Raw genomic sequence first — 115,343 nt, forward strand, 5'->3', positions numbered from 1 at the left:
TTTGTGGGCTATTCGGGAACGGATCCTGACCCTCGAACCGAGCCTCAAACACCGTATCAGCGCGCTGCGGCGCCGGGTGTTGTTCCATGCGCTGGAGGAGGCCGGATACGACCACGGCGAGGCGTCGGACCTGGCCGACAAGAGTTTTGAAGTGTTCCTGCATGCCCGGCACCAGATCGAAGTGTTTCCCGAAGTCGAGCCGACGCTGGAAACCCTGGCCAAGCATTACGCCCTGGGTGTGGTCACCAATGGCAACGCCGATGTGCGCCGGCTGGGACTGGCCGATTACTTCAAGTTTGCGTTGTGCGCCGAAGACATCGGCATCGCCAAGCCCGATGCGCGCCTGTTTCATGAGGCATTGCAACGGGGTGGTGCGACGGCGGAGACGGCGGTGCATATCGGCGATCATCCGGGGGATGACATTGCCGGAGCGCAGCAGGCGGGGTTGCGGGCGATCTGGTTTAACCCGGCGCGCAAGGACTGGGAAGCCGAGAAGGCACCGGATGCCGAGATTCGCAGTTTGACCGAATTACCGGCGTTGCTGGCCCTGTGGAATTCCCAGCACCAATCCTGAGATCACCGATATTCCCTTGTAGGAGTGAGCCTGCTCGCGATTGCGGTGTGACATTCAGCATTTATGTTGCCTGACACACCGCAATCGCGAGCAGGCTCACTCCTACAGGGGATCGCCGCAGGCCCAGAGCTTTTTACCGCCCATGAAAAAGCCCGCAGCGACGGCGGGCCTTTTCAGCAAGCCAATAGCAGACGCTTAGATAGGCCGGCTGCCGTACTTGTTGTCAGGCTTCTTGGGCGGATCGGCGACCACATTGGCCTCCACTTCCTGCACCTTGCCGCCCCGTGCCAGAAACTCTTCCATGGCCTTGGCCAGGGCGTCGCGTTCCTTGTTCTTGGCTTCGACGCTCGGCAGCTCGTCAACCGACACCGCAGCCTTGGCTTTGCCTTTGGCGGTCGGAACGGGCGTTTCACCGCCGTCGTCTTCAGCGACGTCTTCGGCCGCTGCTTCCAGACCTTCTTCGGTTTCGTCGTCGTCGCCTACTTCGAGGTCGTCGTTTTCCAGATCATCATCGCTCATGTTCTACCTCATGACTTGCGAAAAGCAGATTAGTTATAGCCCAGCTTCACCGTCTGTCGACAGCCGCCGGAAAAATTCAATAACCGCTGGTCACCAGCGGTTCATGCCTCTTCACCGTGCACGGTGGCGAGGACTTTACGGGCACCGCCAAAATCACGGTGCTCGCCCAGATAAACACCTTGCCAGGTCCCCAGCGCCAGTCGGCCTGCCGAAATCGGCAAACTGAGCTGACAGCCAAGCACGCTGGCCTTGAAGTGCGCCGGGAGGTCGTCCAGGCCTTCGTCGTTATGCTCATAGCCGTCTGTTCCTTGTGGGATCAGACGATTGAAAAATCGTTCGAAGTCGCGACGTACCGCCGGATCGGCGTTCTCGTTGATGGTCAACGACGCCGAGGTATGCTGCAGCCACAAATGCAACAGACCGACCCGGCACGCCTTGAGTTCAGGCAGGCCGGCGAGTAACTCGTCCGTTACCAGATGAAAGCCCCGGGGCCGTGCCCGCAGGGTAATCAGAGTCTGTTGCCACATACAGTTCTCCGCACGTTCGGGGCGCATTCTAGCGCGCTCTGGGAAAAAACAAAGGCCCTAATATTCCTTCAATCATGTAAGCCATTGGCCGCAGAAAAACGCCCGTCGTAAACGCCACCAAACGTGTACGAAAAAACCTTTCAGCAGTCTCTTCACTGACAAACGCCAGACAAAAAAATGCCCGGCAAGCCGGGCAAGTTTTTTATGCGCGTGCTTACAAGTTGTAGCCGCGTTCGTTGTGGAGTGCCAGGTCGATGCCGACGGCCTCTTCTTCTTCCGTGATACGCAGACCCATGACAGCGTCCAGTACCTTGAGAATGATGTAGGTGACGATCGCGGTGTAGATCACCGTGAAGCCCACGCCTTTGCACTGAATCCAGACTTGAGCGGCGATGTCGGTGACGGTGCCGAAGCCACCCAGGGACGGTGCGGCGAACACACCGGTCAGGATCGCGCCGAGGATACCGCCGATGCCGTGCACACCGAAGGCGTCCAGGGAATCGTCATAACCGAGTTTGCGTTTCAGGGTGGTGGCGCAGAAGAAGCACACCACGCCCGCTGCCAGGCCGATGACCAGTGCGCCCATCGGGCCCACGGTGCCAGCGGCCGGGGTGATGGCGACCAGACCGGCCACAACACCCGAAGCGATACCCAGTGCACTTGGTTTGCCGTGAGTGATCCACTCGGCGAACATCCAGCCCAGTGCAGCGGCGGCGGTTGCGATCTGGGTCACCAGCATTGCCATACCGGCCGTGCCGTTGGCCGCAGCGGCGGAACCGGCGTTGAAACCGAACCAGCCGACCCACAGCATCGCGGCGCCCATCAGGGTGTAACCGAGGTTGTGCGGTGCCATCGGGGTGGTCGGGAAGCCTTTGCGCTTGCCGAGCACGATGCACGCAACCAGACCGGCCACACCGGCGTTGATGTGCACCACGGTGCCGCCCGCGAAGTCGAGCACACCCCAGTCCCACATCAGGCCACCGTTGCCGGACCAGACCATGTGCGCAATCGGTGCATAAACCAGGGTGAACCACACGCCCATGAAGATCAGCATGGCGGAGAACTTCATCCGCTCGGCGAAGGCACCGACGATCAGCGCAGGGGTGATGATGGCGAAGGTCATCTGGAAGGTGATGAACACCGCCTCAGGGAACAGCGCCGCAGGACCGGTCAGGCTCGACGGCGTGACACCGGCGAGGAATGCCTTGCCCATGCCACCGAAGAACGAGTTGAAGTTGACGACGCCCTGCTCCATGCCGGTGGTGTCGAACGCGATGCTGTAACCATAAATGACCCACAGAATGCTGATCAGACCGGTAATGGCGAAGCACTGCATCATCACGGAAAGAATGTTTTTGGAGCGAACCATGCCGCCGTAGAACAGGGCGAGGCCGGGAATGGTCATGAACAGCACGAGGGCTGTCGAGGTCATCATCCAGGCGGTATCGCCGGAGTTGAGGACTGGGGCCGCCACTTCGTCTGCCGCCATAGCCAGGCTGGGCATTACGAGGGACAACAGGGCTCCTAGCCCTGCGAATTTACGCAGAGTCATATTGTTTTCTCCTGGGGCGTTGGGTGTGTGGCGGCGTTTAAATCGCGTCGGTATCGGTTTCGCCGGTACGGATGCGAATCGCCTGTTCCAGATTGACCACGAAGATCTTGCCGTCACCGATCTTGCCGGTGTTGGCGGCCTTGGTTATCGCCTCGATAACCCGGTCCAGATCCTTGTCGTCAATGGCGACATCGATCTTTACCTTAGGCAGGAAATCGACCACGTATTCCGCGCCGCGATACAGCTCGGTGTGACCCTTCTGCCGACCGAAGCCTTTGACTTCAGTAACGGTAATGCCCTGCACGCCGATCTCGGACAGCGACTCGCGCACGTCGTCCAGTTTGAACGGCTTGATGATGGCAGTGACTAGCTTCATGAAAACTCTCTCCCGAATTGGTGGACTTGCCCCAGGAAAACAAACCCGACTCAAGTCTAAGCGCAGTGCCTGGCTTTGTAACGCATCGTCGACCTTACCTGCCCGTCCGACGCCAGCTAACCGCTCCTCACGAAACAACTCCCCGTTTCGCTTGGCGCACTGCATTCGTCACAGCGACTGCATCAGTGCATGGGTTACGACTGACTAAGCAGAAAGCTTGCCATCTCGCCAAAACCCACTGAATTCAACCCCTTGACCGCCGCCAACAGCCCCTTTCCTCAATCGGCCCCACGGATACGCACAACAACAGTGCGCAGCCGTCTGTCCACATGCGCGAAAAGCGTGCATCCCTGCTGACGGAATTGACTATAGACACTGCGTGATACACTGCCCGCCATTGTTGACAGGACATTTCCCATGCTCGCACCCAAAGATTTCCTCGACGCCCTGAGCGGCACCGCCTCCCGCCTCTTCAGCGGCGAAACCCCATTGCCGAAAAGCGAAATCGAAAGCCAGTTCAAGGCGTTGTTGCAGAGCGGCTTCAGCAAGCTGGACCTGGTGAGCCGGGAAGAGTTTGATAGCCAGATGGTTGTGCTGGCACGGACCCGGGCACGGCTGGAAAGCCTCGAAGCGAAGGTTGCGGAGCTGGAAGCGAAGCTGAATCCGCCTGCCGAGTAACCCTGCTGACAACGCAACCCCCTGTGGGAGCGAGCCTGCTCGCGAATAGAGTCACCTCGGTCTACCAGCCTTCCCACACTGGCCAGACCAACCCTGTAGGACCTGCCAAAGGCTGCAATCTTCTGATCTGCCGCCCCGCCACCATCTCGGCAACGTCCTACAAAGATCACCACCGCCGTCCGATAGCGCCGTGAAGCCCAGGCTCCTAAGCTCATTCTCAGCTGAATATTCAGCACTGGGTTTGGCGACCTGGAAGCTTAAGGCGTACGACGACCATCTCTCGAGTCATGGCGGCTGTGCGTGGGAGACCTTCGGGTCTGCCGGGTTCCTTTTGCTCCGGTTCGCCAACCCGCGTACAGCTGCCACCCAATTGTTTGGCGACGATTGACGGCAGCCTCTTTAGCAAAAGGAGCTGTATTAATGAGTTGCGATAACGCTTATCTAGTCCCTCACGTCTTCACCCGCCACAAACTCCACCTCCACGCGCTTTTGATCGAAAACCAGCCTTGGTTCAGCGCCCGAGACCTGGGCCGTCTGCTTCGCCTTTTCCTCGACGAACGCGCCGTCCGAAAACTCGATCCCGATCAACATCAATCCGCGCGAGTCGTCATTCACGGCATCCTCGAAAACACCCTGCTGATCAGCGAATCCGGCGTCTACGCCCTGCTCGTCTACCACTACTGCCCCGAATACCGAGGCCTGCGTGAATGGCTGACCCACGACGTAGTGCCAGCCCTCAGAGACGCCCAACATCCGGCAACAAGCGAACGCCCGATTCTGAGTCTGTTGAACTGGCCGGAGATGTCGCTGAGTTTGCTGCACTGGAATAACCAGCCGTGGATTCGGTTGCAGGATGTTCCGCACATGCTTGCGGAGGGTGAACGGGCGCAACGGACGGTCAATGCGCCTTGGTGGAAGCGTGCTTCGCGGATCTTGCAATCGCTTTAAGTATTTAAAGCCCTACCACGTTCGATTCCAGCTTCCCGCAAATCGTAAGTCGCTTGCAGGTTCAGCCAGAACTCGGGCGTGGTGTTCAGGTGGTCAGATAGCTTCCCCGCTAGATCAGCACTGACACAACGCTGTTGCATCACGATGTCGTTGACCACATTTAACGGTTCGTTCAACGAATGGGCGAAAGCTGACTCTGAAATGCCCAACGGTTCAAGAAACTCCTCCTGAAGAATTTCGCCAGGATGAACGGGCCGCATTCCATTACGGTTCATTATCCTCTCCGAAGTCAGCGATCAATTAATGATCATAAGCAGCCCTGCCAGACAGACAAGAGCGCTCACCCACTTTCACCGGCGTCCGTCATTGTTCTAGGCAAGGTCCTACAAAAACATCATCCCGAGACCCATTACGTCGGCACCCCACGCTCGCTTACGCTTCATCACCAGAAAGACACTCGCAACATCCAGTGAAAGTTTGTCGCCTCATTCGTAACGCCGAAGAACAACACCCCGACTACCCTTCAAAAAACCGCAGGAAGCGGTTCCCGTAAAGCTCAAGGAACGACCATGTCCCTCTCCATCGTCCACAGCCGCGCCCAGATTGGCGTGGATGCGCCCGCCGTTACCGTAGAAGTCCACTTGGCCAACGGTTTGCCGTCCCTGACGATGGTCGGATTGCCCGAAGCGGCAGTGAAGGAAAGCAAGGACCGGGTACGCAGTGCGATTATCAATTCAGGGCTGCAATTCCCGGCACGGCGTATCACGTTGAATCTCGCTCCCGCTGACCTACCGAAGGACGGTGGACGATTTGATCTGGCCATTGCGCTGGGGATTCTGTCAGCCAGCGTGCAGGTGCCGACGTTGACGCTGGATGACATTGAGTGTCTGGGAGAGTTGGCACTATCGGGCGCGGTGAGGGCAGTTCGCGGTGTGCTGCCGGCAGCATTAGCAGCACGCAAGGCCGGGCGGACGCTGGTAGTGCCGCGGGCAAATGCAGAAGAGGCGTGTCTGGCGTCGGGGTTGAAGGTGATCGCGGTGGATCATTTGCTTCAGGCGGTGGCGCACCTTAATGGACACACTCCAATCGAGCCCTTCGTATCCGATGGCTTGCTGTACGCCAGCATGCCGTACCCCGATTTGAATGAGGTGCAAGGTCAAATGTCAGCCAAGCGCGCGCTGCTGATAGCGGCGGCAGGTGCGCATAACTTGTTGTTCAGCGGTCCGCCGGGAACAGGGAAAACCCTGCTGGCCAGTCGTTTACCGGGGCTGCTACCGCCATTGGCTGAGAATGAAGCGCTTGAGGTCGCAGCAATTCAATCGGTTTCCAGTTGCGTGCCGCTGAGCCATTGGCCGCAACGACCGTTTCGCCAACCTCACCATTCCGCATCAGGCCCGGCACTGGTCGGCGGCGGCTCACGACCACAACCCGGCGAAATTACCCTCGCCCATCATGGCGTGCTGTTCCTGGACGAACTTCCTGAATTTGATCGTAAGGTATTGGAGGTTCTGAGAGAGCCTCTGGAATCCGGCCACATCGTGATATCCCGCGCCAAGGACCGCGTGCGCTTCCCGGCGCGATTCCAATTGGTGGCAGCAATGAATCCATGTCCCTGTGGATATCTTGGTGAACCGAGTGGTCGCTGCTCCTGTACGCCGGACATGGTCCAGCGCTACCGAAACAAACTGTCGGGGCCGCTGCTGGATCGCATTGACCTGCACCTGACCGTCGCCCGAGAAGCCACCGCATTAAACCCATCACAGAAACCCGGTGACGATACAGCCACCGCTGCGGCACTGGTCGCCGACGCAAGAGAGCGTCAAAACAAGCGCCAAGGCTGCGCCAATGCATTCCTCGATCTGCCTGGCCTGCGCAAACACTGCAAGTTATCCACAGCCGATGAAAACTGGCTGGAATCCGCGTGTGAACGACTGACCTTGTCGCTCAGAGCTGCTCACCGATTGCTCAAGGTCGCCCGCACCTTAGCGGATCTTGAGCAGGTCGATGGGATCACCCGCGAGCATTTGGCGGAAGCGCTGCAATACCGACCGGCCTCAGCGTAATCGATGACTATCACAGCAAATCATTCAGATAATATTCAGAGAGAGCGTCAGTAATACATGAAGTTACTAAGAAGTCATTGGATCAGATTCGTCTATTGCCTGATAAGCATTGCTATCGTATGGGCGGCGCTATTGCAGCAGGAAATTGTTGTTGGCTCTCCGACAACCCTGAACAACTTTTCCTACATTGGCACAGTCATTACGATCGTCGCGCTAATCATTTCAATATCCGAAGTTCTGCACAGTGTTCGTTACTCACGCAGCATCAGTGCAGAAGCCAACAGAATACTCAAGGACGCAAAAGCTGTAGAGGGCGCCTCGGCCGTCAGTGAATGCATTGCGACGCTCAATGAAGCAGCAGGTTATGTGGACACCGAAAACTATCCATTGGCGCTGAAGTGCTATCAGCATTTCAGGATTCTGTTTGCCAAAATACCCGGTACAGGTCAGGAGTTCGAAAGGATTGACAATATCCTTGGAGAAACTGAAATCACCATCAGAAAAAGGGTTTTCGCGACGGCAAACGCTCCGCTCGAAAAGCCGATCAGAATCCTTCTTCACCACAATTTTGAAAACATCAAAGAAAACCTCGAAAAGGTTAACCCGGCCAGAGGGCGTCAATATGCTACCGCCTAGATTTCTCGATTTCATCAAAGCACTCACCGCGAGAACGGAGAGAGGCGAATTCTCCTGGAGTTATGACGACAACAACTCGTTTGTGAAACTCAAGGAAAATGACTTTTCTCTTTCATTGCGTTACAGCTTCAACGCCGACGAGAAATATGCGGAGTACGTTATCTATTACATCGATGAGATCGGAAATAAGGAGCATCGGTTTTATACCAACCAAACCTGGAACGACTTCGATTTCATCCGGCGTCTGTTTGATGCGGCACAAGCGTCAGAAATGAGACTTCCTTTTTAGCCTTTTGATGAGCGGTGAACACAGACTTCCACTGCTCATCTCGAAAGGCCGCTTACTCTTTGGTCAAATCCACCAGCGGCGTCTGCCTTACCTCAGTCTCCCGACCACCTTGAATCTCACTCACACGCTTCAGCGCCTTATCCACAGCCCCCTTATCCGCTAACAAGCTGTAATGGATTTGAAACTGCCTCTGCTCTTTAACCCCAATCATCGGCACCAAACCAATCGGCCGCTGATACCGACGGTTGTAAGAAAAACTCGTCCCCGGTTCCAACCCGGTCACATACCCCTGCCCTTGCGTATCCGTGTTCTTCCACAACGAAAACACCGGCAACTGCTGCGTATTGAACCCCACCGACACCCCAAGGCTCCCGGCTTTGTTATGCAACACGGTCAGCGTGTCACCCTTGGCATCGCCATAAGGCACGACGTTGTAAACCGTCTCGTCGTAGTCCTTGGTCGGTGCACGGTAAGTCTGCCAATCCGGTAAATCCCCTTTGGCCTTGTCGTTGAACGGCGACACCTGTTTAACCGGCGCAGCAAAACGCGCGCCCTGCTCCAGGAATGGCGTGCTGAAGTTGCTGTGGTACAGCGCCTGGTATTCCTTCGGGTAGTCGCCGTTGTTGGTCAACGTGTCGTTCAGGGCGAACGCTACGCTGCCGGGTTCAGTGACCAACTCAGTTACCACCGAGAAATCGACTTTTTTGAACGCCTGCTCTTTCAGCTCGCCGCGCAGGCTGATGGCATAAGGCGGTTTTTCGTCGATGTGCAGGGTGACTTTGCTGGCCGGGATGTTGGCGGCGCGGCCATGCAGGGTCAGCAGTTCGCCGTTGTCGATGCCGGGATGGCCGACCCATTCGTAGCCGCAGCGAGCCACCAGTTCGTTGAAGCCTTCGAGCCAGCCCAGTCCGCCGCGGCCGTTGAGTTCGATGAAGGACGGATTGACCACGTCCTTGACCGGAGAGTCCCAGCCCATGCGCACATCGCCGACCGATGCTTGCAACACGTTCATGCCGCGAGTGGGCACCACCGAGAGTTTCATTGTGCCGTTATCGACGTCGACGATGCTGACGCCCTCTTGCCGGCCGCCGTGCAAGGTGCGCAGGGTCACGGAGAAGGGTTTGTCGGTTTTGACACCGAGTTGCTGGCTGGTGATCTGCCAGTTCTGGGCAGCCTTGTCACTGTCGAGCAGGACGTAGTCCCAAGCCATGGCGTGGGAGGCGGACAGCGCGCCAAGGGCAACGACTAATTTGAGCGGGGTCATGGGGAAGCCTTTCTTGGAGTTGTGCATTTTTTATAGCGCTGATGAAACGATTCAGCAAGCTTAAAAAAGCGGACGTCCGAGTCTTCCCAAATCAATTCACATTGCCCCCATGCAACCTCCGCACGCTTACGCTAGTCTCATACGGTTTTGGACCTCTGCTGATTGACGGCGACATCATTATGACATTAAGGTCGCCAGCTAAATGCAGGAGCAGGAACAGACACCTTTGTCTGTCATTTTTGCGCAACGGAACATATGGAGTTTGAATGCGCGGGGCATTATTACGCAGCGGTAAGAGCGGGTCATTCACAGCCCTGGGCGAAACAGGTCAACCGGTCTATCGGGCTGCCCTGCAATTGCGCGAAGCCATTCGCCGCAAGAACCCCGACATGGTCGACCACCTGGCCATTCCTCAAAGCGATGAACTCGGCAACCAGATCGATTGGTACAGCGGTATCGAAGGCGATGTGATCCCGTGGAGCAGTGCGACCGAAGAAGAACGCGCTCCGGCCCGTCGCCAACTTGAAGCCCTGAAGGCTGCGCTTGATGAGTTGAGCCAGCGTTTCCTGGGCACGGACCCGGCCGAACAGCAGCAAGGCGACAAAGCCGTGTTCGGCAAGCTGCTCAAGCGCGTCATTCATTTCCCTGACGAAAATTTCGTCTACCTGGTGCAAGGCAAGCCGGTGCTGACCTTCTGGGGTTTCGAGCACGCCGGTACCGGTAATCGCGATCCCCTGCACTGCCTTTATCAGGTTCCGCCCGTCTTCACGCTGCCACCCGTGGTTGAAGAACCGGTGGTGGCGCCCGTCGTGCCCGTGGTAGCTCGTCCGTGGTGGCGTCGCTGGTGGTGGCTGTTGCTGCTGCCGCTCCTGTTGCTGCTGTTGTGGCTGTTGCTCGGCCTGCGCGGTTGCGTACCGATTCCGTTGGTGGCGGTGGACTTGCTGCCCGAGGGCATCGTGCCGGTGGAAAATCAGCTGGAAGAGCCACAACTGACCGGCAATGTCACAACGCTGAATGGCGTTCCCGTGACCGGCACGGTCGCTGGTTCCACCACAGGCACCGCCGTGACCGGCACCCAAGGCGCGGAAGCCCCGGCGCTCGCTGGCAACGAAGCTGACGCCGCGACTGCCGGCATCACGCAAGACCCGGCCGCCGAATCCCCAACCGCGCCACCCGCGCCACCGGAAGCCGAAGCCAAAACCGAGGCACCTGTCACCACACCGCCCGACGCACAAAAATCCGCCGCCGCAGCCGCAACCACAAAACCGGGCCCGGCCTTGAGCATTCCGCCTGACGCAGCCGACGGTGCCGCCAAGTTCCTCGACGGTCAGTACCGCGCCGGTGCCGGCATTCAGGATCGCCGGACCGGCAAGCCGCTGCGCCTGGAATACCAGCTCAAGGACGGTAAGGGCGAAGTCACCGTACACCAGGCCGACGGCACGAAATGCAGCGGGCCGGTGAGCGCTACCATGAAAGGCGGCAGCCTCGCCATCGACAGCCAGGGCCAGGCCGTGTGCGGCGATGGCAGCACTTACGACATGCCCAAGGTCAACTGCCGCAAAGGGGCGACCACGGTCGCGGACTGCACCGGCGGTTACGGAAAAGATCAATTCCCCATGTCCATGCGGCAAATGGGCGAATAAGACTGGAATAACCCGACATGTTGCCTGAAGTCACCCAATTCGAAGACACCGTCACGCTCGTCAGTGACACCGGTATCCAGTTCATGGATTTCGCCCTGCGCCTGGATCCTCGCAAGGAACCGGCGGGCGAGTTCGCGCCGATGATCAGCGGGCTGATCTGCCGGCTGATGTACAACGAAGAGAAAGACTTCTACTTCTACGAGCCCGAACCGGAAAAGGTCGAGAAGGCCAAGCCGGCGTTCAGCGTCGACATGAAAAGCAGCCTCGAGCTGCTGGACGGTGTCTGGCTGCCGACGCCGTTTTTCCGTTTCATGCCGCCGCACCGCTTCGACGAAGGCCCGACCAACTGGTCGCGGATGCGCCTGGTGAAACTGGCCACGCCAGACATCGACGGCAACACCCATCGCCTGACGATGGCGTTCGACAGCCGCGTCATGCCCAAGCGTGACGGCACCGCCTACCTGGCGCCGAACGAAGAAGACATCAGCTCCGGCGTGTCCTTCAAACTGGCGACCAAGGCCAGCGAAACCCGTTGGTTCCTGGCCCAGCCATGGGTCAACGAATGGCTGCTCGAAGTGTTCAACGAAGGCAATGCCCATCGTTCCCGCGAAGAGCTGGACATCGACATCCGCGCCAACCATCACCTGGCGCACTACCTCAACCTGCTGAGCCTGTTGAGCACGCCGTCTGCGGCAGCGCAGTCGACCGCCAGGCCGAAGGTGGAAATCCCTGAGCTGAAAGTGGTGGCCAACGACAGCAATGGCCTGGTCAAACCGATTCCGGTGGACCTGGTGCTGGACGTCGGCAACTCACGCACCTGCGGCATCCTGATCGAGAACCACGGTCAGGCCGGCTCCGGGCTGAAGCAGAATTACGTGCTGGAACTGCGCGACCTGATCACCCCCGAACACACCTACAACCTGCCGTTTGAAAGCCGTGTGGAGTTTGCCCAGGCGTATTTCGGCAAGGACCACTGCTCGGTCAAGAGCGGCCGTCACGATGCGTTCCAGTGGGCGACGATCGCCCGGGTCGGCAACGAGGCCAGCCGTCTGGCCAGCCGCCGTCGCGGCACCGAAGGCTCGACGGGCCTGTCCAGCCCTAAACGTTACCTGTGGGATGAAAACGCCTACGGCCACGGCTGGCGTTTCAACTGCTCGTACATCAAGACCGACAACGAGCCCTACGCCACCGCCGCGCCGTTCTCGCACCTGATCAACGAAACCGGCGAGGCGCTTTACAGCCTCGAAGAAGACGATCGTCTGCCGGTGTTCATGCCGCGTTACTCGCGCAGCTCGCTGATGACCTTCATGCTCGCCGAGGTGCTGGCCCAGGCGCTGTCGCAAATCAACAGCCCGGCCCAGCGCTCGCGCCAGGGTCACACCCGCGTACCGCGCCAGCTCAACAGCATCACCCTGACCGTGCCGCCGGGCATGCCCCAGGCCGAGCGCAGCATTCTCAACGAACGCATGCAGCAGGCCATCGGCCTGGTGTGGAAAAGCCTCGGCTGGCACGCCGGCGAGGAAGATCCGCATCAGGATCAGGCCGTCAGCCCGCGCACGCCGATCCCGAGCATCCGCGTGGAATGGGACGAAGCCTCCTGCGGCCAGTTGGTGTACCTGTACACCGAGGTCAACGAGAACTTCGCCGGTCACCCGGAAGAGTTTTTCGACACCATCGCCCGGCCAGACAAGACCGACCGCGAACGCATCACCCTGGCGACCATCGACATCGGCGGTGGCACCACCGACCTGGTCATCACCGACTATCGCCTCGACCGCGCCGGCAACACCGGCAGCGGCAGCAACGTGCACATCGTGCCCGAGCAGCGTTTCCGCGATGGCTTCAAAGTGGCCGGCGACGACATCCTGCTGGACGTGATTCAGGACTTCATCCTGCCGAGCTTCGAGAAAGCCTTGCAGAACGCCGGTGTAAAAGCCCCGGATTCGCTGATGTCGCGGCTGTGCGGCGACGAATCGGTCAGCGCCCAGGACATGATTCTGCGCCAGCAACTGAACCTGCAGGTGTTCGCACCGCTGGGCCTTGCGTTACTTAAGGCCTACGAGCATTACGACCCGCAAGTCCCGCAGGAAGTCAGCCCGCAAAGCTACCGCCAGTTGCTGGGCGACAACGCGATCAGCCAGACCGTCCTTGACTACGTCAACGCCGCCGTGCGCCGCGATGTCGGGGGCCAGAGCGGTTTCGACCTGTACGAATCGCTGATCGGCTTCGACCTGCAAAAGCTTCACGCCGCGTTTCTCAACGATCAGATCAACATCACCAAGATCCTCGGCGCACTCTGTGAAGTGGTCGCGCACTATCCGTGCGATGTTCTGCTGCTGACTGGCCGCCCTTCGCGTCTGCCGGGCATCCAGGCGTTCATTCGCAAGGTTCTGCCGCTGCCACCGGGGCGCATTCTGGCGCTGCAAAACTATCGCACCGGCGGCTGGTACCCGTTCCACAAGAACGGCCGCATTGACGACCCGAAAAGCACCGCTTCGGTGGGCGCGATGTTGTGCCTGTTGTGCGCCAACCACAGCGTGCCGAACTTCTACTTCCGCTCTTCGGCGCTCAAACCGTATTCGACGGTCAAGCACATCGGCGTCATCGACCTGAACAACGTGATCAAGGATGCCGACGTGCTGTACCGCGACATCCAGTCCGAAGACTACAAAATCAAGTTGCCGGAAATCGGCACGGGCGATGACGCCGACACGCCGCAGCTGGAAATGCGCGGCGACCTGCGTCTCGGTTTCCGCCAGTTGGCCGCTGATCGCTGGGCGGCTTCGCCGCTGTACATCCTGCGGTTCACCAAGGCCGGCCGGGAAAAGTTCTCCCGGGCGATTGGAGAAAACGGCAGCGCGCCGCTGCTCAAGGTACGCTTCGAGGTCAAGGCGGCCGACAAGTACACGCGCAAGCAGGATCTGGTCAGCGACCGCCTTTCGGTTCGCGACATCGAATCCAACAGTAACAACGTCAACTTCAACCCGCGCAGCGACCTCGAGCTGGAACTCAACACCATGCTCGACGCCGGCCTGCGCGAGACCAAGTACTGGCTCGACAGTGGAAGTGTGAAACGCAAATGAATGACCTGACCCCCGATCAAACTCAGCTCTCTGCCAGTTGGGCCGCTGTTTATGAAGGTGCCGGTCAGGCGCTGGACTGGATTGCCCAGACGCGCGGCAACGCGCCGCGCCTGGACAGCGAAGCCGATAACCTGAACATCCGCCTGCACCGTGCCCGCAACCTGGCTCACAGCCTCGGCCGCGTGGCCTGCACGCCGATGACCATTGGCTTTTTCGGCTTGTCCCAGGCCGGCAAGTCCTACCTGATTTCGGCCCTCGCGGCAGGTCAGAATGGCAAACTGGAAACCGATTTCGGTGGCCAGCGCCTGGACTTCATCAAGCACATCAACCCGGTGGGTGGCGGCAAGGAAGCCACCGGCCTGGTGACGCGCTTCAGCCGCCGCGCCACGCCGAGCCAGGATCCGCAGTTCCCGGTCGAACTGACGCTGTTCAAGGAAATCGAGCTGGCGAAGATTCTCGCCAACTCGTGGTTCAAGGACTTCGACCTTGAGCGGATCTCCTACGAGATCGACGAAGCGCGCATCCAGCGCGTGTTGAAACCATTCGAAGGGCGCGAGACCGGGCCGCTGCAACCGGGCGTCAGCGCTGACGATCTGGTGTCGCTGTGGGATTACCTGCGCGATAACTTCCGCAACTCGGTGAAGAAGCTTGAGCACCTGTATTGGCCCACGGCGTTGCAACTGGCGCCACGCCTGAATTTCCAGGAGCGTGCCGAGCTGTTTTCCATCCTTTGGGGTGAGCAAAGCGAGCTGACGCGCGTTTACCAGCAATTGGCCGGCGCGCTGCACAAGCTGGGCCTGCCCGAGACCGTCTTCGCGCCATTGAAGGCTTTGGTAAGTTTCGAAAACGACACCTACAGCCAGCGCGACAGCATCATGAACGTCGACATCCTCGAGCGCTTCGGCAGCCCGCGGGACTTGCCGATCGACGTGCGGCCCCGGGTCGACGGACGCCTGCAAAACAGCCAGGGCATCCCGGTCGCGCAACTGGCGGCACTGACCGCCGAGATGACTTTCGGGTTGATCGAAGCCCCGGCGGACGACATCGTCAACCAGGTCGACTTGCTGGATTTCCCCGGTTATCGCGGGCGCAAGAAGCTGCACGAGATCGCCAACTCCAACGACCCGGAATCCGCCACCAAGGACAACTCCGTCTCGCAGCTGATTCTGCGCGGCAAGGTCGCTTACCTGTTCGAACGCTACACCGACAACCAGGAAATGAACGCGCTGGTGGTCTGCACCGGCTCGACCAAACAGAGCGACGTCAACGACGTCGGCCCGGTGCTGACGCGCTGGATCGAAAAGACTCAAGGCGCCGACGCGGCCGCCCGCAGTAAACGCGACACCGGTCTGATCTGGGCGCTGACCATGCTCGACCTGCGCATCACCAACTCCCTGAGCCTGACGCCTGATCAGTACGACGAGAGTTGGAACGGCATGGTCAAGCTGACCATGCTCGAACGCTTCGGCAGCCTAAGCTGGATGAACGACTGGGCCGGCACGCCTTTCCAGAACACCTTCCTGGTGCGTAAACCGCGCATGGATGCCGCATTCATCGTGCAAGACGCCAGCGGCGCCGAAACCGGCCTCAACCCCAGCTACCTGGAGCGCGTCGACGCCCTGGGCACAAGCTTTGCCGGCAACGAACTGGTGTGCAAACACATCAACAATCCCGCCAACGCCTGGAAAGAAATGCTGCGCAACGATGACGGTGGCATCAGCCATTTCAGCGGCAGTTTCAAGGGCGTGGCCAACATTGAATTCAAACTGCAGCGCATCCGCGAGCAGCTCAGCGAATGCCTCGAAGGCCTGACCACTCACGGCCTGAGCACCTGGTATCACGCCGACGGTGACGGCGCCGCAGCCGCCAAAAAAGCCCAGGCGCAGATGATACTGACGGGCCTGGGCCGTCGTCCGGCCGTGCTCGGCGAGTTCATCGATGAACTCGACATGCCCAGCGAGTCGGTGCGCGACCTGTACCTCAGCGGTGTGTACGAAACCGATGACGCGCCCGCCGCCAGCGATGAGCCGGCCACGCCGACACCGAGCCAGAGCCTGTACGGCAACGACGCCGGGTTCGATTTTGATTTCGGCGACGACCTGAGTCACGACACACCGGCCGCCAGTAAATCCAACACCCCGACGCCGGAACTGCAAAGCAACGAACACCGCTTCGCCAAAGCCGCGTTCAAGGCCTGGATTGCACACCTGCGCGAACTGACCACCCGGCAAAGCCTGCTCACCCTGCTAGGACTGGAAAAGGCGTTGATCGAAGCGGTGGTCGACGAATTGATCACGGCCGGTTACCGCCAGGACTTGCCCGGCCAACTGAGCCGTGCGGTGCTCAAGCGTGCACAAAGCGGCGCACGGCGCGATCAACTGGTCGAACGCCAGGTGCTGGAAGTGCAACGCGTGCTGCGCGACTTCGTGTCCTGGTTCGGCTACCTGCAAAAACCGGTCAACGAGCGCCCGAACAGCCGTGCCGGTGCCAAGGCGCCCTTGTTCTCGTTCTATACCGACATCGGTCCGGGACAAGTGCCGGTGTTGCCGCCGCAACCGGCGAACCAGGCGCAGCGGTATCTGGGCGACTGGCTCTCGGGCCTGGCCTACATCACGCAGGACAACGCCGGCCATGGTGCCGGTCGCGAAATCACCCCTGAACAGAATGAACGGCTGGGCCAAGTGCTCACAGCCTTCACAGCGAGATAAGCAATGCCAATTCGTGTCGACCTGCTCGCCTTAGAACCCAACGTGCCTGGCCAGGCGTGCCTCACTGTGAAGAAATGGCAGGGTGGCGAAGAACAGCTGGAGTTCTCCATTCAGCGTAACCAGGACGGGTTCTACCTCCAGGATCAGAAAGCCTGGAGCAGCAATCCGTTCTGGTTCAAGGTCTCGCGCTTCAGCGTTGCAGCCAGTGGTGAAGCCCTTGAAGCCCAGGTCGGCCCGGAAGTGGTCGATCCGTTGCTCGAAGGCGGCGCCAATTCGCAATTCATGATCGAGCTACGCGAACAGAGCCAAGGGCACACCGACAAAGGCGTGGTCCGGCCAGGCGTCGGGTTGCTGCCGTCCACGGCCGGTGGCCAGACGCGTTCGACTTACGGTGGTGCAGACTTGAGCGCACCTGCTGCACCGGAACCCGAAATTCCAGAGCTGCCGGAATTGGTCCTGAACACCGCCGAGCCAGAAATCGAACTGGAATCGGTGCCAAACGAACCTGCTTACACACCGCCTCCACCCCCGGTAAAGAAAAGCAAAAAAGGCCTCATCGGCCTCGCGCTCATCGTGCTGTTGCTGGTGGCCGCAGCGGCCGGGTTCTGGTTCTACAAACGTACTCCGGTCCCCGCCCCGGCCATCGCTGCCGCCGTACCGGCCGGTGCCGATGCGCAAGCCTGCACCCTCGACAGCATGAACAGCCTGCCCGAGCTGACCTTCGTCCAGACCTGCATCAAGGCCGCGCCCGACAGTGCCAAGTTGCTGGAGATCATCAACGAAGCCAAGGCCGGCAAACATTGCGGTGTTGCCCAGCGTCTGTACGCCAACCGTGCCCAGGCCGGTGACGCGCTGATCGCAAATGCCTATGCCCGCGAGTACGACCCTAAATACCTGAAAGCCAGCGAGTGTTTCCCGGCCGCGGACAACGCCACCGCCGCCTACTGGTATGAAACGATCCTGACCCAGGACCCGAACAACGCCGAAGCCAAGCAGCGTTTCGAGGAGTTGCAGAAGTGATGCGTTCTCCCCTGAGTCGTTTCCTGCTGAGCGGCGCCGCGCTGTTGGCACTGTGCATCAGCCCGTTGTCCCAGGCCGAAGACAAACCGCTGATCCAGGCCGGTAAAAAGACCTTGTTCCAGCGCGTACTGACCACCCCGGGCTGCAAACTCAGCCCGACGGCAGGCGGCGCGGCAGGCGATGCGCAACCAGTCTTCAGCCGCTTCTACGTTTATGAGCGTGCTCAAGCGGCCAACGCCGAGTGGCTCAAAGTCGGCCCCGACAGTTACGGCAAAACCATTGGCTGGTTGCCCGCCAGCTGCACCACCGACTGGAAAATGCAGCTGACACTGGCGTTCACCAACCCGGCCAACCGCGACCGGCTGCTGTTCTTCAAGGATCGCGCCACTGTCGAGGGCATCCTTGATGCACCGGACCCGGTGAGCAAAGTCGCCCCGCTGCGGGCCACGCTGAAAAAGGGCAAGCAAGCACCGGGCGTGCTCGCCGAAGAACCTGAATACTTCGTCGATCTGCAAAAGCAGTTCTACCTGCTACCGGTCCTCAGCGGCGAAGAAGTGATGACCGAAGGCGGTTTCCGCACGCGGCTGCTGAACGTCGCATCGGTCAGCAAGCCCGATGACCAGAACGCCAAGGGTGGTGCGGCCAACAGCGCGGCCGGTGGCAAGGAAGCCGAGGACAAGGCGGCCAACCAACTGAAGGAATTCACTGCAGCGGTGGTGTTTGTCATCGACTCGACGATCTCGATGGACCCGTACATCGACCGCACCCGCGAGGCGATCCGCAAGGTCTATCAGCAGATCGAATCGCAGAACCTCGGCAAGCAGGTCAAGTTCGGCCTGGTGGCGTTCCGCTCCAACACCCAGGCGGTGCCAGGCCTGGAATACACCACCAAAATGTATGCCGACCCGACTCAAGTGAAGGACAGTTCCGACTTCCTCGCCAAGGTCGCCGACCTCAAACAAGCCAAAGTATCGAGCAGCAGTTTCGACGAAGACGCCTTTGCCGGTGTCATGGAGAGCATCGACAAGGTCGACTGGAGCCAGTTCGGTGCGCGCTACGTGGTGTTGATCACCGACGCGGGCGCCATCGAAGGCGACGACAAACTGTCGAAAACCGGTTTGAGCGCCTCGCAGGTTCGCCTCGAAGCTGCCAACCCGGGCGTGGCGATTTATACCCTGCACCTGAAAACCCCGGCCGGAATCAAGGACCACGCCAAGGCCGAGGCGCAGTATCAGAATCTGTCGACCTACCCGGGCACCAACACCTCGCTGTATTACCCGGTGAACGCGGGCGACATTCAGGAGTTCGGGCGCAAGGTGGATTCGCTGGCCACCGCGATCACCTCGCAAGTGAAAGCCGCCTACATGGGCGAAGACGCCATCGGCAGCGCGGTGAACGCCAAGCAGGACCCGGCCGAGAAGAAAATGCTCGAAGACGCGGCGCTGATCGGCCACGCCATGCAACTTGCCTATCTGGGCGAGAAGACCAACAGCAAGGCACCGCCAGTGTTCAAGGCGTGGATCACTGACCGTGACCTGATCAAGCAGAACGTCCCGACCACCGACGTGCGGGTGCTGCTGACCAAATCCCAGCTCAGCGACTTGAGCGACGTGATGAAGCAGATCCTCGATGCGGCCAACGAAGGCCTGATCTCGCCGACGGACATGTTCGAGCGCCTGCGCTCGGTGGCCGCCACCATGGGCGCCGATCCCAATCAGCTCAAGCAGAACGGCAACACCAAACTGGCGGACATGGGCGTGCTCGGCGAGTACCTCGAAGACCTGCCGTATCAGAGCGAAGTGCTGAACCTGGACGAAGAAACCTGGAAGAGCTGGGATGGCCTGGCGCAGGAGAAATTCATCCGCACGCTCAATACCAAACTGCGGCACTACCAGCGTTACAACGCTGACGTCGACCGTTGGGTGGCTTTAGCCAAGGACAGCGATGCACGGGACAACGTGTACCCCGTGCCACTGGAAATGATGCCTTAACGAGACGCCGATGCTCGATATCAAGAACCTGCTGGTGCGCCGAGGAGAAGGTGCGCTGGCTCATCATGTGCGCCTGCCGCACCTGCACGTCGGTGCCGGGGAAATACTCGCCATCACCGGCGAGAGCGGCAGCGGCAAAAGCACGTTGCTCGAAGCCATCGGCCTGTTGCTGGCGCCGATAGAGCTCGAGCGTTTTCGGCTGGGCGCAACGCAGGATCAAGACATCGCACAATTGCTGGCCAGCGATGACCAGCCGGCCCTGGCGGCGGTGCGTTCGCGGCACTTGGGATTCATTTTGCAGAGCGGCGGTTTGCTGCCGTTTTTGAGCGTGCGCGACAACATCAGCCTGCCCCGTCGTTTGCTCGGCATGCCGGTCAAGAGCGCGCACATCGATCACGCGGTTGAGGTGCTGCGCCTGCAAGGCTTGCTGGATAAACACCCTCAAGCGTTGTCGATCGGTGAACGCCAACGCGTGGCCTGCGTGCGGGCGATTGCGCATGAGCCGCTGCTGCTGTTGGCCGACGAGCCGACAGCGGCACTCGACCCGCACAGCGCCCGGCGCTTGTTCGAATTGTTGATGAGCCTGGTGTCGAGCATGGGCCTGAGTGCGCTCGTTGTGTCCCATGACTGGGCCTTGCTGAAGGATTTCGGCTTGCCGCGACTCGGCGCTATCAGCCATCAGGGAGAGACTCTGTTTGAACCGATGGACTGACCGCTTGCGCCTGCTCGCAACGCTGGCCCTGCAAGACCTCTGGCACGACCGCAAGGTGTCGTTGTGCATCGCCGCCTCGCTGGTGGCGGTGATCGCGCCGCTGTTGCTGCTGTTCGGCCTCAAGCACGGCGTGGTCAGCCAGTTGCAGGACGAACTGCTGCGCGACCCGCGCAACCTTGAAGTAAAGATGCTCAGCAACGGCAACTACGACAGCGCCTGGATCGAACGGGTGCGCCAGCGTCCCGAGACCGGATTTGCCCTCGGCCAGACCCGCTCGCTCAACACCCAGGCAGACTTGCTGATGGGCATGCAACGGTTTGTCGAAGGCGCGGAAATCATCGCCACCGAACCCGGCGACCCGCAGTTGAACCTGCCACAACTCAACCCGACCGGCGACCAAGTGATCCTCAGCGCCCGCGCCGCGCAACGCTTGCAGGCCAAGGTCGGCGACCGCGTGCAACTGCGCGTGTTGCGCCGACTGGAAGGCATCAACGAGCGCGGCGAGATGACGCTGACTGTGCTGGCAGTGCTCGACGGCGCTCGTTTCGGCCGCGCAGCCGGGTTTGTTGCCCCTCCGTTGTTGCTGGACCTGGAGCGCTTTCGCGACGGTTATCAGGTCAGCGCATTCGGCATCGAAACCGGCAAGCCGTTGGGCGATCTGCAACCGCTGTATGCCCGCGCCCGCCTTTATGCCCGCGACATCGATCAAGTGGCGCCGCTGGAACGCTGGCTCAACGAACAACACATCGAAACTTCAAGCCGACTGGCCGACATCGACAACGTCAAAGCCATCAACCATGTGCTGGGGCTGATCTTCGGGGTTATCGCCCTCGCCGCGCTGATCGGCTGTGTGGCGTCGATGGTCGGGGCGTTCCTGGCCAACATCGACCGCAAGCGCAAAAGCCTCGCGGTGCTGCGCCTGCTGGGTTTCAAACGCACGGCGGTCGCCGGTTTCGTGGTCTTGCAAGCGCTGGTGCTGAGCCTGGCCGGCTACCTCGGTGGATTGGGCTTTTACGCTGTCGGCAGCCATTTGTTCGACTACCTGCTCGGCAGCAGCCAGGCCACCGGCACTTTTGTTTGCCACATCACACTCTGGCACGGCCTCGCCGCCCTGCTCCTGACCTTTCTGGTCGCTGCACTGGTGGCCGTGATCGGCGCCGTGCGAGCGATCAACATCCAACCTGCGGAGAGTCTGCGTGAGCTATAAACGTTTTGGCTTGCTGTTGCCCCTGAGCCTCGGCTACTTGCTCGACGCTTCGGCGGCGGGCTGGGAAGAGAAGTATTACAACCCGATGCCCGAGGCCAGCGACGTCGTGCTGCCGATGCCGTGCGAAGGCTCGATGGTGTTTCGCAAGGTGTTCATTCCGGTCGCCGGACCGCTTGACGACTACCCGATCAACATCGGCCAGGACGGCGCGGAATACGGCTACGTCGAACAAACCCGGCCGACCTTCATCGCCGGCAGTTTCACCGGCGCCAAGAATGACAAATCCCGCTACTACCTGATGGCCAAGTACGAGATGAGTCAGCTCCAATACGCCGCGCTGACCGAAGAAACCTGCCCCACCGCCGCCACCAAAATGCGCCTGCCGCAAGTGTCCGTGAGCTGGGTGCAGGCGGTCGAAGCGGCCGACAAATACAACCTGTGGCTGCGCAAAAACGCGGCCGGCAAATTGCCGAAAGAAGACGGCGCACTGGGCTTCCTGCGCCTGCCGACGGAAGTCGAGTGGGAGTTCGCGGCGCGCGGTGGCCTGGAAGTCGGCGCAGCGGAATTTCGCGATACGCGCTACCCGATGCCCGACGGTATCAACGCCTACGAGTGGTTCGCGGGGGCGCAATCGTCCAACGGCAAACTGCAATTGTCCGGCCTGCAAAAGCCTAATCCATTGGGCTTGCACGACATGCTCGGCAACGTCGACGAGATGATGTTCGAGCCGTTCCGCCTGAACAAACTCGACCGCCAGCACGGCCAGGCCGGTGGCTATGTGGTCCGTGGCGGCAACTACCTGACCGCCCAGGCCGACCTGCGCACCGGCTTGCGCAAGGAAGAGCCGTACTACAACGCCGAAGGCCAGGTGAAAAACAAAACCACCGGTATGCGACTGGTGCTGGTCTCGCCGACCCTGACGTCCCGCGAGCGTGTCGCCAGCATTGAAAGCAGCTGGAAGAAACTCGGCACCGGCAGCAAGGAAACCGAGTCGGCTGATAAAGGCACCGTTCAGTCACTGAACACCCTGGCCTCGGGCATCGAAGACAAGGCGCTCAAGGAAAAGCTTCAGGCGCTGGAAAACCAATTGCGCGCCAGCAACCAGCAGCAGGAAGAAACCCGCGACCAGGCGATCCGCGCCAGCCTCAACCTCGGTGCGTTCCTGTGCACCAAAATGCTCGACGACGGCCAGTACGTGGACTTCTTGCAGAAGAACTACAAGCTGAACTGCGAATCCGCCGATAAAGACGCCAGTTGCGACATGCGCAAAGGCAAGCTCGACGAGCAGAAGGATCGCCTGCACAAACTCAGCCGTTACTACGCCAGCAGCCTGGTGGAATCGGCAACCTTGTATGGCCAGCCGCTGCTGGAAGCGCAGGTGCCGGTGATGGAAGAAATCATCACCCGCAACAAGCAGCTGCAAGAACTCAAACCCTATTTGCGCACCCACTGGGCCAATCAGAAGACCTTCCTGCAAAAGCAGAAGATCGACACCGATGCCTGGCTGACCAGTTGCAAAACCGTCACTCAATAACTTACTCAACAACAACAGCCAACACCGTCACCAAGGAGTTTCACCATGTCGCGCAGCCTCTGGACTCGCTTCAAGCTACAGATCGCTTTTGTCATCACTGGCAGCCTGTTGCTGACAGGTTGTGCCAACACCGGCAGCTCGATGCTCGGTGGCAGCGAGGGGGCCGACCCGCGTCTGACCCAAGGCAATGACGCAGAGTTTTTCAGCAAATCCGGTTACCAGGCCTGTGCGGTCGGCGCCGGTGTCGGCATCCTCGGTTGCGCACTGTCCAATAGCAGCAACAAGGCGGTCTGCGCCATCGCCGCCGGTATTACCGCGTGTGGCGTGGCCATGGGCGCGAACTATTACCTGGATCAACGTCGCAGCGAATACTCCGACACCACCACCCGCCTGGCGAAGATGAACAGCGACGTCGAGCAAGACACCCAGAACGTGATCGCCCGTACCGCGACCGCTCAGCAAGTCATCAATGATGACCAGGCGCAAATCGCCCAGATCAAAAAAGACATCGCCAACAAGAAAGTCGACAAGGCCAAGGCCCAAGTGCAAATCGCCGAGATCGATTCGAACATCGCGCGCCTGCGTAAAGACCTCGGCAACATGCGCACCAAGGTCACCGAGTACACCAAAGTGGCGGATGCCGAGCGTGCACAAGGCGCCGGTGCCGAGATCAAGCAGGTGGACATGAACATTTTGAAAATGAACCAGAAAGTCGCCGCCCTGCAAAAGGAAGTCGACGGTCTGTACAACCAGCGTTCCGCGATCACCCTGGGCTAAGCACATGACTCTACGACAGCTGGCGGTCCTCACCGCCGTCCTGGCCCTGAGCGGTTGCGCGACGAAGCCGGGCGAATGCGATGCGACCAATCGCGACAGCAGCATGCTGACCAAGATGAACTGCGACTACTCTGGTGGTTATAGCGACCAGGTCAAACAGAAGGAACTGGCCCTGACCGCGTCCCGCCAGGAAAACGCGATGTTCCGCCAGGTGTACGAGAACATTCAGGCCCAGCAGCTCAGCACCAAGACCGATCTGGCCAGCCAGCAGAAGTCCCAGGCGGCGCTGAACCAGTCGCTGGGCCAGTTGCTGACCTCGCTCAAGGCCCGGCATGGCAACCAAAGCCAGGTGCAGAAGCAGATTGCCGGGCTCGAGCAGCAGCTCAAGGCCTCCCAGGCAGCGCCCGTGACCAAGACCTCACCCGCGACGCTGGCTGCCAAGCAGGAACAACTGAAGGCCTTGCAGAAGAAAGTGAATCAGCTGCAATTCAGCCTCGGTTACGAAGAGTAACTTTTCACCCCGCAGGCCTGCCGATGGCGGCCTGCACCCTTTTCAGGAATCGTCGTCATGCAGCGGGTCATCAGGGATGCGCAAGCCACACCAGAGGGGATGAGTGCGCTGCAAGCCAAAGTCGCCCTCATCCAGAAACACTTTCCGCCGACCGTCGCCAGCCTCTTCGCCATCCCGCGAATGGGCAGCGGTGACGTGCTGGAATGGTGGACTGAACTGGGTGGCCAACCCACGCCCTATGCCGACCTCAACGAGGACGCGCAACGACGTTTGCTGGAAACCTATGAAGTGCGTCAGACGTCCCTTGGACAGTTGGCGGACGAACTGCAAAAACGCGGTCAGCCCGCCGTAGCGGATGACCTGCGCAGCCTGCTCGGCACGCCCGAGCTGGATAAACTCTACAGCCTCAACGGCGAGCCGCTGGTGGTGCGCTGGAACCAGCGCCCGCCCAAACCGATCGTGCCGCCGGTTGTTCCAGTGGTGCCGGTAGTGCCGCCGTCGCGTCGCGGCTGGTGGATCGCGGCGGCCTTGCTGGCGCTGCTGTTGCTGCTTCTGGCGCTGTGGCTTTGGTGGTTCTTGCACCGTGAACCCGTTGTCGTGGTTCCACCTGTAGCGCCAGTGGTGACGCCGGTCGAGAAACCGGTTGAGAAACCGGTTGAGCCTGTTCCCGAGCCTGTCGTGGAACCCGAGCCGGTTCCAGAACCGGAACCCGTGCCAGAACCGGTGCCGGTGCCGGTGCCGGAACCCAAGCCCGTCCCGCCACCAAAACCGGTCGTGGCCGCCCCGCCACCGGCCCCGACGCTGGACAACTTCGCTTGCCGCAAAAAAGCGCCCAACGCAGAGATCCCGCAATTTGTGGTGGTGCTCGACACTTCGGGTTCGATGGATTTGAACATCAAGTCAGTGAAAGCCGACGAGGACTGGTTCTTCGGCAACGAGCTCAACAAGTACCTGGATGTGAACCGCACCACGCAGATCTTCGCCAAACCGAGCCGCATGGACGTCGCCAAGGACTCGCTGGCCGGCATGATCAACGGGCTGGACCCGAAGATCGACACGCGCCTGATCACCTTCGCCGGCTGCGAAAGAACGCCGGACCAGGGCGTGTTCAAGTTCGGCGACCGTCAGCGGCTGATCAACGGGATTCGAGGCCTGGTGCCCAACGACGGCACACCGCTGGCCGACAGCCTGGCCCACGCGGCAAGCACCGTCGACGGGCGCAATAACGACGCCGTGATCGTGATGTTCGTCGACGGTGAGGACGGTTGCCAGAAAGACGTGTGCGCCGTGTCCCGCCAAATCGCCAGGGATCAACCGCGGCTGCGGGTCAACGTAGTGAAAATCGGTGCCGGCGGCCCGTCACGTTGCATCGCTGAAAACACCGGCGGCCGGGTTTACAGCAGCACCAATGCGGCGGAGCTGGGCAAGCAGTTGAAACTGGCGAGCAAGGAAGTGTCGAGCAATGCCAAGTGTGATTGATCGTCTGATCTGAACATTGAGATGAGCCCTTCGCGGGCAAGCCTCGCTCCCACAGGTGATATGCCGTTCACAAAAGAGTGGAACGCCACATGCCCCTGTAGAAGCGAGGCTTGCCCGCGAAGACTATTTCAGCGACGCCTCAACGAAACCGGTCAACCTCTTGGCGCAAGTCCGCCGCCAGCTTCTCCAGCTCTTTGGCGGTCACGGCCAGGTTCGACACCACTTCCCGCTGCTCGCTGTTTGCCAGCGCAATGCTTTGCAGGTTGCTGCTGAGCAAGGTCGCGGTGCTGCTCTGCTCCTGGGTCGCGGTGGTGATCGCCGCAAATTGCTGGCCAGCCGAACGGCTCTGTTCATCAATCCGCGCCAGGGCCGAGGCCACGTTGGCGTTGCGTGACAAGCCTTCCTGCATCAGCACATTGCCCTGTTCCATGGTGCTGATCGCATTGCCGGTTTCCTGCTGGATGCTTTGAATCATCCCGGAAATTTCGTCAGTGGCCTGACGTGTACGCGAAGCCAGGTTGCGCACCTCGTCGGCGACCACCGCAAAACCACGACCTTGCTCACCGGCGCGGGCCGCTTCGATGGCCGCGTTCAGCGCCAGCAGGTTGGTTTGATCGGCGATCGAGGTAATCACTCCGACGATGCCGCCGATTTCCTGGGAGCGCTGCCCCAAGGTATTGATCACGATGGCGGTGCTGTTCAACGCGCCAGCGATTTGCTCCAGCGACGAGGACGCCTCGTCCATCGAGGTACGACCGATCTGGGTTTGCTGTGCGTTTTCCTGCGCCAGACGCTGGGTGCTGCCCATGTTGTCGGCAATGTTCAGCGAGGTTGCGCTGAATTCTTCCACGGCACCGGCCATGCTGGTGATTTCGCCCGACTGCTGCTCCATCCCTTCATAGGCACCGCCGGACAGACCGGACAACGCCTGGGCACGGCTGTTGACCTCGACCGAGGCCTTGCGAATGTGCTCGACCATGGTCGACAAGGCCTGGCTCATCTGGTTGAAGGCACGGGCCAGCTGACCGATTTCGTCGTTGCTCGACACGCTCAGGCGCACGCTCAAATCACCGGCGCCCAGGGCTTCTGCCTGACGCACCAGATCACCCAGCGGCGCAAGTTTGCTGCGCAGCAGCCAGACCGCCGAGCCGACGGCGATTAACGTCGCCAGCAGACTGCCGATCGCCAGTTGAATGCCGACGCTCCAGGTCACGGCGCTGATTTCGGCTTTCGGCATGCTTGCCACCACCGACCATGGGCCGCCTTCAAACGGCACGGCCACGCTGTAGAAGTCTTCGGACTTGTCGCTCCAGAAATCACCCTTGCCCGGGGTTTTCGCCAGATCGACGATGGCCGGGACTGCTTGATCCAGCGCTTGCACACCCGCAATCGGCACCAACCACTTCTTCTGCTCATCGAGCAGCGCCAGCGAGCCGGTCTGGCCGATGCGGAAGCGTTTGAGGTTCTCAAACTGTGCGTTCTGTGCGTCGGTGTAATCGAATCCTACGAACAGCACGGCAATCACCTTACCGCTGCTGTCGCGTACAGGCGTGTACTGCGTCATGTAGGAACGGTCGAACAGCAAGGCGCGGCCGACATAACTCTGCCCCGCCATCAAGCGTGCATAGGCCGGGTGAGCGTGGTCCAGCAGGGTGCCGATGGCCCGGTTGCCGTCCTGCTTGGTCAAGGACGTGCTGACGCGGATGAAATCTTCACCGCTGCGCACAAACACCGTCGCAACGCCCGCGGTCATCTGCTTGAACTCGTCGACTTCCTTGAAGTTGTTGTTCAACACTTCGCTGCCCAGGTGCAGGCCCGGGGTCTGCGTACCCGCCACGGCCACCGGTTCGTCCGGGTGCACGCTCAGGCCGGCGCTGAAGCGCTTCTCGAACAGACCGGCCAGACGCTGAGTGCTTTCACGCAACGTGCCGTGAAAGGTACTCAACTGATCGGCCAGCAACCGGGCTTCACTGGCCAGGTGCTCTTCGCGGGTGGCGAGGTTGGCGGAGTCCAGCGAACGCAGGGCGAACACGGTACTGCCAGTGATGACGATCGCCAGTATCACGGCAAGCGCAAGACCAAGCTGTGAGGCGATCCGAGCACGAGGTTGAGACATGACAGCTCCTGGCCAAGTGACCGGATCATCCTGATCACGATGCACACTCAGCAAAATTCTAATTAGAGGAATTACAGGGGACCTGCACGAAGGTCCCACCTGCAGATTTTCGGCGGCAAACCTGAATACTTGAGTAAATAGCCGGGATATGGCTCAAGGCCTCTATTGCTGGGGCTTCATCGATTCAGCTCAAGCGCTCGACATCCGGTAAATCCATGGCCCGGACCTCGCCTTGCAGAAAGTCGCTGAGGCGGCGCAAACGTTCACCTCCCGGGCGGGTTTTCGGCCAGACGAGGTAATAATGCTCACCGCTGGCGACAGCCGTCGGCCACGGCAAACTCAGACGACCCTGCGCGACATCTTCCGCCACCATCAGCAAATCCCCCATGGACACGCCATAGCCTCGGGCCGCCGCGATCATGCCCAACTCCAGCGTGTCGAAAACTTGCCCGCCCTTGAGCGAGACCTGATCCGACAGCCCCATGCGCTCCAGCCAACTGCGCCAGTCACGACGATCTGGCGTTGGATGCAGCAGCTCTGCGCTGGCCAGGCGTGCGACGTCCCACGGCTGGTCCTTCAGCAGGTTCGGCGCGCCGACCGGGATCAGTTCTTCCGGGAACAGCAACGTCGCCTCCCAGTCCGGAGGAAAACGCCCGTTACTGAGGATGACGGCGCAGTCGAAGGGTTCGTGGTTGAAGTCCACGGTGTCGATGTCCATCCAGGCACTGGTCAATTGCACTTCGTTGCCCGGTTGCAGGTGCCGGAAGCGACTCAGGCGCGCCAGCAGCCAACGCATGGTCAACGTCGACGGGGCTTTCATGCGCAAGATGTCGTCTTCGGCGCGCAAGGTATTGCAGGCGCGTTCGAGCGCGGTGAAACCTTCACGGATGCCAGGCAGGATCAACCGCGCCGACTCGGTCAGTTGCAGGTTGCGCCCGCTGCGGTGAAACAGCCGGCAGGCGAAATGATCTTCGAGGGTACGAATGTGTCGACTGACCGCACTTTGGGTGATCGACAATTCTTCAGCGGCGCGGGTAAACGAGCTATGCCGCGCCGCCGCTTCGAATGCGCGCAGGGCATACAAGGGAGGAAGACGACGGGACATTGGGAAAGCTCCTATAGCGCGGTTGCGCCACGTTAGCAGAAACTTGCCAGCATGAGTCTGACTCATGCCACCCATCCTTTTTATCCCTTTGTGAAAACCCCGCAGAGCGCCGAGAATCGGCTCTCTCCTGTTTACTCCGATAACCGAGGCGTGATGACCATGCAGCATCCAGCACGTACCGAACTCCGGGCCATCCTGCGGCTGGCGGGGCCGTTGATTGCCTCGCAGTTGGCGCACATGCTGATGGTCCTCACCGACACCTTGATGATGGCGCGCCTGAGTCCCGAAGCGCTGGCCGGTGGCGGCCTGGGCGCGGCGACGTATTCGTTCGTGTCGATCTTCTGCATCGGCGTGATCGCAGCGGTCGGCACCCTGGTGGCGATCCGTCAGGGCGCAGGCGATATCGTCGGTGCCGCGCGCCTGACCCAGGCCGGCTTGTGGCTGGCGTGGTTGATGGCGCTGGTGGCCGGCCTGCTGCTGTGGAATCTGAAACCGGTGCTGCTGCTGTTTGGCCAGACCGAAACCAACGTCCAGGCTGCCGGGCAGTTCCTGCTGATCCTGCCGTTCGCCCTGCCCGGCTACCTGAGCTTCATGGCCCTGCGCGGTTTCACCAGCGCCATCGGCCGGGCGACCCCGGTGATGGTCATCAGCCTCGGCGGCACCGTGGCCAACTTCCTGCTCAACTACGCGTTGATCACCGGGATGTTCGGCTTGCCGAAAATGGGCCTGGTGGGCATCGGGCTGGTCACGGCGATCGTCGCCAACCTGATGGCCGTGGCGCTGGCGCTGCACATCCGTCGGCATCCGGCTTACGACGCGTATCCGCTGCGCCAGGGTCTGTCGCGGCCTAACCGCCAGTACCTGAAAGAGCTGTGGCGTCTCGGCCTGCCCATCGGCGGCACCTACGCGGTGGAAGTCGGGTTGTTTGCATTCGCTGCGCTGTGCATGGGCACCATGGGCAGTACGCAACTGGCGGCGCACCAGATCGCCCTGCAGATTGTTTCGGTGGCGTTCATGATTCCGGCGGGGCTTTCTTACGCGATTACCATGCGCATCGGTCAGCACTACGGTGCCGGGCAGTTGCTGGACGCGCGGCTGGCCGGCCGGGTGGGAATCGCCTTTGGCGCGGCGGCGATGCTGGGTTTTGCCATGGTTTTCTGGTTCCTGCCGAATCAGTTGATCGGCTTGTTCCTGGACCACAACGACCCGGCCTTTCGAGACGTCTTCAACCTGGCTGTGAGCCTGCTGGCGGTGGCGGCATGGTTCGAGCTGTTCGACGGCACCCAAACCATCGCCATGGGCTGCATCCGCGGGCTCAAGGATGCCAAGACCACGTTCCTGGTCGGACTGGGTTGCTATTGGCTGATCGGTGCGCCGGCGGCGTGGTGGATGGCGTTCAACTTGAACTGGGGGCCGACAGGCGTCTGGTGGGGATTGGCGCTGGGCCTGGCGTGCGCGGCGGTGAGCCTGACGCTGGCGTTTGAGTGGAAGATGAAAGGGATGATTCGGCGCGAGCCGTCAGTACAGCGTTTCGAAGTCCCTCAGACAGACTGAGATCCCCTGTAGGAGCGAGGCTTGCCCGCGAAGGCGTCACATCAGTCGACATCTTTGTTAACTGACACGACGCCTTCGCGGGCAAGCCTCGCTCCTACAGGGGCGGGGTTAGCTCACGATTTCGAGGGCAGGCTGCTGGCTGCTGCCAAACGTCAGATACTCAACCAACTCCGCCAACGGCAGCGGCTTGCTGATCAGATACCCCTGCACCTGATCGCAACCAAACCCGCGCAACAACTCCAGCTGCTCCGCCGTCTCCACGCCTTCGGCCACCACTTCAAGGTTGAGGTTGTGCGCCAGGTTGATCATCGCGTGGACCAGTTTGCGATTCTCTTCCCGCTCTTCCATGCCGCCGACAAAGCTCTTGTCGACCTTGAGCAAGGCAATCGGCAGGCTGTTGAGGTGCACGAAGGACGAGAACCCGGTGCCAAAATCATCCAGCGAGAAGCGCACGCCCAGGCGCCCGAGGGCGTCCATGGTCTGTTTCACCAGGTCGCTGCGGCGCATGACCGCAGTTTCGGTCAGTTCGAATTCCAGCCATTGCGCCTCGACGCCGCGCTCGGCGATCAGCCGGCTCAGGGTCGACAACAACTGGCTGTCCTGAAACTGCCGGAACGACAGGTTGATCGCCATGTGCAGCGCCGGCAGACCACGCTCGCGCAATGCCTGCATGTCCCGCAGGGCCCGGGAAATCACCCAGTAACCGAGCGGTACGATCAAACCGCTTTGCTCGGCCAGCGGCACGAACTCGCTGGGCGCCAGCAAACCGCGCTCGGCATGCCGCCAGCGCACCAGGGCTTCGAGGCCGACGATCTGGCCGTCCTCAAGGTTCAGGCGCGGCTGGTAATGCAACTCCAGTTCGTCACGGCGCAACGCCCTACGCAGCTCGCTTTCGAGGTCGGCCATGCTGCGGGCATTGCGGTTGATGCGTTCGTTGAAGATATGAAAGGTACAGCCCTGAGTGCTCTTGGCTTGCTGCATGGCGATGTGCGCGTGCCACATCAGCGGGTCGGCGCCGGCCTGGGCCCGGGCGTGGGCGATGCCCAGGCTGGAACCGATCAACAGGCTTTCGCCGTCGACCCAGTAAGGTTCGGCCAGGGCTTCGGTGATGCGCTCGGCCATCCATTCGGCGCGCTGAGGCGCGCGGCGGGTGTCGATCAGCAAGGCGAATTCATCGCTGCCAAGCCGCGCCAGTTGATCGCCGGCCTCAAGCTGGCTTTTCAGCCGCGCAACCACTTGCAGGATCAACCGGTCGCCGGCCTGGTGGCCGAGGGCATCGTTGGCGTGACGGAAGTTGTCGAGATCAAGGTGACCGAGGGCCAGGCCACGGCCGTCGTTTTCCGCCAGACGCGCGGCCAGTAAGGTCTGGAAGCCCTGACGGTTGGCGATGCCAGTCAGCGGGTCTTGCTCGGCCAGGCGTTGCAGGGTGTTTTCCAGCAAGCCACGTTCGCGCACATGCCGCAGGCACCGGCGCAGCATGCCGGCATCGAGATGGTCGCGCACCAGCCAGTCGCTCACACCATCGGGCGACGTCAGGGGCTCGTGCTCGAGCAGCAACACTGTCGGCAAGCTGCATCGGCCTGGCAGAGGCTGAAGTGCTGGAATGGTCAACAACACCGCGTTGCGGTTGTCATCGAACAGACTGCTGACCGACTCCCAGCTCGGCGCGCTGATAAGCACGGCCGAGCTCCCCATCGGAGCCAGACACTCGCGCAACAACGCTGCCCACACCGGCTCTTCGGCCAGTAGCAGCAAACGCAAGGGTTCGACAGGCGTAGACAAGCTAGCTCCCTAGACTCTGCAAAGATGTAGGCGACGGGCATTATGCCGCGCCTGTAACCAATGACCAAATGACATCAGTTATCAAACGTGAGTTTGTGTCTGGAATACGAACATTAGCCGCTAATTCACCGCGCATCCTGCTTGAAAGTATCAAAACCGGCAAATAGAGATAGCGTGGTGCGTCACAAGTCGGAGAGAGCAGCACAATTCGCTGAGCCTGTTAAAATGCCGGCCCATTTCACTAACGACTCCCTGATTTCGTATGTCCCGACTCAATCCCCGGCAGCAAGAAGCCGTGAGCTACGTCGGCGGCCCTCTTTTGGTGCTCGCCGGCGCCGGCTCCGGCAAGACCAGCGTGATCACCCGCAAAATTGCGCATCTGATCCAGAACTGCGGCATCCGCGCCCAGTACATCGTCGCCATGACCTTCACCAACAAGGCCGCGCGCGAGATGAAGGAACGGGTCGGCACCCTGCTCAAGGGCGGCGAAGGCCGTGGCCTGACGGTGTGCACCTTCCACAACCTGGGCTTGAACATCATCCGCAAGGAACATGTTCGCCTGGGCTACAAGCCGGGCTTCTCGATCTTTGACGAAACCGACGTCAAAGCCTTGATGACCGACATCATGCAGAAGGAATACTCGGGCGACGACGGCGTCGACGAGATCAAGAACATGATCGGCTCGTGGAAAAACGACCTGATCCTGCCGCCCGAAGCCCTGGAAAACGCGCGCAATCCCAAGGAACAGACCGCCGCCATCGTCTACACCCACTATCAGCGCACGCTCAAGGCGTTCAACGCGGTGGACTTCGACGACTTGATCCTGCTGCCGGTGAAGCTGTTCCAGGAACACGCCGACATCCTCGAAAAATGGCAGAACAAAGTCCGCTACCTGCTGGTGGACGAATACCAGGACACCAACGCCAGCCAGTATTTGCTGGTGAAACTGCTGATCGGCACGCGCAACCAGTTCACCGTGGTCGGCGACGATGACCAGTCGATCTACGCCTGGCGCGGCGCCCGCCCGGAAAACCTGATGCTGCTCAAGGACGATTACCCGTCCCTGAAAGTCGTCATGCTCGAGCAAAACTACCGTTCCACCAGCCGCATCCTGCGCTGCGCCAACGTGCTGATCTCGAACAACCCGCACGAATTCGAAAAGCAGCTGTGGAGCGAGATGGGCCACGGCGACGAAATCCGCGTGATCCGCTGCCGCAACGAAGACGCCGAAGCCGAGCGCGTGGCCGTGGAACTGCTGACCCTGCACCTGCGCACGGACCGGCCTTACAGCGATTTCGCGATCCTGTATCGCGGTAACTACCAGGCCAAGCTGATCGAACTGAAGCTGCAGCACCACCAGATTCCGTATCGTTTGTCCGGCGGCAACAGCTTCTTCGGTCGCCAGGAAGTGAAAGACCTGATGGCCTACTTCCGCCTGATCGTGAACCCGGACGACGACAACGCCTTCCTGCGGGTGATCAACGTCCCGCGCCGGGAGATCGGTTCGACCACGCTGGAGAAGCTGGGCAACTACGCCACCGAGCGCAAAATCTCGATGTATGCCGCCACCGACGAAATCGGCCTGGGCGAGCACCTGGATGCGCGTTTCACTGATCGTCTGTCACGCTTTAAGCGCTTCATGGACAAGGTCCGCGAGCAATGCGCCGGCGAAGACCCGATCTCGGCGCTGCGCAGCATGGTCATGGACATCGACTACGAGAACTGGCTGCGCACCAACAGCTCCAGCGACAAGGCCGCCGATTACCGCATGGGTAATGTCTGGTTCCTGATCGAGGCGTTGAAAAACACCTTGGAAAAAGACGAAGAAGGCGAAATGACCGTCGAAGACGCCATCGGCAAACTCGTCCTGCGCGACATGCTGGAACGTCAGCAGGAAGAGGAAGACGGCGCTGAAGGTGTGCAGATGATGACCTTGCACGCTTCCAAGGGCCTGGAATTCCCTTACGTGTTCATCATGGGCATGGAAGAGGAAATCCTCCCGCACCGCTCCAGCATCGAAGCCGACACCATCGAAGAAGAACGCCGCCTGGCCTACGTTGGCATTACCCGCGCGCGTCAGACCCTGGCCTTCACCTTCGCCGCCAAGCGCAAGCAATACGGCGAGATCATCGACTGCGCGCCGAGCCGCTTCCTGGATGAGCTGCCGCCGGACGACCTGGCGTGGGAAGGCAACGACGACACACCTGTTGAAGTCAAAGCCGTTCGCGGCAATACCGCATTGGCGGATATACGGGCAATGTTAAAGCGCTAGAATTGAGCACTTTTTAACCGAACACTTTTTAACCAGGCATTTTTGACAAGCTAGGCGCACATGGCGCCAGTAGAGGAACGCTTCATGGAAGCACTGCACCAGAAAATCCGCGAACAAGGCATCGTGCTTTCCGATCAGGTCTTGAAGGTCGATGCCTTTTTGAACCACCAGATCGACCCGGCCCTGATGAAGCTGATCGGCGATGAATTCGCTGCGCTGTTCAAGGACTCGGGCATCACCAAGATCGTCACGATCGAAGCTTCGGGCATCGCCCCGGCGATCATGACCGGCCTGAACCTCGGCGTGCCGGTGATTTTTGCCCGCAAGCACCAGTCACTGACCCTGACTGAAAACCTTCTGTCGGCGACCGTTTACTCGTTCACCAAGCAGACCGAAAGCACCGTGGCCATCTCCCCGCGCCACCTGACCAGCAGCGACCGCGTGCTGATCATCGATGACTTCCTGGCCAACGGCAAGGCGTCCCAGGCGCTGATCTCGATCATCAAACAGGCCGGCGCCACCGTGGCGGGTTTGGGGATCGTGATCGAGAAGTCGTTCCAGGGTGGGCGTGCGGAACTGGATGCGCAGGGTTATCGCGTTGAGTCGCTGGCTCGTGTGCAGTCGCTGGCCGGCGGCGTCGTGACCTTCATCGAATAAAGCCACACCGCATATCCCTTGTGGGAGCGAGCCTGCTCGCGAAAGCGCTGGATCAGTCAACGATGATGTCGACTGATACTCAGCATTCGCGAGCAGGCTCGCTCCCACAGTGGTTTTGGAGTGGCTGTTATGGCGCGGTGGCCTTGAGGCCGGCGAGTAGCAGCCGCTGAAACAGGTCCTCTTTCAGCCCTTCCGGGTTGGTCAGCTGCATCCGCTCCAGATGCTCGGGAAACGCCGCAGGTTCCGGCGCATCCAGCGCAGCCTTGCCCAACTCCAGAATCTCCGAGAGCTTGAACTTGCTCTTCAACCAGTTCAGCGACCGCAACAAATCCCTCTCCACCGCAGTGAAATCACACCCCAGCGGATACTCCGGAAACAAATTCGGATGCAACGCCTGAATCGCCTGCAAACGCTCCGGGCTGTTGTCGGCAAAACGCGGATCGATGCGGAAATTCTTCGGCAATTTGCCAACGTTCTGCGCCTGCTCGATCAGCCCCGGCTGGAAGCGAGAGTCGCTGATATTCAGCAATGCCTCGATCACCGCCGCATCGGTCTTGCCGCGCAGATCGGCGATGCCGTACTCGGTGACCACGATGTCCCGCAGATGCCGTGGGATCGTGCAGTGGCCGTATTCCCAGACGATGTTCGAACTGACCTCACCGCCCGCCTCGCGCCAGCTGCGCAACAGCAGCACGGACCGCGCGCCCTCCAGCGCATGGCCCTGAGCAACAAAATTGTATTGCCCGCCAACGCCGCTCAGCACTCGCCCGCTTTCGAGCTGATCGGCCACGCCCGCGCCGAGCAGGGTCATGGTGAACACGGTATTGATGAAGCGCGCGTCCAGACGCTGCAAGCGTTTGAGTTCTTCCTGACCGTAGAGCTCGTTGATGTAGCTGATGCGGGTCATGTTGAATTCGAGTCGCTTGCTTTGCGGAAGCTCGCGCAGGCGCTCGTAGAAACTGCGCGGCCCGAGGAAGAACCCGCCATGCACCGAGATGCCATCGGTTTGCGCGGCTTCGTCGAGAGTGCCGGCATTGGCTTGTTGCTGGGTCGGCACGTCCGGGTAGACCTTGCGCCGCACGATTCCGGCATCGGCCAGCACCAGCAAGCCGTTCACGAACATTTCACTGCAACCGTAAAGGCCCTTCGCGAACGGATCGATGCCGCCTTCGCGGTCGATCAACTGCGCCCACTGGCTGAGATTGATATCCGCCAGCAACGCCTTGTAACCGGCATTGTCGGCCTGACGCGCCAGCAACGCTGCGGTCAGGGCATCGCCCATGGCACCGATGCCGATCTGCAAGGTGCCGCCATCGCGCACCAGCGTACTGGCGTGCAAGCCGATGAAGTGATCCTGGAAACCCACGGGCAAGTTCGGCGTGGAGAACAGTGTGGTGTTGTCCTTCTCGTCGATCAGCAGGTCGAAGGTGTCGATACCTATTTCGGCGTCACCGGGCATGTAGGGCAAATCGTTGTGCACCTGGCCCACCAGCAGGATCGTCTCTCCCGCCGCCCGGCGTTTGGCGATCATCGGAAACAGGTCGAGGGTGATGTCAGGGTTGCAGCTCAGGCTCAGACGATCCGGGTGTTCGGCGTGGCTGGCCACCAGTTGCGCCACGAGGTTCAAACCGGCGGCGTTGATGTCCCGCGCGGCGTGGCTGTAGTTGCTGCTGACGTAATCCTGCTGGGCCGATTCGCTATGCAGCAGGCTGCCGGGCTGCATAAAGAATTGATGGACGTGAATGTTCGCCGGCAGGCTGTCTTTGTGCAGTCCGGCGAGAAAATCCAGCTCCGGATAATCGCCAAACACTCGCTCGATGAAGGGTTCGAGGAAGCGCTTTTGCAAACCGTCGCCCAAGGCCGGGCGGCCCAGGCACAGGGCAGTGTAGATCGTCAGCTGCCGGTCGGGCAGTTGCGCGACGCGCTGGAACAACGCGTTGACGAAGTGGTTGGGTTTGCCCAGGCCCAGAGGCAGGCCCATGTGGATATGCGCTGGCAACCGCGCCAATACGTCATCGACCGCCTGCTCGATAGAACACAGCTGCACCATCTGATCCTCCCTTACATTCCGTGAATTGGGGTTGGACCGAGCTTGCCGGGCCTTTACTGCAAAGAATAGTCCCCAAGGAAAATCGCAGGCACAAAAAAGCCGCTCGTAAGCGGCTTTTTCGCTGAAGATGCTGGCGTGTTACAGGCCGGACATTTCTTTGATGGCGCCCTTCAGCTCGTCGTCGGAGCAGTCGGCGCAGGTGCCTTTAGGCGGCATCGCATTGATACCGGTAATGGCTTTGGCCAGGATGCCGTCTAGGCCGCCCTGGTGATCGGCGCGCTCTTTCCAGGCAGCCTTGTCGCCGATTTTCGGCGCACCCAGCAGGCCGGTTCCGTGGCAAGCATTGCAATGTTTTGCAATCACATCTTTAGGCGTCTTGGCACCGCCACCGCCAGTAGCAGCAGCAACTTCCATCCCCTTGCACTCTTGACCCTGGACGCAAACCTGGCCGACTGGCTCAAGGCGTTTAGCAATATCGTCGTTGGTCGCTGCTTGTGCGCTGACTGCCCATAGGGCCAATACGGTTGCTGGTACGGCCAGCATTTTCATAATTAGATTCACGCGTTCACCCTCAATGGTGGCTAGTCACGCCTACGGCCACGGTTCGCAGGCGGGCGCAAGTATAACGGTAACCCCGTCACACTGAAACAACCCCAAAGTCGAAGGGGTCTTGTTGCGCAATGGAAAAACGGTTTGGGTGCCTCCGCCATGCTGGCAGGACGCCTCTTCTCTTAGAAATTCGCGGGCGTGGCTGCGCTGATTAGTCGCGCCGGCGCATCGAACGGATTACGGAAACGGTGTGGCTTGGTACTTTCAAAGTAGTAGCTATCCCCCGCTTCGAGCACAAAAGTTTCGAGGCCTACCACCAGTTCCAGTCGGCCTTCCACCAAAATGCCGGTTTCCTCGCCCTCATGGGTGAGCATCTCGTCACCGGTGTCGGCGCCAGGCGGGTAGATTTCATTGAGGAAGGCGATAGCCCGGCTCGGATGCGCCCGACCGACCAGTTTCATGGTCACTGCACCATCGGAAATATCGATCAGCTCGTTGGCCTTGTAGACGATCTGCGTCGGTTTTTCCTGCAGGATTTCTTCGGAAAAGAACTCGACCATGGACATGGGAATCCCGCCCAGTACCTTCCTCAGCGAACTGATCGAGGGGCTGACGCTGTTCTTCTCGATCATGGAAATCGTGCTGTTGGTGACGCCCGCGCGCTTGGCGAGCTCACGCTGGGAAAGACCTTTGAGCTTACGGATGGATTGCAGTCGTTCACCGACGTCCAAGCTTGCGCCTCCAAGATTCAGGTTGTAGAAATATTGAGCGTTATCATGGCGACAGCGTTCAGTATTTACAACACTTTGGCCTGAATCCTGTTCAGCGAAGCGACTTCCGGTACGGACTGCTGACCGCTAACCCTCGGAATAGAGCTTTGGCACCCGGCGCAGGTTGCAGAAGATCTGATAGGGAATCGTGTCAGCGGCGGCGGCCACGTCGCTGGCGAGGATGTTTTTACCCCACAACTCAACGGTCGAACCCAGGCCGGCCTGCGGTACATCGGTCAGATCGATGCAGAGCATGTCCATCGACACCCGGCCAATCAACTGGCTGCGCTGCCCGGCGACCAATACTAGCGTGCCGGTCGGTGCCTGACGCGGGTAACCATCGGCATAACCCATGGCCACCACCCCGACGCGCATGGGCTTGGGGGTGATGAATTTGGCGCCATAACCGATCGGCTCGCCGGCCGGCAGTTCACGCACGCAGATCACTTTCGATTCCAGGGTCATCACCGGCTGCAAACGGGAGGCCACGGCGTTGGCTTCTTCAAACGGCGTGGCGCCGTAGAGCATGATGCCCGGGCGAACCCAATCGCTCGGAATCTGCGGCCAACCGAGTACCGCCGGCGAGTTGCGCAAGCTGATCTCGGCCGACAAACCTTTACGTGCCGCTTCAAACACAGCGACCTGCTCGGCGCTGGCCTGCTCGTGCAGCTCATCGGCGCGGGCGAAGTGGCTCATCAAGACAATCTTCGCCACCTTGCCGCTGGCCAGCAGCCGTTGATACGCCGCGTGATAATCCTTTGGATGCAAGCCAACCCGGTGCATACCCGAATCGAGCTTGAGCCAGACCGTGATGGGTTTGCTCAACGCGGCGTTCTCGATGGCTTCGAGCTGCCACAACGAATGCACCACGCACCAGAAATCATACTCGACGATCAGCGACAGCTCATCGGCTTCGAAAAAACCTTCCAGCAACAACACCGGCGCCCGAATGCCAGCCGCGCGCAGCTCCAACGCTTCTTCGATACAAGCCACGGCAAATCCATCCGCCTCGGCTTCCAGCGCCTGGGCGCAACGCACCGCGCCATGGCCGTAGGCATCCGCCTTGATCACGGCGAGGGCCTTGGCCCCCGTGGTTTCACGGGCGATCCGGTAGTTGTGACGCAGGGCTTGAAGGTCGATCAGGGCACGGGCTGGACGCATGGCGGCAGACTTCTAGGCGGTCATGGGAATAAAAACCGGCGCTGGCTGACGGCGTGAATCGCCAACAGCACCGGAAGAGGGATCTTTCTAACGTCCTGACAGGCTTACGGCAGAGCGGCGACGACCGACAGCTCGATCAGGATTTGCGGTTCGCACAGCTTCGACTCAACGGTCGCACGGGCCGGGGCGACGCCTTTTGGCAGCCACTTGTCCCACACCGCGTTCATGCCTTCGAAATGCGCGTCGATGTCTTTCAGGTAAATCGTGACCGAGAGCAAACGGCTCTTGTCGGTGCCTGCCAGATCGAGCAAACGCTCGATATTGGCGAGGGTTTCACGGGTCTGCTGTTCAATCCCGGCATTCATGTCGTCGCCGACCTGCCCTGCCAGATAGACGGTGCCGCTGTGGACAACGATCTGGCTCATGCGCTCATTGGTGAGCTGGCGCTGGATTGACATGTTTTGCGGACTCCTGAAGTTTTGTGCCGTAACGGGAAATATCGAGGCCTTCGGCGCTGATCTGCGGCGTTTTCTTCGCCATCAGGTCAGCCAGCAAACGGCCGGAGCCGCACGCCATGGTCCAGCCGAGCGTGCCGTGACCGGTGTTCAGGAACAGGTTGCTGAACGGGGTGGCACCAACGATGGGCGTGCCGTCCGGAGTGGTCGGACGCAGACCGGTCCAGAAACTCGCCTGGGCCAGATCGCCGCCCTGAGGATAAAGGTCGTTGACGATCATCTCCAGGGTTTCGCGCCGACGCGGGTTCAGCGACAGGTCAAAACCGGCTATTTCAGCCATGCCGCCGACGCGGATGCGGTTGTCGAAACGGGTGATCGCGACCTTGTAGGTCTCGTCGAGAATGGTCGAGGTCGGAGCCATCGCCGGGTTGGTGATCGGCACGGTCAGGGAGTAACCCTTGAGCGGATACACCGGGGCCTTGATGCCCAGTGGCTTGAGCAGTTGCGGCGAGTAGCTGCCGAGTGCCAGCACGTAGCGATCCGCGGTTTCCAGCTTGCCGTCGATCCATACGCCGTTGATGCGATCACCGGCGAAGTCGAGCTTCTGAATGTCCTGGCCGAAACGGAATTCCACGCCCAATTTGACGGCCATTTCGGCCAGGCGAGTGGTGAACATCTGGCAGTCGCCAGTCTGGTCGTTCGGCAGGCGCAAGGCACCGGCGAGGATATCAGTGACGCTGGCCAGGGCCGGCTCAACGCGGGCAATGCCAGCGCGGTCGAGCAGTTCGAACGGCACGCCGGACTCTTTCAGAACAGCGATGTCTTTCGCCGCGCCGTCCAGTTGAGCCTGGGTGCGGAACAGTTGGGTCGTCCCGAGGCTGCGGCCTTCATAGGCTATGCCGGTTTCAGCGCGCAGTTCGTCGAGGCAGTCACGGCTGTACTCGGACAGACGCACCATGCGCTCCTTGTTCACCGCATAACGGCTGGCGGTGCAGTTGCGCAGCATCTGCGCCATCCACAGGTATTGGTCGATGTCGGCGGTGGCCTTGATCGCCAGCGGTGCGTGGCGCTGCAACAGCCACTTGATGGCCTTGAGCGGCACGCCCGGCGCGGCCCACGGCGAGGCATAACCCGGCGATACCTGCCCGGCGTTGGCGAAACTGGTCTCCATGGCAGCGGCCGGCTGACGGTCCACCACCACCACTTCGAACCCGGCACGCGCCAGATAATAAGCACTGGTGGTACCGATGACGCCGCTACCCAAGACCATAACGCGCATTTTCATATCCCTCATCGCGGCTTGCCGCTGACGTTCGTAGTTGTAGAGCATTGATGTGCGCAGTGTAAAAAAGATTAGGCAGTGCTTTTCACTATATAACTGCCTATATTTGGCGAGAATTCTCGGCAAAAACCCTTTTCACGGAGGCGCATCCCCTATGCGTACCAACACTCAGACCAAACGTGAGCTGGACAAGATCGACCGCAACATCCTGCGGATCCTGCAAGCGGACGGACGCATCTCCTTCACCGAGCTTGGGGAAAAGGTCGGGCTCTCGACCACTCCGTGTACCGAGCGGGTCCGGCGCCTGGAGCGCGAAGGGATCATCATGGGCTACAACGCCCGGCTCAATCCGCAGCACCTCAAGGGTAGTCTTCTGGTGTTCGTCGAGATCAGCCTCGACTACAAATCCGGCGACACTTTCGAAGAGTTCCGACGTGCGGTGCTGAAACTGCCCCATGTGCTGGAGTGCCATTTGGTGTCGGGGGATTTCGACTACCTGGTGAAGGCGCGGATTTCCGAGATGGCTTCCTACCGCAAGCTGCTGGGCGACATCCTGCTCAAGCTGCCGCATGTGCGCGAATCCAAGAGCTATATCGTGATGGAAGAGGTGAAAGAGAGTTTGTGCCTGCCGATTCCGGATTGAGACTTTGTGGTGTCTGTTCAGACCCCATCGCTAGCAGGCTCGCTCCCACCGCTGATCTTCAGCGGGCACACAGTCTGTGCATGACGCAGATCCAGTGTGGGAGCTAGCCTGCTAGCGATACAGGCGACTCGGTCTTCCCTCAGACGAGGACCTGCCGGGTCGACGCCATGTACTCATGAATCTGCTTCTCCACCCGCGGATGAATCAGCTCCACGGGCCCCCGCCCATTCGGGCACGGCAAGGTCTTGGTGGTCCCAAACAATCGGCAGATCAGCGGCCGCTCGTCATACACCGTGCAGCCATTGGGGCCCAGGTGCACGCAGTTGAGTTCATCCATCGCCGCATCCTGCTCGGCCCGGGTCTTGCGCGGCAGGCGGGACATTTCTTCCGGCGAGGTGGTCACCGGTCCACAGCAGTCATGGCAGCCGGGCACGCACTCGAACGAGGGAATCTGCTGGCGAAGCGTGCGGATTTTCTGGCTGTTGCAGCTCATCGAAGCGGTGACCCAAAGCGGAATAGACCGGGATTCTGACGCAAAAGCCGCGATCCAGACAGCACGAACCGACCAATGTTGCCCGCGACGGAACGTCCGGCTTATGCTCCGTCAAATTTTATAGACACACGAATCAGGGACGCTCACATGAATGCCCGTGCCCAGCACACTGCCTCTTACTACGCCGCCAGCAGCCTGCCGCAGCCCGATCATCCGGTGCTGCAAGGCGATCTGGTGGCGGACGTGTGCGTGGTCGGCGGCGGGTTTTCCGGGCTGAACACGGCGCTTGAGCTGGCCGAACGCGGCCTCAGCGTGATCTTGCTGGAAGCGCACAAGATTGGCTGGGGTGCCAGCGGACGCAATGGCGGGCAATTGATTCGCGGCGTCGGTCATGGCCTCGATCAGTTCACCGACGTGCTCGGTGCGCAAGGCGTGCGCCAGATGAAACTCATGGGCCTGGAAGCGGTGGAAATCGTCCGCCAGCGTGTCGAGCGTTTCCAGATTCCGTGCGACCTGACCTGGGGTTACTGCGACCTGGCGAACAAACCCCGCGACCTCGAGGGTTTCGCCGAAGATGCCGAAGAGCTGCGCAGCCTCGGCTACCGCTATGAAACCCGGCTGCTGCAAGCCAATGAAATGCACTCGGTGGTGGGTTCGGACCGCTACGTCGGCGGCTTGATCGACATGGGTTCGGGCCATCTTCACCCGCTTAACCTGGCACTGGGCGAAGCGGCCGCCGCGCAGCAGCTGGGCGCAAAGCTGTTCGAACACTCGGCGGTGACCCGCATCGATTACGGCCCCGAAGTAAAGGTCCATACCGCCCAAGGCTCGGTCCGCGCCAAGACGCTGGTGCTGGGCTGCAACGCTTACCTCAACCAACTCAACCCGCAGCTCAGCGGTAAGGTGCTGCCCGCGGGCAGCTACATCATTGCCACCGAGCCGTTGAGTGAAGAGCTGGCGCACTCGCTCCTGCCGCAGAACATGGCGGTCTGCGATCAACGGGTGGCGCTGGATTACTACCGGCTTTCGGCGGATCGACGCTTGCTGTTTGGCGGTGCCTGCCATTATTCGGGCCGCGACCCGAAGGACATTGGCGCGTACATGCGGCCGAAGATGCTGGAAGTCTTCCCGCAACTGGGCGGGGTGAAGATCGACTATCAATGGGGCGGGATGATCGGCATCGGCGCCAACCGACTGCCGCAGATTGGCCAGCTCAAGGATCAGCCGAATGTGTATTACGCCCAGGCGTATTCCGGACATGGGGTGAATGCCACGCACCTGGCGGGCAAGTTGTTGGCCGAGGCGATCAGTGGGCAGCAAGGGGGCGGGTTTGATCTGTTCGCTCGCGTCCCGCATATCACCTTCCCCGGCGGGAAGCATTTACGCTCGCCGCTGTTGGCGCTGGGGATGTTGTGGCATCGGCTTAAAGAGTTGGTCTGAGGAAGTTGTAGCGTTTTTGCGGACGCCTTCGCGGGCAAGCCTCGCTCCTACAGGTTATGCGTCGGTCGGAAGATCGACACTAACCCTGTAGGAGCGAGGCTTGCCCGCGAAGAGGCCCTCCAGAACACCACAAAACTCAGATCCGCCAGAAAGGCTTAAGCCCCTCCTCCCGCGCCTGCTCCCGACTCAACCCCACATCCCTGAGTTGCTCGGGCGTGAGCGTCAGCAACGCCTTGCGCGTGTGCAGACGATGCCAGAACAGACCCCAGCGACTCAGGCCGGACGGCGCATTGCGCATGACTGCCTCGCGCGCACCGTTTTTCTGCCCTGCCGCCAGTTCCTGACTGTGTAACGTCAGCCGCACATCGCTCAAGCCGTTCATTTTGATTGCTCCTGTTTACTTGGGTAGCCAGAGCTTTCATGATGCGCGGACGGCAAAAAGCATTACAGATTCAACGAGACTGTATTAACCCCATACAGATTCTTCGATTCAGCGTCTGAATCCGATAATTTAGCCCCATCTGTACTGGTTAACCGAATCACCCGCATCGAGACTGCGCCATGACCCTTTACGTCAACCTCGCCGAATTGCTCGGCACCCGTATCGAACAGGGCTTCTATCGCCCCGGTGACCGGCTGCCGTCGGTGCGGGCGTTGAGTGTCGAGCACGGGGTCAGCCTGAGCACGGTGCAGCAGGCCTATCGCGTGCTGGAAGACAGCGGGCTGGCGACACCCAAACCCAAGTCCGGCTATTTCGTACCGGTGGGCCGCGAATTGCCGGAGCTGCCGGCCATCGGCCGTCCGGCCCAGCGTCCGGTGGATATTTCGCAGTGGGATCAGGTGCTGGAATTGATCCGCGCCGTCCCGCGCAAGGACGTCGTGCAACTGGGCCGCGGCATGCCGGACATCACCACGCCGACCATGAAACCGTTGCTGCGCAACCTGGCGCGCATCAGCCGTCGCCAGGACATGCCCGGTCTGTATTACGACAACATCTACGGCACCCTCGAACTGCGCGAACAGATTGCTCGCCTGATGCTCGATTCCGGGTGCCAATTGACCGCCCACGACCTGGTGGTGACCACCGGCTGCCATGAAGCGCTGTCCACCAGCATTCGTGCGATTTGCGAGCCGGGGGACATTGTGGCGGTGGACTCGCCCAGTTTTCACGGCGCCATGCAGACCCTCAAGGGCCTGGGCATGAAAGCCCTGGAAATCCCCACCGACCCGATCACCGGGATCAGCCTCGATGCGCTCGAACTGGCGTTGGAGCAATGGCCGATCAAGGCCATACAGTTGACGCCCAACTGCAACAACCCGCTGGGCTACATCATGCCGGAATCGCGCAAACGCGCCTTGTTGACGCTCGCACAGCGTTTCGACGTAGCGATTATCGAAGACGATGTGTATGGCGAACTCTCCTACAGCTACCCGCGCCCACGCACGATCAAATCCTTCGACGAAGACGGCCGCGTGTTGCTGTGCAGTTCCTTTTCCAAAACCCTGGCACCCGGGCTGCGCATTGGCTGGGTCGCGCCCGGACGCTATCTGGAACGGGTGCTGCACATGAAATACATCAGCACCGGCTCTACCGCGCCACAACCGCAGATTGCGATTGCCGAATTTCTCAAGGCCGGGCATTTCGAACCGCATTTGCGGCGGATGCGCACGCAATACCAACGCAGTCGCGACCTGATGATCGACTGGGTCACGCGCTATTTCCCCGCCGGCACCCGCGCCAGTCGCCCGCAAGGCAGCTTCATGTTGTGGGTTGAGCTGCCGGACGGCTTTGACACCCTGAAACTGAATCGCGCCCTGCATGATCAAGGCGTACAGATTGCCGTCGGTAGCATCTTTTCCGCCTCGGGCAAGTACCGCAACTGCCTGCGGATGAACTACGCTGCCAAGCCAACACCGCTGATCGAAGAAGCCGTGCGCAAGGTCGGCGCCGCAGCGATCAAACTGCTGGCAGAAACGGACCACATCACCGACTGACCTTTCTCAGGAATCCAGCGTCCATATACCGACCTTTGCCGCCAATCGGAACGTTCCTACGTGAGAGTCAGACAGCCCCTACTTGCTCTTCTGCTACTCGCCTCGTTTCTGGGCGGTTGCGCCAGCTTCGACGTTCAACGCGAACCGAGCCAGGCTTTACCCGCCAGCGATTCGGCGTTCGGCCGCTCGATCCAGGCCCAGGCCGCGCCCCACGAGGGCAGGTCCGGCTTTCGCTTGCTGTCCAACAGCAGCGAAGCCTTCATGGCCCGTGCCGAGCTGATCCGCAATGCCCAAAGCAGCCTCGACTTGCAGTACTACATCGTGCATGACGGCATCAGCACGCGGATGCTGGCGGACGAATTACTCAAGGCTGCGGATCGCGGCGTGCGGGTGAGAATCCTGCTCGATGACACCACCAGCGACGGCCTGGACTGGATCATCGCGACCCTCGCTGCGCACCCGCAGATCCAGATCCGCCTGTTCAACCCGCTGCACCTGGGCCGCGCCACGGGCGTGACGCGCACCATGGGCCGCTTGTTCAACCTGTCGCTGCAACATCGGCGCATGCACAACAAGTTGTGGCTGGCGGACAACAGTGCGGCCATCGTCGGCGGCCGTAACCTGGGAGACGAATACTTCGATGCCGAGCCCAACCTGAATTTCACCGACATCGACATGCTCGGCGTCGGACCGGTGGCGGAACAGCTTGGCCACAGCTTCGACCAGTACTGGAACAGCGCGCTGAGCAAACCGATCGACGAGTTCCTGTCGAGCAGACCGACGCAAAAGGACCTGCAAAATACCCGCACGCGCCTGGAAGAATCCCTGGAAGAGACCCGCAAGCAGAATCATGCGCTGTATCAGCAGTTGATGACTTACACCACAAAGCCACGCATGGACATCTGGCGCCGGGAGCTGATCTGGGCCTGGAACCAGGCGCTGTGGGATGCACCGAGCAAGGTCTTGTCGGACGGCGAGCCTGACCCCCATTTGTTGCTGACCACGCAACTGGCGCCGGAGCTTACGGGCGTCAGCAAAGAACTGATCATGATCTCGGCTTACTTCGTACCGGGGCAGCCGGGGTTGGTCTACCTCACCGGCCGGGCCGACGCCGGGGTGTCGGTGAGTTTGTTGACCAACTCGCTGGAAGCCACGGACGTGCCGGCCGTGCACGGCGGTTACGCGCCTTATCGCCGGGCGCTGCTGGAACATGGCGTGAAGCTGTACGAACTGCGCCGCCAGCCCGGCGAAGGCGGCGGCAGCGGGCCGCATATTTTCTACAGCAAGTCCTTCCGGGGTTCCGATTCCAGCCTGCACAGCAAGGCGATGATCTTCGACCAGCAGAAATCCTTCATCGGCTCATTCAACTTCGATCCACGCTCGGTGCTGTGGAACACCGAAGTCGGCGTGCTGGTGGACAGCCCCGAACTCGCCGCGCATGTGCGTAGAGCGGCCATGGAGGGTATGGCGCCGCCCTTGAGCTATCAGGTGAAACTGGAGAATGACCGGATCGTCTGGGTGACGGAGGATGACGGCAAAATGCACACGCTGACCAAGGAGCCAGGGAGTCTATGGCGCCGCTTCAATTCCTGGTTCAGCACGGCGGTCGGCCTTGAGCGGATGTTGTAGCGTTGCTTCCATCAATCAAGTGTGGCGAGGGAGCTTGCTCCCGCTGGGTCGCGAAGCGGCCCTAAACCAGAAGCCCCCGTTCATTCAGACTGAACGAGGGCTCCGATAGGCGACTGCTGCGCAGTCGAGCGGGAGCAAGCTCCCTCGCCACACGCTTGTGCAGGGTTTCAGGCCGGTTCGGCAACTCCACCGAACGCGCCTTGGCGTGACAGTAAGATCACCAACCCGAACGCCCCCGCGGCCATGAACAGCGGCAACGCATGCCCGCTGATCCATTGGCTGCCGGCACCGGCCGCCAAAGGCCCGATCAGGCAACCGATGCCCCACAGCTGCGCAATGTGCGCGTTGGCTCGCACCAGTGCATCGTCGCGATAGCGTTCGCCGATCAGGATCAGCGACAAGGTGAACAATCCTCCGGCGCTGGCGCCAAACAGCACCCACAACGGCCAGATCAGCAAGGTGTCGATGAGCAACGGGATCGCCAGACTCGAAAGCAGCAACACCACCGCGCAACCGGTGAACAAAGTCCGGCGTGACAAGCGATCCGCCAGCGCGCCGATCGGCAATTGCAGCAGGGCATCACCCACCACCACGGTGCTGACCATCGCCAAGGCGATTTCCGTGGTGAAACCCTGACGCAGGCAATACACCGGCAACAAGGTCAGGATCATCGCTTCAAACGCCGCGAACAGCGACACCGCCCAGGCAATCGCCGGCAAGCCACGGCAGAAGCCCCACAAGTCGCCAAACGTCACGCTGGCAGCCTCACTGGACGGTGCGCCGCTGCGGCCCAGCAACAGGAGCGGAGCCGCTATGAGCAAGCCGACGCCGACCCAGAAGCCGTAATCGTGTTCGGTGCCCAGAACGCCCAGCAGCAACGGCCCGGCCAGCTGACTCAGCGCGTAACTGCTGCCGTACAGCGCCACCAATCGTCCGCGCCATTGTTCGATCACCAGTTGGTTGATCCAGCTTTCGCCGAGGATGAAGACCAGGGTCAGGATCACCCCGATCATCAGGCGCATCACCAGCCAGACCGGATAGCTCGGCAACAGCGCCAGCAAGCCGATGGACACCGCCCCGGCCCACAGGCACAGACGCATGAGGTTGGCCGTGCCCAGACGCGAGGCCAGATGGCTGGAAATCTTCGCCCCCAGCAGCACGCCAATGGCCGGCATCGCCGCCATCACACCGATGGCGAACGAGCCGTAGCCCCAGCTTTCCAGGCGAAACGACACCAGCGGCATGCTGACCCCCAGGGCCAGGCCAACACTCAAGACAGACGCCAACACGGCGAAATAAGTCGCCCAACGCATGTTCCACGCTCCTGTGGATATTTTTTGGCACCGCACAAAACAATGTGGGAGCGAGCCTGCTCGCGATAACGGAACAACATTCAACATTGGATGTTGACTGTCACACCGCCATCGCGAGCAGGCTCGCCCCCACAGGGGATCTTCGTTGCGTGGTGCTTACAACTTGATCCAGGTCGCCTTCAGCTCGGTGTATTTGTCGAACGCGTGCAGCGACTTGTCGCGGCCATTGCCCGATTGCTTGAAGCCGCCAAACGGTGCGGTCATGTCGCCGCCGTCGTATTGGTTGACCCACACGCTACCGGCACGCAGCGCACGAGCGGTCAGGTGCGCCTTGGAAATGTCCTTGGTCCATACCGCAGCAGCCAGGCCGTAAGGCGTGTCGTTGGCAATCGCGATGGCTTCCTCGGCGGTGTCGAACGCGATCACCGACAACACCGGGCCAAAGATTTCTTCCTGAGCGATTTTCATCGCATTGTTTACGCCGTCGAAAATCGTCGGCTCAACGTAAGTGCCACCGCTTTCCTGAAGCGTACGCTTGCCGCCAGCCACCAGTTTGGCGCCGTCGGCGTGGCCGGATTCGATGTAGGACAGCACGGTATTCATCTGCTGGGTGTCCACCAGCGCGCCGACGTTGGTCGCCGGGTCCAGTGGGTTGCCCGGCTTCCAGGTTTTCAGTGCTTCGATCACCAGCGGCAGGAAGGTGTCCTTGATCGAGCGTTCGACCAGCAGACGCGAACCAGCAGTGCAGACTTCGCCCTGGTTGAAGGCAATGGCACCGGCCGCCGCTTCAGCTGCGGCTTGCAGGTCCGGGGCATCGGCAAACACGATGTTCGGGCTCTTGCCGCCCGCTTCGAGCCAGACGCGCTTCATGTTCGATTCGCCGGAGTAGATCAGCAATTGCTTGGCGATCTTGGTCGAACCGGTGAACACCAGCGTATCGACGTCATTGTGCAGGGCCAAGGCCTTGCCGACGGTGTGTCCGTAACCTGGCAAAACGTTAAGCACGCCTTTCGGAATGCCGGCTTCGACGGCCAGCGCAGCAATGCGAATGGCGGTCAGCGGGGATTTTTCCGATGGCTTGAGGATCACCGAGTTACCGGTGGACAGCGCCGGCCCGAGTTTCCAGCAGGCCATCATCAACGGGAAGTTCCACGGCACGATGGCGCCAACCACGCCGACCGGTTCGCGAGTCACCAGACCCAGCTGATCGTGCGGGGTGGCGGCGACTTCGTCGTAGATCTTGTCGATGGCTTCACCGCTCCAGCTCAGGGCTTGCGCCGCGCCGGGAACGTCGATGTACAGGGAATCGCTGATCGGCTTGCCCATGTCCAGGGTTTCAAGCAGCGCCAGCTCTTCGGCGTGCTGTTTGAGCAGGCCGGCGAAACGGATCATGGTGGCTTTGCGCTTGGTCGGTGCCAGGCGCGACCAGACGCCGGAATTGAAGGTGGCGCGGGCATTTTCAACGGCGCGCTGGGCGTCGGCGGCGTCACAGCTGGCAATCTTGCCCAGCAGACGGCCATCGACCGGGCTGATGCACTCGAAGGTCTCGCTGGAGACGGCATCGGTGTATTCGCCATTGATGTAGGCACGGCCTTCGATCTTCAGATCGCGAGCCCGTTGTTCCCAATCGGCACGAGTCAGGGTGGTCATACGAGTGTCCTCCTCTTGTTGAATACGAGCGCCCAACGATCGTCGCGGACGCTGTCAGGAATTCTGCCCAGCCAGCCTGATTTTTCGGCCCAAGGCAACCGCCACCCTAAACCAGCGACAGGTGAAGTTTCAATATATTTGACATAAGGCCGGCAAACGGCCTTGCGATGTTCATTTTAATAAACATAGACTTTGGGCTTTCCAACCAACCGCGCCGCAATCACGGGGGATAACAACAATGAGCATCCAGGACATCGTCGACTTCAGCCAGGCCACCACCCAACCCGATCGCTATCGGCCGGACCCGGCAAAAGTCCTCAAGGGCGACCCCGAGCAAGCGGTCTACAACCACTACAACAGCCCTTGCGGCCAGTTGAATGCGGGCGTGTGGGAAGGCGCTGTTGGCCAGTGGCATGTGAACTTCACCGAGCATGAGTACTGCGAAATCATTCAGGGCGTTTCGGTGCTGCGTGACAACGACGGCAACAGCAAGACCGTGCGTGCGGGTGATCGCTTCGTGATCCCGGCCGGGTTCAGGGGCACCTGGGAAGTGCTGGAGCCGTGCCGCAAGATTTATGTGGCGTTTGAACAGAAGGCCTGAGGATTTGTATTAGCCGGGCCGGCCTCTTCGCAGGCAAGCCTCGCTCCTACATCGGACGCGACTCACCGCAGGCGAAGGGGCACTAACAGGCAACCCATAACCTGCAGGCAACAAAAAAGGCCCGTATCTCGCGATACGGGCCTTTTTTGTAAGAGGGAAAAATCAATTACTTGATTTTGCCTTCTTTGTACATCACGTGCTTGCGAACGCGCGGATCGAACATGCGCTTTTCGAGCTTGTCCGGAGTAGTACGCTTGTTCTTGTCGGTAGTGTAGAAGTGACCAGTACCGGCGCTAGAAATCATTCGAATCAATTCACGCATGATTAGCTCCCTTAGATCTTGCCAGCTTTGCGGATTTCGGCCAGCACGACAGTGATGCCACGCTTGTCGATAATACGCATGCCTTTGGCAGATACGCGCAGACGCACGAAACGTTTCTCTTCTTCAACCCAGAAGCGGTGATGCTGCAGGTTCGGCAGGAAACGACGACGGGTTTTGTTGTTTGCGTGGGAAATGTTATTCCCAGTCACCGGACCCTTACCGGTAACTTGACATACTCTCGACATGCCTCAGCCCTCTAAAACCACATGCCCAACCCGGCATGGGTTGGCCGCTTAATCTCTCAGTCATTTGGCGCCAGGCGCCGCGTTTCTTTAGAGGTCTTACCGGCTACACCTACAGTGAAGGAACCGGGCCCCTAGAAAAGAGCGCTGCTTTATACCAGAAAGACTGGAGAGCAACAACATTCCGTGTGCGCGGACTTTATAAATTCCCCATTTTTCGGGCGCCGAGCGCCTTGGATAAAGGCTGTGGCCGATTAAGACCGCTCGTCGCAGAGAATCGGTCAACCGACCGATTTCGGGTTTCCTCGGCCCGCATCACCGAAAACAAGCGCACATACTCTCCTTAAAATGAAAAAGGAGATAGTCATTTGCAAAAGAGCCCACTAGGGTAAGCCTTTTCCAGACTGCACTTGCAGATGGGCCTTCGATCTGTAAAGGAATCCGACCATGCGCCTCGCTGCCCTACCGCTGTTGTTCGCCCCGCTCCTGCTGAGCCCGCTGGCCCATGCCGCCGCCCTGAGCGTCTGCACCGAGGCGAGTCCGGAAGGGTTCGACGTGGTGCAATACAACTCGCTGACCACCACCAACGCGTCCGCCGATGTGCTGATGAACCGTCTGGTGGACTTCGACACCGCCAGCGGTAAAGTGGTCGCCAGCCTCGCGGACAGCTGGGAAGTCAGCCCCGACGGCCTGACCTACGTGTTCAAGTTGCACCCACAGGTGAAATTCCACCGCACCGAGTACTTCAGCCCGACACGCGAGCTGACCGCCGAAGACGTCAAATTCAGCTTCGACCGCATGCTCGACCCGGCGCACCCTTGGCACAAGGTCGCCCAGAGCGGCTTCCCGCACGCCCAATCGATGCAGTTGCCGGCGCTGATCAAGAAGATCGATGCACTGGACCCGCTGACCGTACGCTTCACCCTCGATCACCCGGACTCAACCTTCCTCGCGACCCTGAGTATGGGCTTCGCCTCGATCTATTCCGCGGAATACGCCGACAAACTGCTGAAGGCCGGCACGCCCGAGAAGCTCAACAGCCAGCCGATCGGCAGCGGCCCGTTCGTGTTCACGCGCTTCCAGAAAGATGCCTCGATTCGCTACAAGGCCAACCCGGACTACTTCCGTGGCAAGCCTTCGGTGGACCCGCTGATCTTCGCCATCACCCCGGACGCCAATGTGCGTTTGCAGAAATTGCGTCGCAACGAGTGCCAGATCGCCCTGTCGCCCAAGCCTCTGGACGTACAGGCCGCGCTGAAAGAACCGACACTGAAAGTGGAAAAGACTGACGCCTTCATGACTGCGTTCGTCGGCATCAACAGCCAGCATCCACCGCTGGACAAACCTGAAGTGCGCCAGGCGATCAACCTCGCCTTCGACAAGGCCAACTACGTCAAAGCCGTGTTCGAAGACACTGCCGAGCCTGCCAACGGCCCGTACCCGCCGAACACTTGGAGCTACGCCAAAGGCCTGCCCGGTTATCCGCATGACGTCGAGAAGGCCAAGACATTGATGGCCAAGGCCGGACTCAAGGACGGCTTCCAGACCACCATCTGGACCCGACCTTCCGGCAGTCTGCTGAACCCGAACCCGAGCCTGAGCGCTCAAATGCTGCAATCGGACCTTGCGGAAATCGGCATCCAGGCCGAAATACGGGTGATCGAATGGGGCGAGCTGATTCGCCGCGCCAAAGCCGGCGAGCACGACCTGCTGTTCATGGGTTGGGCTGGCGACAACGGTGACCCGGACAACTTCCTCACGCCGCAGTTTTCCTGCGCCGCGGTCAAATCCGGCACTAACTTCGCCCGCTACTGCAACCAGGACCTGGACAAACTGATCAGCGCCGGCAAGACCACCGGCGAGCAAGGTGTGCGTACCAAGCTTTACGAACAGGCCCAGGCGCAGATCCAGCAGCAGGCGCTTTGGCTGCCGTTGGCCCACCCGACGGCGTTCGCGTTGACGCGCAAGAACGTCGAGGGTTACTCAGTCAGCCCGTTTGGTCGCCAGGATTACTCCAAGGTCAACCTCAAGTAACGCTTGGAAACGCTGCGCGAATGCTTCTCTGTGGCGAGGGAGCTTGCTCCCGCCGGGCTGCGCAGCGGCCCTGAAGATCCTGTGAGCGCTGCGCACTCAAGCGGGAGCAAGCTCCCTCGCCACAGAAGCCCGTCCCCAAGCCCTACATCCACCCATACTCGGCCATTGAAAGCGGCTCGCCGTCACCGATGATGAAATGGTCAAGCACCCGCACATCAATCAATTCCAGCGCCTCTTGCAGGCGCTTGGTCAGCATTCGATCAGCCTGACTGGGATCGGAATTGCCCGACGGATGGTTGTGGCAAAGGATCAATGCGGCGGCGTTATGAGCCAATGCGCGCTTGACCACCTGTCGCGGGTACACGCTGGTGTTGTCGATGGAGCCGCGAAACAGCACCTCAAACGCCAGCACCCGGTGTTTTGAATCCAGGAACAGGCTACCGAAGACCTCATGCGGCTCGTGGCGCAGCATCGACTTGAGGTAGTCGCGCACCGCCAGGGGGCTTTCCATCACTGAATCACGTCGTAACCGCTCTGCCAGATGCCGGCGGGCCATTTCCAGCACCGCCTGCAACTGCGCAAACTTTGCCGGCCCAAGGCCGAGCTCACCACTGAAGGTCCGAAGGTCGGCTTCGAGCAAAGTGCGCAGGCTGCCAAATTGCTGCAACAGGTGTCGCGCCAAATCCACCGCGCTTTTGCCGGACACACCGGTCCGTAAAAAAATCGCCAGCAGCTCTGCGTCCGAGAGACTCGCCGATCCCTGCTCCAGTAACTTCTCCCGCGGCCGCTCCGCCGCCGGCCAATCACGAATACTCATAGCACCTTCCCTGTCTGTGGGCGCCGCTGTTCCATAGCGGTCGCTGTGATATCGTAGCCCATCTTTTTTGCTGGCGATTTCATCCCTGGGGAGGGGGTCTCGCCATGCTGTCATCAACGAAATAAAAGGCAGACCTATGCAGCGGCTGTATCGGAAACGCATCGTTCTGGGCGTCGGCGGCGGTATTGCTGCCTACAAGAGCGCCGACCTGGTTCGCCGCCTGATCGACCAGGGTGCCGAAGTGCGCGTGGTCATGACCCGTGGCGGCAGCGAGTTCATCACTCCGCTGACCATGCAGGCCTTGTCCGGGCACCCGGTTCATCTCGACTTGCTGGACCCCGCGGCAGAAGCTGCCATGGGCCACATCGAGCTGGCCAAGTGGGCCGATATGGTGCTGATCGCCCCTGCTACGGCGGACCTGATTGCCCGTCTGGCCCAAGGCATTGCTGACGATCTGCTGACCACGCTGGTGCTGGCCACCGATGCGGTGGTCGCCATCGCCCCGGCGATGAACCAGGCCATGTGGCGCGACCCGGCAACCCAGGCCAACCTGCAAACCCTCGAAAGCCGCGGCATCAAAGCCTTCGGACCGGCCTCCGGTAGCCAGGCCTGCGGCGACGTCGGCCTTGGTCGCATGCTCGAAGCCGTCGAGCTCGCCCAATGCGCGGCGGACTGCTTCAAGCGCCAGGCATTGACCGGCAAACACGTGCTGATCACCGCCGGCCCGACTCAGGAAAACATCGATCCGGTGCGCTACATCACCAACCACAGCTCCGGAAAAATGGGCTTTGCCCTGGCCGAAGCCGCGGTGGAAGCCGGCGCCCGCGTCACGCTGATCACCGGCCCGGTGCACCTGCCGACTCCGGATCGTGTCACCCGCATCGACGTGGTCAGCGCTCGCGACATGCTCGCCGCCTGCGAAGCCGCGATCCCTTGCGACCTGTTTATCGCCTCGGCAGCGGTCGCGGACTACCGTCCTGAAGTCGTCGCCCCACAGAAACTCAAGAAAGACCCTACGAACGGCGACGGCTTGTTGCTACAGATGGTGCGCAACCCGGACATCCTGGCCACCATCGCCACCCGCCCCGACCGTCCGTTCAGTGTCGGCTTCGCTGCCGAAACCGAACACCTGCTCGATTACGCTGCGCGCAAGTTGAAAGACAAGAACCTCGATCTGATCGTCGCCAACGACGTCGCCAACCCGAGCATTGGCTTCAACAGCGAAGAAAACGCCTGCAGCGTGATCGATCGAGAACTGCACGCCACACTTTTCGCCCAGACCAGCAAGAGCAAAATTGCTCGCCAGCTGATCACTTTTATCGCCGAACGTCTGAACCAGGTTTAATTTACATGCACGCTTTGCAAGCCAAGATCCTCGACCCCCGCATCGGTACCGAATTCCCGCTGCCGCAGTACGCCACGCCTGGCTCCGCCGGCCTCGACCTGCGCGCCATGCTGGAAAAAGACACCGTCATCAAGCCGGGCGAAACCCTGCTGATCCCGACCGGTCTGTCCGTCTACATTGGCGATCCGGGTTTGGCCGCGCTGATTCTGCCGCGCTCCGGCCTGGGCCATAAACATGGCATCGTGCTGGGCAATCTGGTCGGTTTGATCGACTCCGATTACCAGGGCCCGCTGATGGTTTCGTGCTGGAACCGTGGCCAGACCGACTTCAACATGGTGGTCGGTGAGCGCCTGGCTCAATTGGTTCTGGTGCCGGTGGTTCAAGCGCACTTCGAGATGGTCGAAGAGTTTGTTGAAACCGAGCGTGGTGCCGGTGGTTTCGGGCATTCCGGCAGCCATTGATCCGATAAAGCATCCTGTGGCGAGGGAGCTTGCTCCCGCTGGGCTGCGAAGCGGCCCCAAGATTTTGTGAGTGCCGCGCACCCAAGCGCAAGCAAGCCTCCTCGCCAAAATTCGCACAACGTTCATCTGGAAGGTTTACCGCCCAAAATCAAGGCATTGACCGATCATTACCCCGCAAACGCAGGTGGCATGGCCTTTTCGCACCACGAACTCTCAGTGGAAAACGCCGTCATACCCTTCAGTTTGAGCCCGCCGACGAGATTTTCGCGGACAGGTCCAGTCACTTTCGAGATGGAGCATTCCCACAGATGAGCACCCCAGCCACAGTCGCACCCAAGTTCCCGGACAGCATCTTCCGCGCCTACGACATTCGCGGCACGGTCCCGGAATTCCTGAACGCTGAGACCGCTTACTGGCTCGGCCGCGCCATCGGTGCCCAGAGCCTGGCCCAGGACGAACCGAACGTTTCCGTTGGCCGCGACGGCCGCCTGTCCGGCCCGGAACTGGTCGAACAACTGATAAAGGGCCTGGCCGACAGCGGTTGCCACGTCAGCGACGTGGGCCTGGTGCCAACCCCGGCGCTTTACTACGCCGCCAACGTACTGGCCGGCAAATCCGGCGTCATGCTGACCGGCAGCCACAACCCGTCGAACTACAACGGGTTCAAGATCGTGATCGCGGGCGACACCCTGGCCAACGAACAGATCCAGGCCCTGCACGACCGCCTCAAGACCAACAACTTGAGCAGCGGCAAGGGCAGCGTCACCCAGGTCGAGATCCTCGACCGCTACAACACCGAAATCGTCCAGGACATCAAACTGGCTCGTCGCCTGAAAGTCGTGGTCGACTGCGGCAACGGCGCGGCCGGCGTGATCGCCCCGCAATTGATCGAAGCGTTGAACTGCGAAGTCATCCCGCTGTTCTGCGAGGTCGACGGTAACTTCCCGAACCACCACCCGGACCCGGGCAAGCCTGAAAACCTCGTCGACCTGATCGCCAAGGTCAAGGAAACCAACGCCGATATCGGCCTGGCTTTCGACGGCGATGGCGACCGCGTCGGTGTGGTGACCAACACCGGCAGTATCGTTTACCCGGACCGCCTGCTGATGCTGTTCGCCCGCGACGTACTGGCGCGCAACGCGGACGCGGATATCATCTTCGACGTCAAATGCACCCGCCGCCTGACACCGCTGATCAAGGAATACGGCGGCCGTCCGCTCATGTGGAAGACCGGTCACTCGTTGATCAAAAAGAAAATGAAACAAACCGGCGCCCTGTTGGCCGGCGAGATGAGCGGGCATATCTTCTTCAAGGAGCGCTGGTTCGGTTTTGACGACGGCATTTACAGCGCCGCGCGTCTGCTGGAGATCCTCAGCAAGGAAAAATCCACCGCGGAAGAGCTGTTTGCGACCTTCCCGAACGATATTTCTACGCCTGAAATCAATATCCATGTGACCGAAGAGAGCAAATTCAGCATCATTGATGCATTGCACGACGCGAAGTGGGGCGAAGGCGCCGACCTGACCACCATTGACGGCGTGCGAGTCGACTACGCCAAAGGCTGGGGCCTGGTGCGCGCGTCCAACACCACACCGGTGCTGGTGCTGCGCTTCGAGGCCGATGACGAGGCTGAATTGCAGCGCATCAAGGACGTGTTCAAAGTCCAGCTGAAGCGTGTTGCACCTGATCTCCAATTACCGTTTTGATCTTCTGAAGCACCCGGAGCCCTGAATGACCCTCGAACGCGAAGCCGCCGCCAACACCGCCAAGGTCCTGTCCGAAGCGTTGCCTTACATTCGCCGCTATGTCGGCAAGACGCTGGTGATCAAATACGGCGGCAACGCGATGGAAAGCGAGGAGCTGAAAACCGGCTTCGCCCGCGACATCGTGTTGATGAAAGCCGTCGGTATCAACCCGGTGGTGGTTCACGGCGGCGGCCCGCAAATCGGCGACCTGCTCAAGCGCCTGTCGATCGAGAGCCACTTCATCGATGGCATGCGCGTGACTGACGCGCAGACCATGGACGTGGTGGAAATGGTCCTCGGCGGCCAGGTCAACAAGGACATCGTCAACCTGATCAACCGTCATGGCGGCAGCGCCATCGGCCTGACCGGTAAAGACGCCGAGCTGATTCGTGCGAAGAAGCTCACCGTGACCCGCCAGACGCCGGAGATGACCCAGCCGGAAATCATCGACATCGGCCAGGTAGGCGAAGTGGTCGGGATCAACACCGACTTGCTGAACCTGCTGGTCAAAGGTGATTTCATCCCGGTCATCGCGCCAATCGGCGTCGGTGCCAACGGCGAGTCGTACAACATCAACGCTGACCTGGTGGCCGGCAAAGTCGCCGAAGCGCTGAAAGCTGAAAAGCTGATGCTGCTGACCAACATCGCCGGCTTGATGGACAAGTCGGGCACGGTCCTCACCGGCCTGACCACCCAGCAAGTCGACGAGCTCATCGCCGACGGCACGATCTACGGCGGCATGCTGCCGAAGATCCGTTGCGCGCTGGAAGCGGTTCAGGGCGGCGTGGGCAGCTCGCTGATCATTGATGGCCGGGTGCCGAATGCGATTCTGCTTGAGATCTTCACCGATACCGGTGTGGGTACGTTGATCAGCAATCGCAAGCGTCACTGATTCAAGCACGGCAACAGATCGCAGCCTTCGCCGGCACCTAAGGATGTACGAATATTCTGTAGGAGCTGACGAAGCCTGCGATCTTTTTTATGCGCGCCGGAAACGTCCGACCTGACTTAGCGAAACGTCCGACATCCTGCCCGAATCAGTCCGCCTAGGATCTTCCCTGTATCCACAGGAGAATGACCTCATGCAAAAAGATTACGTTCCATATGGCAGCGACGTTGCAGCAGGCACCTTTGAGTGCGTGGACTGCGGGCATCGGTATTCGAATCAGGCAAAAACCTCGATTCCGCCGTGCCCTCAGCGCCAGAAATCGGTGCACCTGCTTAATGGCTGGAAAGTTCTGACCGGCCAGGGCGACGCGGTGAAAGATCCGTATCCAAACAGATAAGCACAGCAGTTCTTTTCCCGATAAAAAAAGGCCCTGTTCTCACAGGGCCTTTTCTTTAGACGCCGAACTGAGCCCTATAGGCTTCAACGGCTGGCAAATGCTGCTTGAGCTGCGGATCATCCGCCAGGAATTCCAGCACCTGGTTCAGCGACACAATGCTGATCACCGGAATGCCGAAATCACGCTCCACTTCCTGGATCGCCGACAACTCGCCGTTGCCACGCTCCTGACGGTTCAGGGCGATGAGCACGCCCTTGGCCTTGGCGCCGTCCTGGGAAGCGATGATTTGCATCACTTCGCGGATCGCGGTGCCGGCGGTGATCACGTCGTCGATGATCAGCACATCGCCGGTCAACGGCGCGCCAACGAGACTGCCGCCTTCACCGTGAGCCTTGGCTTCCTTGCGGTTGAAGCACCACGGCAAATCACGGCCATGATGTTCGGCCAGCGCCACCGCAGTGGTCGCCGCCAGCGGGATGCCTTTGTACGCCGGGCCAAACAATACATCGAACGAAATACCGTTCTCGACGATGGCTGCCGCGTAGCAACGACCCAGCTGCGCAAGAGCCGAACCGGTATTGAACAGGCCGGCATTGAAGAAGTAAGGACTGGTGCGCCCGGACTTCAGGGTGAACTCGCCGAAGCGCAAAACGCCGCGATCGATGGCAAAACGAATGAAATCGCGCTGATACGCTTGCATGAAAAAAACCCCAAATACCACGGATTTAGCTAATTAGGTTGACGCCGTGTATCATACACGCACGCGATTTTTGGGGCCATTTATGCGGATCATCAGTGTGAACGTCAATGGTATTCAGGCTGCAGTGGAGCGAGGGTTGCTCAGTTGGCTGCAAGCACAGAATGCCGACGTCATCTGCCTGCAGGACACCCGCGCCTCCGCCTTTGAACTGGACGATCCAGCCTTCCAACTGGATGGCTACTTCCTTTATGCCTGCGAAGCCGAAGTTCCCGCCCAGGGTGGCGTGGCTTTGTATTCGCGGTTGCAACCGAAGGCAGTCATCAGCGGTCTCGGTTTCGAGACAGCCGACCGCTACGGGCGCTACCTGCAAGCCGATTTCGACAAGGTCAGCATCGCGACCTTGCTGCTCCCTTCGGGGCAGAACGGCGATGAAGACTTGAACCAGAAGTTCAAGCTAATGGACGATTTCGCCCGTTATCTGGATAAACAGCGACGCAAACGTCGCGAGTACATTTATTGTGGCTCGCTGTACGTGGCGCAACAGAAGCTGGATATCAAGAACTGGCGCGACAGCCAGCAATCCCCGGGCTTCCTGGCACCTGAACGTGCCTGGATGGACGAGATTGTCGGCAACATGGGCTATGTTGATGCCCTGCGTGAAGTCAGCCGTGAAGGCGACCAGTACAGCTGGTGGCCGGACAACGAACAGGCGGAAATGCTCAACCTCGGTTGGCGTTTCGACTACCAGTTGCTGACCCCTGGCCTGCGCCGTTTTGTTCGCAGCGCACGCCTGCCACGCCAGCCACGGTTCTCGCAACACGCACCACTGATCGTGGACTACGACTGGACGCTGACCATTTAAGCGTCTTTTCGCAGACGCAAAAAAGCCGACATCGCCGTCGGCTTTTTTGTGCGCGCCTCATTCCTGTAGGAGCGAGGCTTGCCCGCGAAGAACGATAACGCGTTGTTCCTGACAGACCGAGGCGCCTCAATTCGCGGGCAAGCCTCGCTCCTACGGGACAGCGGTGGCTACTTGATCAACCGCCAGGTGAACGGATACCGATACGGCACCCCTTCATTGGCTTTCACACCACCGATGATCGTCAGTACCAACGCACCAATCGCCACCAGACCGAACAGGAAGAACCCGATGATCACCACCATCAGCAGGAAGCAGATGGCAGAAGCAATGGCGACGGTGATCTGAAAGTTCAGCGCCTCCTTGCCCTGTGCATCGACAAACGGGTCCATCTCGCGCTTCATCTGCCAGAGGATCAGCGGGCCGATCAGCGTACCGAACGGAATCCAGATTCCCAGCAACGCGGACAAGTGACAAAACATCGCCCACTGCCGAACCTCTTTGCTCGGGATGGGAAGTAGCTGCTGCTCGTCACTCATGGTGTCCTCCTTGCGTGGAACATCCGATCAGTCGGCCAGTGCGGCCTTTTGCAGTTCGAAGATCTCGGTCATGCCTTTCTTCGCCAGTTCAAGCATAGCGTTCAGCTCTTCCGGCTGGAACGGCGCGCCTTCGGCAGTGCCCTGGACTTCGATGAAGCCGCCAGTGCTGGTCATCACCACGTTCAGGTCAGTCTCGGCAGCCGAGTCTTCCAGGTAGTCGAGGTCGAGCACAGGCTCGCCCTGGTACATGCCCACCGAAACGGCCGCGATCATTTGCTTGAGCGGGTCGCCGCCTTTCAGGCCGCCGCGCTTCTTGATCACTTTCAAGGCATCGACCAGCGCAACCATGGCGCCGGTGATGGATGCGGTGCGGGTGCCACCGTCGGCCTGGATCACGTCGCAGTCGACGTACAGGGTGACGTCGCCCAGCTTGGACATGTCCAGCGAAGCACGCAGCGAGCGACCGATCAGACGCTGGATTTCCAGGGTGCGGCCGCCTTGCTTGCCACGGCTCGCTTCACGCTGGTTACGCTCGCCAGTGGCGCGCGGCAGCATGCCGTATTCCGCGGTCAACCAGCCTTGGCCCTGGCCCTTGAGGAAACGCGGTACGCCGTTCTCGACGCTGACCGTGCAGATGACTTTGGTATCACCGAATTCGACCAGTACAGATCCCTCGGCGTGTTTGGTGTAGTTGCGGGTAATGCGGATCGAGCGGAGCTGATCGGCAGCGCGACCACTTGGACGTTTCATAGGGAATACCTGTACGGAGGACGGAAAACTGCCGAGCATTATAGAGCCGCGCGCCAAGACTGGGCACTTCTAAAAAATCCGTCCGACGATTGAAGGCGCTGACTAGAGCTTAGAACAGCGCTTTACCGACGGCCTGCAGCCCTTTGTCACACCGTGTGTTTGGGCGCATCCGCCCCACTGCGCTACAATCCTGCGCCTTTGCTGCCTGTCGGCTTTAATTCACAGATATCGGGTCTCGCGAAACCTTTGGTAACGCAAACCTGAATTGCGAGGTACCTCCATGGTGCACAGCATGACCGCCTTCGCCCGCGTTGAAAAAGCCGGCGCCCAAGGCACCCTGAGCTGGGAATTGCGCTCGGTCAACAGCCGCTACCTGGAACCCCATTTGCGCCTGCCGGAGTCGTTTCGCGACCTCGAAGGTGCGGTCCGCGAAGCGCTGCGCCAGGGGATATCCCGGGGCAAGCTCGAATGCACTCTGCGCTTCACCGAAGAAAACACCGACAAACCCCTGCAAGTGGACCGCGAGCGCGCCGCGCAATTGGTCGCTGCCGCCGAGACCATCGCCGGCCTGATCAAGAATCCCGCCGCATTGAATCCGCTGGAAGTCCTGGCCTGGCCTGGCGTTCTGGTGGGCGACGCCGCTGACCCGCAAGCCTTGAATGCCGAAGCACTGGCGCTGTTCAATGAAGGTCTGAAAGAACTCAAGGCCGGCCGCGAGCGCGAAGGCGCGGAGCTGGCCCGGTTGATCAACGATCGCCTCACCTCCATCGAAGAAGATGTGGTGACCCTGCGCGAACTGGTCCCGCAGATGCTCGCCACCCAACGCCAGAAAGTCCTCGACCGCTTTGCCGACATGAAAGCCGAGATGGACCCGCAGCGACTCGAGCAGGAAATGGTCATGCTCGCGCAAAAGAGCGACGTCGCCGAAGAACTGGATCGCTTGAGCACTCACATCATTGAAGTTCGCCGGGTACTCAAATCCGGCGGCGCTGCCGGTCGGCGCCTGGACTTCCTGATGCAGGAGCTCAACCGCGAAGCCAACACACTGGGCTCCAAAGCCTTCGACCCGCGCAGCACCCAAGCGGCGGTCAACCTCAAAGTGTTGATCGAGCAGATGCGCGAACAAGTGCAGAATATTGAGTAAGGCAACCCCGACATGACCCACAGCACCGGCACCCTGTACATCATTTCCGCCCCTTCGGGCGCGGGCAAGAGCAGCCTGGTCAAGGCCCTGACCGACGCTGATCAGGAGATCCGCGTCTCGGTCTCCCACACCACCCGCGCCATGCGCCCCGGTGAAGTGAACGGCGTGAACTATCACTTCGTCGAACGCGGCGAGTTCGTGAAGATGATCGAGCACGGGGATTTCCTCGAGCGCGCCGAAGTGTTCGGCAACCTCTACGGCACTTCGCAAAGCCACCTGCAGCAGACCCTGGACGAAGGCCACGACCTGATTCTGGAAATCGACTGGCAAGGTGCCGAGCAAGTGCGCAAATTGATGCCTCAGGCCCGCTCTATCTTCATTCTGCCGCCGTCCCTGCAAGCCCTGCATCAGCGTCTGAACAATCGCGGCCAGGACAGTGACGAGGTCATCGAAGGCCGGATGCGCGAAGCCGTCAGCGAAATGAGCCACTACGTCGACTACGACTACCTGATCATCAATGACGATTTCGCCCATGCGCTGAAGGATTTGCAGGCGATTTTCCGTGCCAATCAGCTGCATCAGAAGCGTCAGCAGCAGCGCAACGGAAAACTTTTGGCTGAATTGCTCGGCTAAACAGCCCTTCCCAAAACCGCTGCAAGGGCTTTACATTGACACTTGCAGCGCGTTGAAGGGCTTGGTCAAAAAATCAGCGCTTCCCTAATCGCTGGTGATTTTTTAAACTGTTCAGTCCGCTCGCCCACCCGGGCAGCGCGCATATTGCATTCGCTCCGAGGAATACCATGGCCCGCGTAACCGTTGAAGACTGCCTGAACCACGTGGAAAACCGTTTTGAACTGGTCATGCTGTCCACCAAGCGTGCCCGTCAACTGGCCACCGGCGGCAAAGAGCCACTGGTACAGTGGGAAAACGACAAGCCTACCGTTGTAGCCTTGCGTGAAATCGCCGAAGGCCTGATGAGCTACGAGTTCATCGCCAATGCTGAAATCGTCGAAGACGAACCGCTGTTCGCAGCGTTCGAGGACGAGTCCAACGAGGCCGTCTAAGCCTATGCCTGGTCGACGTAGCACGGCGCGGGGTCACAGCGAACGGCAGGAGTCATCATGCCGAGCATAGACGCCCTCGCCGATCGCTTATCGACCTACCTCGGCAAGGACCAGGTCAACCTGGTCCGCCGAGCGTACTTCTACGCCGAACAAGCCCACGACGGCCAACGCCGCCGCAGCGGTGAGGCGTACGTCACGCATCCTCTTGCGGTGGCGAACATTCTTGCCGACATGCACATGGACCATCAGAGCCTGATGGCGGCGATGCTGCATGACGTGATCGAAGACACCGGTATTGCCAAGGAAGCGCTGCAAGCGCAGTTCGGCGAAACCGTGGCCGAACTGGTAGACGGGGTCAGCAAACTGACCCAGATGAACTTCGAGACCAAGGCCGAAGCACAAGCCGAAAACTTCCAGAAAATGGCCATGGCCATGGCGCGCGACATTCGCGTGATCCTGGTCAAGCTCGCCGACCGCCTGCACAACATGCGCACGCTGGAAGTCCTGTCCGGTGAAAAGCGTCGGCGGATCGCCAAGGAAACCCTGGAAATCTATGCGCCCATCGCCAACCGGCTGGGCATGCACGCCATCCGCATAGAATTCGAAGACCTCGGCTTCAAGGCCATGCACCCGATGCGTTCCGCACGGATCAACCAGGCCGTCAAACGCGCCCGGGGCAACCGCAAGGAAATCGTCAACAAGATCGAAGAATCCCTCAGCCACTGCCTGGCCATCGATGGCATCCAGGGCGAGGTCAGCGGTCGTCAGAAACACCTCTACGGCATTTACAAGAAAATGCGCGGCAAGCGTCGGGCCTTCAACGAGATCATGGACGTCTATGCGTTCCGGATCATCGTCGACAAGGTCGACACCTGCTACCGCGTATTGGGCGCTGTGCATAACTTGTACAAACCGTTGCCGGGACGCTTCAAGGATTACATCGCGATCCCCAAGGCCAACGGCTACCAGTCGCTGCACACCACGCTGTTCGGCATGCACGGTGTTCCGATCGAGATCCAGATCCGCACCCGTGAAATGGAAGAGATGGCCAACAACGGCATCGCCGCCCATTGGCTGTACAAATCCAGCGGCGACGAGCAGCCAAAAGGCACTCACGCCCGCGCTCGCCAGTGGGTCAAAGGCGTGCTGGAAATGCAGCAACGGGCCGGCAACTCGCTGGAATTCATCGAAAGCGTGAAGATCGACCTGTTCCCGGACGAGGTCTACGTCTTCACGCCCAAAGGCCGGATCATGGAGCTGCCCAAAGGCTCCACGGCGGTCGACTTCGCTTACGCGGTGCACACCGACGTGGGCAACAGCTGCATCGCCTGCCGGATCAATCGTCGTCTCGCACCGCTGTCCGAACCGCTGCAAAGCGGCTCCACGGTCGAGATCGTCAGTGCTCCCGGTGCCCGGCCGAACCCGGCGTGGCTCAACTTCGTGGTCACGGGCAAGGCACGGACCCACATCCGCCATGCGCTGAAACTGCAACGCCGTTCCGAGTCCATCAGCCTGGGCGAGCGCCTGCTGAACAAAGTGCTCAATGGTTTCGACAGCTCGCTGGAAAAAGTACCGGCCGACCGCGTCAAGGCGATGCTCGCCGAATACCGTCTCGAACTGATCGAAGACTTGCTGGAAGATATCGGCCTGGGCAATCGAATGGCCTATGTAGTCGCCCGCCGCCTGCTTGGCGAAGGCGAACAGCTGCCAAGTCCGGAAGGCCCGCTGGCGATTCGCGGCACCGAAGGCCTGGTGCTCAGCTACGCCAAGTGCTGCACACCAATCCCGGGCGACCCGATTGTTGGTCACTTGTCCGCCGGCAAAGGCATGGTCGTGCACCTGGACAACTGCCGCAACATCAGCGAAATCCGTCACAACCCGGAAAAATGCATCCAGCTCTCGTGGGCCAAGGATGTCACCGGCGAATTCAACGTCGAGCTGCGCGTCGAACTGGAACATCAGCGCGGCCTGATCGCCCTGCTGGCCAGCAGCGTCAACGCAGCCGACGGCAATATCGAGAAAATCAGCATGGACGAACGCGATGGTCGCATCAGCGTGGTCCAACTGGTGGTCAGCGTGCACGACCGCGTACACCTGGCCCGCGTGATCAAGAAACTGCGTGCATTGACCGGGGTGATCCGCATCACCCGCATGCGCGCCTAAGCCCACTATTACAAGGAGTCATTCATGACCAAGACTGTTATCACCAGCGACAAGGCCCCGGCTGCCATCGGTACTTACTCCCAGGCGATCAAGGCTGGCAACACCGTCTACATGTCGGGCCAGATTCCTCTGGACCCAAAAACCATGGAACTGGTTGAAGGCTTCGAAGCCCAGACCGTCCAGGTGTTCGAGAACCTCAAAGCCGTGGCCGAAGCCGCTGGCGGTTCGTTCAAGGACATCGTCAAACTGAACATCTTCCTCACCGACCTGAGCCACTTCGCCAAGGTCAACGAGATCATGGGCAAGTACTTTGACCAGCCATACCCTGCCCGCGCCGCCATCGGCGTAGCCGCCCTGCCAAAGGGTTCGCAGGTTGAAATGGATGCCATTCTGGTCATCGAGTAATACATCCGGCGCAGCCTTTTCAAGGTTGCGTCGACTTCGTTTCTGAAAGGATTCCACCATGCGCCATGCGCTAGCTCTCTCGCTGGTCGCCCTACTCTTGGGCGGTTGTGCCAGCAACCCTGCCGATCGTGACATCAGCGGCACCTGGATCAATCAGGTGGCGATCGACGCTGCGTCCAAAGGTGGCCCCTTGCGTGAAGCGCTCCAGGCTTATGGCCCGAACCTGGAATGGGACGTCAACACCAAGGCCGCTCAAGCCCGCTACACCAACGGTTTTGAGAACGTCGACGGCAAGCTGCTGGGCGAAGCGTCCGGCGCCTGGAAAGTCGACTTTTATGGCAGCTCCGCCAGCGAACTGAAGCGTGACGGCAAGCAACTGAGCCAGGCCGCCAGCGAAAACGAGCCGGAGCAGGTCTTTGACCGCGCGTTGATTCCGGTCCCGGATGGCGCACCGATTGGCGCGAGCTTCGAACGCGCGCTGTACACCGCCTACATGGGCGGCAGCTGGAAAATCGTCAACGGTCCGGGCGAAGGCAATACCGTGCAATTCCAGGCCGATGGCCAGGTTGCCGGACTGCCGGGTGCCGATCGATATGCCCTTTGCCTGGCGGGCGATTGCGCGTCGATGAGCGGCGGCAATGACAACATGTGGCTGCAAGTGAACGGCCAGGGCAATACCTGGATCTTTGCGCGCAAGGGCAAGGAACTGGAGATTCTGCAGGCAGTGAACACGGCTCAGGCGGATGAAATGCCTCAGTTCACGCCGGGTGATCGCAAGTGGTTGCTGGAAAAGCAGTAACCCGGCCCTGAAGCCAACGCAAAACCAATGTGGGAGCGAGCCTGCTCGCGATGAGGCCATAACAGCCAACGATGATGTTGAATGTTATGCCACCATCGCGAGCAGGCTCGCTCCCACATTTGGTTTGTGGTGATGGGAAGTCAGCAGCGGCCTTCGAGAATGGCGGCGTAGCCTTCTCGATAGCTTGGGTACTTTGGCGCCCAGCCCAAGGCCTTCGCCCTGGCATTGCTGCATTGCTTGCTGCCCGTGCGCCGTACGCTGGCGTCGTCAGCCCACTCGGTCACGCCCAGATATTCACGCAACCAGCCCACCACTTCGGCCAGCGGCGCTGGCGCGTCGTCGACACCGATGTAGACGTCATCCAACGCCACCCCGCGTCGATCCGCTTCAAGCAGAAACGCCATCAAGCCCGCCGCGTCATCGGCGTGGATGCGGTTGCCATACAGCGGCGGGTCAACCGCCACGCGATAGCCACGACGCACTTGAGTCAGCAGCCATTCGCGGCCCGGGCCGTAGATGCCAGTCAAGCGCACGATGCTTGCCGGGATGCCGCTCTGGAGCGCCACTTTCTCGGCCTCCAGCATCAATCGACCCGAGTAGCCTGATGCAAGGGTCGGCGAAGTCTCGTCGACCCACTCGCCCTCCTGCTGCCCATACACACTGCTGCTGGAAACAAACAGCAGGCGATTCGGTACCTGCCCGTAGTCGTCGAGCCACTCCAGCACATGCTTCAACCCGTCGACATACGCGGCGCGGTAACCGGCTTCATCGTGATTGGTCGCGGCCGCGCAATAAACGAGGTAATCCACGGCACCGATGGGCCACGTCTCAGGACAGTCCTTATCGAACAAGTCGCCGGCAACGCCAATGACTCCCTCGGGCAGGCGCGAGACGTCCCGCCTCAGGCCATGAACCTCCCACCCGGAAGCCATCAATTGCGTGGCCAAACGACCGCCGACATCACCACAGCCGGCGATCAAAACAGAAGGCGCAGACATCAGAAAACTCCCATCAGAAAGGCAAAGACTAGCGCCGACAATGGACGAGCGGCTAGCAATGAAGGAAAAAAAGATACTCTATTACTTTTGTTAACAAGAATTACTTGCAATAATGCACGCCACTTTTGTTCTCGGCCTTACGAGGCCTGGAAGAGCATTTACCGTTTTTCTATTTCAGGTCCGGCCAGCATGACACGCAATCAATTCCCCGCTTCGCCAACCAAACGACCTCGCGCCTGGAGCGCAGTGGCCGCCCTGCTGCTCAGCCTGATGCTGGCACCGACCGCCGCTTTCGCTGACGTACAAGCTCCGGCCACTCCGGCCGCCGCCGCTGCTCCAGCCCCGGCTGATCATGCCGCCCCGCCGTTGCACCCGCCGCAACCGACCCGGCTCAGGCAGTAGATGCCGAAGACGTCCCTGAAGTTCTCGAAGCCGACAACACCCTGGGCATGGCCCACGACCTGTCGCCTTGGGGCATGTACCAGAACGCCGATATTATCGTGAAAATCGTGATGATCGGCCTGGCCATCGCCTCGATCATCACCTGGACCATCTGGATCGCCAAGGGCTTCGAGCTGATGGGCGCCAAGCGGCGTCTGCGCACTGAAATCGTCCACCTGAAAAAAGCCACCACCCTTAAAGAAGCCAGCGCCACCGCCACGAAGCAAGGCACCCTCGCCAACCTGCTGGTGCATGACGCCTTGGAAGAGATGCGATTGTCTGTCAACAGCCGCGAGAAAGAAGGCATCAAGGAACGTGTTGCCTTCCGTCTCGAGCGTCTGGTTGCAGCCTGCGGTCGCAACATGAGCAGCGGCACCGGCGTGCTCGCCACTATCGGTTCCACCGCGCCGTTCGTGGGCCTGTTCGGCACCGTGTGGGGCATCATGAACAGCTTCATCGGCATCGCCAAAACCCAGACCACCAACCTCGCCGTCGTCGCCCCCGGCATCGCCGAAGCCCTGCTGGCCACCGCGCTGGGTCTGGTTGCGGCGATTCCTGCTGTTGTGATCTACAACGTCTTCGCCCGTTCCATCGCTGGCTACAAGGCGCAAGTGTCCGATGCCTCGGCTGAAGTCCTGCTGCTGGTCAGCCGCGACCTCGATCACCTGCCGACCGCCGAGCGCTCCGCGCAACCCCACATGGTCAAAGTAGGGTAATCAGCCATGGGCTTGCATTTGAAAGAAGGCGCAGACGACGATCTGGCCGAGAACCATGAAATCAACGTCACGCCGTTCATCGACGTGATGCTGGTGCTGTTGATCATCTTCATGGTGGCCGCTCCGTTGGCCACCGTGGACATCAAGGTCGACCTGCCCGCCTCCAGCGCCAAACCGGCGCCGCGGCCAGAGAAGCCGGTGTTCCTCAGCGTCAAGGCTGACCAGCGCCTGTTCCTCGGTGAAGACGAAGTGAAGGCCGAAGCACTTGGCGCCACCCTCGACGCCAGGACCCAAGGCAAGAAAGACACGACGATCTTCTTCCAGGCCGATAAAGGCGTGGATTACGGCGACCTGATGAGCGTGATGGACAACCTGCGCTCCGCCGGTTACCTGAAGGTAGGTCTGGTCGGGCTCGAGACGGCAGTCAAGAAATGATCACGACGCGCCATAAGCTGACGCGTTACAGCGCGAGCCTGGCCGTGGTGCTGGGCGTCCATGCACTGGCTATTGCGCTGGCGCTGAACTGGACGTCGCGCCCACCCATCGAGCTGCCTCCGCAGGCGATGATGGTCGAGTTGGCGCCGGTTCCGGCCCCACCACCGCCGGCACCGCCGAAGGTGATAACGCCACCACAGCCACCGGCCCCGGTGGAAGAACTGCCGATCCCGAAACTGGCTGAAGTGCCGAAGGCCGAGATCGTTGTGCCGAAGCCGGTCAAACCCAAGCCGAAGCCGAAGCCGCAACCACCCAAGCCTGTGGAGAAAAAGCCGGAGCCGCCGAAGGAGAAACCGTCCGAGGAGAAACCTAGCGACGCGCAACCGACCCAGGCACCGACGGAGAAATCCGCGCAACCAGCACCGGGCCCATCGCCTGCACAACAGGCTGCCAAGGCCAGCTGGGAAGGCACTTTGCTCGCGCACTTGGGCAAGTACAAAAAGTACCCGGTGAGTGCACAGAATCGGGGCAAGCAAGGCACCAACCGTCTGCGCTTCATCGTTGATGGCGAAGGTAATGTGTTGTCGTACGAACTGGTGAGCCGTTCAGGCACCGCCGATCTGGACCGCGCTACCCTGGAAATGATCCGCCTCGCCCAACCGCTGCCCAAGCCACCGGCGGACATGCTGACCAATGGCACCATCGAAATCACGGCGCCGTTCCTCTACTCACTGGAAAAACGCCGCCGCTAAACGCAACACAAAACCATTGCAGGAGTGAGCCTGCTCGCGATCAGGCCACCACATTCAACCTTTTCGGTGAATGTAATACCGCTATCGCGAGCAGGCTCAGTCCTACAGGGGTCTCCTCCAGCAGGAAAGTCCAAGATCATGCAGAGAAGGCACCCAAAGGTGCCTTTTGTGTATCTGCCAGCGGCAAACCGGCATTACCCAGTGTCACTCTGCACACTCACTCTGATAACGTGCGTCTATCGATTGCAGCCGTTATGCTTGGCGCGCAACTTCATGGACGCTTGCTATGACTCTCACAGAATTACGCTACATCGTTACCCTCGCCCAAGAGCAGCATTTCGGCCACGCGGCCGAGCGTTGCCATGTCAGCCAGCCGACCCTGTCGGTGGGCGTGAAAAAGCTTGAAGACGAACTCGGTGTGCTGATTTTCGAGCGCAGCAAGAGTGCCGTGCGCCTGACTCCGGTCGGTGAAGGCATCGTTGCCCAGGCGCAGAAAGTCCTGGAACAGGCCCAAGGCATTCGCGAACTGGCCCAGGCTGGCAAAAACCAGCTGACCGCTCCGCTGAAAGTCGGCGCGATCTACACCGTCGGCCCGTACCTGTTTCCGCACCTGATTCCACAACTGCACCGGGTTGCCCCGCAGATGCCGTTGTACATCGAAGAAAACTTCACTCACGTACTGCGCGACAAACTGCGCAACGGCGAGCTCGACGCAATCATCATCGCCCTGCCGTTCAACGAAGCCGACGTGCTGACCCTGCAGCTCTACGACGAGCCGTTCTACGTGCTGATGCCGGCCCAGCACCCGTGGACGCAAAAAGAATCCATCGACGCCAGCCTGCTCAACGACAAGAGCCTGCTGCTGCTCGGCGAAGGCCACTGCTTCCGCGATCAAGTGCTGGAAGCCTGCCCGACCCTGGCCAAAGGCAACGACGGCGCCAAGCACACCACGGTGGAATCAAGCTCTCTTGAAACCATCCGCCACATGGTCGCGTCCGGCCTGGGCATTTCGATCCTGCCGCTGTCGGCCGTCGACAGCCATCACTACGCCCCCGGCGTGATCGAAGTGCGCCCACTGACGCCTCCGGTGCCGTTCCGCACCGTGGCCATTGCGTGGCGCGCGAGCTTCCCGCGTCCGAAAGCCATCGAGATCCTCGCTGACTCCATTCGCCTGTGCTCGGTTGCCAAGCCGCAAGCACCGGTGGTTGCGGCCTAAGTCGCTGCCATGACCGAGTTGTCGCAAGTGTCGGTCACGGCACTCAAGGGTGTCGGCGAGGCCATGGCCGAGAAACTGGCCAAGGTCGGCCTGGAGAATCTCCAGGACGTGCTGTTCCACCTGCCGCTGCGTTATCAGGACCGCACCCGTGTAGTCCCGATCGGCCATTTGCGACCCGGCCAGGACGCCGTGATCGAAGGCACCGTCAGCGGCGCCGACGTGGTCATGGGCCGTCGCCGCAGCCTCGTCGTGCGTCTGCAGGACGGCACCGGCGGGCTCAGTCTGCGCTTCTACCATTTCAGCAACGCCCAGAAAGAAGGCCTCAAACGCGGCACGCGGATTCGCTGCTACGGCGAAGCCCGGCCCGGTGCGTCGGGGTTGGAAATCTACCACCCGGAATACCGCGCCATCACCGGCGACGAGCCACCGCCGGTGGATGAAACCCTGACCCCGGTCTACCCGCTCACCGAAGGCCTGACCCAGCAGCGCTTGCGCCAACTGTGCATGCAAACCCTGACCATGCTCGGCCCGACCAGCCTGCCCGACTGGCTGCCGACCGAACTGGCCCGGGACTATCAACTCGCGCCGCTGGCCGATGCGATCCGCTACCTGCATCACCCGCCCGCCGATGCCGATGTCGACGAACTTGCCCTCGGCCATCACTGGGCTCAGCACCGTCTGGCCTTTGAAGAACTGCTGACCCATCAGCTATCCCAGCAACGTCTGCGCGAAAGCATGCGCTCCCTGCGCGCGCCGGCGATGCCGAAAGCCACCAAACTGCCGGCGCAATACCTGGCCAATCTGGGTTTTACGCCAACCGGCGCACAGCAACGAGTCGGCAACGAAATCGCCTACGACCTGAGCCAGCACGAACCGATGCTTCGGCTGATTCAGGGCGACGTCGGCGCGGGCAAAACCGTGGTCGCGGCCCTCGCCGCGCTTCAGGCATTGGAGGCTGGTTATCAGGTCGCATTGATGGCGCCCACGGAAATTCTCGCCGAGCAGCACTTCATCACCTTCAAGCGCTGGCTCGAACCGCTGGGCATTGAAGTCGCGTGGCTGGCCGGCAAGCTCAAGGGCAAAAACCGCGTGGCCGCGCTGGAGCAGATCGCCAATGGCGCACCCATGGTGGTCGGCACTCACGCGTTGTTCCAGGAGGAAGTGCAGTTCAAGAACCTTGCACTGGCAATCATCGACGAACAGCACCGCTTCGGCGTGCAGCAGCGCTTGGCATTGCGGCAGAAAGGCGTCGGCGGGCGGATGTGTCCGCATCAGCTGATCATGACCGCCACGCCGATTCCACGAACGCTGGCCATGAGCGCCTACGCCGACCTCGACACCTCGATCCTCGACGAACTGCCGCCCGGACGAACCCCGGTCAACACCGTGCTGGTCACCGATACCCGGCGTGTCGAAGTCATTGAGCGCGTGCGCGGCGCCTGCGCCGAAGGGCGTCAGGCCTATTGGGTGTGCACGCTGATTGAAGAATCCGAAGAGCTGACCTGCCAGGCCGCCGAAACCACTTACGAAGACCTCACCGCCGCGCTCGGCGAGCTGAAGGTCGGCCTGATCCACGGCCGCATGAAGCCCGCCGAAAAAGCCGCTGTCATGGCCGAATTCAAGGCCGGCAATTTGCAGCTGCTGGTTGCGACCACCGTGATCGAAGTCGGCGTCGATGTGCCGAACGCCAGCCTGATGATCATTGAAAACCCCGAGCGCCTCGGCCTCGCGCAGTTGCACCAATTGCGCGGCCGCGTCGGTCGAGGCAGCGCCGCCAGCCATTGCGTGCTGCTCTACCATCCGCCGCTGTCGCAGATCGGCCGTCAGCGCCTGGGCATCATGCGTGAAACCAACGACGGTTTTGTCATCGCCGAAAAGGACCTCGAGCTGCGCGGCCCCGGTGAAATGCTCGGCACGCGCCAGACCGGCCTGCTGCAATTCAAGGTCGCCGACCTGATGCGCGACGCCGATCTATTGCCCGCCGTACGCGACGCCGCCCAGGCATTGCTCGAACGCTGGCCGGACCACGTCAGCCCGTTGCTCGACCGCTGGCTGCGCCATGGGCAGCAATACGGCCAAGTGTGAGCACCGTCGCAGTTTGTGGACGATGCTTTTAAACAAGCTGGTTATACTCCTGCAATTGTTTGAATACGGATACAGACCATGACTGAAGCTGCCCTCGCCCCGGAACCCCTGCACGCTCCGTCTGTTATTCGGTTGCTGCTGGGCAAATTGGGCATTGCCTACGAAGAAGTCCTCGATCATCACGGCCTCAACGCCTCGCGCAAAGTGCAGGCGGTTCTGGTGGACGACGCCGTCGGCGCCTTGATGGTGCTGTTCCCGCAAAGCCAGTTGCTTGACCTCAATCGCCTCGCCGAATTGACCGGTCGCCGCCTCACCGCAGTGCCCACCGAACGCTTGGTGAAAATGCTCGGCAAGCACAACCTGAGCCTGCTGCCTGGCCTGCCGGCGCTGACCAGTTCGCCGTGCCTGTACGAAGAAAGCCTGCTGCGCGAACCGAAGTTGCTGATCAACTCGGGCGAGCCGGGCCTGCTGCTGGAAATCACCAGCGAAGATTTCAAAAGCATGCTGACCAAGGCCAGCGCCGCCAACTTCGGCGAGAACCTGACCAGCATCCGCCCCAACCTCGACCGCCCCGACGATGACCGCGAGGAAATCACCCAGGCCGTCCAGGCGTTTACCGCACGACGCATCCAGCAACGCCTGGAAGCCACCATCGAGATTCCGCCGCTGGCCGAGACCGCGCAGAAAATCATCAAGCTGCGTGTCGACCCCAACGCCACCATCGACGACATCACCGGCGTGGTCGAAACCGACCCGGCGCTGGCCGCCCAAGTCGTCAGCTGGGCCGCGTCGCCGTACTACGCCTCGCCGGGCAAAATTCGTTCAGTGGAAGACGCGATCGTGCGCGTGCTGGGTTTCGACCTGGTGATCAACCTGGCGCTGGGCCTGGCCCTGGGCAAAACCCTGAGCCTGCCCAAAGACCACCCGCAACACACCACGCCGTACTGGCAGCAATCGATCTACACCGCCGCCGTCATCGAAGGCCTGACCCGCGCCATGCCCCGCGCCCAGCGCCCGGAAGCCGGCCTGACCTACCTCGCCGGCCTGCTGCACAACTTCGGCTACCTGCTGCTGGCCCACGTGTTCCCGCCGCACTTCTCGCTGATCTGCCGTCACCTGGAAGTCAACCCGCACCTGTGCCACAGCTACGTCGAGCAACACCTGCTCGGCATCAGCCGCGAACAAATTGGTTCGTGGCTGATGCGCTACTGGGACATGCCCGACGAACTCGCCACTGCGTTGCGCTTCCAGCACGACCCAAGCTACGACGGTGCCTACGCTGAATACCCGAACCTCGTCTGCCTGGCCGTACGCCTGCTGCGCAGCCGCGGCATCGGCTCCGGTCCGGACGAAGACATCCCCGACGCATTGCTGGAACGCGTAGGCCTGACTCGCGACAAAGCCAACGACGTCGTCAGCAAAGTCCTCGAAGCCGAAGTCCTGCTGCGCGAACTGGCTTCGCAATTCAGCCAAGCCTAAAAGCATCGCGGGCAAGCCCACTCCCACAGGATTCACGCAATCCCTGTAGGAGCGAGGCTTGCCCGCGAAGAATCCAACTCGGTCTATCTGAGCTTCTCAAACCAAGTAGCGCGCAACAAACCCGCCAAAACGCTTATGCCACGGGGTGGAGTCGCGCCAAAGGTGGCCACACAGTACGATTCGGCCATCCGCCATGATCGCCATGTCCTTTACGGATTCATAAACATACTCAAGGTCGAAAACGACCCAGCCCCGAAGATTAAACGTCGGATCCAGGATGCCGTCAGAGAGATACCGCGCAGTCACCCCTACCAATTGCTCCCCGACAAAGCCATCACCGCGGCTGCCGGCGACTACAATCGCTCCGTTTGCCTGCCAGGAACATCGCTTCCAAGCCAGACCTTCAGGCAGCATGTCCGAATATAACGGCATTCCCCTGTTAAAGACCCGATTGAAAGATCCGCTGGAGTTCAGGACGACGATCATCCCGTATCGCAAACTGCCACGCCGCACATCACCAACCGCAACGATCCCGCCATCACTTTCTCTAACAGAGATTGCATTCATAAAAAACAATCGATAAGCGGGATCAGAAATGGTTACCGGAACACCTTCATTAAAGCTGGCATCCACCTGACCCTCGGCGTCGAACCGCATGACATACCCGCCTCTGGAGTTATCCGAATCATTGGTGTAATAACCAGAGACCAATACTTTTCCATCTACCTGCACGGCAATAGCGTCGACCTGATTCCGATTATGCACCACGCCTGGAAGCTCAACGATTGCAGAGCCAACACCATTAAAAGTTTTATCGGTAGTGCCGTCTGAATTAAGTCTTAGTACAAGCCCTTTCGAAATACCGGGGCCAGGCGAAATGCTAGCAGTAAAGAAGATTTTACCGTTTGACTGTGCAACTGCGGAGTAGCCGGAATTGCCCGCCCGCTCAGGTTCCACTTCGGCCCCCTTCTCGCCATCCCGATGCAAAATATCCGCCTTCACCCTCAACTGCTCGGGATTGCCAATTTCGTTGTAGGGAATGAAACGCCCACCGCGAACACCGAACGACTCTTCCAGAGTGCCATCCTGGCGCTGCCGTACAAACGCCAATCCGTCAGAATTTTTTGAGGTGTATTGGCCGTAAGTCACCCATCCCCCATCAGATAAAGGAATGAGCCCGAATATGGGATACACATAGGTATCCTCGAAGATCACGCGCACCACGCCGTTTTGTTCAACGCCAAATGTAGTGTCAAGCGCTCCATTCTCATTTAGACGCGCTACTGTAAACGAGCGCTCTCCCACGTATGGTTCGACGGCAATAAGCAACTTGCCCTCAGGTAGTGCGAGAATGGCCGACGAAATGGCCCCGGTAGTGCCAATCGGCACAGTTATTGAACCTTGATCACCAAACTCCGGGTCTAGACTCCCCGCGCTTTTCTTTACTTGTCGCTGATTCATGATTTTGCCCTACCAAGATTTGAGTGAAGGTCCTTAATGGACTTCTCACATCAGTAGAGCAGTCAGTGGCACCCTCAAACACCTGTCATAAATAACAGCATTGCTGTCTTTGAGAGACACTCTTATGTCGCACGGAGCCAATGTTTCGCAATTCAGCCAAGCCTAAAAGCACCACGGGCAAGCCCACTCCCACAGGATTCACGCAATCCCTGTAGGAGCGAGGCTTGCCCGCGAAGAATCCAACTCGGTCTATCTGAGTGAATCAAGCCAGATAGCGCAACATCCATCCGCCCTTAAAGCTCGGCAAAGGTTCACCGTCTCCCCACAAGCTTCCGCAAATAACAATGCGTCCATCAGCCATTAATGCCATGTCCAAAGCGTGCTCAAACCCTTTCTCACCGTCAAAAACAGCAAAGCCTTTACCGGCATTGAATGTCATGTCCAATGAGCCGTCAGAAAGATAACGCGCCGTCACCACTGCCATCTCCTCAGAGACGAAGCCTTGCCCGGTGCTTCCGGTGACACTGATTGATCCATTAGCGTGCAACGCACAGCGCGCCCAATCCTGCCCCTGCGGCACCAACTCAGAAAAAAGGGCCCGTCCGTTGTTAAAAGGAAGATTGTAGGACCCACTCTTGTTTAAAACGACGATCACCCCGTTCTGAACGTCCTTCTCTCGCGAATTCCCCACCGCAACAATCCTGCCGTCACTTTCTCTAACCGTGATGGCGCTCAACATCATCCAGCGAGGACTCGGAATGGTCACCGCAAGGCCGCCATTAAACGTGCGGTCTACTTGTCCCTGTGAGTTGAAGCAAGTTACGAAGGCTCCCATGGATTCGTCCTGTTTCACGTACATGCCAGTCACCAATATCTGGCCGTCCGCCTGAACCGCAACACCTTCGGCACCGCTCCATTCATGCTCGACACCTGGGAGTTCGACAATCGCGAAGCCAGTCCCGGCAAACGTCAGATCGGGCGAGCCGTCTGAATTACGCCGCAGCACAATTCCCTTCGGTTTTCCGGAAGTGTTGATAACGGAACTGACCAGCACGATCTTGCCATCCGACTGCTCAACCACAGAGACTCCGCTGTTGCCAGAGACCCGGGAGCGTCCTGCCGACGTCTTTTCGCCATGGCGGCCAGCAACCTCCAGCGTCACCCCACTGTGCTGGGGACTACCCAAATCATCATAAGGAATGAAGAGTTTTCCATCGCCATTCAAGGACGTATCCAGTCGGCCATCCTGAAACTGCCGCACGATGAGCAAACCGCCACCGCTGAACGATATGTATTGGCCAACGATCAGCCACCCACCATTAGCCAGAGGCGTGAGCCCGAATACATAGATGTCACTATCTTCGAAAGGCACTTCAACAAAGCCACGCTGCGCAGTGCCAAATGAGCGATCCAGCGTCCCGTCTTCATTCAGCCGCGCAACTATGACCGGAACGTTGAATGCTGTAGGCCTCATGGCAACAAGCGTTTTGTTGTCATCCAATGGGAGAACCGCATCGGGGAATCCGTACACTTCAGAGAGCGGAAAGTCCAAAACACCAGAACCGTTAAATGTCGGATCGAGGCTTCCTGAGTTGGCTGGTTTCAGCTGGATCATGATCTTGCTCCATCAAGGTGAGTGGAGTCCGCTATGGACCTCCCTCCCCGAGTAGAGCATTCACGGTCACCCTATCGCGCCTGTAAAAACTGACAGTTCTATTGTCCTCTTGAGCCTAAATGATGACAGCGTGAGCCAGCACTGGATTTATCAACGAACAGCAGCAGGCTTCTTCTTCGGCTTCAAATACTTGGTCAACCCCTGAAACCAGATCACCAACGCCGGATTGCCCTTGATCTGAATCGACTTGTCCTGAATCCCCGTCATAAACGCCAACTGCTTGTTCTTCGCCTGCATCGTGGCAAATCCATACGCCGCGTCTTTAAAGGCAATCGCAAACGCCGGCTCGGCATACACGCCCGACTTGCTGGTAATGCGCTGATCCTTCACAAAGAAATGCCGCGCCACCTTCCCGTCCAGGGTCTGTAGCTGGAACACCAATTCCTTGTCACCCAACTGCTGCTGAAACGCAGGATTAGTCCGACTGGCCTTACCCATCAACAAACCCAGCATCCACAGTAGAAAACGAAATTTCATGCGCACAGCCTCAAGAGAAAAGTGAACGGCCGGCGCAGTGTAGCGGCTTCAAGCGAGAACGCCACTGTTGTGCAGCGATAGAAGAAGATGCCGTGGTTTTTGACGCTGATGACTACCAAGTCATTGACGAAACGAGGGTGTTTAAAAGCGTGGAAATTTTGAGCTTTCTACGCTCGACTCCATCGGATTTTTCCTTCAATACGTGGTGCTGTTCGTGAACTAGGCAGCCTTTGGCTTCGCCGATAGTCTTTGTTCGTTACCGCAAAATCGGTGACACGGACGTGCAAGTCCGGTACATATCGCCGCACGGTCGCCAAACCGAACATCAAGCGTCTTTCTGCTCGATGTAAATGCTTCATGGCGGCTGTGCGTGGGAGGTCCCTTTGGGGTCTGCCGGGGTCCGATATGCCCGGTCTTGCACACCTGCGCACGGCTGCCACCCTTATTCGAATGCAAGCGAAGAGGAGACAGCTACATCTAAAACACATATCGGAAATTACTAATGATCAAGCCAACACCCAATCCACCACAAAACGAAGCCACCTCCCCCTACGAATCTCTCGATTCGAAGAAACTCCACGAAGCCGCCGAACGCGCGCTCAACCACCATTTCGCCCCACCACCCGGTGATAAACCCAAGCCTCGCAAAGGCAACCTCTTCACCGTCTCCCCCGACATCGATACCGAAGCTCTCCTGGCCAACGCCTCGGAAGACCTGCTGTCCATCAGCGCCATCGCCGCCAACCTGGCCGACGACGTGGACGGAGCACGTCGCTCCTTAGCTTTAGCGCTTAGCAGATTGGCGGATGGGGTCCGGTTGTTGGTGGAGCGAGCGCTGGATCACATTGATTCGCCGAATCCGGCGGAGCATCGGGCGAAGGTGTAACGGAGCCACGGGATAAAAAAAAGGGGACGTTGAGTCCCCTTTCTTGATGATCTCGACTCACCACTGACAGCCTGCCTCTGGTGACGCCTCCATGCTGATATCTTGATCGAACGAATACTTCTTACCGGATTTGTAATTCGTGTAGTACATCGAGTTTACCCGAGCCCCCTGAGTTGCCCTTTCATACTCCCCCGTCAGCACACCGTCAGAAACCTCCACCCAAGTCGTCGTGAACTGATACGGCCCGTCCTCCGTCATGACTTCTTCCTCAGTGTTCCGATAGACGAGAGGAATGGCCTTCTTCGACTTGCTATACCTAACCCCGGCGCCTCCCCATTTGATGACCGAGTCGTAATAGGTTCTGAATTCGAAATTGATGTTTTTGCCTTCTAGCGAACGAAAACAAGAAACCTCAGTTGTGACTTCGCTGTAAGCCGCCATCGGGCAGAGGAGCAACAACGCAATAAAAAACACAGACAAAGATTTCAAATCGATCATTCCTTTAGCGGTGTTGTCCGTCAGCGTTACGACCGAAAGCCTCTGAACTACCGTGGTCACTGTTGAATACCAATGCGACGACCGGGCTCCCGCTTTTGATCTGCAACAGCCTTTCCATCAAGTGCTGCCAAACGCTTTTTAATACTCGCCGCGTCCTTGTAAGCGCATACCACGTCTACCCCCTTCTCCAGATCTCTACCGTCGCGACAGTTCTGCAATTCAGGATCTGACGGATCACCGCGAAAAAACTTCAAAGACAACTGGTCGCCGTTTTTAATGAGCGGCAGCTCTAATACTGAATAGGAAAAGCCCTCGAAGCTAATGTACGACTCTTTGCTTTTCCCCAGCACAAACATGGATTTCCCCGCCCGCTCCGGGGTCTTTCGCTCGAAGAAAAACACCGACACAACCTGCTCATCTTCCAGCTTCCACACATAGTTCAGCGTTGGCTTCGTTGCGTTTACTGGTGAGTAGAAAATTTCGGCGTCAGGAACATGAACGTGTGTCGCCTGATCTTTCAGATTGTTCTTAAAAAAGTACACCATGATCTTTTGATCGCCCACGGATGCCACTACAGGCGGATGCAGCTCACCAATGGTTTGCGGGTCGCTTGCCGATGCCGGTTGAGTTGGTAAGCCAACCATGAGTCCGAGCACGCAGACATACCTTAAAAGCCTTTCCAATTTCAGCTACCTTCCTTGGTGATACACGAATCGAACAATTAATATCTTTGCTTGTACTTACATGGATTCAGGCGGGCCGCATTTCAGCTCTTTGATTTGCGAGTCCTGAATCGGAATTACACAGGCACGACGCTCCTCACCATTGCCACGAAGTTCCGACAAGCTGAGCGTCACGTGCAACCCGTCCGCATGAAACTCAAGGTTTTCGAACCCGGCATAGGAATAACCATCCCAAAACGATTTGCCGTCAAAGCTGCAGAACCGCGCAGATGACAGTACTCTCCAGCCGCCGTCAGGCGCAAGGATCTGGGCGTTGAGGCAAACGCTGCCGAAGGTAGTCACATAGCGAGCCACAACATCACCGTAGCGTTGTGAGCCCGCCGTAAACACCTTGTTAAGATCGAGCAAGTCGCCCGACCTATCCGTCACGATCCCGTCCAGATAAACGGCACGCTCCAAACTCATTCTGGTAATGCAGTTATTGATCGTCGTGGCATGCGCCGCTGTACCAGGCTCGATATCCATGGCTTCAAGCGGGCAAGTGGTGTCTCGCAACTTGATCCAGGCCCGCTGGGAATCTCTGGCAATAGCCATGAACGCTTTCCCTTGTTCCGTATCACGCTTTTGCTGAGCCTCAAATCGCGCCATCAGTTTTTTGTAGCTGGCATTGAGTTTCGCGTCGGCGTCTTTGCGAGCGGTTTCGGCGCATTGATCGACTTGCGCACTTGAAGAGATCACTCTGCAATTATCGTCAGCGAACGTGAATGAAGCGGACAGAAGTCCCAAGGACAACGCGACAAGCCGGATAAACATGTTCAATTTTTCAGTCCCTGATTTACGGATCACTCGACGACTCGCTGTGGAATTTTTTGTATCTTGCCGGTGGCACTCATCGCTTTTAACAGCGACCGTTAACATGGAACCTTCCAGCACGAGCGTCGCTTCGACGTTTTTGGTTGGGCTGAATGTGGTTACCTCCGCAAATACCGGTGCCATCCAAGTAAAACGCAAGTAAAACGGGACAGATTTATTTATCGAAAACTAAACCTACTTTACAAATAGGTCCGTCCCCTTTCTTTTTTGACGGCACAAAAAGATGACCGTAAAAAAGTGGCAACTTTATTTATCGACCGCTAACCTATTTTAAATAAATTTACCTCATTGTTTTTTAAACAAGCCTATCGAATCTAGGCCTCTAATATTCAACTAGTAGATTGGCATCTGAAATCGCATTCTTGCCAAGCATCTCTCATGGGGCTCTCCATATAATTTTTGGGTCATGGCGCAATTTTTTTCAGCATACTCTTTCCAAGACGCTCCAAAGTCTGCATCTCCGCCCACGAACTCAATAGCCTTAGGATAATTCATCGCGGTAGCTTTCTCATTAACCACTGAGACCGCTTTATAAAAGCCATCTCCAATAACACCAGTGCGGAGATACACGAGTTCACTCAACCGAAAGCTCGTAAACTGTTTTATACAGGAAAGACTGTCTATAGGAGACTCTGCAGCTCCACCCCCCTCATCCTTGCAGTAACCTTCTTTCAACTTAATCCAGCTTTTCTGAGCAGCTAGCAATTCAGGCCTTAACGATGGATCTAGTTCGGATGATAGTGCCTTATACTGCTCATTAAGCACCTTATCAACTTTGGCAAAAGCTGCCTGGGAACAGATAATAATGTCAGGATTCGTTAAATTCGCAGAATTACACTTAGTATCCGCCAACGCAAAACCCATTGAGACGGAGAAAATGGAGACAGCAACAAATGTCTTATTAATTACTTCCAGCAACTGCATTTTAATGCCTCCTCAAAGTAGACCGCTTCTTTTTCACGCCTCGTCGCCACCCCAACTGTTTGAGAATCATTTTCCCAAAGCCTCTTCATACTTCGAAGTCGCGAAGGTATTAACTCAGGATTGTCGCTATCGAAATCTTCTTTTATCTGCTTCATCTCCAGTCGAGCCGCCGCTTTTGCTGGAGTGCTCCCGCTTAACGCGTTACCTCTATTTACGATGAGAGAGAGCAATACCCCCTGACAGTCGGGATGCAAATTTATGGCTTTAGGGTACACATTAACAACCTGTTGAGCATATCTTCTCTTCATGATAACCGCTAACTTCAGCGCATTATCTTTGCTTATCGATATAGAACTTACATTGTGAACAAAGTCTCTTGCATCTTGGCCTTTTTTACCCAATGCACCCTTCAAGCTTTCTATTTCATTTTCTGTGTATAGATCTTTAAGCTCAGCGTCTACCATTGCAGCAGTTTGCTGTCCAAGATCATAGCCATACCCGATAGTCACACCACTATTATTATCGGTCAGAGCGTACGGATGCTCCCTATATGCCTCAGTCGCCAAGAGAAATTCAAATAGCTTCTTGGACACCACATAGGGCCCGACCGTTGTCTCTAATGTGTACACTTCCGACTTACATTTTTCAGGACATCCAGACTGGAAATTCCCTAATAATCCAATTGGGTTAATATGTTGTACGCTCGCGGCACTGGTGATTCCGCTTACTCCTACTAGTTTATCCCACCAACTCAAACGCTCAATCCGCGCCTTTTCCTCAAGCCACCCCTTATGCGGGTCTGATTCGCTGTGCCCCATCAGTTCATCGAGGGCATCCCACTTATCTTTTTTGAACTGCCACTCACTCTCATAACGAGTAACCATCTGAGAGATGGCTTGAGAAAACCAAGGCTTACCTAATGCTTCTTTTATTTCAGAAAGATTAAGTTTTTTATCGCCATTTTTATCGAGTATTTTATACAACCGTTGTTTCGCAGGTCCGTCGTTAGCGGTCCCGACATTCGGTAGGTAAGTCGCGCGCTCTTCTTCACTTAAACTTTCCTGTGCGTGCAGGAATGCAGCCAGATGATCTTCATTACTGACGGTTTCCTCGATAAAACTGAAACCTTCCCACTCAAACGGCGAATGACGTGTCAACGTGATATCCGGCTCCGCAAACCAGCCGTTGATTTCGTTGCCCTCCGCATCTCCGAGTAGTCCATCCAGACGCCACCAAAACGTGTAGGTCGTGGTCCCCCCATAACAATAGGTACTTTGATTTTCTTGTCGGCAGGCAATGCTTCAAGGACTCCGACAGGAACCAAATAGTCAAAACCAACCTTTTTGTGTGCATCGGTCACTTTAGGTGGGTTCGTTGCGCTCATGCCTTGTACGTGAGTAATCAACGGGCTGTCTTTTGGAATCTTAAGCAGTGTCTTTTCCTTTGCCGGCAAGCTAGCAGCCTTGGGCTTGCTCAACTCTGTAAATACCTTGACGTCCTCGCAGCTGAAAACTTCCAGATGCAACAGGTTCTTGGGAGCAGGATCAGAGTGGTTCTGATACTTCCCTACATGACCAATCAGACTCCCAGCTTTTACAGGGAATGGGCGTTCCAGGACATGGACCGCATTTTTTTCTGCTGGCTCACTTTTGGTCTCAAGAAGCCCTTCCCAGATATAACCAAGCACGCCGTTGGCTGCGGTCAACGCAGGACGGGGATTTCCACTGACGATTTCCAATAGCTTCTGATATTTTCCGCTTGTTCCGTCATTGCCGATCTTCACTTGAGTTCCAATCGGCAAAATGGATGTTGTAGCACTCGATTGGTTGGCCGCAGCATGCACGGCGAGGCCTTTTTGAGGCGGCGTCATAGCGTCTTTTGCAGCACTACCGATGACGTAACTATTGGGTGTAGTACCCGCTGTCATTTCTTTTTTGAAGACCCAACCGGTTCCCGGCGGAAGGCTTGCATCAGCGGGTGTGACACTCACCACCTTGAGCCACCCATGATCCTCTTCGCCTGTTTCTACAATAGTGCCTCGGGGCAATACGGCCAATACAGTGCCATAGCCAGGTTTACCCTTCTGCTCCTGACGAACCCTCAGGCCAAGGATTTCGTCTTTCGCAGTTGATTTAACCTGCCATGTACCACCGCTCCAGAAGGCCGGTCGGCCCAAGGCAGGGGTTTCGTTGTATGTCTGCCAATCTAGCAAATGCATATAAAGACTGAAAAAGGTCAGGCTGGGCTGCGGGGCCGCTGCTGCTGGTTGCACGCCAGGAGCAGGTGCTGGCGCAGGAGGAGCAGGAACCTCGAGACGATGCTTAACCAACACAAAGCCAGTTGAAAATACCGAGTGCGACGACCCGAAATCAGATTTCGGATAAGCCTCATCAATCCGATAAGCCACAACCTCACCATCAGCAATGCATCTGACTTCCGTCAGATCCTTCACCAATCCAGTGTCCTCATCAAAGTGAACACCGCCGTGCCAAAGACCGTTAGCACCTAACGGGTAGTAACCATCCTTGGCCTTCGCCAGTGCCTTATAGAACTGCTGCGGGTCCGTCGCTTCTACGGTCCCTACTTTCAGCGGATACGCCCATTTCTCTACTTTGCTTGTTGTTGTCTCAGTCATTACCAATTACCTGAATTCTGATCCCTGGTGGCTTGGATTGCCGTCGGTGTCTATTAGCCGGAAAAATTAAGCATTCGTTTTGGTTTGCGTTTGATCTGTTCCTCAGGCGCATTCCCCAACGCCTGATCCATCAAACTCCCCGCCTTATCCTTATCCGCAGCCCCCGGCAACACCGGCGGTTTAATCCCAATCCCTGTCCCACTCCCCGCCGAACCACCCGCATTAATCTTCACCACCGGCCCAACAACCGTCACCCCGCCGGCATCCAGCTTGATAAAGCTCCCTCCCCCAAAATGGTGAGTTCGCTGCCAGCCTCGATAACAATCTTCGCCCCAGCCTTCAGATGAATCTCTTTCCCGACACTCGTCAGCTGCGCAGTCCCGAGCTTCACGTGCTGGTTCTGCCCAATCGTCAGGTGATCATCCAGCCGCGCTTCAACCTTGCGGTCGGCGATGGTGGTGCGGTGTTCTTCGGCTTTCAGTTCGGTGTAGGTGTTCTTGACCACCGTATCGTGGCGTTCGTTACCGACGCGGATTTTCTGATCATGCTCAATGTTTTCATCCCAATCCCGCTGCGCATGGATGAAGATCTGCTCGGCCCCTTTCTTGTCTTCGATCCGCAACTCGTTGAACCCACCGCCCCCCGGAGAGCTGAGGGTTTTGAAGACGGTGCGGGTTTTATTGGCCGGCAATTCGTAGGGGACCTGATTTTCCTTGTGGTACAGGCAACCGGTCACCAGCGGTTGGTCGGGGTCGCCTTCGAGGAAGGTGACGAGCACTTCCATGCCGATGCGCGGGATCACGATGGCACCGTAGCGATCCCCGGCCCAACTGGAAGACACGCGCATCCAGCAACTGGTTTTGTCGTCGGCCTGGCCTTCGCGGTCCCAGTGGAATTGCACTTTGATGCGGCCGTACTGATCGCAGTGAATTTCTTCGCCTTTGGGCCCTGTGACCATGGCGGTCTGGCTGCCGAGGACGCGGGGTTTCGGGTGTTCCAGCGCGGGGCGGTAGAAGACGTTCCATGGGGTGGCGAGGAAGCGGTTGCGGTAGCCCTGGTGGAAGTCATCTTTGTTGTCGGTGGTGTCGCTGGTCACGGACTCTTCGAGGACTTGCGGTTGTTTGCCTTCGTGGACGATTTCGGTGAGCAACCAGAGGTCGTTCCACTCGGTGCGCGGGTGGTCGGACATTTCCAGGAAGTGGCCGCTGATCAGCCTGGTCTGGTCGCCGTGGCCTTCGGCTTGCTGGTAGTCGGCGCGGTGGCGTTCGAGGGCGCGTTGGCTGAGAAATTTGCCGCGCGCGCGGTCGAGGAAGCGGCCAGGGTAGTCGTAATCTTCCAGATCCGGTTCGGTGCTTTCGCCGTCGGGTTTGTAGGCGGCTTCGAGTTGCAGCCGTGGTTTTTCGAAATCGTAGTCGCGGCGCGTGACGCGGCCGGTGCGGGTTTCGAGGCGCAGTTTGAAGCCTTTGATGACGGGCTCGTCGGCGACCATGCCGCTGCCTTGCACATACGCGGTTGGCTGGCCGAGCTTCGGAAATACGGTCTGGTCGTCGCCGAAGACCAGCAGATGGCCTTTGTCGCTGTGCTGGAAGTGGTAGTGAATACCTTCCTCTTCGCACAGGCGCTGGACGAAGTGCAGGTCGGTTTCGTCGTACTGCACGCAGTAGTCGCGATCCGGGCACGGCTGGCTGAGCTGGAAGCGGTAGGCGTTGCCCTTGATGCCGTGCTCGTCGAGGATCAGCGCGATGATTTTCGGCGCGGACATCTGCTGGTAGATGCGCTGGTTGGTGCGGTGATGCAGGTATTGCAGTTGCGGCACCAGGGAGATTTTGTAGCGGGTCAGGCGCTTGCCGGCATCGCCTTGGGCGACGCGGTAGATCTGGCCATGGATGCCGGAGCCCTGTGGATCGAACGCCAGGAACGCCTGTTTGTGCAGGAGTTTTTCCAGGTCCAGATCGGGGTTTTCGCTGACCAGTTCGAGGTCGAAGCGATACGGCTGGCTGATGCCTTCGGTGCCGGTGAACGACAGCACTTGCAGGTCGCCCACGTAGTCTTCGACGGTCAGGCTGAAGTGGGTTTCGTTAGCGGAGTTGAACATTGCTTGCTCCCTGTTCGGTAGTCATCCGTTACGCCCGCAGTCGCAGGCGTTGCAGCAAAGACGAAGTGGCGCCCAGGGCGTCACGCAGTTGGGCGGCGGTGATGGTGCGCTTGGCCGCATCGAAAGCCAGCGCCGTTCGCAGGGCTGGCCAGCAGTGTTTCGGTAGATTCCGTGGAGCGTGCAGCTCGCGTTCGAGGTGGCCGTCGCGGGCCTCGGTCGACGGCAAGCGGCGGAACGGGTGTTTGCCGCCCGCCAGTTCGTAGAGCACGCAGGCCACGCCGTAAACATCTGCACTGGCCGACAGCGGTTGACCTTCAAGCAGTTCGGGGGCGGCGTAGCCCGGGGTCCAGGCGTTGAAGCGGTCGCGGCTCAGGTGTGGCAAGCCAGGCAGGATGCCCTCTTCAGCCTGGCCGAGGCCGAAGTCGAACAGGCGCACGCCTTCTTCGCTGAGCATCACGTTGCTTGGTTTCATGTCACCGTGCAGCACGCCGCGAGCGTGGGCGTAGGCCAGCGCGTCGAGCAGCGGCAGCGCGATGTCGCGCAGTTCTTTCCACGGCAGGCCCAAGGGGCGCTCGCAGAGCAGTTTGTCCAGGGTCAGCCCACGCATGAGTTCCATGGTGATGAAGGCGCGCTGGCAATCGGTGTCCACTTCAAAGCTGTGCAAGCGCAGCACGTTGTCGTGGCGCAGGCGCCGGATCAGGGCGAACTCGCTGTAGAGCAAGGCGCTGGCGTCCGGCGATTCGGCAAATTCTTCGCTGAGGATTTTCAGCGCGATGTAAGGGTCGGGATCGCCGAACTGTTCGCTCAGCAAGTCCCGTGCGCGGTAAACCGCGCCCATGCCGCCGGCACCGAGCAGACGCTCGATGCGGTAACGGCCTGCGAGCACGTCGGGCATTTCGCCGATGCTGGCCTTGGTTGGCGCCAGCGCGGGCTCAGCTTTATGCGACTTGGCGAACGCGAAGTAAGTCAGGTTATTGGCTTCCTCGTCGGTCACCAGCAGGTCGTCGAGCGGCGGCATGAGTTGGGTCATTGTCGGATCACCACGGCAGTCAGGTTGTCCCGGGCCGAGCCACGCAAGGCGCCGTCGAACAGACGCTCCAGCGCAACGTGCGGCGCGGTCAGGCTCAGGGCGTTGCCCAAGGCATCGCTGCTGAGTCCTTGGTACAAACCGTCGCTGCACAACAGAAACGTATCGCCGGGGTAAACCTCGAGTTCGAGCACGTCCAGCGTCAGCACATCAGCCGCCCCGACCGCACGGGTCAGGGCATGGGCCGATGGATGCGCACGGGCGTCCTCGACGCTCATGTTTTGCTCGTCGATCAGTTGCTGTTGCAGCGAATGGTCCTTGGACAGCTGATACAAACGCTGGCCGCGCCACAGGTAGCAACGGCTGTCGCCGGCCCAGATACAGGCCGCTCGATTGCCTTCCACCAGCAGCGCCACCACGGTGCTGCCCATGATGCTGTCATGGCGCCCGGCGGTGACGGTCAACTCCTGACCCAAGCGGCGATTCAACCAGTGCAGGCACTGGCGAATGCCTTTGAGTCGTTCGTCGAAGTCGTCCTGCACCGGCAATTCCGCCAGGCTGGCGACGATCAACTGGCTGGCGATGTCGCCACCCTGATGACCGCCCATGCCATCCGCGACCACCCACAGCCCCTGCTGTGGACAGTCGAGGAAAGCATCTTCGTTGCGCGCCCGAACCTTGCCCGGATCGGTACGCGCAGCGCTGCGCCAGGGACTGGCAACCAGCATCAGAGCTGCACCGGCATACGGAAGGTGCGCAGCACGCCCATGTCGAACGGGTTCGGCGTGCGCTGGCTGCTGAGCAGGTAATTGGCGCGCAGGCCACCCACGTCAGCTTTCAGGACCATCACGTCGCGACCGTTCAGGTACTCGGTCTGCATCAGGTCGAACAGACGGAACAGCGACCACGGGCCGGTGTTCTTCTCGATGCCGATCGGGCGGCCAGCCATTTTGTCGAGGACCAGGCTGGTGCGACCGTCTTCAGCGTCGGTCGGCCATTTGAAGGACACCGGCACGATCGGGCCGTGACGGTATTCGATGGTCTTGTCGCCAAACTTGAACTCGGAACGGCTGACAGCCGGGTCGAGGGTGTACGGCTCCAGTTTGAACTGCACTTGCGGCTCGGCCGGGTTGACCGAGAAGAAGCTCTGGCGGATCACTTGGGCCGCGGCCATCTGGTCGAGGTAGACCTTGGAGATCGGCATGCTGTGACCGTCGATGGAACGCAGACGGTAATTGCCTGGATCGCCACTGACGAACGGACGCATGTAGGTCTCGAAGAAGCGATCGTTTATGCCCTGCGCCTTGAAGAACTCGCGGAAATCGCTGATCGCGACGTCGCTGGTGCTGTGGGCGCTGAACGGGTAACGCTTGTTGATCGCCTTGCCGTAGAAGCTGTACAGCTCGCTCTGATAACGCTGGTTCAGGTACTGGTAGGAATCGTTCAGCACCAGACGCCAGGTGTCTTCGGCCAGCACGTTGAACCAGACGCTGACCGGACGCGGCAGACGGTTCGAGGCATTGCGCAAGTTGCTCAGCGCATCACGCTGGCCGCTCATGCGAGCCTTGGCCATTTCGAACGCGGCCTGATCCGGGGAACTGGCACGCGCCAGGCTCGCCAGTTGCAGTTGCAGGTCGTTGAGCGCCGTCAGTGCCGGGGTCAAATCAGCGGCCGGGCCGTTGTTGTCATCCAGCAGACGGTGCAACGGTTCGAAGCGGCGTTGCAGGGATTTCTTCGCGGTATCCGGCAGGTTTTTGATCGCCGCCATCTCCGAAGCCTGGTCCGCTGCGGCAGACGCCAGTTTGCCCAGCTTGCCCAATTTGCCTTTCTGATCGGCCAGTGCTCCAGCGGCTTCAGCCGCTTGCTCAGCCGGTTCGGCTTCTGCCGGGAACCGGGTGTTCTCGCGCACTTCCACCAGCAGTTGCAACACCGGGGAATTGGCCGAAGTCAGGCCCGCCAGTTGCTCGGCGCCCTCGCCCGCATCGTTGATCGGTGGCAGGGCAACCTGGCCGACCGCCTCACTCCAGAAGTTGGCGTAGTCGCGGAAGTACAATTGCTCCAATTCGACCATCAGGCGACGCAAGTCCATGCCGCTGATACCCGCGCCTTCGCCCAGTACCCAGTTGTCACGCAGGATATCGGTGACCAGCGCGCTGCCCTGAACCGAGAAATACTGCTGATAACCCTGCTGGGTGTAGAACCCCGGGATCACGTAATCGGTGCCGACAAACAGCGAAGCCTGCGGACCGATGTGTTGGCTCAAACGGTATTCCGGCAGGTTGCGGGCCTGCTCGCGCAGCATCCGGTAAACCACGTTGGCCAGCGACTCGCTGCGCAATACCTGACGCGCTTGGGCCACCAGTTGATCGTTCAGCGGGTAGATAAACGGCTGCTTGAGCAGACGCTCGAAGTGCGTGTTCAAACCGTTCTGCACCGCGGTGTTGCCGGCGTAACGCTGGGACCAGTCAGTGGCGACCCAATCCTTGAGCCATGCCGCATCGCGACGATCCTTCATGTTCAGCATCAGGTACGCGCGCAGGCTGTTGAGCAAGCGTTCGCGGTCCTTCATGTTGGCGCGGATCTGCCCTTCCAGCAGCGTCGCAACCTTCGGCAGCAATTGCGCTTCGAGCTCACGCTCGTAGGCGTCCTTGACCACCGGATTGACCTCTTCACCTTGGTACAGTCCGCCACGTTCGTGGTAGGACACGTCACCTTTTTTCGGGAAGACCTGGGTCGCCGCATAGCTGGTGTCGAGGGTCTTGAGCACGGCCATGGAATCATCACGCGCGGTCAGGGCCGAGCGCTGCTGAGTCCAGTTGGTCGCCAGGTTGCGCAGGTTTTCCAGACGCTCGTAGTTGGCGGAGAAACCGCCGGCCCAAAGCATGCCGAACAGCGCCAGTGCCGCCAGTGCGCCCACGTACAGGGCACGTTGCCCCCAATGGATGCGGCTGCGTTCGCGCTTGTCCAGACCCGCCAGATCGGCCTCGGGGAAAATCACCCGGCTGAGCAAATGGTGAATGAACCGCGAACGGCCACTGCGCAAGGTCGGCAGCATGCCGGCGCTCATGCCCAGACTGGCGCCGATGCCGGCGGTGGTCTGGTCCATCTCTTGGGTCAGGTGCGGTGCGCTGGTCAGGTAGAAACCGCGCAACTGGCTGACACGCTGGTAGCGGTTGCCGGTGAACGCCATGTCGACGAACAGGCAAAGGCGCTCGCCGATCTGCCCCAGTTGATGCGGGAAGTCGAGGATGCGGCCACGGCGCTGGGTGTCGCGCTCCTGGTGCATGCGCATGATCACCTGGCTGTTCAGGCGACGCAGCAGCTCTTCGAACTCGGCGCGCAGGACGGCGACGTCGGTGCCGCTCTGCTCTTTGCGGAAGCTGGTGCCGAGCACCTGATCGCTTTCTTCGCGGGTCAGTTGATCGAAGAACTCGTCGAAACCGAGCAGCTTGTCCGCCTTGCTCAGCACCAGATAAACCGGCACATCGACGTGCAGTTTCTGATGCACGTCTTGCAGACGCGCACGCACCTGGCGAGCCAGGGTGTCGAGGTCCTGTTCGGTGTTGCCCAGCAGCAATTCAACCGGGATGGTCACCAGCACGCCGTTCAACGGACGGTTGCGGCGACGCTTGCGCAGCAGGTCGAGCAAGGTGCTCCAGGCACTGCCATCGACTTCGGCATCCGGCTGGGTCAGGTAACGCCCGGCGGTGTCGATCAGCACACCGTGGTCGGCGAAGTACCAGTCGCAATGACGGGTGCCGAGGGTGTCGCGGGTCAGCTTGCGGTCGATCTTGTTGATCGGAAACTCAAGGCCCGAGAAGTCCAGCAGGCTGGTCTTGCCACTGCCCTGCGGGCCGATCAGCAAGTACCACGGCAAGTCACTGCGCCAGCGTTCGCTGCGACCGCGATACAGGCTCGAGGTCTTCAGGGTTTTCAACGCATCCTTGAAGCGCACGCGAAGTTCTTTCTGCTCTTCGTCGATCAGCTCTTCACGGCGGATACGATCCTGGCCGTCTTCGGTGTCTTCGATAGCCTTTTTGCGTACGCCAGCGCGCCAGCTGACGAAGACCATGGTCAGGCCCCAGATCAGGAACAACACACTGATGGTCAGCAGGCGGGAGGTCGAACCTTCCCAGAACTTGTAGTCATCAACGGCCAGCAGCGGCCCGACAAACCACACCAGCAGCGCGACAAACAGCACCACCAGCAAGGTCCAGACCCAGGTCTTGCGCAAGAATGCGCCGACTTTCTTGAAAAACTTTTTCATCACACGTCCCTGTTTACGGCTGCGACTGCGGCTGGACCGCGGCCGGATCTAGCTGCTGAAAAGGTTGCAGAACGGTTTCGCGTTGCTCGCCCAATACCCAGGCGAAACCCGAATACATCACCACCAGGCAGACCACGGTGAACAGCACCACCATCCACGCCGGCACGATGCGCACCAGGCTGCGGCGCTGATCGTTCAAGCCTTCCCAATGCGGCGACAACTCACGAGGCACGTCGCCGCGCAACTGACGGATCTGGCGATACAAGGCGTCGCGGATGCCTTCGAGCTCGAGCATGCCGCGGGCTTGCACCCGGTATTTGCCTTCGAAACCGAGGGACAGGCACAGGTACATCAGCTCCAGCATCGGCAGGTGCTTGACCGGGTTTTTCGACAGGCGATCGAGCAGCTGGAAGAACTTCTCGCCACCGAAGGTTTCGTTGTGGAAGCTGCTGAGCAGGCTCATCTGCGACCACTCGCTTTCGTTGCCCCACGGCGTGGTCACGACGGCTTCGTCGACCACGGTGCAGAGCACGTAACGCGCGGCCATCACCTGGCTGCTTTCGGCGCCGTTGTGCAGGGCGCGCACTTCAAACAGTTTCAGCCCGGCAGTCAGGCGCTCGTTGAGCGCGTACATGTCTTCGCGGGTATCGCTGTGCTTGAGGCGCACCACTTCCGACAACAGATCGGACGCCGCGGCCACCAGCGAATTGAGGCTGATGTTGAAGGATTCCGCCGGGCGCAGGCGCGCGGCATAAATCATCCGTTCTTCAAGCTGTTCGAAGCGCGGCGGTGCAGCGAAGTCTGTCAGCGGACTCGAAGCAGGGCCGTGGCCCTGGCGGTCGAGCAGGACGGTTTTATCGTCCTGGTTATGTTCCATGTCCTTGATCATGTCGGTCAGTTCCTGATGGCCCAGAATTTCAGTTCAAGCTCGGCAAATTCGCCGGACACGTGGAACGCGAAGCCGCCGGAGCGCTCGAGTTGTGCCAGGTCTTCGGAACTGAGTTCGAGAATGAAATAGGTTTTGTTGGAGTGGAACGCGATCTGCCGTGGTGCAACCGGCAACGGTTTGACCTTGATCCCCGGCAGGTGCAGGTTGACCAGCTGGCGGATGCGCTCCACCGGGCCGACCTTGAGGTGCGCCGGCAAGCGGTGGCGCAATTCTTCGGAGTCGCAGTTGGCACTGGCGGCGAGCACGAACGAGGCCGAGCCCAGCAGTTTATGGTCGTGCAACGGCGAGACGATGATCCCGTACTGACGCGCTTGCAGCACCAGTTCGATGGCGTGCTGTTCGAGCACCATCGACAGCACCTGACGAATCGCTTCCATCAGTTTGCGGAAGCTCGCGCCCTGGTCGCTGTGCTGGTAACGGCTGTCCAGACGCGGGCGTTTACTGTCGCTGGAGAAGGTTGCCAAGTCGCCGAGCATGGTCAGCAGCGTGCGGTACAACTCTTCCGGGTGAACCTGCTCCAGGCCGAGGTAGTGACGCAGCAGCAGTTCGGTGCGGTTGATCAGTTGCAGCATCATGAAGTCGCCGACTTCCGCGCCACCGACCTTGCCGTTGGAACGGATGCGCTCGGCGATGGTGTCGCCACGGTGACCGAGCATGCTGATCACTTCTTTCAGGCACGACAGCAAGTAGCTGGAGGCATGCGCCTGAATGTAGGTCGGCACGAAATCCGGGTCGAGGCTGATCACGCCGTCGGGCGTGGTGTCGAGCACGTCGCAGATTTTCAGCTTCACGTAAGCCTGGTCGCTCTGTTGCTCACCGAGCAAGAGTTTGAAGTCCGGGCGGCCACAGCTGACCTGGCTGGCTGAGTCATCGCCGGCGTTGGAGTCGGCCACTTCCGCTTCATACGCGGTATAGCGCGCCAGCACGTCGGATTGCTCCGGGCGGCGGGACTCGATGTGATTGCCGGTGACCAGTGGCAGTGCCAGGTAGATCGGCGTGTTGCCAGTGTTCGGCGGCACGTCGAGGGCCAACGGCTCGGTGTTGCCGCCGAGTTCGAACAGACTGCCGTCCGGCAGAATCCCCGAGGCCTGGCTGATCACCAGTTTGCCCATGTTGAGGAACTGCAAATCGATTTCCAGATTGAGGAAGCCCCAGGTGTAGCTGCCCAGCAACTGGGTGCGGGTCTTCATCTGGTGCTCGTAATAACGGTCGTTATGCTGGAAGTGCTGCGGACGCAGCAGCATGCCTTCCTGCCAAATGACTTTATGGGAATTCATGTTCAGTCATCCGCCTTGGCGAGCGTTTCGTTGCTGTTGCGAATACCGGCCTGATCGAGGGTCAGGTCTGCGTCGGTGACTTCCACCGGGGTGATTTGCACCGTATAGCGCCATTTGGTTTCTGGCAGGTCGCGGTAGGCGGCGAGGATGCCGACGTAGCGGCTGCCCTCCTCCACGCTGAGCTTGAGTTCGACGGTTTCGCCCGGGCGCAGTTCGAGTTCTTCGCTGGCCACCAGGTCCGGGGCCAGGGATTCCTTGGCGCGCTCGTACAGGCTGAAGAAGTCAGCGTTCTCGAAGGTCACCGGGTGCTTGAGCTCGAACAGGCGCACGACGATCGGCGACGGACGCCCGTTGAGGTCCGGGTTCAGCTGATCGCTGGCGGTGAGCTTCAAGTTGAGCTTGGTGACGTGGGAATACGGCGACAGCGACGAGCAGCCAGCCAGCAGCACCAGGGCCGCGAACGCCGTCAGCGTCTTGAAAAAAGCGGTCGAGCAGCGAGACATGCGCATCATCCTTGGTGGTCGGTGTGAAGGGTGGAAATCAGGCGGATCTGTTCTTCGTAGGCCTGGGCGAAATCGCGAGCCAGCAGGCGCTCGCTCCAGTCATCGTCCTGGCGCAGGGCCTGGTGATAACGACCGTAGGCTCTCCAGCGGCTGCCGGATGTGGCCAGCAACGGCTTGTTGTCGCGCTCGAAACGCAGGGTCAGTTGCTGCGGCGAGAAGTGTTCCAGCGTGCCGCGAACGGCGGCGCGGCTGGCGGTCAGCAATGCCACCTGATGCGCCTGCAAATCACGGAACGCACGGGAGATCGCTTGCTCGGGCGGCATCTGGCCCGGCTTGTTCGGCTGCAACAAAATGCCCAGCGCGGCGCCGGCATCGACGGCGAATTTCAGCGGGTTCTTGTGAGTGCCTTGCACCGTGGTCTGGGCCAGTCGCAGTTCGTTTTTCAGTTCGCTGCGGGTGCGCAGGCTCTGCTGCAACCCGCCGACGCTCTGCTTGAGCAAGCGCGCAGCGTTCAGCGCCAGGGCTTCGCGGGCGTCGTGGTCGAGGCCTTTGAGGTCCACGCCCAGCGCGGCGCCGAAGTGCTCCCAGAAACCTTCGCTCTGACGCTCGACCGCTTTGGGCGGTGGAGCAGGGGCTGGCTCTGCCGGGGCGTTGATCAGCTCCGGGACCATCAGGCTTTCCATGTCGATGCGGGCGTAGTCGGCGCGCTGACGGGTGTCCTCAATGGTCGTGCTCGGGGAGATCAGTTCGTCGATTTCCGAATACACGCGCTCTTGCTGATCGAGAGCGTTCAGCGGGTCGAGGTCGAGGAACGCATCGTCTGGAATGATGCTGCCGGCCGCTTGCGGACGGCCGACTTCGACGTCGAAGGTCGCCGGATCGCGGACCAGTCGCGCACGGATCTCGAAATCACCCAGCACGTACACGCTGCCGTGCTCGATGCGCATCGCTTCGCCCTTGCGCAGGCGCGCGCCGCTCTCGCTGTCCTGGATACCGTTGCTGCTGGTATCGGTCAGGAAAAACGTGCCTTCGCGGTAGCTGATCAACGCGTGGTGGTTGGACAGGTGACGCTTGCGGTCAGGGATGATCCAGTCGCAGTCCTCGCCCCGGCCAATCACGCCACCGGCCTGTTTGAAGGTCTTCTGGCACAAATCCGTGGGCACGAATTGCTTGGTGTTCAGCATTTCGAAAACCAGTTCCATGGTGATACTCCTTGCGGTCACTTGCCGCGATTGACCGCCTGCGGATCACCCAATGGGCGATAGGTGTTGTCGTTGTATTTGTAATTGCCGCTACAGCCGCCGAGGCCGCATAGAACGACGAGGGTCAGCAGGACGGCTTGCCAGTGACGAACAGGCATCAGAGGGTCTCCATGGGTAGACAAAGCACAAAGCGCCGACCCGGTTGGGCGGCGCTATCGAAAGCAAATGAAATGGGTTGTGGGGCTCTAATCCGGTGGTTAGAGCCGATCCCCTGTGGCGAGGGAGCTTGCTCCCGCTCGGCTGCGCAGCAGTCGTAAATCAACGAATGCGGTTTGACTGAGACACCGCGGCGCATGGTTTTGGGGCTGCTGCGCAGCCCAGCGGGAGCACGCTCCCTCGCCACAGGGAATGTGCTGGCCAAAGCAAGCATTCCAGCCAGAGTTATTGGTGGGTAGAAAATGGGGTTAACCATCGAAATCACCCAAATTGATATTCAGGCGCCCAAGGCGATAAAGCAGCGTGCGGCGTGGCAGGCCGAGTTCGCGGGCGGCGAGGGTCTGGTTGCCGTCGTTTTTGCGCAGGCAATCGAGCAACAGGCTGCGTTCGACCTGCTCCAGGCGTTCGCGCAGGTTCAGGCTGTTGTCTTCGGGCATGGCCTCCATGCGCAGGGAGAAATGCTCGGCCAGCAACTCACCGCCCTCGCACAGCAACACCGCGCGTTCGACCAGGCCTTTGAGTTCGCGCACGTTGCCGGGGAACGCATAGCCGGACAGGTGATCCAGCGCCGCATCGGACCAACGCACCGCATCGCGCTGCAAGAACGAGCACGCCTTGTCGGCGAAATGCCGGGCCAGGTCGAGGATGTCGCCTTCGCGCTGGCGCAGGGCCGGGAGCTCGATCGGGAATTGCGCGAGGCGGTAGTACAAGTCCTCGCGGAATTTGCCTTCGCTGACCAGCACCGACAAATCCCGGTGCGTCGCGGCGATGATGCGCACGTCGATCTTATGAGTGTCGTTGGAGCCCAGCGGACGGATCTCGCCTTCCTGCAACACGCGCAACAGCTTGGCTTGCAGGGACAACGGCATGTCGCCGATTTCATCCAGCAACAAGGTGCCGCCGTTGGCCGCATCGAACAGCCCGGCACGGTCGCGGTCGGCACCGGTGAACGCGCCTTTGCGGTAGCCGAACAGTTCGCTTTCCAGCAGGTTCTCGGGGAACGCCGCGCAGTTCTGCACGATGAACGCCTGGGAACGGCGCGGGCCACAGTCGTGGATGGCGCGTGCGACCACTTCCTTGCCGGTACCGGTTTCGCCGCGCAGCAGCACGGTGTACGGGCTGTGCAGGACTTTGCTGATCAGCGAATACGTCTCGCGCATGGCCTTGCTCTTGCCGATCAGGCCATAACCGCTGGCGCTCGGGACGCTGGCCTTCAACGGTCTCGCCTCACCCGCCGGCTGGCGCAAACGCTGTAACAGATGCAGTTGGCCCAGCACGAACGAACCCAGTTGAGCGAGGGAATCGGCAAAGCCTTGCAGGTCGACGTGCCGGCGACTGGCGCACAGCAGCAAGCCTTCGACAGCTTTCTGCTGATTGACCAGCGGCACGCACAACAGCGACTGCCAAGGCGTGGCCTGTGGCGGCAAAAAGCTGGTTTCGTGCAGGCTGCCGCTCAACTCGCTGAGGCTCACTACGCGGTTCTGGCACAGGGCGAATTGCAGCAGTTGTTCACCGTTGTAATCCGCCGGCAGGCTCGCCGCTTCCCGGGGTTGCAGGATGCCGTTGAGGCACTCGGCGTTCATCCCCAGGCACGTGTGAGTCGCGTCCAGCAAGTACAGCTGCGTCAATTCGCAACCACTGAGCTCGGCCAGCCCGCGCACGAAGTCACCCAGCAGCGCAGCACCGTCCGCTGCGCGCGACAGGCTGGCGAATTGCGCCAGCAAGGCTTCGGCATACACCAGCGGTTGCGGCACTTGAGTGAACATCACACCCACCTCAGGCGAACTCGCACGTCACGCTGGCGCCACCGTCGAGCGTCGCGTGGACACGCTTGAGGCTTTCACCGGTGGCCATCGCATCGAGCAAACGGTCGGCCACCAGCGGCAGAACGTGCAAGTCGAGCAAGTGGTCGATCAAACGCGCACCGCTGTCGCTTTGGGTGCAACGTTCGGCCAGGTGATCGACGAGGTCTTGCGAGTAGGTGAAATCCAGCTGGCGACGATTCAGGCGCTCGCCCAGACGATCGAGTTTGATCTCGATCAGCTCGCGCAGCACCGGGCCACCGACCGGGTAGTAAGGCACCACGCGCATCCGCGCCAGCAGCGCCGGTTTGAAGTGTTTGCTGAGCACCGGGCGGATGGTTTCTTCAAGCACTTCGGCACTCGGTCGTGCGCCGTTTTCGCAGAGCTCGCTGATGCGGTCGCTGCCCAGGTTCGAGGTCATCAGGATCAACGTGTTGCGGAAGTCGATCTCGCGCCCTTCGCCGTCGTTGGCCACGCCTTTGTCGAAGATTTGGTAGAACAGGTTCAGCACGTCCGGGTCGGCCTTCTCGACTTCATCGAGCAACACGACCGAGTACGGTTTCTGGCGCACGGCTTCGGTGAGCATGCCGCCCTCGCCATAACCGACGTAGCCCGGCGGTGCGCCGATCAGGCGCGAGACCGTGTGTTTCTCCTGGAACTCGGACATGTTGATGGTGGTGATGAAACGATCACCGCCGTACAGCAAGTCGGCCAGGGCCAGCGCGGTTTCGGTCTTGCCGACGCCGCTCGGGCCGACCAGCAGGAACACGCCAACCGGGGCGTCTGGTTTGTTCAGGCCGGCAGCGGTGGCGCGCATCGAGCGGTCCAGCGCGTGAACGGCTTGTTCCTGACCACGAATGCGGGTGCGCAAATCGGTGGCGAAGCTCGCGACTTTGGCGTTGTGCTCGCGGGCCAGTTGCGCCAATGGCACGCCGGTCCAGGCGCTGATCACTTCGGCGACCAGACGCGGGCACACTTCGAAGCTCACCAGACGTTCTTTGACCTGCAGCTCGGTCAGGGCTTTGTGAGTGTCGTTGAGCGCGGCTTCCAGGGTTTCGACGCTGTGTGCCTCGTCCACCGGCAGCGTTTCGATCACGGTGCCTTCGGCGTCTTCTTCAACCGTGACGGTTGGCTCGACGGCTGCTGCTTCACGGGCCTTGGCCAGTTGCTGACGCAGATCCAGCAAGCGTTCGGCCAATTCTTTCTGTTCGGTCCACAGGGTTTCCAGTGCGACCATTTCCTCTTCGGCGGCGGCCAGGCGATCTTCCAACGCGTCCAGCGCTTCGTGATCGATCAGCAAACCGGCCTCGGCATCACGGCGCAGGGCCTGACGCTGACGGCCACCTTCAGCCAGTTCACCACGCAGGCGTTCGAGGCTTTCCGGGGCGGCGGCGAGGCTGATGCGCACACGGGCGCAAGCGGTGTCGAGGACGTCGACGGCTTTGTCCGGCAGCTGACGGCCCGCGAGGTAACGTGCCGACAATTCCGCCGCCGCCACCACCGCGTCATCGCGCAGGTAGATGCCGTGGCTCTTCTCGTACACCTGAGCAAGACCACGAAGGATGGTCACCGCTTCGCTGACGGTCGGTTCGTGCAGTTGCACCGGCTGGAAGCGACGGGCCAGGGCCGGGTCTTTTTCGAAGTATTTTTTGTACTCCGCCCAGGTGGTGGCGGCGATGGTGCGCAACTCGCCTCGGGCCAGGGCTGGCTTGAGCAGGTTGGCTGCGTCGGAACCGCCGGCATTGCCTCCCGCGCCGATCAGCGTGTGCGCTTCGTCGATGAACAGAATGATCGGTTTCGGCGAGGCTTTGACTTCGTCGATCACGCCTTTGAGGCGACGTTCAAATTCACCTTTGACGCTGGCGCCGGCCTGCAACAGGCCCATGTCCAACGACAGCAACTCCACGCCTTTCAACACTTGCGGCACTTCACCAGCCGCGATGCGCGAGGCCAGGCCTTCGACAATGGCGGTTTTACCGACACCGGCTTCACCGACCACGATCGGGTTGTTTTTGCGGCGGCGGGCGAGGATGTCGACCATTTGGCGAATCGCGCCATCGCGGCACAGCACCGGGTCGAGTTTGCCGTCGCGGGCTTGTTGAGTGAGGTTGTGCGTGAAGCGCTCCAGCAGCGATTCGCCCGGCACGGCAGGCTTACCGGTGGCCGGTTGTTCTTTCTGCGACAGGGCGAATTCTTTCAGGCGTTCGATGTTCAGCTTGGCCAGCAACGACTGGTAGCGGCTGCCGGCGTAGCGCATCGGGTTGCGCAGCAGCGCGAGGATCAACGCGGCTTGCTCGACCTGGCTCTGGCCCAGTTCAAGGTTGGCCACCAGCAACGCGTCTTGCAGCCACTGCACCAGTTCCGGGGCGAACACCGGGTTGCGCGAAGCGCTGTGCTCGACCCGCGATTGCAACGCGGCGCTCAGTTCGCCGGCATCCACTTCGGCGTCTTGCAGCGCGCGTGCGAGCAGGCCTTGCGGGCGCTCCAGCAGGCCGAGCAGCAAGTCTTCGACGAGGATTTTGCTGCCGCCACGGGCGACGCAACGTTCGGCCGAACTTTCCAGGTCACGACGGGTTTCGGCGTCCAGCGCCTGGATAAGTTGTTGCAGGTCTACGTTGATCATGGGTCATCTGTCCTTAATGAATTTTGCTGCCCAGGGTAACCACGCCGTCCGCTTTTTCGCGGCCCAGCCAACTGGTCCATCCCAGGCGACAGGCGTTTTGCTCACCGATGCGCAGTTCGCGGATTTCTTCCTGGCGCAGCACCAGGCGAATGTCGTAATCGAGCGGGTCACGCAGGGTGAACCGCACCAGCGCGCACAGCGGCTGGTAGCCGAAACCGATCGGCAGGAATTCGTGGAAGCGCTGCCAGTCGAGCTCGCGGATGTGGATGCGGAATTTTCCGCTGCGGTCGCGCACGTGCTCGCCCAGCACCAGGTCTTCGCCAAGCAGGCTGTTGGCGCGGCCCAGACGATTGCGCTGCTCGTCGAGAATCTCCACGCGACGCTCGATGCACTGCTCGATGGTCAGTTCAGCGTGCTTGAAGTAGTAACGCAGCACCGCTTCGATCAGCGCCGCCGAGTGCGCCCGCAAACTGAGCAAACCGAGGTACGGCAGCAGACGTTTCCAGTTCAGTTCCTGGGCCTTGCGGATCTCTTCGCCGCCAAGGCCGATCAGGGCAAAAAGCTGGGAAGAAAACGGATCGAGCGCGCCGCTCTCGAAACTGGCGCGGTAGCGGTACTTGCGCCAGATCGGCAGCATCAGCCGTTGCAGGCGATGGTGGAACAGGTCGAGGAAGTTGCGGGTCGGGTTGCCGTCTTCGCTGTCGCCCAGGGCCTGTTCACCGTAGAACGCCGGCAGTGGCGAGCCGGAACCGACCAGGCCGATCAGGTTGAAACGCAGGCGCGCGCGCATCTGCCCGTGCTCGTGGAAAAACTCCACGCGATCGACGTCGCTGCCAGGGAAACCCAGGCTCGGGTTGGCCTGGAATTCGAGCTGATCGTACAGATCGTCCTGGCTCAGGTGCGGGTGGGCCTCGCGCAGCCGGTCAACCACCAGCAGCACGGCCTGAAACAGCGAGTACTCGCGTATTCCTCGGGTCAGCCCGCTTAAAGAAGCGGCTGAAGGCCCATACGTGGTGTCCATTGGTACACCTCTCCCTGTGTGCTTTTTACTCGCAGCTCGTGGTACGAATTGAGACTGGCGTAAAGCGCGAAAAACTCGTTAAGAACCGAGGCGAAAACGAACAGGTCGCCCTCGCCGATATACCCTTCCGGGTCGATGGTCAGTTCGGTGCGCAACCCGCGAACCGGTAACCCTCGGTGCAACCGGTCGACGTGTTTGTGCTTGATCGACTTGAGCCCGCCGAGCAGGCGTTTGCTGACTTTTTCAGCGTGTTGGTCGTAGTAGCGCGGCAGGTCGTAGGTTTCCAGAATCACCTTCAACGCGTTGACGTCGGCCAGCGACAGGTAGTTGAGCGACATGTTGCTGATCAGCTTCCAGAGAAAGTCGCGGTTCAGCGGCGGCGCGTAACTGGGTGTGGCCGGGGTGATGTTGCGGAAGCTCAGGAACTCCGGCGTGTCTTCGCAGGCCATGCTGATGTCGCCGAGCTTGAGCTTTTTGGGCAGGTTCTGGTTGGTGCACATCAGCTCGATCGACAGGGTTTCGTGGGCTTCGGTGTGGCGGATGCCGAAGCTCAAATAAGTGTCGAGGCCGTCGTGCAACAGCGACGAACGCTGGCGGATGCTGTAATGCGGACGGCTGTTGGGCACGTCGAAACTCGGGTCGTGCTCGAACGATTCGAACGGCACGTATTCCTGATACCCGAGGCCACCGGGCTTCCATCCCGTGACCGTTTCCACCGAGAACACGCCGCAGTTTTGCAAATCGAATTCGGCGGGCAGCAGCAGGTATTCGTCTTGCTTGCCGTCGAGGCGAATCGGCAAGGCGTCGTGCTTGAACAGGTTGACGATCGGCGTGCAATAAAGCTTCACGTTGTCCAGGGTCGGACGCATGCGCATGATGCCGCTCTTGCGAATGTCGAAGCGCAATTCGAGGCCGCGCATTTGCTTGAGCGTGTCTTCCGGCAATGCCTTGAGCATGTCGAGACCGTTGACGTCGACGAACAGGAATTTGTCCTGGAAAGCGAAGTATTCCTGCAAGTAGCGATAGCCACGGAAGGTATTCAGCGGATACGGGATCAACGCTTCTTCTTCGGCGAAACCCACCGGCTGCACGCGGTCGCCGGGCATCTTGAACGCCATCGGCATGCCGTTGACGCCGTTGATGGGCTTGCCGGCGCCGTCCAGCGGGATCAGCTCGATGCCTTCCAGATTGCGCAGCAGGCTGAGGTAGAGCATCTGGCTGATGTAACGCTCGCCGGCGAAGTGCAGGCGCAGGCGGCTCAGCTCCAATTCACCGAGATGACCGTCAGCGCTCATCTCCAGACGCAGGCTCAACAGCGAGCCGTCGCCCTTCACCGAGTAATTCAGCGCAGCCAGATCCAGCGGCAAGACTTCGGTCGGGTAGCACGTGCGGAAACGGCAACGCACGTCGTCGATTGGCACACTCTCGACTGGCGTGTCGCGCTCGACCATCAACGCAGGACCCGAACGCTTCAACGGATCGAACTGCAAAATGCTGAACGCCGGCAACGGCCGCATGTAGTTCGGCCACAGCAAGTGCATCAGGGAATGGCTGAGTTCTGGCAGTTCGTCATCGAGCTTCTGGCGCAGGCGCCCGGTCAGGAACGCGAAGCCCTCAAGCAACCGCTCCACGTCCGGATCTCGCCCGGCCTGGCCAAGGAAAGGCGCCAATGCCGGGCTACGCTCGGCGAATCGACGACCTAACTGGCGAAGTGCGGTGAGTTCGCTTTGGTAGTAGTGGTTAAAGGACACGGGGTACCTTCCTGGTGGTGGATCTCATGAAAAAACTGTCCTGTAGAGCGCGACTGTCAGACCGGAAACCACGTAGCCCGCAATGAGGAGGTACGGTAAAAAAGCCAGCCAGCCAAACATCATCGGGAACCCGGCAAGGCTCCCCAAAAGCACATGGGCCAACCCATAAATCACCCACGGGACAGCGTAAAAAGGGATGAAGGTCAGTGGTGCGCGCCACACGCTTTTCAAAATCTGCTGTTCGGTTTTTCCGTTCAGTGCTCGCATTGCCCACAGGGCAAATGCGATGTAGGCCGGGATTCCGAATGAGAGAACGTAGATCAACAGCATTTGTTGCCAGTCCAGAACCGCCGCGTATTCGTCGCCCTGCTCGGCCAGTGTCAAAGCCAACATCACCAGGAGCGGAGACCAGAGCGCTACTCTGAAAAAATTTGGATTAGCGCAGCATTCGCTTTTTCGAATGTTCTGCGCCGAATCGTTAGTAAATTTCACTGAACACCCAGTGATTGAAACTGTAAAGAGCAACAACACCTACAACGGAGGAAACCAAGAACGAAAAGCCATCGTGCGAGCGTTTATATTTGAAGAAATTCATTAGCGCTCTTACAAAATAGTAAAAAGAAAACGCCATCATCGGAATATAAAAAAACATACAAAAAACAAATAAGCCTCCGTAGACATCAACCCCAGCTATTGACCACTTAGTTTTCGGATCAGTGCACGACATCAACAGAAAAACCGCGGAGGTCAAAAAATAAAAATAGTTGATCATTTTAAGAATTTTCGACACGACCAAATCTTTCGAATGCAGCAGCTCAAGCGCAATCTTTGGAATGGGGTTAGTTTCATAACTAATCACGACATCGGCCCATCTGAAAAAAACTTCGGAAGCACGAACAACACCAGCAAACCGATTATCCAAAGCACGAGCAAATAATAGTTACCGGGCATTCTGCAGGCCATCCACCCCTTAACCACTCCATAACCAATAGCGAACTGTAATAGCAAGAACGAGATAATTCCCAGCGGAACGGAAAGCAAATAACTATAAGGCTCCGCAAACCCGAACCGGATAACCGCATAAATTTCGAACAATGCAAACGGTGCGATCAAAGCGTTGGCGATGATGATCATTGCTCTGACTGTTTTTGCGCTACCCATCAACGCAAGCCCTGTGCATAGAGGAACTTTGCCAGCTCTAGTCGGCGCTGCTCACCTGAAGGACCGTCAATACCGTAGTAAAAATGTCCCACACCTTCTTTACGCTCGCTGGACTCGGTCATCTGCGAGCCGAGCAAAGGAGCATGCTCAGCCAAGTCAAAAAATGACATGCCTGCATGAATAGGGTCGCCATGCTCCTTCAAGTCAAGAATGACTACATGCTCGATCAGGGATTGCTGCCTAACTTCCCCAAGCATTTCTTCAGAAATTGGAGAACCTATCAGTACAAGATAATCAACGGCCTGCCCTTTATCTGCGTAAAAAAGAGCAGATTGGGCGGCTACCAGCGATCCAAAGGAATAACCAATAAGATTAAATTGCCCTCCGGTTGGAAAAGATCGGCTAACGCCTAACGACTTCAGACTCCAGTCCGCCTCAACGCTATACGGTCCAGTGTCCGACATGCCGTTAATTTTCTTAAGCCTGTAACGGTGCTTATTGACGCCAGCAACAGCATCAGCATATTGACCCTCAGTATTACGCCCTACTACTGCGCCACTAATACCCACCATACGCAGTGACTTAATCTGGTCATCAATATACCCACCGGTCATCCCAGCACCACCGAGATAAACAGTCAGACCTTCTTCCAGAACGATATGTTTCGGTGTCCTGTCCGCAGTAGCAGTACTGCTGGTCGAAGCAACCTTTTTAAATATCCCTGTTGATGTTTCCAACACGTCTGTCGTCATTTGCATCAATCCTCTGATGCAACGTAGATATCGACTTTTTCCGCACTCGCGTGCCGCGTCACTCGATGAGTCAAACCTGTATCACTAGTAACGCCTTCTTCTTGAAGACCATTTTCTCGGACCAAGAGATATCGACGGTTTGCCATAGGCGCTCCGCTTTTGTCAGTCAGGACAAATTGCTCATCAAAACCAGGCAGAATCAAAGGCAACGGCGCCACAAACGGCACCGGCGAATGCGAATTGCCGATAATCACCGTCCCGGAACCAGCCGTAACCTTGTTGCCATGGGTCCCGACGGAATCCACCGTCGCAGCCGGTTTGCCGTTGATCAAAACCGTCGTCGCCAATCCGCCCGACATCGCACCACCACACGCCGAGGCATCGCCTTGGCGGGCGGCCGCGAGGCCGTCGAAGAAGACGTCGCCGGAACCGGCGGCGATCGGGTTGGTGCCGTGGCCGGGGAGCGGGCAAGCGGTGGGGTCGGATACGCGTGCTGCTGGTTTGCCGGACATACGAATCTCCTTAGTTGACCTTGACTTGACCGCTGCCATCCAGGCGCGCGGCGAAACTGACCTGGCGCTTGAAACCATCAACTTCCAGCAAGCCTTCGATGCTGAAGGACAGGCGAAGCTGATCGTGATCACGCGGCAGGGAGATGACACGCACATTGCTCAGGCGTGGCTCGTAGGCTTCGATGAAATTTTCGATGGCCAGACGGGCCTGACTCAGGGAGTCGTGCAGGCTCAGACGCATGTCATTGAGATCGGGTAGCCCGTAATCGGACAGCGTTTGCACGCTGCCCGCACGGGTGCTGAGCATCTTGGCCAGATGGGCAGCCACGGACGCCATGGCGGAGACCTCGCGGCTCCAGCCGACGCGTTTGTCCGCGTCGCCACCCAGGCGTTCGAAAAGGCTGCCGTATCCAGTCATGACTCAGGCTCCTCTTACTCTTTGTCCAGCTTGCCAACCAGCGACAGGGTGAAATCGGCACCCATGTACTTGAAGTGCGGGCGCACGTTCAGGCTGACGCGGTACCAGCCAGGCTCGCCTTCGACATCGCTGACGATGATCTGGGCTGCACGCAGTGGACGACGGCCACGGACTTCGGCGCTTGGGTTTTCCTGGTCGGCCACGTACTGGCGGATCCACTTGTTGAGTTCCAGCTCGAGGTCGGTACGTTCTTTCCACGAACCGAGTTGCTCGCGCTGCAGCACTTTCAAGTAGTGAGCCAGGCGGTTGACGATCATCATGTACGGCAGTTGGGTGCCGAGCTTGTAGTTCAGCTCTGCGGCCTTGCCTTCTGCGCTGATGCCGAAGAACTTCGGCTTCTGCACCGAGCTCGCGGAGAAGAACGCCGCGTTGTCGGAGCCTTTGCGCATGGTCAGGGAGATGAAGCCTTCCTCGGCCAGTTCGTATTCACGACGGTCGCTAACCAATACTTCCGTAGGAATCTTGGTTTCGATTTCGCCCATGCTTTCGAAGTGGTGCAACGGCAGGTCTTCAACCGCGCCACCGCTCTGCGGGCCGATGATGTTCGGGCACCAGCGGAATTTGGCGAAGCTGTCGGTCAGCTTGGTGCCGAACGCGTAGGCGGTGTTGCCCCACAGGTAGTGTTCGTGGCTGTTGGCGACGGTTTCTTTGTACACGAACGATTTGACCGGGTTTTCTTCCGGGTCGTACGGGTTACGCAGCAGGAAACGCGGCACGGTCAGGCCAACGTAACGGGAGTCTTCCGACTGGCGGAAGCTCTGCCATTTGGCGAATTGCGGGCCTTCGAAGTGATCTTTCAGATCCTTGAGGTCCGGCAGGCCGGTGAAGCTTTCCAGACCGAAGAATTTCGGGCCGGCAGCCGCAATGAACGGCGCGTGGGACATGCAGGCAACGCTGGACACGTACTGCATCAGTTTCACGTCCGGCGAGCTTGGGGACATGAAGTAGTTGGCGATGATCGCGCCCACAGGCTGACCACCGAACTGACCGTATTCAGCGGTGTAGATGTGCTTGTACAGGCCCGACTGCATCACTTCCGGCGAATCGTCGAAATCGTCCAGCAGGTCTTCTTTGGAGACGTTGAGGATTTCAATCTTGATGTTTTCGCGGAAGTTGGTGCGGTCGACCAGCAACTGCAGGCCACGCCACGACGATTCCAGGGACTGGAAGTCAGGGTGGTGCAGGATTTCGTCCATCTGGCGGCTGAGCTTGGCATCGATCTCGGCGATCATGCGGTCAACCATGGCTTTCTTGACCGGCTCACCGTTGTTCTGCGGCTTGAGCAGCTCTTCGATGAAGGCCGACACACCGCGCTTGGCGATGTCGTAGGCTTCGTCGTCCGGCGTCAGGCGGGTTTCGGCGATGATGCTGTCGAGAATGCTGTATTCGCCACTCTCTTTGTTCTTTTGCTGTGCTGCGCTAGTGCTCATGGTGTTGGCTTCCTTAGGCTGATGGAGACTCAGGCGTCCTGGGCTGCGGCGTTCAGGCCCAGCTCACCCAGTACGCGACCGCGGGATTCGTCGTCGGCGAGAACGCCTTCGATGGCTTTGCGGAACGCAGGCGCGTTACCCAGTGGGCCTTTGAGGGCCACCAGCGCGTCGCGCAGTTCCATCAGTTTTTTCAGCTCAGGCACTTGCTCGACCAGCGAGGCCGGGTTGAAGTCCTTCATCGAATTGACGCGCAGTTTCACGGCCAGTTCTTCAGTGTCACCTTCTTCCTGAAGACGGTTCGGTACGCTCAGTGTCAGGCTCAGCTCTTGCTTGGCCAGCACTTCGTCAAACGTCATTTTGTCGATGCTGATCGGCTTGCGATCTTCGACTTTGCGTTCGTCCTTGCGGTGGGTGTAGTCACCGATTGCCAGTAGTTTCAACGGCAGTTCGATCTCTTCCTGTGCACCACCGGTGGCAGGTTTGAAGGTGACGTTGATGCGTTCCTTGGGGGCTACCGAGCCTTCTTTGGCCATGGCTTTTCTCCTTGCGGTTGTGGCCCTGGGGCCTATTCGAGTACCACTTCGAGATCGAGGTGGCACAGCCTGCGATAAATCTCTTCCTTGCGTTCACGTACGGCATGGTTCTGCGGCAACAACTCGCAGCAGCTATGCAGTAAATGCAGCACTTCCAGCGCAAGATCGGGCTCCCAGGCGTTCAGGCCTGAGTCCTGTAATGTTTGGTCGAGTGTTTCGAGTTGGGTCTTGGCCAGTTCGTATTTCTTGGCCATGAAGCACAGCCGCGCGAGGGCGAACTGCCAGAAAAACCGGACGCGTCCGCCCTGGGCGCTTTGCAGCCCCTGCTTGAGGATCTGCACGGCGGCCTTGAGGCCGTCCTTGCGCAGGATCGGCAGGACTTCTTCGAGGGCCACTTCCCAGGCTGGCTGGCTGTCGGCGACTTCAACCTTGCGCGGCGCACTGGCGCTTTGCAGGTGCGGCATGACGTTGGCGCTGATCCAGGCGCGGGTGGCCGGATCGGCGAACGGCGCGCCGTCGTGGAAACGCAATTCGATGATGCCGGGCAGGCGCTGAATCAAAAGCGCGAAGTGGATTTCCACTTCGCGCATTGCCATCTCGGCGTTCAGGCCCTGGAGGCACTCCCAGACCATTCGCTGGCCATCGAACCAGAACGGCGCCTTCGCCAGGCTCGCCTCCAGTTCCACCAGCAAGTCGGCGTATTTGGCTTGATCGTAGCGGTCCTGATAGGCCTTGAGCTTGTCGGCGGGCAAGCCGCGCAACACGGTGATTTGCTCGGCGTTACGCTCGGGCACCGCGTCGATGGGCAGCCACAGCAGCGTGCGATTGAGGCGCAGGGCGCGCAGATCAGTGGCTTTCTGCTTGAGCCACCAGGCACACAACGGACGGGCACTTTCCTGCTGGGCGCGCAGGGCCTTGTGGGCTTCTTTTTCGTTGTCGATCGGTGCGCCGGGGGTGAACAGCTGCGTCGCGGCCTGTTTGACCTGGGCCACTGCGGCGCCAACCACGCCGGGTTCCGGCTGGTTGTCGGCGGCGCGTTGCACCATGTTTTTCAGACGGCGGGAGATCGGCAGCAGCAGCGGCGCATCGTCACCCAAATGCTCGGTGCAGGCGGCATCGAGGCCTTCCAGATGTTCGACCAGCCGCCGGAACATCGGCAACTGCTCTTTGATCGCGACGTTCTCGGTCAGCACCTGCTCAAGGCGCGGCACCAGCCAACTGATTGCGGCGGAGCGAGTGCGGGCCTTGTTCGGGTGAAGGTCAGCCCAGTGGTTCTCGCACAGGTGGTGCAGCAACCCGAGGCCAGCCAGCAAGCCCTGGAACGATTCGCGCTGGTACAAGGCCCACGTCAGCCAAGCGCCGACCCGCAAATCCTTGGACTGGGTGCGCAGCAGGTTTTCGCTGTTTTCGCGGATTTTCAGCCAGTCGATCTGACCGCTTTCGTGCATGGACGAGGCTTTCGCCAGCTCGCTTTCCAGTGCCTCATATTCGCTGGAAAAGCGAACGTCCTCGCCCGCGAAATTCTCTTTGGAAACAGAGGCTTTTGCGAGTTCGAGGTAATGAGCGGAAAGTTTGCTTGAGTAGGACATCCATGGCCTTTAATTAGGATTACGGTCGAACGCCAATTGCAGTTGCAGCGGCGCGGGACAGTATCAAAGAGCTGCGATGAGTCTCATCCAATTGAGTTCGTGCTCTTTCAAGTGCGCGCATCGTACTCACGATGATGGCCACTAGCAAGCATCCGATTAAACAACAAGACGAAGTGCGCTTTATTGCGTGTAAGAGGTTTCCCTATATGAGACAGGGGATTCCCCGATGCCGATTTAATATTCACGCTCTTACGGCAACCCCTGAAAGCACTGAGCCAGAGCGCCCCGAGAGGGATGCGCCGATTTGTTGGCAACATTTTCCCCTCATAGACGTAGAGCATGCCAACAATAAAAGACAATGAATGTAGGAATCGTCCGAAAGGTTGTGGTCATCATGGAAAAGAATGAGGCGCGACAACGGAGACGCAGAAAAGTGCCATCGCCATGATGGCACTTAATATATCGGGGGATATCAGTGAAGGACTTGAAACAGCGAACAAGTGAGCATTAGTTTTCCAGAGTGTATTAATCAGTCCATCCCGGCATATATACACATTGGAACAGCGCCTATAAAAAATGGGCATCCGAATTAATCGGTATGCCCATTTTTCAATACGGTTCTCCCCATTATTCAGGGAGTTCGCCGCAATTACGGATTAACGCTGTCTTTCAACGATTTGCCTGGCTTGAACGCGACAGTATTGCTGGCCTTGATTTTGACAGGTTCACCGGTTTGCGGGTTTTTGCCGGTGCGGGCACCGCGGTGGCGTTGCAGGAAGGTACCGAAGCCCACCAGCGTGACGCTGTCTTTGCGGTGCAGAGCGCCGGTGATTTCTTCGAGAACGGCGTTGAGAACGCGGTTGGCCTGCTCTTTGGTGAGATCTGCTTTTTCAGCGATTGCAGCGGCGAGTTCTGGTTTACGCATTAGTGAAGCCCCTTTGACGGTTTTTTGTTGTTATGTCCGTGCTGTTCTCGTTGGAACAGCGCCCAAAGCGCCGCAGGTGCTCTACTCTGCGGCAGACGGGAGTGAGAATGGCACGCACGGAAGAGCCGCGCCAGTCTCGGCGCGACCTTTGTAGGGGCAAAAGCGGGGTGATTCCGACAGAACGACCGGTATTTACGCCAGCAGTGCCGGAAGCTCTTTGTTCAGGGCCAGTTTTTCCATCACCGCCGCGCCTGTCAGGGCATAACCGAGCAGTTTTCCGCTGGCATCGCGGCATAAAGCTTTGATGTCCGCGCCCTGCCCTTCAACGGTCCAGACACCCTCGGCACCCCGTGGTGGTGGCGAAACCACCAACGGACAGACCGGGGTTTTCACGGTGATTGGCATCGGGCCATAACTCACGGCGGTGGGGTTGCCGGCGAGGGTTTGCGCCAGCGCTCTCGCACAGCTCATCAGGGGCATGACGTACAACAGATTCAGCCCATCGACCTCGGCGCAGTCGCCCAGCGCGTAGATATTGGCGTGGGAGGTTTTCAGGTGGCGATCGACCATCACGCCGCGATTGACCTGCACACCGGCCGCAGCCGCCAGATCGATACGCGGACGCAGGCCGATGGCCGAGACCACCACGTCGCAAGCAATCACCTGACCATCGGACAGATGCGCTTCCACGCCGTCTGCGACGTGCTGCAAGCGGTTGAGCACCGGCCCCAGGTGGAAACGCGCCCCCAGGCTTTCCAGCCCGGCCTGCACCGCAGCAGCCGCCGCCGGGTGCAGCAGGGTCGGCATGACTTGCTCGCACGGTGCAACCAGTTGCACCTCGTAGCCGCCGAGGATCAGGTCATTGGCAAACTCGCAACCGATCAGGCCGACGCCTAGCAGCAACACCCGGTGTTTGCCTGCCGCTGCGGCGCGAAAGCGGGCGTAATCTTCCAAGTCGTTGATCGGGAACACCACATCCGCCGCATCGCCTTCGATGGGCACCCGCACGGTTTCCGCGCCCCAGGCCAGGATCAAGTCGCGATAAATGACCGCTTCCTCACCGATCCACAGGCGCTTGTGGCCTGGATCGATGCCACTGATGCGCGTGTGGGTGCGCACTTCGGCCCTCAATTGCTCGGCCATGGCACCCGGCTCGGCCATGCTCAGGCCGTCAGCGTCTTTGTTTTTGCCAAAACCGGTGGAGAGCATCGGTTTGGAGTAGGAGCGTCCGTCATCGGCGGTAATCAGCAGCAACGGGGTTTCGCTATCGAGTTTGCGAAACTCCCGGGCCAGGTTGTAACCAGCCAGCCCGGTGCCGACGATCACGACAGGTGCGTTCATTCCTTACTCCTCTGGTGTTTTGTTAGTTGATTTCGATCATTTCGAAATCCATCTTGCCGACGCCGCAGTCCGGGCACAGCCAATCTTCCGGCACGTCCTGCCACAGCGTGCCCGCCGCAATGCCGTCGTCCGGCCAGCCCTCGGCCTCGTTATAAATCAGGCCGCAGACCACACATTGCCACTTTTTCATTCAGGTACTTCCTCAGGATTCAGGCTTATTGCCGGCGCGAACGGTCGATGGTTGGAGCGCTGCCGTCCGGCTCAGGGGCGTTTTGTACTGATCGGGCCCGGCAGATGCAAGCGCGTTCCGCGCAACGGCGGCCCCGATCAATCAAAATCGCTGGCTGACATGGTAAGCTCGCCGCCTCATTTGCTGCCAATAATGACTCACTGTGCCGCACTCAAAATCCCCCTCCGCTACCCCGCTGTGGCTCCCTCAAAGCCAACTGACGCCCCTCCCCGACACGTCTACCCTCGACTGGCTGTTCGACGAAGGCTCCCTGACCCGACGCCTGATCCGCTTGTCGAATGACGGCTTCAGCGTCACGCCGTTGTTTGAAGGCTGGCAAACGCTGCGCGCCGACGAATGTGCAGCGCTGGAGTTGGAGGAAGGCAGTGAAGGCTGGGTGCGCGAGGTGTATTTGCGGGGGCACGGCGAAGCCTGGGTGTTTGCCCGTAGCGTGGCGGCGCGCAGCGCCTTGCAGGGCGACGGCTTGCACATGGATGAACTGGGTAGCCGCTCGTTGGGTGAGTTGCTGTTTTGCGATCAGGCGTTCCAGCGTCGCGCCATCGAGGTTTGTCACTATCCTCAGGAATGGCTGCCGCTGGCGTCCCGGGCCTCCGATCTGTGGGGCCGTCGTTCGCGGTTCGACCGTGGCGCCTTGAGCGTGCTGGTGGCTGAAATTTTCCTGCCGACCTTGTGGCTCGCCGCCCGCGCCCACCCGGAGAACTGCTGATGTACCAGAGCCTGCTCAAGTCCCTGAACCGCTTGAACCCTCGGGCCTGGGACTTCATTCAGCTGACGCGCATGGACAAGCCGATCGGCATCTATCTGCTGCTGTGGCCGACCCTGTGGGCGCTGTGGATTGCCGGCAAAGGCTCGCCCTCCCTGGCCAACATTGTGATTTTCGTCCTCGGCGTGGTCCTGACCCGTGCGGGCGGTTGCGTGATCAACGACTGGGCGGATCGCAAGGTCGACGGCCACGTGAAGCGCACCGAGCAGCGCCCTTTGGTCAGCGGCAAGATCAGCTCCAAAGAAGCCCTGGTGTTCTTCGCGGTGCTGATGGGCGTGAGTTTCCTGCTGGTGCTGTGCACCAATGCGGCCACGGTCTGGTTGTCGTTCGGCGGTTTGGCGCTGGCCTTCAGCTACCCG

General features: G+C 59.6%; 103 protein-coding genes and 3 pseudogenes (2 of these 106 cut by a window edge). 47 read left to right on the plus strand and 59 right to left on the minus strand.

What is annotated here, in order from left to right:
* Window positions 1-574 carry the 3' portion of an HAD family hydrolase gene (locus tag HP062_RS19850; protein ID WP_172791914.1) on the plus strand. The gene continues 137 nt to the left of window position 1, outside the view, so only the last 574 of its 711 coding nucleotides appear in the window; its start codon lies beyond the left edge, outside the window; it ends in the stop codon at window positions 572-574.
* 195 nt (window positions 575-769) lie between these two features.
* Here the strand turns inward: HP062_RS19850 and sutA are convergent, their stop codons facing one another.
* The 4 genes from sutA to glnK form a co-directional block, all read right to left on the minus strand.
* Complete coding sequence (gene sutA, locus HP062_RS19855; protein ID WP_010465107.1) at window positions 770-1,093, minus strand: transcriptional regulator SutA; 324 nt, start codon at window positions 1,091-1,093, stop codon at window positions 770-772.
* Window positions 1,094-1,194: 101 nt separating this feature from the next.
* Window positions 1,195-1,620 carry a secondary thiamine-phosphate synthase enzyme YjbQ gene (locus HP062_RS19860; RefSeq protein WP_008030499.1) on the minus strand — a complete coding sequence of 142 codons (426 nt, stop codon included), beginning with the start codon at window positions 1,618-1,620 and terminating at the stop codon, window positions 1,195-1,197.
* Window positions 1,621-1,834: 214 nt separating this feature from the next.
* Entirely contained in the window at window positions 1,835-3,172 is a 1,338-nt protein-coding gene (locus HP062_RS19865) for an ammonium transporter (RefSeq protein WP_010465110.1), read from the minus strand.
* 37 nt (window positions 3,173-3,209) lie between these two features.
* The gene (glnK, locus tag HP062_RS19870) at window positions 3,210-3,548 is read right to left on the minus strand and encodes a P-II family nitrogen regulator (protein ID WP_002555808.1); all 339 of its coding nucleotides are present in this window, start codon (window positions 3,546-3,548) and stop codon (window positions 3,210-3,212) included.
* 417 nt (window positions 3,549-3,965) lie between these two features.
* Here glnK and HP062_RS19875 point away from each other — a divergent pair, with 417 nt between their 5' ends.
* Together HP062_RS19875 and HP062_RS19880 are read left to right on the plus strand one after the other, a co-directional pair.
* On the plus strand, window positions 3,966-4,226 hold the full coding sequence (locus tag HP062_RS19875) for an accessory factor UbiK family protein (protein WP_010465113.1): 261 nt from the start codon (window positions 3,966-3,968) through the stop codon (window positions 4,224-4,226).
* A 420-nt stretch (window positions 4,227-4,646) separates the two neighbouring features.
* Window positions 4,647-5,174 carry a Bro-N domain-containing protein gene (locus tag HP062_RS19880; RefSeq protein ID WP_172791915.1) on the plus strand — a complete coding sequence of 176 codons (528 nt, stop codon included), beginning with the start codon at window positions 4,647-4,649 and terminating at the stop codon, window positions 5,172-5,174.
* Here the strand turns inward: HP062_RS19880 and HP062_RS19885 are convergent.
* On the minus strand, window positions 5,171-5,449 hold the full coding sequence (locus HP062_RS19885; RefSeq protein ID WP_172791916.1) for a HigA family addiction module antitoxin: 279 nt from the start codon (window positions 5,447-5,449) through the stop codon (window positions 5,171-5,173). The genes HP062_RS19880 and HP062_RS19885 overlap by 4 nt on opposite strands.
* Before the next feature lie 294 nt (window positions 5,450-5,743).
* Here HP062_RS19885 and HP062_RS19890 point away from each other — a divergent pair, with 294 nt between their 5' ends.
* The 3 genes from HP062_RS19890 to HP062_RS19900 all read left to right on the plus strand — a co-directional run bounded on the left by HP062_RS19890 (window position 5,744) and on the right by HP062_RS19900 (window position 8,162).
* Window positions 5,744-7,237, plus strand: a complete 1,494-nt coding sequence (locus tag HP062_RS19890) for a YifB family Mg chelatase-like AAA ATPase (RefSeq protein ID WP_102595399.1) — start codon at window positions 5,744-5,746, stop codon at window positions 7,235-7,237.
* A 57-nt stretch (window positions 7,238-7,294) separates the two neighbouring features.
* Complete coding sequence (locus tag HP062_RS19895) at window positions 7,295-7,873, plus strand: hypothetical protein (protein ID WP_172791917.1); 579 nt, start codon at window positions 7,295-7,297, stop codon at window positions 7,871-7,873.
* An 82-nt stretch (window positions 7,874-7,955) separates the two neighbouring features.
* Window positions 7,956-8,162, plus strand: coding sequence for a hypothetical protein (locus HP062_RS19900; protein ID WP_178083835.1), 207 nt, complete (start codon window positions 7,956-7,958; stop codon window positions 8,160-8,162).
* 52 nt (window positions 8,163-8,214) lie between these two features.
* Here the strand turns inward: HP062_RS19900 and HP062_RS19905 are convergent, their stop codons facing one another.
* Window positions 8,215-9,426 carry an aldose 1-epimerase family protein gene (locus tag HP062_RS19905; protein WP_172791918.1) on the minus strand — a complete coding sequence of 404 codons (1,212 nt, stop codon included), beginning with the start codon at window positions 9,424-9,426 and terminating at the stop codon, window positions 8,215-8,217.
* Between the two features lie 266 nt (window positions 9,427-9,692).
* On the opposite strand from HP062_RS19905, the gene HP062_RS19910 reads away from it, so the two are divergent.
* Genes HP062_RS19910 through HP062_RS19960 form a run of 11 tightly spaced genes read left to right on the plus strand, consistent with a single transcriptional unit; the run spans window position 9,693 to window position 26,091 of the window.
* Window positions 9,693-11,069, plus strand: coding sequence for an SrfA family protein (locus HP062_RS19910; RefSeq protein WP_172791919.1), 1,377 nt, complete (start codon window positions 9,693-9,695; stop codon window positions 11,067-11,069).
* A 17-nt stretch (window positions 11,070-11,086) separates the two neighbouring features.
* Window positions 11,087-14,152: a virulence factor SrfB gene (locus HP062_RS19915; protein WP_172791920.1), complete on the plus strand. Its 3,066-nt coding sequence runs from the start codon at window positions 11,087-11,089 to the stop codon at window positions 14,150-14,152.
* The gene (locus HP062_RS19920) at window positions 14,149-16,860 is read left to right on the plus strand and encodes a putative virulence factor (RefSeq protein ID WP_172791921.1); all 2,712 of its coding nucleotides are present in this window, start codon (window positions 14,149-14,151) and stop codon (window positions 16,858-16,860) included. The genes HP062_RS19915 and HP062_RS19920 overlap by 4 nt, the downstream gene beginning before the upstream one ends.
* A gap of 3 nt (window positions 16,861-16,863) precedes the next feature.
* Window positions 16,864-17,880, plus strand: coding sequence for a hypothetical protein (locus HP062_RS19925; RefSeq protein ID WP_172791922.1), 1,017 nt, complete (start codon window positions 16,864-16,866; stop codon window positions 17,878-17,880).
* The gene (locus HP062_RS19930) at window positions 17,880-19,871 is read left to right on the plus strand and encodes a vWA domain-containing protein (protein WP_172792598.1); all 1,992 of its coding nucleotides are present in this window, start codon (window positions 17,880-17,882) and stop codon (window positions 19,869-19,871) included. Before HP062_RS19925 ends, HP062_RS19930 begins: the two co-directional genes overlap by 1 nt.
* A 10-nt stretch (window positions 19,872-19,881) precedes the next feature.
* Window positions 19,882-20,583, plus strand: coding sequence for an ABC transporter ATP-binding protein (locus tag HP062_RS19935; protein WP_172791923.1), 702 nt, complete (start codon window positions 19,882-19,884; stop codon window positions 20,581-20,583).
* Window positions 20,567-21,790, plus strand: coding sequence for an ABC transporter permease (locus HP062_RS19940; protein WP_172791924.1), 1,224 nt, complete (start codon window positions 20,567-20,569; stop codon window positions 21,788-21,790). The genes HP062_RS19935 and HP062_RS19940 overlap by 17 nt, the downstream gene beginning before the upstream one ends.
* Window positions 21,780-23,324 carry an SUMF1/EgtB/PvdO family nonheme iron enzyme gene (locus HP062_RS19945; protein ID WP_172791925.1) on the plus strand — a complete coding sequence of 515 codons (1,545 nt, stop codon included), beginning with the start codon at window positions 21,780-21,782 and terminating at the stop codon, window positions 23,322-23,324. The genes HP062_RS19940 and HP062_RS19945 overlap by 11 nt, the downstream gene beginning before the upstream one ends.
* A 45-nt stretch (window positions 23,325-23,369) precedes the next feature.
* Window positions 23,370-24,101, plus strand: coding sequence for a hypothetical protein (locus HP062_RS19950; protein WP_010465143.1), 732 nt, complete (start codon window positions 23,370-23,372; stop codon window positions 24,099-24,101).
* A gap of 4 nt (window positions 24,102-24,105) precedes the next feature.
* On the plus strand, window positions 24,106-24,612 hold the full coding sequence (locus tag HP062_RS19955; protein ID WP_010465145.1) for a hypothetical protein: 507 nt from the start codon (window positions 24,106-24,108) through the stop codon (window positions 24,610-24,612).
* Window positions 24,613-24,669: 57 nt separating this feature from the next.
* The gene (locus HP062_RS19960) at window positions 24,670-26,091 is read left to right on the plus strand and encodes a VWA domain-containing protein (protein ID WP_154502215.1); all 1,422 of its coding nucleotides are present in this window, start codon (window positions 24,670-24,672) and stop codon (window positions 26,089-26,091) included.
* 139 nt (window positions 26,092-26,230) lie between these two features.
* Here the strand turns inward: HP062_RS19960 and HP062_RS19965 are convergent, their stop codons facing one another.
* Window positions 26,231-28,207, minus strand: coding sequence for a methyl-accepting chemotaxis protein (locus tag HP062_RS19965; protein ID WP_010465150.1), 1,977 nt, complete (start codon window positions 28,205-28,207; stop codon window positions 26,231-26,233).
* 184 nt (window positions 28,208-28,391) lie between these two features.
* Complete coding sequence (locus HP062_RS19970) at window positions 28,392-29,312, minus strand: LysR substrate-binding domain-containing protein (RefSeq protein WP_010465151.1); 921 nt, start codon at window positions 29,310-29,312, stop codon at window positions 28,392-28,394.
* A gap of 159 nt (window positions 29,313-29,471) precedes the next feature.
* Here HP062_RS19970 and HP062_RS19975 point away from each other — a divergent pair, with 159 nt between their 5' ends.
* Window positions 29,472-30,866 carry a NorM family multidrug efflux MATE transporter gene (locus HP062_RS19975; RefSeq protein WP_042932982.1) on the plus strand — a complete coding sequence of 465 codons (1,395 nt, stop codon included), beginning with the start codon at window positions 29,472-29,474 and terminating at the stop codon, window positions 30,864-30,866.
* A 108-nt stretch (window positions 30,867-30,974) separates the two neighbouring features.
* On the opposite strand, the gene HP062_RS19980 is transcribed toward HP062_RS19975, so the two are convergent.
* Window positions 30,975-32,648: a bifunctional diguanylate cyclase/phosphodiesterase gene (locus tag HP062_RS19980; protein ID WP_010465155.1), complete on the minus strand. Its 1,674-nt coding sequence runs from the start codon at window positions 32,646-32,648 to the stop codon at window positions 30,975-30,977.
* Window positions 32,649-32,910: 262 nt separating this feature from the next.
* Between HP062_RS19980 and rep the strand changes: the two genes are divergently transcribed.
* Window positions 32,911-34,920 carry a DNA helicase Rep gene (gene rep / locus HP062_RS19985; protein WP_010465157.1) on the plus strand — a complete coding sequence of 670 codons (2,010 nt, stop codon included), beginning with the start codon at window positions 32,911-32,913 and terminating at the stop codon, window positions 34,918-34,920.
* Between the two features lie 84 nt (window positions 34,921-35,004).
* On the plus strand, window positions 35,005-35,577 hold the full coding sequence (locus tag HP062_RS19990) for a xanthine phosphoribosyltransferase (protein WP_010465159.1): 573 nt from the start codon (window positions 35,005-35,007) through the stop codon (window positions 35,575-35,577).
* A gap of 127 nt (window positions 35,578-35,704) precedes the next feature.
* Here the strand turns inward: HP062_RS19990 and HP062_RS19995 are convergent, their stop codons facing one another.
* The 6 genes from HP062_RS19995 to dadA all read right to left on the minus strand — a co-directional run bounded on the left by HP062_RS19995 (window position 35,705) and on the right by dadA (window position 41,841).
* The gene (locus tag HP062_RS19995) at window positions 35,705-37,627 is read right to left on the minus strand and encodes an acetyl-CoA hydrolase/transferase family protein (protein ID WP_172791926.1); all 1,923 of its coding nucleotides are present in this window, start codon (window positions 37,625-37,627) and stop codon (window positions 35,705-35,707) included.
* A gap of 138 nt (window positions 37,628-37,765) precedes the next feature.
* Window positions 37,766-38,176 carry a cytochrome c5 family protein gene (locus tag HP062_RS20000; RefSeq protein ID WP_077748586.1) on the minus strand — a complete coding sequence of 137 codons (411 nt, stop codon included), beginning with the start codon at window positions 38,174-38,176 and terminating at the stop codon, window positions 37,766-37,768.
* A 182-nt stretch (window positions 38,177-38,358) separates the two neighbouring features.
* Window positions 38,359-38,907: a cupin domain-containing protein gene (locus tag HP062_RS20005; RefSeq protein WP_007947433.1), complete on the minus strand. Its 549-nt coding sequence runs from the start codon at window positions 38,905-38,907 to the stop codon at window positions 38,359-38,361.
* Window positions 38,908-39,033: 126 nt separating this feature from the next.
* Window positions 39,034-40,107, minus strand: a complete 1,074-nt coding sequence (alr, locus tag HP062_RS20010) for an alanine racemase (protein WP_172791927.1) — start codon at window positions 40,105-40,107, stop codon at window positions 39,034-39,036.
* A 104-nt stretch (window positions 40,108-40,211) separates the two neighbouring features.
* Window positions 40,212-40,565: a RidA family protein gene (locus HP062_RS20015; protein ID WP_010465169.1), complete on the minus strand. Its 354-nt coding sequence runs from the start codon at window positions 40,563-40,565 to the stop codon at window positions 40,212-40,214.
* Window positions 40,537-41,841 (minus strand): D-amino acid dehydrogenase, encoded by a 1,305-nt coding sequence (gene dadA, locus HP062_RS20020; protein WP_010465171.1) that lies wholly within the window; start codon window positions 41,839-41,841, stop codon window positions 40,537-40,539. Before dadA ends, HP062_RS20015 begins: the two co-directional genes overlap by 29 nt.
* A gap of 157 nt (window positions 41,842-41,998) precedes the next feature.
* Between dadA and HP062_RS20025 the strand changes: the two genes are divergently transcribed.
* Entirely contained in the window at window positions 41,999-42,487 is a 489-nt protein-coding gene (locus HP062_RS20025; protein WP_010465173.1) for an Lrp/AsnC ligand binding domain-containing protein, read from the plus strand.
* A gap of 139 nt (window positions 42,488-42,626) precedes the next feature.
* On the opposite strand, the gene HP062_RS20030 is transcribed toward HP062_RS20025, so the two are convergent.
* Complete coding sequence (locus tag HP062_RS20030) at window positions 42,627-42,980, minus strand: YkgJ family cysteine cluster protein (protein WP_007947437.1); 354 nt, start codon at window positions 42,978-42,980, stop codon at window positions 42,627-42,629.
* Window positions 42,981-43,127: 147 nt separating this feature from the next.
* On the opposite strand from HP062_RS20030, the gene HP062_RS20035 reads away from it, so the two are divergent.
* Complete coding sequence (locus HP062_RS20035) at window positions 43,128-44,420, plus strand: FAD-binding oxidoreductase (RefSeq protein WP_077748584.1); 1,293 nt, start codon at window positions 43,128-43,130, stop codon at window positions 44,418-44,420.
* Window positions 44,421-44,556: 136 nt separating this feature from the next.
* On the opposite strand, the gene HP062_RS20040 is transcribed toward HP062_RS20035, so the two are convergent.
* Window positions 44,557-44,802, minus strand: coding sequence for a DUF1127 domain-containing protein (locus HP062_RS20040; protein WP_010465178.1), 246 nt, complete (start codon window positions 44,800-44,802; stop codon window positions 44,557-44,559).
* A 179-nt stretch (window positions 44,803-44,981) separates the two neighbouring features.
* On the opposite strand from HP062_RS20040, the gene HP062_RS20045 reads away from it, so the two are divergent.
* Together HP062_RS20045 and HP062_RS20050 are read left to right on the plus strand one after the other, a co-directional pair.
* The gene (locus HP062_RS20045; RefSeq protein WP_010465180.1) at window positions 44,982-46,415 is read left to right on the plus strand and encodes a PLP-dependent aminotransferase family protein; all 1,434 of its coding nucleotides are present in this window, start codon (window positions 44,982-44,984) and stop codon (window positions 46,413-46,415) included.
* 60 nt (window positions 46,416-46,475) lie between these two features.
* Entirely contained in the window at window positions 46,476-48,044 is a 1,569-nt protein-coding gene (locus HP062_RS20050) for a phospholipase D family protein (RefSeq protein ID WP_042932478.1), read from the plus strand.
* Between the two features lie 167 nt (window positions 48,045-48,211).
* On the opposite strand, the gene HP062_RS20055 is transcribed toward HP062_RS20050, so the two are convergent.
* Both HP062_RS20055 and HP062_RS20060 read right to left on the minus strand, forming a co-directional pair.
* Entirely contained in the window at window positions 48,212-49,357 is a 1,146-nt protein-coding gene (locus HP062_RS20055; protein ID WP_010465183.1) for an MFS transporter, read from the minus strand.
* Between the two features lie 156 nt (window positions 49,358-49,513).
* Window positions 49,514-51,007 (minus strand): aldehyde dehydrogenase, encoded by a 1,494-nt coding sequence (locus HP062_RS20060; protein ID WP_077748583.1) that lies wholly within the window; start codon window positions 51,005-51,007, stop codon window positions 49,514-49,516.
* A 238-nt stretch (window positions 51,008-51,245) separates the two neighbouring features.
* On the opposite strand from HP062_RS20060, the gene HP062_RS20065 reads away from it, so the two are divergent.
* On the plus strand, window positions 51,246-51,608 hold the full coding sequence (locus HP062_RS20065) for a cupin domain-containing protein (RefSeq protein WP_010465187.1): 363 nt from the start codon (window positions 51,246-51,248) through the stop codon (window positions 51,606-51,608).
* A gap of 166 nt (window positions 51,609-51,774) precedes the next feature.
* Here the strand turns inward: HP062_RS20065 and rpmG are convergent, their stop codons facing one another.
* Together rpmG and rpmB are read right to left on the minus strand one after the other, a co-directional pair.
* The gene (gene rpmG / locus HP062_RS20070; RefSeq protein ID WP_008150173.1) at window positions 51,775-51,930 is read right to left on the minus strand and encodes a 50S ribosomal protein L33; all 156 of its coding nucleotides are present in this window, start codon (window positions 51,928-51,930) and stop codon (window positions 51,775-51,777) included.
* A gap of 11 nt (window positions 51,931-51,941) precedes the next feature.
* Window positions 51,942-52,175 (minus strand): 50S ribosomal protein L28, encoded by a 234-nt coding sequence (gene rpmB, locus HP062_RS20075; RefSeq protein WP_007894701.1) that lies wholly within the window; start codon window positions 52,173-52,175, stop codon window positions 51,942-51,944.
* A 444-nt stretch (window positions 52,176-52,619) separates the two neighbouring features.
* On the opposite strand from rpmB, the gene HP062_RS20080 reads away from it, so the two are divergent.
* On the plus strand, window positions 52,620-54,206 hold the full coding sequence (locus HP062_RS20080; RefSeq protein ID WP_077748582.1) for an ABC transporter substrate-binding protein: 1,587 nt from the start codon (window positions 52,620-52,622) through the stop codon (window positions 54,204-54,206).
* 142 nt (window positions 54,207-54,348) lie between these two features.
* Here the strand turns inward: HP062_RS20080 and radC are convergent, their stop codons facing one another.
* On the minus strand, window positions 54,349-55,023 hold the full coding sequence (gene radC, locus HP062_RS20085; RefSeq protein WP_154502227.1) for a DNA repair protein RadC: 675 nt from the start codon (window positions 55,021-55,023) through the stop codon (window positions 54,349-54,351).
* A gap of 136 nt (window positions 55,024-55,159) precedes the next feature.
* Here radC and coaBC point away from each other — a divergent pair, with 136 nt between their 5' ends.
* The 5 genes and pseudogenes from coaBC (at window position 55,160) to HP062_RS20110 (ending at window position 59,860) form a co-directional block, all read left to right on the plus strand.
* On the plus strand, window positions 55,160-56,368 hold the full coding sequence (gene coaBC / locus HP062_RS20090) for a bifunctional phosphopantothenoylcysteine decarboxylase/phosphopantothenate--cysteine ligase CoaBC (RefSeq protein WP_172791928.1): 1,209 nt from the start codon (window positions 55,160-55,162) through the stop codon (window positions 56,366-56,368).
* Between the two features lie 5 nt (window positions 56,369-56,373).
* The gene (dut, locus tag HP062_RS20095) at window positions 56,374-56,829 is read left to right on the plus strand and encodes a dUTP diphosphatase (RefSeq protein WP_010465200.1); all 456 of its coding nucleotides are present in this window, start codon (window positions 56,374-56,376) and stop codon (window positions 56,827-56,829) included.
* Between the two features lie 302 nt (window positions 56,830-57,131).
* Window positions 57,132-58,535 (plus strand): annotated as a pseudogene (locus HP062_RS20100) (phosphomannomutase/phosphoglucomutase); the annotation flags it as partial.
* Between the two features lie 25 nt (window positions 58,536-58,560).
* The gene (gene argB / locus HP062_RS20105; protein ID WP_010465204.1) at window positions 58,561-59,466 is read left to right on the plus strand and encodes an acetylglutamate kinase; all 906 of its coding nucleotides are present in this window, start codon (window positions 58,561-58,563) and stop codon (window positions 59,464-59,466) included.
* Between the two features lie 190 nt (window positions 59,467-59,656).
* Window positions 59,657-59,860 (plus strand): hypothetical protein, encoded by a 204-nt coding sequence (locus HP062_RS20110; RefSeq protein ID WP_077748579.1) that lies wholly within the window; start codon window positions 59,657-59,659, stop codon window positions 59,858-59,860.
* Between the two features lie 55 nt (window positions 59,861-59,915).
* Here the strand turns inward: HP062_RS20110 and pyrE are convergent, their stop codons facing one another.
* Window positions 59,916-60,560, minus strand: a complete 645-nt coding sequence (pyrE, locus tag HP062_RS20115; RefSeq protein ID WP_172791930.1) for an orotate phosphoribosyltransferase — start codon at window positions 60,558-60,560, stop codon at window positions 59,916-59,918.
* A gap of 82 nt (window positions 60,561-60,642) precedes the next feature.
* Here pyrE and HP062_RS20120 point away from each other — a divergent pair, with 82 nt between their 5' ends.
* Complete coding sequence (locus HP062_RS20120; protein ID WP_007934608.1) at window positions 60,643-61,422, plus strand: exodeoxyribonuclease III; 780 nt, start codon at window positions 60,643-60,645, stop codon at window positions 61,420-61,422.
* 167 nt (window positions 61,423-61,589) lie between these two features.
* Here the strand turns inward: HP062_RS20120 and HP062_RS20125 are convergent, their stop codons facing one another.
* Both HP062_RS20125 and rph read right to left on the minus strand, forming a co-directional pair.
* Entirely contained in the window at window positions 61,590-61,958 is a 369-nt protein-coding gene (locus tag HP062_RS20125) for a DUF4870 domain-containing protein (protein ID WP_102594927.1), read from the minus strand.
* Between the two features lie 27 nt (window positions 61,959-61,985).
* Complete coding sequence (gene rph / locus HP062_RS20130) at window positions 61,986-62,708, minus strand: ribonuclease PH (RefSeq protein WP_010465211.1); 723 nt, start codon at window positions 62,706-62,708, stop codon at window positions 61,986-61,988.
* 280 nt (window positions 62,709-62,988) lie between these two features.
* On the opposite strand from rph, the gene HP062_RS20135 reads away from it, so the two are divergent.
* From HP062_RS20135 to HP062_RS20160, 6 genes are all read left to right on the plus strand, one after another.
* Complete coding sequence (locus HP062_RS20135; protein ID WP_077748577.1) at window positions 62,989-63,852, plus strand: YicC/YloC family endoribonuclease; 864 nt, start codon at window positions 62,989-62,991, stop codon at window positions 63,850-63,852.
* A gap of 12 nt (window positions 63,853-63,864) precedes the next feature.
* Window positions 63,865-64,485: a guanylate kinase gene (gene gmk, locus HP062_RS20140; RefSeq protein WP_010465215.1), complete on the plus strand. Its 621-nt coding sequence runs from the start codon at window positions 63,865-63,867 to the stop codon at window positions 64,483-64,485.
* A gap of 167 nt (window positions 64,486-64,652) precedes the next feature.
* Entirely contained in the window at window positions 64,653-64,916 is a 264-nt protein-coding gene (gene rpoZ, locus HP062_RS20145; RefSeq protein WP_007894670.1) for a DNA-directed RNA polymerase subunit omega, read from the plus strand.
* Window positions 64,917-64,973: 57 nt separating this feature from the next.
* Complete coding sequence (gene spoT / locus HP062_RS20150; protein ID WP_010465218.1) at window positions 64,974-67,079, plus strand: bifunctional GTP diphosphokinase/guanosine-3',5'-bis pyrophosphate 3'-pyrophosphohydrolase; 2,106 nt, start codon at window positions 64,974-64,976, stop codon at window positions 67,077-67,079.
* Window positions 67,080-67,103: 24 nt separating this feature from the next.
* On the plus strand, window positions 67,104-67,484 hold the full coding sequence (locus tag HP062_RS20155; protein WP_003229509.1) for a RidA family protein: 381 nt from the start codon (window positions 67,104-67,106) through the stop codon (window positions 67,482-67,484).
* 58 nt (window positions 67,485-67,542) lie between these two features.
* Window positions 67,543-68,283, plus strand: a complete 741-nt coding sequence (locus tag HP062_RS20160) for a hypothetical protein (RefSeq protein ID WP_172791931.1) — start codon at window positions 67,543-67,545, stop codon at window positions 68,281-68,283.
* A 140-nt stretch (window positions 68,284-68,423) separates the two neighbouring features.
* Here HP062_RS20160 and HP062_RS20165 read toward each other — a convergent pair whose 3' ends face one another.
* Window positions 68,424-69,281, minus strand: coding sequence for an SDR family oxidoreductase (locus HP062_RS20165; RefSeq protein WP_172791932.1), 858 nt, complete (start codon window positions 69,279-69,281; stop codon window positions 68,424-68,426).
* A gap of 189 nt (window positions 69,282-69,470) precedes the next feature.
* Here HP062_RS20165 and exbB point away from each other — a divergent pair.
* From exbB to HP062_RS20195, 6 genes and pseudogenes are all read left to right on the plus strand, one after another.
* Window positions 69,471-70,438 (plus strand): annotated as a pseudogene (gene exbB, locus HP062_RS20170) (tonB-system energizer ExbB).
* Window positions 70,439-70,444: 6 nt separating this feature from the next.
* Entirely contained in the window at window positions 70,445-70,873 is a 429-nt protein-coding gene (exbD, locus tag HP062_RS20175) for a TonB system transport protein ExbD (RefSeq protein ID WP_010465232.1), read from the plus strand.
* A complete protein-coding gene (locus HP062_RS20180) occupies window positions 70,870-71,625 on the plus strand; it encodes an energy transducer TonB (protein WP_010465234.1) in 756 nt (251 codons plus the stop codon). Before exbD ends, HP062_RS20180 begins: the two co-directional genes overlap by 4 nt.
* 286 nt (window positions 71,626-71,911) lie before the next feature.
* Complete coding sequence (locus HP062_RS20185; RefSeq protein ID WP_010465236.1) at window positions 71,912-72,841, plus strand: hydrogen peroxide-inducible genes activator; 930 nt, start codon at window positions 71,912-71,914, stop codon at window positions 72,839-72,841.
* Window positions 72,842-72,850: 9 nt separating this feature from the next.
* Window positions 72,851-74,926: an ATP-dependent DNA helicase RecG gene (gene recG, locus HP062_RS20190; protein WP_010465238.1), complete on the plus strand. Its 2,076-nt coding sequence runs from the start codon at window positions 72,851-72,853 to the stop codon at window positions 74,924-74,926.
* A gap of 78 nt (window positions 74,927-75,004) precedes the next feature.
* The gene (locus tag HP062_RS20195) at window positions 75,005-76,405 is read left to right on the plus strand and encodes an aminoacyl-tRNA deacylase and HDOD domain-containing protein (RefSeq protein WP_077748573.1); all 1,401 of its coding nucleotides are present in this window, start codon (window positions 75,005-75,007) and stop codon (window positions 76,403-76,405) included.
* Window positions 76,406-76,501: 96 nt separating this feature from the next.
* Here HP062_RS20195 and HP062_RS20200 read toward each other — a convergent pair whose 3' ends face one another.
* The 3 genes from HP062_RS20200 to HP062_RS20210 all read right to left on the minus strand — a co-directional run bounded on the left by HP062_RS20200 (window position 76,502) and on the right by HP062_RS20210 (window position 80,018).
* Window positions 76,502-77,866, minus strand: a complete 1,365-nt coding sequence (locus HP062_RS20200; RefSeq protein WP_172791933.1) for a hypothetical protein — start codon at window positions 77,864-77,866, stop codon at window positions 76,502-76,504.
* A 262-nt stretch (window positions 77,867-78,128) separates the two neighbouring features.
* Window positions 78,129-79,481, minus strand: a complete 1,353-nt coding sequence (locus HP062_RS20205; protein WP_154502237.1) for a hypothetical protein — start codon at window positions 79,479-79,481, stop codon at window positions 78,129-78,131.
* Window positions 79,482-79,631: 150 nt separating this feature from the next.
* Window positions 79,632-80,018, minus strand: coding sequence for a helicase (locus HP062_RS20210; RefSeq protein WP_083375456.1), 387 nt, complete (start codon window positions 80,016-80,018; stop codon window positions 79,632-79,634).
* 502 nt (window positions 80,019-80,520) lie between these two features.
* Between HP062_RS20210 and HP062_RS20215 the strand changes: the two genes are divergently transcribed.
* Window positions 80,521-80,904 carry a DUF6124 family protein gene (locus HP062_RS20215; RefSeq protein ID WP_010465247.1) on the plus strand — a complete coding sequence of 128 codons (384 nt, stop codon included), beginning with the start codon at window positions 80,521-80,523 and terminating at the stop codon, window positions 80,902-80,904.
* 57 nt (window positions 80,905-80,961) lie between these two features.
* Here the strand turns inward: HP062_RS20215 and HP062_RS20220 are convergent, their stop codons facing one another.
* The 30 genes and pseudogenes from HP062_RS20220 to HP062_RS20360 all read right to left on the minus strand — a co-directional run bounded on the left by HP062_RS20220 (window position 80,962) and on the right by HP062_RS20360 (window position 114,161).
* On the minus strand, window positions 80,962-81,462 hold the full coding sequence (locus tag HP062_RS20220; RefSeq protein WP_306163353.1) for a hypothetical protein: 501 nt from the start codon (window positions 81,460-81,462) through the stop codon (window positions 80,962-80,964).
* Complete coding sequence (locus tag HP062_RS20225) at window positions 81,459-82,058, minus strand: hypothetical protein (protein ID WP_256580141.1); 600 nt, start codon at window positions 82,056-82,058, stop codon at window positions 81,459-81,461. Before HP062_RS20225 ends, HP062_RS20220 begins: the two co-directional genes overlap by 4 nt.
* 84 nt (window positions 82,059-82,142) lie before the next feature.
* Window positions 82,143-83,081, minus strand: a complete 939-nt coding sequence (locus HP062_RS20230; protein WP_256665853.1) for a lysozyme inhibitor LprI family protein — start codon at window positions 83,079-83,081, stop codon at window positions 82,143-82,145.
* A gap of 210 nt (window positions 83,082-83,291) precedes the next feature.
* Window positions 83,292-83,882 (minus strand): lysozyme inhibitor LprI family protein, encoded by a 591-nt coding sequence (locus tag HP062_RS20235; RefSeq protein WP_172791934.1) that lies wholly within the window; start codon window positions 83,880-83,882, stop codon window positions 83,292-83,294.
* A complete protein-coding gene (locus tag HP062_RS31525; RefSeq protein WP_372242602.1) occupies window positions 83,864-85,039 on the minus strand; it encodes a pesticin C-terminus-like muramidase in 1,176 nt (391 codons plus the stop codon). The genes HP062_RS20235 and HP062_RS31525 overlap by 19 nt, the downstream gene beginning before the upstream one ends.
* Window positions 85,036-86,517, minus strand: coding sequence for a hypothetical protein (locus HP062_RS31530; RefSeq protein WP_372242603.1), 1,482 nt, complete (start codon window positions 86,515-86,517; stop codon window positions 85,036-85,038). The genes HP062_RS31525 and HP062_RS31530 overlap by 4 nt, the downstream gene beginning before the upstream one ends.
* A 53-nt stretch (window positions 86,518-86,570) precedes the next feature.
* Window positions 86,571-88,612 (minus strand): annotated as a pseudogene (locus HP062_RS20245) (type VI secretion system tip protein VgrG).
* A gap of 28 nt (window positions 88,613-88,640) precedes the next feature.
* Complete coding sequence (locus HP062_RS20250) at window positions 88,641-89,642, minus strand: serine/threonine-protein kinase (RefSeq protein WP_077748566.1); 1,002 nt, start codon at window positions 89,640-89,642, stop codon at window positions 88,641-88,643.
* A complete protein-coding gene (locus tag HP062_RS20255) occupies window positions 89,639-90,367 on the minus strand; it encodes a PP2C family serine/threonine-protein phosphatase (protein ID WP_010465258.1) in 729 nt (242 codons plus the stop codon). Before HP062_RS20255 ends, HP062_RS20250 begins: the two co-directional genes overlap by 4 nt.
* A complete protein-coding gene (gene tssM, locus HP062_RS20260) occupies window positions 90,367-93,906 on the minus strand; it encodes a type VI secretion system membrane subunit TssM (protein ID WP_172791935.1) in 3,540 nt (1,179 codons plus the stop codon). The genes HP062_RS20255 and tssM overlap by 1 nt, the downstream gene beginning before the upstream one ends.
* Before the next feature lie 13 nt (window positions 93,907-93,919).
* Window positions 93,920-94,795 carry a type IVB secretion system protein IcmH/DotU gene (gene icmH / locus HP062_RS20265; RefSeq protein WP_010465262.1) on the minus strand — a complete coding sequence of 292 codons (876 nt, stop codon included), beginning with the start codon at window positions 94,793-94,795 and terminating at the stop codon, window positions 93,920-93,922.
* Between the two features lie 5 nt (window positions 94,796-94,800).
* Window positions 94,801-96,132: a type VI secretion system baseplate subunit TssK gene (gene tssK, locus HP062_RS20270; protein WP_077748563.1), complete on the minus strand. Its 1,332-nt coding sequence runs from the start codon at window positions 96,130-96,132 to the stop codon at window positions 94,801-94,803.
* Between the two features lie 2 nt (window positions 96,133-96,134).
* Entirely contained in the window at window positions 96,135-96,635 is a 501-nt protein-coding gene (gene tssJ, locus HP062_RS20275; RefSeq protein ID WP_010465266.1) for a type VI secretion system lipoprotein TssJ, read from the minus strand.
* Between the two features lie 5 nt (window positions 96,636-96,640).
* Window positions 96,641-97,837 (minus strand): type VI secretion system-associated FHA domain protein TagH, encoded by a 1,197-nt coding sequence (gene tagH / locus HP062_RS20280; protein WP_172791936.1) that lies wholly within the window; start codon window positions 97,835-97,837, stop codon window positions 96,641-96,643.
* 17 nt (window positions 97,838-97,854) lie between these two features.
* A complete protein-coding gene (locus HP062_RS20285) occupies window positions 97,855-97,995 on the minus strand; it encodes a hypothetical protein (RefSeq protein WP_007894589.1) in 141 nt (46 codons plus the stop codon).
* 306 nt (window positions 97,996-98,301) lie between these two features.
* Window positions 98,302-99,819, minus strand: a complete 1,518-nt coding sequence (locus HP062_RS20290) for a sigma-54-dependent Fis family transcriptional regulator (protein ID WP_102594558.1) — start codon at window positions 99,817-99,819, stop codon at window positions 98,302-98,304.
* Window positions 99,820-99,829: 10 nt separating this feature from the next.
* Entirely contained in the window at window positions 99,830-102,478 is a 2,649-nt protein-coding gene (tssH, locus tag HP062_RS20295) for a type VI secretion system ATPase TssH (protein WP_010465273.1), read from the minus strand.
* Between the two features lie 13 nt (window positions 102,479-102,491).
* Window positions 102,492-103,499: a type VI secretion system baseplate subunit TssG gene (tssG, locus tag HP062_RS20300; protein WP_010465275.1), complete on the minus strand. Its 1,008-nt coding sequence runs from the start codon at window positions 103,497-103,499 to the stop codon at window positions 102,492-102,494.
* On the minus strand, window positions 103,463-105,250 hold the full coding sequence (tssF, locus tag HP062_RS20305) for a type VI secretion system baseplate subunit TssF (RefSeq protein WP_010465276.1): 1,788 nt from the start codon (window positions 105,248-105,250) through the stop codon (window positions 103,463-103,465). Before tssF ends, tssG begins: the two co-directional genes overlap by 37 nt.
* A gap of 24 nt (window positions 105,251-105,274) precedes the next feature.
* Entirely contained in the window at window positions 105,275-105,742 is a 468-nt protein-coding gene (locus HP062_RS20310; protein ID WP_256665854.1) for a hypothetical protein, read from the minus strand.
* A 363-nt stretch (window positions 105,743-106,105) separates the two neighbouring features.
* Window positions 106,106-106,384, minus strand: coding sequence for a hypothetical protein (locus tag HP062_RS20315; RefSeq protein WP_256665855.1), 279 nt, complete (start codon window positions 106,382-106,384; stop codon window positions 106,106-106,108).
* Between the two features lie 26 nt (window positions 106,385-106,410).
* On the minus strand, window positions 106,411-107,163 hold the full coding sequence (locus tag HP062_RS20320; protein WP_172791938.1) for a hypothetical protein: 753 nt from the start codon (window positions 107,161-107,163) through the stop codon (window positions 106,411-106,413).
* A 5-nt stretch (window positions 107,164-107,168) separates the two neighbouring features.
* On the minus strand, window positions 107,169-107,675 hold the full coding sequence (locus HP062_RS20325; protein ID WP_010465287.1) for a PAAR domain-containing protein: 507 nt from the start codon (window positions 107,673-107,675) through the stop codon (window positions 107,169-107,171).
* A 10-nt stretch (window positions 107,676-107,685) separates the two neighbouring features.
* Window positions 107,686-108,093 carry a type VI secretion system baseplate subunit TssE gene (gene tssE / locus HP062_RS20330; RefSeq protein ID WP_008150080.1) on the minus strand — a complete coding sequence of 136 codons (408 nt, stop codon included), beginning with the start codon at window positions 108,091-108,093 and terminating at the stop codon, window positions 107,686-107,688.
* Window positions 108,094-108,107: 14 nt separating this feature from the next.
* Window positions 108,108-109,583: a type VI secretion system contractile sheath large subunit gene (tssC, locus tag HP062_RS20335; protein WP_010465290.1), complete on the minus strand. Its 1,476-nt coding sequence runs from the start codon at window positions 109,581-109,583 to the stop codon at window positions 108,108-108,110.
* Window positions 109,584-109,612: 29 nt separating this feature from the next.
* Window positions 109,613-110,116: a type VI secretion system contractile sheath small subunit gene (gene tssB, locus HP062_RS20340; RefSeq protein ID WP_010465292.1), complete on the minus strand. Its 504-nt coding sequence runs from the start codon at window positions 110,114-110,116 to the stop codon at window positions 109,613-109,615.
* Window positions 110,117-110,148: 32 nt separating this feature from the next.
* Window positions 110,149-111,705 (minus strand): type VI secretion system protein TssA, encoded by a 1,557-nt coding sequence (tssA, locus tag HP062_RS20345; protein WP_102594561.1) that lies wholly within the window; start codon window positions 111,703-111,705, stop codon window positions 110,149-110,151.
* Window positions 111,706-112,354: 649 nt separating this feature from the next.
* Window positions 112,355-112,630: an HU family DNA-binding protein gene (locus HP062_RS20350; RefSeq protein WP_003213368.1), complete on the minus strand. Its 276-nt coding sequence runs from the start codon at window positions 112,628-112,630 to the stop codon at window positions 112,355-112,357.
* A gap of 192 nt (window positions 112,631-112,822) precedes the next feature.
* On the minus strand, window positions 112,823-113,971 hold the full coding sequence (locus HP062_RS20355; RefSeq protein WP_010465297.1) for an NAD(P)/FAD-dependent oxidoreductase: 1,149 nt from the start codon (window positions 113,969-113,971) through the stop codon (window positions 112,823-112,825).
* A 22-nt stretch (window positions 113,972-113,993) separates the two neighbouring features.
* Complete coding sequence (locus HP062_RS20360; RefSeq protein ID WP_010465298.1) at window positions 113,994-114,161, minus strand: rubredoxin; 168 nt, start codon at window positions 114,159-114,161, stop codon at window positions 113,994-113,996.
* Between the two features lie 202 nt (window positions 114,162-114,363).
* On the opposite strand from HP062_RS20360, the gene HP062_RS20365 reads away from it, so the two are divergent.
* A complete protein-coding gene (locus tag HP062_RS20365; RefSeq protein ID WP_172791939.1) occupies window positions 114,364-114,927 on the plus strand; it encodes a chorismate lyase in 564 nt (187 codons plus the stop codon).
* Window positions 114,927-115,343 carry the 5' end (the start) of a 4-hydroxybenzoate octaprenyltransferase gene (gene ubiA / locus HP062_RS20370; RefSeq protein WP_010465303.1) on the plus strand. 474 nt of this gene lie beyond the right edge of the window, so only the first 417 of its 891 coding nucleotides appear in the window; the start codon lies at window positions 114,927-114,929; its stop codon lies beyond the right edge, outside the window. Before HP062_RS20365 ends, ubiA begins: the two co-directional genes overlap by 1 nt.

It is taken from the genome of Pseudomonas sp. B14-6 (assembly GCF_013260315.1).
In the GTDB taxonomy this organism is placed as follows: Bacteria; Pseudomonadota; Gammaproteobacteria; order Pseudomonadales; family Pseudomonadaceae; genus Aquipseudomonas; species Aquipseudomonas mandelii.

Coding starts and splice junctions, on each gene's coding strand:
- HP062_RS20045 (WP_010465180.1), top strand. CDS start 44,982: ATGACCCTTTACGTCAACCTCGCCGAATTGCTCGGCACCCGTATCGAA.
- HP062_RS19995 (WP_172791926.1), bottom strand. CDS start 37,627: ATGGTGCAGCTGTGTTCTATCGAGCAGGCGGTCGATGACGTATTGGCG.
- icmH (WP_010465262.1), bottom strand. CDS start 94,795: ATGATCAAGGACATGGAACATAACCAGGACGATAAAACCGTCCTGCTC.
- HP062_RS31530 (WP_372242603.1), bottom strand. CDS start 86,517: ATGACTGAGACAACAACAAGCAAAGTAGAGAAATGGGCGTATCCGCTG.
- HP062_RS19970 (WP_010465151.1), bottom strand. CDS start 29,312: ATGTCCCGTCGTCTTCCTCCCTTGTATGCCCTGCGCGCATTCGAAGCG.
- radC (WP_154502227.1), bottom strand. CDS start 55,023: ATGAGTATTCGTGATTGGCCGGCGGCGGAGCGGCCGCGGGAGAAGTTA.
- rpmG (WP_008150173.1), bottom strand. CDS start 51,930: ATGCGTGAATTGATTCGAATGATTTCTAGCGCCGGTACTGGTCACTTC.
- tssG (WP_010465275.1), bottom strand. CDS start 103,499: ATGGACACCACGTATGGGCCTTCAGCCGCTTCTTTAAGCGGGCTGACC.
- HP062_RS19865 (WP_010465110.1), bottom strand. CDS start 3,172: ATGACTCTGCGTAAATTCGCAGGGCTAGGAGCCCTGTTGTCCCTCGTA.
- dut (WP_010465200.1), top strand. CDS start 56,374: ATGCACGCTTTGCAAGCCAAGATCCTCGACCCCCGCATCGGTACCGAA.
- HP062_RS20120 (WP_007934608.1), top strand. CDS start 60,643: ATGCGGATCATCAGTGTGAACGTCAATGGTATTCAGGCTGCAGTGGAG.
- HP062_RS20035 (WP_077748584.1), top strand. CDS start 43,128: ATGAATGCCCGTGCCCAGCACACTGCCTCTTACTACGCCGCCAGCAGC.
- HP062_RS20215 (WP_010465247.1), top strand. CDS start 80,521: ATGATCAAGCCAACACCCAATCCACCACAAAACGAAGCCACCTCCCCC.
- argB (WP_010465204.1), top strand. CDS start 58,561: ATGACCCTCGAACGCGAAGCCGCCGCCAACACCGCCAAGGTCCTGTCC.
- HP062_RS20135 (WP_077748577.1), top strand. CDS start 62,989: ATGGTGCACAGCATGACCGCCTTCGCCCGCGTTGAAAAAGCCGGCGCC.
- coaBC (WP_172791928.1), top strand. CDS start 55,160: ATGCAGCGGCTGTATCGGAAACGCATCGTTCTGGGCGTCGGCGGCGGT.
- rpmB (WP_007894701.1), bottom strand. CDS start 52,175: ATGTCGAGAGTATGTCAAGTTACCGGTAAGGGTCCGGTGACTGGGAAT.
- rph (WP_010465211.1), bottom strand. CDS start 62,708: ATGAAACGTCCAAGTGGTCGCGCTGCCGATCAGCTCCGCTCGATCCGC.
- HP062_RS20015 (WP_010465169.1), bottom strand. CDS start 40,565: ATGTCAATCCAGCGCCAGCTCACCAATGAGCGCATGAGCCAGATCGTT.
- HP062_RS19925 (WP_172791922.1), top strand. CDS start 16,864: ATGCCAATTCGTGTCGACCTGCTCGCCTTAGAACCCAACGTGCCTGGC.
- HP062_RS19895 (WP_172791917.1), top strand. CDS start 7,295: ATGAAGTTACTAAGAAGTCATTGGATCAGATTCGTCTATTGCCTGATA.
- HP062_RS20255 (WP_010465258.1), bottom strand. CDS start 90,367: ATGCTGGTTGCCAGTCCCTGGCGCAGCGCTGCGCGTACCGATCCGGGC.
- HP062_RS20235 (WP_172791934.1), bottom strand. CDS start 83,882: ATGCAGTTGCTGGAAGTAATTAATAAGACATTTGTTGCTGTCTCCATT.
- HP062_RS20325 (WP_010465287.1), bottom strand. CDS start 107,675: ATGTCCGGCAAACCAGCAGCACGCGTATCCGACCCCACCGCTTGCCCG.
- HP062_RS20360 (WP_010465298.1), bottom strand. CDS start 114,161: ATGAAAAAGTGGCAATGTGTGGTCTGCGGCCTGATTTATAACGAGGCC.
- tssC (WP_010465290.1), bottom strand. CDS start 109,583: ATGAGCACTAGCGCAGCACAGCAAAAGAACAAAGAGAGTGGCGAATAC.
- pyrE (WP_172791930.1), bottom strand. CDS start 60,560: ATGCAAGCGTATCAGCGCGATTTCATTCGTTTTGCCATCGATCGCGGC.
- HP062_RS19885 (WP_172791916.1), bottom strand. CDS start 5,449: ATGAACCGTAATGGAATGCGGCCCGTTCATCCTGGCGAAATTCTTCAG.
- spoT (WP_010465218.1), top strand. CDS start 64,974: ATGCCGAGCATAGACGCCCTCGCCGATCGCTTATCGACCTACCTCGGC.
- HP062_RS19910 (WP_172791919.1), top strand. CDS start 9,693: ATGCGCGGGGCATTATTACGCAGCGGTAAGAGCGGGTCATTCACAGCC.
- HP062_RS20290 (WP_102594558.1), bottom strand. CDS start 99,819: ATGTTCACTCAAGTGCCGCAACCGCTGGTGTATGCCGAAGCCTTGCTG.
- HP062_RS19950 (WP_010465143.1), top strand. CDS start 23,370: ATGTCGCGCAGCCTCTGGACTCGCTTCAAGCTACAGATCGCTTTTGTC.
- HP062_RS20165 (WP_172791932.1), bottom strand. CDS start 69,281: ATGTCTGCGCCTTCTGTTTTGATCGCCGGCTGTGGTGATGTCGGCGGT.
- HP062_RS20350 (WP_003213368.1), bottom strand. CDS start 112,630: ATGCGTAAACCAGAACTCGCCGCTGCAATCGCTGAAAAAGCAGATCTC.
- HP062_RS20065 (WP_010465187.1), top strand. CDS start 51,246: ATGAGCATCCAGGACATCGTCGACTTCAGCCAGGCCACCACCCAACCC.
- HP062_RS20055 (WP_010465183.1), bottom strand. CDS start 49,357: ATGCGTTGGGCGACTTATTTCGCCGTGTTGGCGTCTGTCTTGAGTGTT.
- HP062_RS19935 (WP_172791923.1), top strand. CDS start 19,882: ATGCTCGATATCAAGAACCTGCTGGTGCGCCGAGGAGAAGGTGCGCTG.
- HP062_RS19930 (WP_172792598.1), top strand. CDS start 17,880: ATGCGTTCTCCCCTGAGTCGTTTCCTGCTGAGCGGCGCCGCGCTGTTG.
- HP062_RS20025 (WP_010465173.1), top strand. CDS start 41,999: ATGCGTACCAACACTCAGACCAAACGTGAGCTGGACAAGATCGACCGC.
- sutA (WP_010465107.1), bottom strand. CDS start 1,093: ATGAGCGATGATGATCTGGAAAACGACGACCTCGAAGTAGGCGACGAC.
- tssA (WP_102594561.1), bottom strand. CDS start 111,705: ATGTCCTACTCAAGCAAACTTTCCGCTCATTACCTCGAACTCGCAAAA.
- HP062_RS20000 (WP_077748586.1), bottom strand. CDS start 38,176: ATGAAAATGCTGGCCGTACCAGCAACCGTATTGGCCCTATGGGCAGTC.
- HP062_RS20180 (WP_010465234.1), top strand. CDS start 70,870: ATGATCACGACGCGCCATAAGCTGACGCGTTACAGCGCGAGCCTGGCC.
- tssK (WP_077748563.1), bottom strand. CDS start 96,132: ATGAATTCCCATAAAGTCATTTGGCAGGAAGGCATGCTGCTGCGTCCG.
- glnK (WP_002555808.1), bottom strand. CDS start 3,548: ATGAAGCTAGTCACTGCCATCATCAAGCCGTTCAAACTGGACGACGTG.
- recG (WP_010465238.1), top strand. CDS start 72,851: ATGACCGAGTTGTCGCAAGTGTCGGTCACGGCACTCAAGGGTGTCGGC.
- HP062_RS20155 (WP_003229509.1), top strand. CDS start 67,104: ATGACCAAGACTGTTATCACCAGCGACAAGGCCCCGGCTGCCATCGGT.
- HP062_RS20185 (WP_010465236.1), top strand. CDS start 71,912: ATGACTCTCACAGAATTACGCTACATCGTTACCCTCGCCCAAGAGCAG.
- HP062_RS20160 (WP_172791931.1), top strand. CDS start 67,543: ATGCGCCATGCGCTAGCTCTCTCGCTGGTCGCCCTACTCTTGGGCGGT.
- HP062_RS20210 (WP_083375456.1), bottom strand. CDS start 80,018: ATGAAATTTCGTTTTCTACTGTGGATGCTGGGTTTGTTGATGGGTAAG.
- HP062_RS19960 (WP_154502215.1), top strand. CDS start 24,670: ATGCAGCGGGTCATCAGGGATGCGCAAGCCACACCAGAGGGGATGAGT.
- rep (WP_010465157.1), top strand. CDS start 32,911: ATGTCCCGACTCAATCCCCGGCAGCAAGAAGCCGTGAGCTACGTCGGC.
- exbD (WP_010465232.1), top strand. CDS start 70,445: ATGGGCTTGCATTTGAAAGAAGGCGCAGACGACGATCTGGCCGAGAAC.
- tssH (WP_010465273.1), bottom strand. CDS start 102,478: ATGATCAACGTAGACCTGCAACAACTTATCCAGGCGCTGGACGCCGAA.
- HP062_RS19965 (WP_010465150.1), bottom strand. CDS start 28,207: ATGTCTCAACCTCGTGCTCGGATCGCCTCACAGCTTGGTCTTGCGCTT.
- HP062_RS19890 (WP_102595399.1), top strand. CDS start 5,744: ATGTCCCTCTCCATCGTCCACAGCCGCGCCCAGATTGGCGTGGATGCG.
- HP062_RS19860 (WP_008030499.1), bottom strand. CDS start 1,620: ATGTGGCAACAGACTCTGATTACCCTGCGGGCACGGCCCCGGGGCTTT.
- dadA (WP_010465171.1), bottom strand. CDS start 41,841: ATGCGCGTTATGGTCTTGGGTAGCGGCGTCATCGGTACCACCAGTGCT.
- tagH (WP_172791936.1), bottom strand. CDS start 97,837: ATGGAACTGGTTTTCGAAATGCTGAACACCAAGCAATTCGTGCCCACG.
- HP062_RS20200 (WP_172791933.1), bottom strand. CDS start 77,866: ATGAATCAGCGACAAGTAAAGAAAAGCGCGGGGAGTCTAGACCCGGAG.
- tssM (WP_172791935.1), bottom strand. CDS start 93,906: ATGAAAAAGTTTTTCAAGAAAGTCGGCGCATTCTTGCGCAAGACCTGG.
- HP062_RS19975 (WP_042932982.1), top strand. CDS start 29,472: ATGCAGCATCCAGCACGTACCGAACTCCGGGCCATCCTGCGGCTGGCG.
- HP062_RS20250 (WP_077748566.1), bottom strand. CDS start 89,642: ATGACCCAACTCATGCCGCCGCTCGACGACCTGCTGGTGACCGACGAG.
- HP062_RS20060 (WP_077748583.1), bottom strand. CDS start 51,007: ATGACCACCCTGACTCGTGCCGATTGGGAACAACGGGCTCGCGATCTG.
- HP062_RS19955 (WP_010465145.1), top strand. CDS start 24,106: ATGACTCTACGACAGCTGGCGGTCCTCACCGCCGTCCTGGCCCTGAGC.
- HP062_RS20080 (WP_077748582.1), top strand. CDS start 52,620: ATGCGCCTCGCTGCCCTACCGCTGTTGTTCGCCCCGCTCCTGCTGAGC.
- HP062_RS20315 (WP_256665855.1), bottom strand. CDS start 106,384: ATGATCATCATCGCCAACGCTTTGATCGCACCGTTTGCATTGTTCGAA.
- HP062_RS20230 (WP_256665853.1), bottom strand. CDS start 83,081: ATGGCACCGGTATTTGCGGAGGTAACCACATTCAGCCCAACCAAAAAC.
- rpoZ (WP_007894670.1), top strand. CDS start 64,653: ATGGCCCGCGTAACCGTTGAAGACTGCCTGAACCACGTGGAAAACCGT.
- HP062_RS20285 (WP_007894589.1), bottom strand. CDS start 97,995: ATGCCTGTTCGTCACTGGCAAGCCGTCCTGCTGACCCTCGTCGTTCTA.
- HP062_RS19915 (WP_172791920.1), top strand. CDS start 11,087: ATGTTGCCTGAAGTCACCCAATTCGAAGACACCGTCACGCTCGTCAGT.
- alr (WP_172791927.1), bottom strand. CDS start 40,107: ATGCGTCCAGCCCGTGCCCTGATCGACCTTCAAGCCCTGCGTCACAAC.
- HP062_RS19875 (WP_010465113.1), top strand. CDS start 3,966: ATGCTCGCACCCAAAGATTTCCTCGACGCCCTGAGCGGCACCGCCTCC.
- HP062_RS20205 (WP_154502237.1), bottom strand. CDS start 79,481: ATGATCCAGCTGAAACCAGCCAACTCAGGAAGCCTCGATCCGACATTT.
- HP062_RS19905 (WP_172791918.1), bottom strand. CDS start 9,426: ATGACCCCGCTCAAATTAGTCGTTGCCCTTGGCGCGCTGTCCGCCTCC.
- gmk (WP_010465215.1), top strand. CDS start 63,865: ATGACCCACAGCACCGGCACCCTGTACATCATTTCCGCCCCTTCGGGC.
- HP062_RS20125 (WP_102594927.1), bottom strand. CDS start 61,958: ATGAGTGACGAGCAGCAGCTACTTCCCATCCCGAGCAAAGAGGTTCGG.
- tssB (WP_010465292.1), bottom strand. CDS start 110,116: ATGGCCAAAGAAGGCTCGGTAGCCCCCAAGGAACGCATCAACGTCACC.
- HP062_RS19880 (WP_172791915.1), top strand. CDS start 4,647: ATGAGTTGCGATAACGCTTATCTAGTCCCTCACGTCTTCACCCGCCAC.
- HP062_RS20040 (WP_010465178.1), bottom strand. CDS start 44,802: ATGAACGGCTTGAGCGATGTGCGGCTGACGTTACACAGTCAGGAACTG.
- HP062_RS20195 (WP_077748573.1), top strand. CDS start 75,005: ATGACTGAAGCTGCCCTCGCCCCGGAACCCCTGCACGCTCCGTCTGTT.
- tssE (WP_008150080.1), bottom strand. CDS start 108,093: ATGACTGGATACGGCAGCCTTTTCGAACGCCTGGGTGGCGACGCGGAC.
- HP062_RS20320 (WP_172791938.1), bottom strand. CDS start 107,163: ATGACGACAGACGTGTTGGAAACATCAACAGGGATATTTAAAAAGGTT.
- HP062_RS20030 (WP_007947437.1), bottom strand. CDS start 42,980: ATGAGCTGCAACAGCCAGAAAATCCGCACGCTTCGCCAGCAGATTCCC.
- HP062_RS20110 (WP_077748579.1), top strand. CDS start 59,657: ATGCAAAAAGATTACGTTCCATATGGCAGCGACGTTGCAGCAGGCACC.
- HP062_RS19920 (WP_172791921.1), top strand. CDS start 14,149: ATGAATGACCTGACCCCCGATCAAACTCAGCTCTCTGCCAGTTGGGCC.
- tssJ (WP_010465266.1), bottom strand. CDS start 96,635: ATGTCTCGCTGCTCGACCGCTTTTTTCAAGACGCTGACGGCGTTCGCG.
- HP062_RS19990 (WP_010465159.1), top strand. CDS start 35,005: ATGGAAGCACTGCACCAGAAAATCCGCGAACAAGGCATCGTGCTTTCC.
- HP062_RS20355 (WP_010465297.1), bottom strand. CDS start 113,971: ATGAACGCACCTGTCGTGATCGTCGGCACCGGGCTGGCTGGTTACAAC.